The sequence below is a fragment of the Rheinheimera sp. NSM genome (assembly GCF_052380015.1).
Classification (GTDB): domain Bacteria; phylum Pseudomonadota; class Gammaproteobacteria; order Enterobacterales; family Alteromonadaceae; genus Alishewanella.
This window is the reverse complement of record NZ_JBQTCI010000006.1, coordinates 1-112,157: the sequence shown is the minus strand read 5'-3', so window position 1 is coordinate 112,157 and position 112,157 is coordinate 1. Positions and strand designations below refer to the sequence as shown.

119 protein-coding genes, 3 tRNA genes, 2 rRNA genes and 1 riboswitch (1 of these 125 running past the window's edge) are annotated in these 112,157 nt (G+C 49.9%); of the genes, 79 read left to right on the top strand and 45 right to left on the bottom strand.

Annotated elements, in window-relative coordinates; all coding sequences use genetic code 11:
* The 3 genes in view from ACTZWV_RS16340 to efp are tightly spaced (at most 18 nt apart) and all read left to right on the top strand, a layout consistent with a single transcriptional unit that may run on beyond the window.
* Positions 1 to 36, top strand: the final stretch of a protein-coding gene (locus tag ACTZWV_RS16340; RefSeq protein ID WP_444787560.1) for a hypothetical protein. The gene continues 339 nt to the left of window position 1, outside the view; the window shows 36 of its 375 coding nt (coding positions 340-375); the start codon falls outside the window, past its left edge; its stop codon occupies positions 34 to 36.
* A 9-nt stretch (positions 37 to 45) separates the two neighbouring features.
* Positions 46 to 1,215 carry an elongation factor P maturation arginine rhamnosyltransferase EarP gene (gene earP, locus ACTZWV_RS16335; RefSeq protein ID WP_444787559.1) on the top strand — a complete coding sequence of 390 codons (1,170 nt, stop codon included), beginning with the start codon at positions 46 to 48 and terminating at the stop codon, positions 1,213 to 1,215.
* An 18-nt stretch (positions 1,216 to 1,233) separates the two neighbouring features.
* Positions 1,234 to 1,794, top strand: a complete 561-nt coding sequence (efp, locus tag ACTZWV_RS16330) for an elongation factor P (RefSeq protein WP_218141359.1) — start codon at positions 1,234 to 1,236, stop codon at positions 1,792 to 1,794.
* Positions 1,795 to 1,875: 81 nt separating this feature from the next.
* On the opposite strand, the gene brnA is transcribed toward efp, so the two are convergent.
* Positions 1,876 to 2,118, bottom strand: a complete 243-nt coding sequence (brnA, locus tag ACTZWV_RS16325; RefSeq protein ID WP_444787558.1) for a type II toxin-antitoxin system BrnA family antitoxin — start codon at positions 2,116 to 2,118, stop codon at positions 1,876 to 1,878.
* Positions 2,105 to 2,371 carry a BrnT family toxin gene (locus ACTZWV_RS16320; protein WP_444787557.1) on the bottom strand — a complete coding sequence of 89 codons (267 nt, stop codon included), beginning with the start codon at positions 2,369 to 2,371 and terminating at the stop codon, positions 2,105 to 2,107. Before ACTZWV_RS16320 ends, brnA begins: the two co-directional genes overlap by 14 nt.
* A 130-nt stretch (positions 2,372 to 2,501) precedes the next feature.
* Here ACTZWV_RS16320 and ACTZWV_RS16315 point away from each other — a divergent pair, with 130 nt between their 5' ends.
* Both ACTZWV_RS16315 and ACTZWV_RS16310 read left to right on the top strand, forming a co-directional pair.
* Positions 2,502 to 3,068, top strand: coding sequence for a sugar O-acetyltransferase (locus tag ACTZWV_RS16315; RefSeq protein ID WP_444787556.1), 567 nt, complete (start codon positions 2,502 to 2,504; stop codon positions 3,066 to 3,068).
* A gap of 111 nt (positions 3,069 to 3,179) precedes the next feature.
* A complete protein-coding gene (locus ACTZWV_RS16310; protein ID WP_444787555.1) occupies positions 3,180 to 3,500 on the top strand; it encodes a hypothetical protein in 321 nt (106 codons plus the stop codon).
* A 38-nt stretch (positions 3,501 to 3,538) separates the two neighbouring features.
* On the opposite strand, the gene ACTZWV_RS16305 is transcribed toward ACTZWV_RS16310, so the two are convergent.
* The 5 genes from ACTZWV_RS16305 to ACTZWV_RS16285 form a co-directional block, all read right to left on the bottom strand.
* Entirely contained in the window at positions 3,539 to 4,201 is a 663-nt protein-coding gene (locus tag ACTZWV_RS16305; protein ID WP_444787554.1) for an exonuclease domain-containing protein, read from the bottom strand.
* 2 nt (positions 4,202 to 4,203) lie between these two features.
* Entirely contained in the window at positions 4,204 to 6,030 is a 1,827-nt protein-coding gene (locus ACTZWV_RS16300) for a DUF294 nucleotidyltransferase-like domain-containing protein (protein WP_444787553.1), read from the bottom strand.
* A gap of 40 nt (positions 6,031 to 6,070) precedes the next feature.
* A complete protein-coding gene (locus tag ACTZWV_RS16295) occupies positions 6,071 to 6,589 on the bottom strand; it encodes a hypothetical protein (protein ID WP_444787552.1) in 519 nt (172 codons plus the stop codon).
* A gap of 94 nt (positions 6,590 to 6,683) precedes the next feature.
* Positions 6,684 to 8,450: a sodium:solute symporter family protein gene (locus ACTZWV_RS16290; protein ID WP_444787551.1), complete on the bottom strand. Its 1,767-nt coding sequence runs from the start codon at positions 8,448 to 8,450 to the stop codon at positions 6,684 to 6,686.
* A gap of 7 nt (positions 8,451 to 8,457) precedes the next feature.
* Entirely contained in the window at positions 8,458 to 8,721 is a 264-nt protein-coding gene (locus ACTZWV_RS16285; protein WP_173500127.1) for a DUF4212 domain-containing protein, read from the bottom strand.
* 163 nt (positions 8,722 to 8,884) lie between these two features.
* Here ACTZWV_RS16285 and ACTZWV_RS16280 point away from each other — a divergent pair, with 163 nt between their 5' ends.
* The gene (locus ACTZWV_RS16280; protein ID WP_444787550.1) at positions 8,885 to 12,433 is read left to right on the top strand and encodes a PAS domain-containing hybrid sensor histidine kinase/response regulator; all 3,549 of its coding nucleotides are present in this window, start codon (positions 8,885 to 8,887) and stop codon (positions 12,431 to 12,433) included.
* Between the two features lie 21 nt (positions 12,434 to 12,454).
* On the opposite strand, the gene ACTZWV_RS16275 is transcribed toward ACTZWV_RS16280, so the two are convergent.
* A complete protein-coding gene (locus tag ACTZWV_RS16275) occupies positions 12,455 to 13,132 on the bottom strand; it encodes a LuxR C-terminal-related transcriptional regulator (protein ID WP_444787549.1) in 678 nt (225 codons plus the stop codon).
* 119 nt (positions 13,133 to 13,251) lie between these two features.
* Entirely contained in the window at positions 13,252 to 15,216 is a 1,965-nt protein-coding gene (gene acs / locus ACTZWV_RS16270) for an acetate--CoA ligase (protein ID WP_444787548.1), read from the bottom strand.
* 256 nt (positions 15,217 to 15,472) lie between these two features.
* Here acs and ACTZWV_RS16265 point away from each other — a divergent pair, with 256 nt between their 5' ends.
* A complete protein-coding gene (locus ACTZWV_RS16265; RefSeq protein ID WP_444787547.1) occupies positions 15,473 to 16,624 on the top strand; it encodes a DcaP family trimeric outer membrane transporter in 1,152 nt (383 codons plus the stop codon).
* 91 nt (positions 16,625 to 16,715) lie between these two features.
* Here ACTZWV_RS16265 and rne read toward each other — a convergent pair whose 3' ends face one another.
* Entirely contained in the window at positions 16,716 to 19,865 is a 3,150-nt protein-coding gene (gene rne / locus ACTZWV_RS16260) for a ribonuclease E (RefSeq protein ID WP_444787546.1), read from the bottom strand.
* Positions 19,866 to 20,366: 501 nt separating this feature from the next.
* Here rne and rluC point away from each other — a divergent pair.
* The gene (gene rluC / locus ACTZWV_RS16255; protein ID WP_444787545.1) at positions 20,367 to 21,320 is read left to right on the top strand and encodes a 23S rRNA pseudouridine(955/2504/2580) synthase RluC; all 954 of its coding nucleotides are present in this window, start codon (positions 20,367 to 20,369) and stop codon (positions 21,318 to 21,320) included.
* Positions 21,321 to 21,324: 4 nt separating this feature from the next.
* Positions 21,325 to 22,029 (top strand): HAD family hydrolase, encoded by a 705-nt coding sequence (locus ACTZWV_RS16250; protein WP_444787544.1) that lies wholly within the window; start codon positions 21,325 to 21,327, stop codon positions 22,027 to 22,029.
* On the opposite strand, the gene ACTZWV_RS16245 is transcribed toward ACTZWV_RS16250, so the two are convergent.
* Positions 22,022 to 22,621: a Maf family protein gene (locus tag ACTZWV_RS16245; protein ID WP_444787543.1), complete on the bottom strand. Its 600-nt coding sequence runs from the start codon at positions 22,619 to 22,621 to the stop codon at positions 22,022 to 22,024. The genes ACTZWV_RS16250 and ACTZWV_RS16245 overlap by 8 nt on opposite strands.
* A 130-nt stretch (positions 22,622 to 22,751) precedes the next feature.
* Between ACTZWV_RS16245 and yceD the strand changes: the two genes are divergently transcribed.
* The 19 genes from yceD to prpF all read left to right on the top strand — a co-directional run bounded on the left by yceD (position 22,752) and on the right by prpF (position 40,662).
* Entirely contained in the window at positions 22,752 to 23,279 is a 528-nt protein-coding gene (gene yceD, locus ACTZWV_RS16240) for a 23S rRNA accumulation protein YceD (RefSeq protein ID WP_173500121.1), read from the top strand.
* Between the two features lie 16 nt (positions 23,280 to 23,295).
* A complete protein-coding gene (gene rpmF, locus ACTZWV_RS16235; protein WP_008223049.1) occupies positions 23,296 to 23,460 on the top strand; it encodes a 50S ribosomal protein L32 in 165 nt (54 codons plus the stop codon).
* A gap of 6 nt (positions 23,461 to 23,466) precedes the next feature.
* The gene (gene plsX, locus ACTZWV_RS16230; protein ID WP_305551190.1) at positions 23,467 to 24,507 is read left to right on the top strand and encodes a phosphate acyltransferase PlsX; all 1,041 of its coding nucleotides are present in this window, start codon (positions 23,467 to 23,469) and stop codon (positions 24,505 to 24,507) included.
* A 6-nt stretch (positions 24,508 to 24,513) separates the two neighbouring features.
* A complete protein-coding gene (locus tag ACTZWV_RS16225) occupies positions 24,514 to 25,473 on the top strand; it encodes a beta-ketoacyl-ACP synthase III (protein ID WP_444787542.1) in 960 nt (319 codons plus the stop codon).
* Positions 25,474 to 25,512: 39 nt separating this feature from the next.
* Entirely contained in the window at positions 25,513 to 26,448 is a 936-nt protein-coding gene (fabD, locus tag ACTZWV_RS16220; RefSeq protein ID WP_444787541.1) for an ACP S-malonyltransferase, read from the top strand.
* 9 nt (positions 26,449 to 26,457) lie between these two features.
* Positions 26,458 to 27,204, top strand: a complete 747-nt coding sequence (fabG, locus tag ACTZWV_RS16215; protein WP_305551185.1) for a 3-oxoacyl-ACP reductase FabG — start codon at positions 26,458 to 26,460, stop codon at positions 27,202 to 27,204.
* Between the two features lie 136 nt (positions 27,205 to 27,340).
* Positions 27,341 to 27,577: an acyl carrier protein gene (acpP, locus tag ACTZWV_RS16210; RefSeq protein WP_068231583.1), complete on the top strand. Its 237-nt coding sequence runs from the start codon at positions 27,341 to 27,343 to the stop codon at positions 27,575 to 27,577.
* Between the two features lie 80 nt (positions 27,578 to 27,657).
* A complete protein-coding gene (gene fabF / locus ACTZWV_RS16205; protein WP_444787540.1) occupies positions 27,658 to 28,896 on the top strand; it encodes a beta-ketoacyl-ACP synthase II in 1,239 nt (412 codons plus the stop codon).
* Positions 28,897 to 29,012: 116 nt separating this feature from the next.
* Positions 29,013 to 29,771, top strand: coding sequence for an aminodeoxychorismate lyase (gene pabC, locus ACTZWV_RS16200; RefSeq protein WP_444787539.1), 759 nt, complete (start codon positions 29,013 to 29,015; stop codon positions 29,769 to 29,771).
* Positions 29,765 to 30,775, top strand: coding sequence for an endolytic transglycosylase MltG (gene mltG / locus ACTZWV_RS16195; RefSeq protein WP_444787538.1), 1,011 nt, complete (start codon positions 29,765 to 29,767; stop codon positions 30,773 to 30,775). Before pabC ends, mltG begins: the two co-directional genes overlap by 7 nt.
* The gene (tmk, locus tag ACTZWV_RS16190) at positions 30,772 to 31,398 is read left to right on the top strand and encodes a dTMP kinase (RefSeq protein ID WP_444787537.1); all 627 of its coding nucleotides are present in this window, start codon (positions 30,772 to 30,774) and stop codon (positions 31,396 to 31,398) included. The genes mltG and tmk overlap by 4 nt, the downstream gene beginning before the upstream one ends.
* A 3-nt stretch (positions 31,399 to 31,401) precedes the next feature.
* The gene (gene holB, locus ACTZWV_RS16185; protein WP_444787536.1) at positions 31,402 to 32,307 is read left to right on the top strand and encodes a DNA polymerase III subunit delta'; all 906 of its coding nucleotides are present in this window, start codon (positions 31,402 to 31,404) and stop codon (positions 32,305 to 32,307) included.
* Positions 32,308 to 32,318: 11 nt separating this feature from the next.
* A complete protein-coding gene (locus ACTZWV_RS16180; protein WP_444787535.1) occupies positions 32,319 to 32,645 on the top strand; it encodes a PilZ domain-containing protein in 327 nt (108 codons plus the stop codon).
* Between the two features lie 15 nt (positions 32,646 to 32,660).
* Positions 32,661 to 33,443 (top strand): TatD family hydrolase, encoded by a 783-nt coding sequence (locus ACTZWV_RS16175; protein WP_444787534.1) that lies wholly within the window; start codon positions 32,661 to 32,663, stop codon positions 33,441 to 33,443.
* Between the two features lie 529 nt (positions 33,444 to 33,972).
* Positions 33,973 to 34,656: a GntR family transcriptional regulator gene (locus ACTZWV_RS16170; RefSeq protein ID WP_444787533.1), complete on the top strand. Its 684-nt coding sequence runs from the start codon at positions 33,973 to 33,975 to the stop codon at positions 34,654 to 34,656.
* 1 nt (position 34,657) lies between these two features.
* Positions 34,658 to 35,542, top strand: a complete 885-nt coding sequence (gene prpB / locus ACTZWV_RS16165; RefSeq protein ID WP_444787532.1) for a methylisocitrate lyase — start codon at positions 34,658 to 34,660, stop codon at positions 35,540 to 35,542.
* A 35-nt stretch (positions 35,543 to 35,577) separates the two neighbouring features.
* The gene (prpC, locus tag ACTZWV_RS16160; protein ID WP_444787531.1) at positions 35,578 to 36,708 is read left to right on the top strand and encodes a bifunctional 2-methylcitrate synthase/citrate synthase; all 1,131 of its coding nucleotides are present in this window, start codon (positions 35,578 to 35,580) and stop codon (positions 36,706 to 36,708) included.
* Between the two features lie 178 nt (positions 36,709 to 36,886).
* Positions 36,887 to 39,475, top strand: coding sequence for a Fe/S-dependent 2-methylisocitrate dehydratase AcnD (gene acnD, locus ACTZWV_RS16155; protein WP_444787530.1), 2,589 nt, complete (start codon positions 36,887 to 36,889; stop codon positions 39,473 to 39,475).
* Positions 39,475 to 40,662, top strand: a complete 1,188-nt coding sequence (prpF, locus tag ACTZWV_RS16150) for a 2-methylaconitate cis-trans isomerase PrpF (RefSeq protein ID WP_444787529.1) — start codon at positions 39,475 to 39,477, stop codon at positions 40,660 to 40,662. Before acnD ends, prpF begins: the two co-directional genes overlap by 1 nt.
* A gap of 24 nt (positions 40,663 to 40,686) precedes the next feature.
* Here prpF and ACTZWV_RS16145 read toward each other — a convergent pair whose 3' ends face one another.
* Positions 40,687 to 41,652, bottom strand: a complete 966-nt coding sequence (locus tag ACTZWV_RS16145) for an integron integrase (RefSeq protein WP_444787528.1) — start codon at positions 41,650 to 41,652, stop codon at positions 40,687 to 40,689.
* Between the two features lie 244 nt (positions 41,653 to 41,896).
* On the opposite strand from ACTZWV_RS16145, the gene ACTZWV_RS16140 reads away from it, so the two are divergent.
* From ACTZWV_RS16140 to ACTZWV_RS16055, 18 genes are all read left to right on the top strand, one after another.
* The gene (locus ACTZWV_RS16140) at positions 41,897 to 42,238 is read left to right on the top strand and encodes a YqcC family protein (protein ID WP_444787527.1); all 342 of its coding nucleotides are present in this window, start codon (positions 41,897 to 41,899) and stop codon (positions 42,236 to 42,238) included.
* 131 nt (positions 42,239 to 42,369) lie between these two features.
* Entirely contained in the window at positions 42,370 to 42,732 is a 363-nt protein-coding gene (locus ACTZWV_RS16135; protein WP_444787526.1) for a hypothetical protein, read from the top strand.
* Between the two features lie 102 nt (positions 42,733 to 42,834).
* Positions 42,835 to 43,173, top strand: a complete 339-nt coding sequence (locus ACTZWV_RS16130; protein ID WP_444787525.1) for a hypothetical protein — start codon at positions 42,835 to 42,837, stop codon at positions 43,171 to 43,173.
* Positions 43,174 to 43,280: 107 nt separating this feature from the next.
* On the top strand, positions 43,281 to 44,018 hold the full coding sequence (locus ACTZWV_RS16125; RefSeq protein WP_444787524.1) for a hypothetical protein: 738 nt from the start codon (positions 43,281 to 43,283) through the stop codon (positions 44,016 to 44,018).
* A gap of 29 nt (positions 44,019 to 44,047) precedes the next feature.
* Positions 44,048 to 44,767, top strand: a complete 720-nt coding sequence (locus ACTZWV_RS16120; RefSeq protein WP_444787523.1) for an AbiV family abortive infection protein — start codon at positions 44,048 to 44,050, stop codon at positions 44,765 to 44,767.
* Between the two features lie 29 nt (positions 44,768 to 44,796).
* Positions 44,797 to 45,534, top strand: coding sequence for an HNH endonuclease (locus ACTZWV_RS16115; protein ID WP_444787522.1), 738 nt, complete (start codon positions 44,797 to 44,799; stop codon positions 45,532 to 45,534).
* Positions 45,535 to 45,575: 41 nt separating this feature from the next.
* Positions 45,576 to 46,079 carry a hypothetical protein gene (locus ACTZWV_RS16110; protein ID WP_444787521.1) on the top strand — a complete coding sequence of 168 codons (504 nt, stop codon included), beginning with the start codon at positions 45,576 to 45,578 and terminating at the stop codon, positions 46,077 to 46,079.
* A gap of 104 nt (positions 46,080 to 46,183) precedes the next feature.
* Positions 46,184 to 46,372, top strand: a complete 189-nt coding sequence (locus tag ACTZWV_RS16105; protein ID WP_444787520.1) for a hypothetical protein — start codon at positions 46,184 to 46,186, stop codon at positions 46,370 to 46,372.
* Positions 46,373 to 46,378: 6 nt separating this feature from the next.
* On the top strand, positions 46,379 to 46,555 hold the full coding sequence (locus tag ACTZWV_RS16100) for a hypothetical protein (RefSeq protein WP_444787519.1): 177 nt from the start codon (positions 46,379 to 46,381) through the stop codon (positions 46,553 to 46,555).
* A 20-nt stretch (positions 46,556 to 46,575) separates the two neighbouring features.
* Positions 46,576 to 46,803: a hypothetical protein gene (locus tag ACTZWV_RS16095; protein ID WP_444787518.1), complete on the top strand. Its 228-nt coding sequence runs from the start codon at positions 46,576 to 46,578 to the stop codon at positions 46,801 to 46,803.
* A 1,236-nt stretch (positions 46,804 to 48,039) separates the two neighbouring features.
* Entirely contained in the window at positions 48,040 to 48,303 is a 264-nt protein-coding gene (locus ACTZWV_RS16090; RefSeq protein ID WP_444787517.1) for a hypothetical protein, read from the top strand.
* Positions 48,304 to 48,411: 108 nt separating this feature from the next.
* Positions 48,412 to 48,771 carry a transposase gene (locus tag ACTZWV_RS16085; RefSeq protein ID WP_444787516.1) on the top strand — a complete coding sequence of 120 codons (360 nt, stop codon included), beginning with the start codon at positions 48,412 to 48,414 and terminating at the stop codon, positions 48,769 to 48,771.
* Positions 48,723 to 49,610 carry an IS3 family transposase gene (locus ACTZWV_RS16080; protein WP_444787515.1) on the top strand — a complete coding sequence of 296 codons (888 nt, stop codon included), beginning with the start codon at positions 48,723 to 48,725 and terminating at the stop codon, positions 49,608 to 49,610. Before ACTZWV_RS16085 ends, ACTZWV_RS16080 begins: the two co-directional genes overlap by 49 nt.
* Positions 49,611 to 50,133: 523 nt before the next feature.
* Positions 50,134 to 50,571, top strand: coding sequence for a hypothetical protein (locus ACTZWV_RS16075; RefSeq protein ID WP_444787514.1), 438 nt, complete (start codon positions 50,134 to 50,136; stop codon positions 50,569 to 50,571).
* Positions 50,572 to 50,633: 62 nt separating this feature from the next.
* On the top strand, positions 50,634 to 51,146 hold the full coding sequence (locus tag ACTZWV_RS16070) for a GNAT family N-acetyltransferase (RefSeq protein WP_444787513.1): 513 nt from the start codon (positions 50,634 to 50,636) through the stop codon (positions 51,144 to 51,146).
* A complete protein-coding gene (locus tag ACTZWV_RS16065; RefSeq protein WP_444787512.1) occupies positions 51,127 to 51,390 on the top strand; it encodes a hypothetical protein in 264 nt (87 codons plus the stop codon). Before ACTZWV_RS16070 ends, ACTZWV_RS16065 begins: the two co-directional genes overlap by 20 nt.
* 248 nt (positions 51,391 to 51,638) lie before the next feature.
* A complete protein-coding gene (locus ACTZWV_RS16060) occupies positions 51,639 to 52,019 on the top strand; it encodes a hypothetical protein (RefSeq protein ID WP_444787511.1) in 381 nt (126 codons plus the stop codon).
* A gap of 127 nt (positions 52,020 to 52,146) precedes the next feature.
* A complete protein-coding gene (locus ACTZWV_RS16055) occupies positions 52,147 to 52,428 on the top strand; it encodes a hypothetical protein (RefSeq protein ID WP_444787510.1) in 282 nt (93 codons plus the stop codon).
* A gap of 37 nt (positions 52,429 to 52,465) precedes the next feature.
* On the opposite strand, the gene ACTZWV_RS16050 is transcribed toward ACTZWV_RS16055, so the two are convergent.
* The 9 genes from ACTZWV_RS16050 to ACTZWV_RS16010 form a co-directional block, all read right to left on the bottom strand.
* Complete coding sequence (locus tag ACTZWV_RS16050) at positions 52,466 to 53,470, bottom strand: ArsA family ATPase (RefSeq protein WP_444787509.1); 1,005 nt, start codon at positions 53,468 to 53,470, stop codon at positions 52,466 to 52,468.
* Entirely contained in the window at positions 53,461 to 53,733 is a 273-nt protein-coding gene (locus ACTZWV_RS16045) for a cory-CC-star protein (RefSeq protein WP_305554664.1), read from the bottom strand. Before ACTZWV_RS16045 ends, ACTZWV_RS16050 begins: the two co-directional genes overlap by 10 nt.
* On the bottom strand, positions 53,730 to 55,415 hold the full coding sequence (locus tag ACTZWV_RS16040) for a carbon starvation CstA family protein (RefSeq protein WP_444787508.1): 1,686 nt from the start codon (positions 55,413 to 55,415) through the stop codon (positions 53,730 to 53,732). The genes ACTZWV_RS16045 and ACTZWV_RS16040 overlap by 4 nt, the downstream gene beginning before the upstream one ends.
* 79 nt (positions 55,416 to 55,494) lie before the next feature.
* Complete coding sequence (locus tag ACTZWV_RS16035; RefSeq protein WP_444787507.1) at positions 55,495 to 57,387, bottom strand: tetratricopeptide repeat-containing diguanylate cyclase; 1,893 nt, start codon at positions 57,385 to 57,387, stop codon at positions 55,495 to 55,497.
* Positions 57,388 to 57,460: 73 nt separating this feature from the next.
* Positions 57,461 to 57,814 carry a YdbL family probable chaperone protein gene (locus tag ACTZWV_RS16030; protein ID WP_305554673.1) on the bottom strand — a complete coding sequence of 118 codons (354 nt, stop codon included), beginning with the start codon at positions 57,812 to 57,814 and terminating at the stop codon, positions 57,461 to 57,463.
* Between the two features lie 10 nt (positions 57,815 to 57,824).
* Complete coding sequence (locus ACTZWV_RS16025; protein WP_444787506.1) at positions 57,825 to 58,013, bottom strand: YnbE family lipoprotein; 189 nt, start codon at positions 58,011 to 58,013, stop codon at positions 57,825 to 57,827.
* Positions 58,010 to 60,586, bottom strand: a complete 2,577-nt coding sequence (locus ACTZWV_RS16020) for an intermembrane phospholipid transport protein YdbH family protein (RefSeq protein ID WP_444787505.1) — start codon at positions 60,584 to 60,586, stop codon at positions 58,010 to 58,012. The genes ACTZWV_RS16025 and ACTZWV_RS16020 overlap by 4 nt, the downstream gene beginning before the upstream one ends.
* Positions 60,587 to 60,774: 188 nt before the next feature.
* Positions 60,775 to 62,478, bottom strand: coding sequence for a M28 family metallopeptidase (locus tag ACTZWV_RS16015; protein WP_444787504.1), 1,704 nt, complete (start codon positions 62,476 to 62,478; stop codon positions 60,775 to 60,777).
* Between the two features lie 121 nt (positions 62,479 to 62,599).
* Positions 62,600 to 63,205: a hypothetical protein gene (locus ACTZWV_RS16010; RefSeq protein ID WP_444787503.1), complete on the bottom strand. Its 606-nt coding sequence runs from the start codon at positions 63,203 to 63,205 to the stop codon at positions 62,600 to 62,602.
* A 95-nt stretch (positions 63,206 to 63,300) separates the two neighbouring features.
* Between ACTZWV_RS16010 and ACTZWV_RS16005 the strand changes: the two genes are divergently transcribed.
* Entirely contained in the window at positions 63,301 to 63,570 is a 270-nt protein-coding gene (locus ACTZWV_RS16005; RefSeq protein ID WP_444787502.1) for a DUF3081 family protein, read from the top strand.
* 176 nt (positions 63,571 to 63,746) lie between these two features.
* A riboswitch (Lysine riboswitch) is annotated at positions 63,747 to 63,919 on the top strand.
* A 90-nt stretch (positions 63,920 to 64,009) separates the two neighbouring features.
* Entirely contained in the window at positions 64,010 to 65,362 is a 1,353-nt protein-coding gene (gene lysC / locus ACTZWV_RS16000; RefSeq protein ID WP_444787501.1) for a lysine-sensitive aspartokinase 3, read from the top strand.
* A 49-nt stretch (positions 65,363 to 65,411) separates the two neighbouring features.
* Here the strand turns inward: lysC and queC are convergent, their stop codons facing one another.
* Entirely contained in the window at positions 65,412 to 66,068 is a 657-nt protein-coding gene (queC, locus tag ACTZWV_RS15995) for a 7-cyano-7-deazaguanine synthase QueC (protein ID WP_444787500.1), read from the bottom strand.
* 113 nt (positions 66,069 to 66,181) lie between these two features.
* On the opposite strand from queC, the gene queE reads away from it, so the two are divergent.
* Together queE and ACTZWV_RS15985 are read left to right on the top strand one after the other, a co-directional pair.
* Positions 66,182 to 66,847: a 7-carboxy-7-deazaguanine synthase QueE gene (queE, locus tag ACTZWV_RS15990; protein WP_444787499.1), complete on the top strand. Its 666-nt coding sequence runs from the start codon at positions 66,182 to 66,184 to the stop codon at positions 66,845 to 66,847.
* Positions 66,847 to 67,257 carry a hypothetical protein gene (locus tag ACTZWV_RS15985; RefSeq protein ID WP_444787498.1) on the top strand — a complete coding sequence of 137 codons (411 nt, stop codon included), beginning with the start codon at positions 66,847 to 66,849 and terminating at the stop codon, positions 67,255 to 67,257. Before queE ends, ACTZWV_RS15985 begins: the two co-directional genes overlap by 1 nt.
* On the opposite strand, the gene ACTZWV_RS15980 is transcribed toward ACTZWV_RS15985, so the two are convergent.
* Positions 67,248 to 67,826 (bottom strand): LON peptidase substrate-binding domain-containing protein, encoded by a 579-nt coding sequence (locus ACTZWV_RS15980; protein ID WP_444787497.1) that lies wholly within the window; start codon positions 67,824 to 67,826, stop codon positions 67,248 to 67,250. The two genes, ACTZWV_RS15985 and ACTZWV_RS15980, sit on opposite strands and share 10 nt — an antisense overlap.
* Before the next feature lie 76 nt (positions 67,827 to 67,902).
* Between ACTZWV_RS15980 and ACTZWV_RS15975 the strand changes: the two genes are divergently transcribed.
* Together ACTZWV_RS15975 and ACTZWV_RS15970 are read left to right on the top strand one after the other, a co-directional pair.
* Positions 67,903 to 69,102 (top strand): DNA recombination protein RmuC, encoded by a 1,200-nt coding sequence (locus ACTZWV_RS15975; RefSeq protein ID WP_444787496.1) that lies wholly within the window; start codon positions 67,903 to 67,905, stop codon positions 69,100 to 69,102.
* Positions 69,103 to 69,136: 34 nt separating this feature from the next.
* Entirely contained in the window at positions 69,137 to 69,898 is a 762-nt protein-coding gene (locus ACTZWV_RS15970) for a substrate-binding periplasmic protein (RefSeq protein ID WP_444787495.1), read from the top strand.
* Positions 69,899 to 69,902: 4 nt separating this feature from the next.
* Here the strand turns inward: ACTZWV_RS15970 and ACTZWV_RS15965 are convergent, their stop codons facing one another.
* From ACTZWV_RS15965 to bepA, 4 genes are read right to left on the bottom strand one after another with little or no spacing between them, the layout of a single operon-like run.
* The gene (locus ACTZWV_RS15965) at positions 69,903 to 70,322 is read right to left on the bottom strand and encodes a DUF2069 domain-containing protein (RefSeq protein ID WP_444787494.1); all 420 of its coding nucleotides are present in this window, start codon (positions 70,320 to 70,322) and stop codon (positions 69,903 to 69,905) included.
* A 2-nt stretch (positions 70,323 to 70,324) separates the two neighbouring features.
* Positions 70,325 to 70,903 (bottom strand): NAD(P)H:quinone oxidoreductase, encoded by a 579-nt coding sequence (gene wrbA / locus ACTZWV_RS15960; protein WP_444787493.1) that lies wholly within the window; start codon positions 70,901 to 70,903, stop codon positions 70,325 to 70,327.
* The gene (gene arsC / locus ACTZWV_RS15955) at positions 70,900 to 71,247 is read right to left on the bottom strand and encodes an arsenate reductase (glutaredoxin) (protein ID WP_444787492.1); all 348 of its coding nucleotides are present in this window, start codon (positions 71,245 to 71,247) and stop codon (positions 70,900 to 70,902) included. Before arsC ends, wrbA begins: the two co-directional genes overlap by 4 nt.
* 34 nt (positions 71,248 to 71,281) lie before the next feature.
* A complete protein-coding gene (gene bepA, locus ACTZWV_RS15950; protein WP_444787491.1) occupies positions 71,282 to 72,730 on the bottom strand; it encodes a beta-barrel assembly-enhancing protease in 1,449 nt (482 codons plus the stop codon).
* Positions 72,731 to 72,945: 215 nt separating this feature from the next.
* Here bepA and ACTZWV_RS15945 point away from each other — a divergent pair, with 215 nt between their 5' ends.
* Positions 72,946 to 74,028, top strand: coding sequence for an AI-2E family transporter (locus tag ACTZWV_RS15945; RefSeq protein WP_444787490.1), 1,083 nt, complete (start codon positions 72,946 to 72,948; stop codon positions 74,026 to 74,028).
* A 21-nt stretch (positions 74,029 to 74,049) separates the two neighbouring features.
* Here the strand turns inward: ACTZWV_RS15945 and ACTZWV_RS15940 are convergent, their stop codons facing one another.
* The 4 genes from ACTZWV_RS15940 to ACTZWV_RS15925 all read right to left on the bottom strand — a co-directional run bounded on the left by ACTZWV_RS15940 (position 74,050) and on the right by ACTZWV_RS15925 (position 78,352).
* The gene (locus ACTZWV_RS15940) at positions 74,050 to 76,107 is read right to left on the bottom strand and encodes a TonB-dependent receptor family protein (RefSeq protein ID WP_444787489.1); all 2,058 of its coding nucleotides are present in this window, start codon (positions 76,105 to 76,107) and stop codon (positions 74,050 to 74,052) included.
* A gap of 5 nt (positions 76,108 to 76,112) precedes the next feature.
* Complete coding sequence (locus tag ACTZWV_RS15935) at positions 76,113 to 77,219, bottom strand: PQQ-dependent sugar dehydrogenase (protein ID WP_444787488.1); 1,107 nt, start codon at positions 77,217 to 77,219, stop codon at positions 76,113 to 76,115.
* 131 nt (positions 77,220 to 77,350) lie between these two features.
* Complete coding sequence (bcp, locus tag ACTZWV_RS15930) at positions 77,351 to 77,815, bottom strand: thioredoxin-dependent thiol peroxidase (RefSeq protein WP_444787487.1); 465 nt, start codon at positions 77,813 to 77,815, stop codon at positions 77,351 to 77,353.
* 12 nt (positions 77,816 to 77,827) lie between these two features.
* Positions 77,828 to 78,352 (bottom strand): glycine cleavage system protein R, encoded by a 525-nt coding sequence (locus tag ACTZWV_RS15925; RefSeq protein ID WP_444787486.1) that lies wholly within the window; start codon positions 78,350 to 78,352, stop codon positions 77,828 to 77,830.
* Between the two features lie 184 nt (positions 78,353 to 78,536).
* Here ACTZWV_RS15925 and dapA point away from each other — a divergent pair, with 184 nt between their 5' ends.
* The 14 genes from dapA (at position 78,537) to ACTZWV_RS15855 (ending at position 92,792) form a co-directional block, all read left to right on the top strand.
* Positions 78,537 to 79,418 carry a 4-hydroxy-tetrahydrodipicolinate synthase gene (dapA, locus tag ACTZWV_RS15920; protein ID WP_444787654.1) on the top strand — a complete coding sequence of 294 codons (882 nt, stop codon included), beginning with the start codon at positions 78,537 to 78,539 and terminating at the stop codon, positions 79,416 to 79,418.
* A 35-nt stretch (positions 79,419 to 79,453) separates the two neighbouring features.
* Positions 79,454 to 80,506, top strand: coding sequence for an outer membrane protein assembly factor BamC (bamC, locus tag ACTZWV_RS15915; RefSeq protein ID WP_444787485.1), 1,053 nt, complete (start codon positions 79,454 to 79,456; stop codon positions 80,504 to 80,506).
* A gap of 70 nt (positions 80,507 to 80,576) precedes the next feature.
* Positions 80,577 to 81,647: a DUF2066 domain-containing protein gene (locus ACTZWV_RS15910; RefSeq protein ID WP_444787484.1), complete on the top strand. Its 1,071-nt coding sequence runs from the start codon at positions 80,577 to 80,579 to the stop codon at positions 81,645 to 81,647.
* A complete protein-coding gene (gene hda, locus ACTZWV_RS15905) occupies positions 81,647 to 82,354 on the top strand; it encodes a DnaA inactivator Hda (RefSeq protein WP_444787483.1) in 708 nt (235 codons plus the stop codon). Before ACTZWV_RS15910 ends, hda begins: the two co-directional genes overlap by 1 nt.
* A 111-nt stretch (positions 82,355 to 82,465) precedes the next feature.
* Entirely contained in the window at positions 82,466 to 83,446 is a 981-nt protein-coding gene (gene pheS / locus ACTZWV_RS15900) for a phenylalanine--tRNA ligase subunit alpha (protein WP_444787482.1), read from the top strand.
* Positions 83,447 to 83,461: 15 nt separating this feature from the next.
* Positions 83,462 to 85,849 carry a phenylalanine--tRNA ligase subunit beta gene (gene pheT / locus ACTZWV_RS15895; protein WP_444787481.1) on the top strand — a complete coding sequence of 796 codons (2,388 nt, stop codon included), beginning with the start codon at positions 83,462 to 83,464 and terminating at the stop codon, positions 85,847 to 85,849.
* 2 nt (positions 85,850 to 85,851) lie between these two features.
* Positions 85,852 to 86,148 carry an integration host factor subunit alpha gene (locus tag ACTZWV_RS15890; RefSeq protein WP_173502292.1) on the top strand — a complete coding sequence of 99 codons (297 nt, stop codon included), beginning with the start codon at positions 85,852 to 85,854 and terminating at the stop codon, positions 86,146 to 86,148.
* Positions 86,149 to 86,295: 147 nt separating this feature from the next.
* Positions 86,296 to 87,237: a YbgA family protein gene (locus tag ACTZWV_RS15885; RefSeq protein ID WP_444787480.1), complete on the top strand. Its 942-nt coding sequence runs from the start codon at positions 86,296 to 86,298 to the stop codon at positions 87,235 to 87,237.
* 1 nt (position 87,238) lies between these two features.
* Positions 87,239 to 88,666, top strand: coding sequence for a deoxyribodipyrimidine photo-lyase (gene phrB / locus ACTZWV_RS15880; RefSeq protein WP_444787479.1), 1,428 nt, complete (start codon positions 87,239 to 87,241; stop codon positions 88,664 to 88,666).
* Positions 88,663 to 89,100, top strand: coding sequence for a nuclear transport factor 2 family protein (locus ACTZWV_RS15875; protein ID WP_444787478.1), 438 nt, complete (start codon positions 88,663 to 88,665; stop codon positions 89,098 to 89,100). The genes phrB and ACTZWV_RS15875 overlap by 4 nt, the downstream gene beginning before the upstream one ends.
* A 10-nt stretch (positions 89,101 to 89,110) precedes the next feature.
* Positions 89,111 to 90,367 (top strand): NAD(P)/FAD-dependent oxidoreductase, encoded by a 1,257-nt coding sequence (locus tag ACTZWV_RS15870; RefSeq protein ID WP_444787477.1) that lies wholly within the window; start codon positions 89,111 to 89,113, stop codon positions 90,365 to 90,367.
* Positions 90,367 to 91,116, top strand: a complete 750-nt coding sequence (locus tag ACTZWV_RS15865) for a DUF1365 domain-containing protein (RefSeq protein WP_444787476.1) — start codon at positions 90,367 to 90,369, stop codon at positions 91,114 to 91,116. The genes ACTZWV_RS15870 and ACTZWV_RS15865 overlap by 1 nt, the downstream gene beginning before the upstream one ends.
* Positions 91,113 to 92,354 (top strand): class I SAM-dependent methyltransferase, encoded by a 1,242-nt coding sequence (locus ACTZWV_RS15860; protein WP_444787475.1) that lies wholly within the window; start codon positions 91,113 to 91,115, stop codon positions 92,352 to 92,354. Before ACTZWV_RS15865 ends, ACTZWV_RS15860 begins: the two co-directional genes overlap by 4 nt.
* A gap of 246 nt (positions 92,355 to 92,600) precedes the next feature.
* Entirely contained in the window at positions 92,601 to 92,792 is a 192-nt protein-coding gene (locus tag ACTZWV_RS15855; RefSeq protein WP_444787474.1) for a CsbD family protein, read from the top strand.
* Positions 92,793 to 92,825: 33 nt separating this feature from the next.
* On the opposite strand, the gene ACTZWV_RS15850 is transcribed toward ACTZWV_RS15855, so the two are convergent.
* A complete protein-coding gene (locus tag ACTZWV_RS15850; RefSeq protein ID WP_444787473.1) occupies positions 92,826 to 93,659 on the bottom strand; it encodes a CvfB family protein in 834 nt (277 codons plus the stop codon).
* A 100-nt stretch (positions 93,660 to 93,759) separates the two neighbouring features.
* Here ACTZWV_RS15850 and rlmF point away from each other — a divergent pair, with 100 nt between their 5' ends.
* Entirely contained in the window at positions 93,760 to 94,725 is a 966-nt protein-coding gene (gene rlmF, locus ACTZWV_RS15845; RefSeq protein WP_444787472.1) for a 23S rRNA (adenine(1618)-N(6))-methyltransferase RlmF, read from the top strand.
* A gap of 48 nt (positions 94,726 to 94,773) precedes the next feature.
* On the opposite strand, the gene ACTZWV_RS15840 is transcribed toward rlmF, so the two are convergent.
* Positions 94,774 to 94,980, bottom strand: a complete 207-nt coding sequence (locus tag ACTZWV_RS15840; protein WP_444787471.1) for a DUF2061 domain-containing protein — start codon at positions 94,978 to 94,980, stop codon at positions 94,774 to 94,776.
* 138 nt (positions 94,981 to 95,118) lie between these two features.
* Between ACTZWV_RS15840 and ACTZWV_RS15835 the strand changes: the two genes are divergently transcribed.
* Entirely contained in the window at positions 95,119 to 95,406 is a 288-nt protein-coding gene (locus ACTZWV_RS15835; RefSeq protein WP_444787470.1) for a hypothetical protein, read from the top strand.
* 27 nt (positions 95,407 to 95,433) lie between these two features.
* On the opposite strand, the gene ACTZWV_RS15830 is transcribed toward ACTZWV_RS15835, so the two are convergent.
* Complete coding sequence (locus tag ACTZWV_RS15830) at positions 95,434 to 96,954, bottom strand: DUF3413 domain-containing protein (RefSeq protein WP_444787469.1); 1,521 nt, start codon at positions 96,952 to 96,954, stop codon at positions 95,434 to 95,436.
* Positions 96,955 to 96,960: 6 nt separating this feature from the next.
* The gene (locus tag ACTZWV_RS15825) at positions 96,961 to 97,185 is read right to left on the bottom strand and encodes a YejL family protein (protein ID WP_305554790.1); all 225 of its coding nucleotides are present in this window, start codon (positions 97,183 to 97,185) and stop codon (positions 96,961 to 96,963) included.
* A gap of 70 nt (positions 97,186 to 97,255) precedes the next feature.
* Between ACTZWV_RS15825 and yejK the strand changes: the two genes are divergently transcribed.
* Positions 97,256 to 98,302: a nucleoid-associated protein YejK gene (gene yejK / locus ACTZWV_RS15820; RefSeq protein ID WP_444787468.1), complete on the top strand. Its 1,047-nt coding sequence runs from the start codon at positions 97,256 to 97,258 to the stop codon at positions 98,300 to 98,302.
* Here the strand turns inward: yejK and ACTZWV_RS15815 are convergent.
* From ACTZWV_RS15815 to ACTZWV_RS15795, 5 genes are read right to left on the bottom strand one after another with little or no spacing between them, the layout of a single operon-like run.
* Positions 98,253 to 98,381 (bottom strand): hypothetical protein, encoded by a 129-nt coding sequence (locus tag ACTZWV_RS15815; protein ID WP_444787653.1) that lies wholly within the window; start codon positions 98,379 to 98,381, stop codon positions 98,253 to 98,255. The two genes, yejK and ACTZWV_RS15815, sit on opposite strands and share 50 nt — an antisense overlap.
* 56 nt (positions 98,382 to 98,437) lie before the next feature.
* On the bottom strand, positions 98,438 to 99,124 hold the full coding sequence (locus tag ACTZWV_RS15810) for a M15 family metallopeptidase (RefSeq protein WP_444787467.1): 687 nt from the start codon (positions 99,122 to 99,124) through the stop codon (positions 98,438 to 98,440).
* Complete coding sequence (gene dapE, locus ACTZWV_RS15805; RefSeq protein ID WP_444787466.1) at positions 99,121 to 100,263, bottom strand: succinyl-diaminopimelate desuccinylase; 1,143 nt, start codon at positions 100,261 to 100,263, stop codon at positions 99,121 to 99,123. The genes ACTZWV_RS15810 and dapE overlap by 4 nt, the downstream gene beginning before the upstream one ends.
* Positions 100,260 to 100,613, bottom strand: a complete 354-nt coding sequence (locus ACTZWV_RS15800; RefSeq protein WP_444787465.1) for an ArsC family reductase — start codon at positions 100,611 to 100,613, stop codon at positions 100,260 to 100,262. The genes dapE and ACTZWV_RS15800 overlap by 4 nt, the downstream gene beginning before the upstream one ends.
* 5 nt (positions 100,614 to 100,618) lie before the next feature.
* Positions 100,619 to 101,113 (bottom strand): PTS glucose transporter subunit IIA, encoded by a 495-nt coding sequence (locus ACTZWV_RS15795; RefSeq protein ID WP_444787464.1) that lies wholly within the window; start codon positions 101,111 to 101,113, stop codon positions 100,619 to 100,621.
* Positions 101,114 to 101,714: 601 nt separating this feature from the next.
* On the opposite strand from ACTZWV_RS15795, the gene yfbV reads away from it, so the two are divergent.
* Positions 101,715 to 102,161, top strand: a complete 447-nt coding sequence (gene yfbV / locus ACTZWV_RS15790) for a terminus macrodomain insulation protein YfbV (RefSeq protein WP_444787463.1) — start codon at positions 101,715 to 101,717, stop codon at positions 102,159 to 102,161.
* A gap of 24 nt (positions 102,162 to 102,185) precedes the next feature.
* Here yfbV and xthA read toward each other — a convergent pair whose 3' ends face one another.
* Positions 102,186 to 102,992 (bottom strand): exodeoxyribonuclease III, encoded by an 807-nt coding sequence (gene xthA, locus ACTZWV_RS15785; protein WP_444787462.1) that lies wholly within the window; start codon positions 102,990 to 102,992, stop codon positions 102,186 to 102,188.
* A 121-nt stretch (positions 102,993 to 103,113) separates the two neighbouring features.
* Here xthA and ACTZWV_RS15780 point away from each other — a divergent pair, with 121 nt between their 5' ends.
* Both ACTZWV_RS15780 and deoC read left to right on the top strand, forming a co-directional pair.
* On the top strand, positions 103,114 to 103,818 hold the full coding sequence (locus ACTZWV_RS15780) for a M48 family metallopeptidase (protein WP_444787461.1): 705 nt from the start codon (positions 103,114 to 103,116) through the stop codon (positions 103,816 to 103,818).
* A 250-nt stretch (positions 103,819 to 104,068) separates the two neighbouring features.
* Positions 104,069 to 104,797: a deoxyribose-phosphate aldolase gene (gene deoC / locus ACTZWV_RS15775; RefSeq protein WP_444787460.1), complete on the top strand. Its 729-nt coding sequence runs from the start codon at positions 104,069 to 104,071 to the stop codon at positions 104,795 to 104,797.
* Here deoC and ACTZWV_RS15770 read toward each other — a convergent pair.
* Complete coding sequence (locus ACTZWV_RS15770) at positions 104,794 to 106,425, bottom strand: response regulator (RefSeq protein WP_444787459.1); 1,632 nt, start codon at positions 106,423 to 106,425, stop codon at positions 104,794 to 104,796. The genes deoC and ACTZWV_RS15770 overlap by 4 nt on opposite strands.
* A 149-nt stretch (positions 106,426 to 106,574) precedes the next feature.
* Positions 106,575 to 106,659, bottom strand: a tRNA-Tyr gene (locus ACTZWV_RS15765).
* A gap of 117 nt (positions 106,660 to 106,776) precedes the next feature.
* Here ACTZWV_RS15765 and ACTZWV_RS15760 point away from each other — a divergent pair.
* On the top strand, positions 106,777 to 107,253 hold the full coding sequence (locus ACTZWV_RS15760) for a VC2046/SO_2500 family protein (protein WP_444787458.1): 477 nt from the start codon (positions 106,777 to 106,779) through the stop codon (positions 107,251 to 107,253).
* 18 nt (positions 107,254 to 107,271) lie between these two features.
* On the opposite strand, the gene ACTZWV_RS15755 is transcribed toward ACTZWV_RS15760, so the two are convergent.
* Together ACTZWV_RS15755 and ACTZWV_RS15750 are read right to left on the bottom strand one after the other, a co-directional pair.
* Positions 107,272 to 107,652, bottom strand: coding sequence for a YchJ family protein (locus ACTZWV_RS15755; protein WP_444787457.1), 381 nt, complete (start codon positions 107,650 to 107,652; stop codon positions 107,272 to 107,274).
* Between the two features lie 171 nt (positions 107,653 to 107,823).
* Entirely contained in the window at positions 107,824 to 108,270 is a 447-nt protein-coding gene (locus ACTZWV_RS15750) for a hypothetical protein (protein WP_444787456.1), read from the bottom strand.
* Between the two features lie 169 nt (positions 108,271 to 108,439).
* On the opposite strand from ACTZWV_RS15750, the gene ACTZWV_RS15745 reads away from it, so the two are divergent.
* The 5 genes from ACTZWV_RS15745 to ACTZWV_RS15725 form a co-directional block, all read left to right on the top strand.
* Positions 108,440 to 109,141: a DUF3581 family protein gene (locus ACTZWV_RS15745; protein ID WP_444787455.1), complete on the top strand. Its 702-nt coding sequence runs from the start codon at positions 108,440 to 108,442 to the stop codon at positions 109,139 to 109,141.
* 483 nt (positions 109,142 to 109,624) lie between these two features.
* A 16S ribosomal RNA gene (locus ACTZWV_RS15740) occupies positions 109,625 to 111,169 on the top strand.
* An 85-nt stretch (positions 111,170 to 111,254) separates the two neighbouring features.
* A tRNA-Ile gene (locus ACTZWV_RS15735) sits at positions 111,255 to 111,331 on the top strand.
* Positions 111,332 to 111,426: 95 nt separating this feature from the next.
* Positions 111,427 to 111,502: transfer RNA gene (locus tag ACTZWV_RS15730), tRNA-Ala, on the top strand.
* A gap of 208 nt (positions 111,503 to 111,710) precedes the next feature.
* Positions 111,711 to 112,157, top strand: a 23S ribosomal RNA gene (locus tag ACTZWV_RS15725); the annotation flags it as partial.

Genomic DNA, 112,157 nt, shown 5'->3' with positions numbered 1-112,157 from the left:
CTTAAAGGTATAATAGCTGCCTTATTTTTTAGCTGAGCATTAACTATGCAGAACACCGCTGTGCGCTGGGATATATTCTGCGCTGTGATTGATAACTTCGGCGATATTGGTATTTGCTGGCGGCTGTGCCGGCAATTGGTGGCCGAACACAATCTACCAGTGCGGCTGTGGGTTGATGATTTAGCCAGCTTCAGCAAAATTTGCCCGCAAATAGATACCACTGCCGATGAACAGCAGCAGGCCGGGGTGTTAATTAAACGCTGGGCTGCCGCTACCGATTGGCAACAGTGCACAGTAGCTGAGGTGGTAATAGAAGCGCTGGCCTGCACTATTCCGCTACCGTATCAGCAAAAAATGGCACAGCAAGCGGTTAAACCGCTATGGTTGAACCTGGAGTATTTGTCGGCCGAAGCCTGGGTAGAGGGCTGCCATGCTTTGCCCTCACCACAACCGCAGCTGGCGCTGGATAAACACTTCTTTTTCCCAGGTTTTACCGCTGCTACCGGCGGCTTATTGCAAGAGCGCACTTTACAGCAGCAGGCCGCACTGTTTATGGCCGATAAGGCCGCACAGCAGGCGTTTTGGCAGCAGTTAGGGGTAGCAGAGCATGCGCGCTATCAGCAGAAAATTTCCTTATTTGCTTATGATCATCCGCAGTTGGAAACGTTGCTGGCCTGTTGGCAGCAAGCGCCGGTTAATAGCCTTTGTATAGTGCCGCAGGGCGCGTTGGCCAGCCAGCTTGCTGCTTTATACCCACAGTTGCAGCAACATGCTGAGCTGACACTAAATCAGCTGACGCTGAAAGTAGTGCCTTTTATGGCGCAAGACGATTACGACAAACTGCTGTGGGCCTGTGATATCAACTTTGTCCGCGGTGAAGACTCGATTATCCGCGCACATTGGGCAGCTAAGCCGTTTATCTGGCAAATTTACCGCCAGGCAGAGCAGGCGCATCTGGATAAACTGAACGCCTTTTTGCAGCGCTATTGTACGCAGATGCCGGAAGCAGCGGCCCAGGCCTTAACGGCGTTTTGGCTGGCATGGAATACTGACAGTGCGCTTGGCGGGCGCTGGCAAAAATGTAGTGCAATGTTGGCGCAAATCGCCGAATATAACCTTATGTGGCGCGCAGCGTTAACGGCAAACGGAGATCTTGCCAGCAACCTCGTGCACTTTGTTGAAAAAAAATTTATAATGCGACGCAATTTTTCCTAACGAGAAGATATTTCAGTCATGATGAAGACAGCTCAAGAACTGCGTGCTGGCCAGGTGATTATGGTTGGCACAGAACCAATGGTAATTTTAAAAGCCGAGTTTAACAAATCCGGCCGTAACTCTGCCGTGGTTAAAATGAAAATGAAAAACCTGCTGAATGCGCAGGGCATGGAAACGGTATACCGTGCTGATGACAAGTTTGAGCAGGTTCTGCTGGAAACTAAAGAAGTAACTTATTCTTACTTCTCTGATCCTATGTACGTATTTATGGATCAGGAATACAACCAGTTTGAAGTTGAAGCAGAAAATATGACCGAAGCACTGAAGTACCTGGTGGACGGTATGGAGTGTTCAGTGGTGTTCTACAACGAGCGGCCAATTTCGGTTGACCTGCCAACGGTAGTAGTGCGTACAGTAACCTACACTGAGCCGGCAGCTCGCGGTGATACATCTGGCAAGGTATTAAAACCAGCCAAAATTGAAACCGGTTTTGAACTGATGGTACCGGCGTTCGTGGAAGAAGGTGACAAGATTGAAATTGACACCCGCACCGACGAATACCGCAGCCGCGCCAAGTAATACTGGCAGGTTAAATATAAAAAAGGCGCTTAGGCGCCTTTTTTAATACCCGATACTCAAGCAGGGGTTTTGTTTAACTCATCAACTCACGTTTGAACGTGGAGCTACGCTTTCTAAGCGCTCTGCCAGCCAGATTTTAATAATTGATTGTCGGGTAACACCAATTCTGCTGGCTTCACGGTCCAGCGACTCTAACATCCAGGCAGGAAAATCGACATTGACGCGTTTTTGCTTCTGCATAGGCCGTTTCGCTTGAGACAGATCTAAATCACTGACGATATCGTCGTCATTTTCAAACCTGGCATCAAATTCATGCGCTTTCATAAAGATTTACCTCTGTTTTGCGTGAACGTCGAACGGAGATGATCCTGATATTGCTATTACGGTAGGTAATGACTCCTGACCAGTGTTTACCATTAAGTAAACCAATTACCAGATATCTTGGCTCATCACTCGTATTTACAGGTATCTCGATTAACTCAGAATCATTCCATAGCTGTTGAGCAGTATGAAAGTCTATCCCGTGCTTTTCGAGATTATTTCTGCTTTTATTTTTATCAAATTCAAATTTGATCATGAGTAAAAATTACACCCTTTTTACTCTTTACGCAAATTTGCGTCGAGTTAGATTTTATCGGGGTATATAGCTGTGAACCTATGTGGTCTGTTACCCTTAGGCCCTTTATTTGCCTTTGAGCAGGTCTTTTATGTCATCAGAAAAACACAAAATGCTCTCCGGTGACTGGTACAACCCACTGGATAAACAGCTTAGCGCTGAGCGCCTGGCGGCGCGTAAGTTACAACAGCAGTTTAACCACAGCGTGCCGGATGATGAGGCGCAGCGCCGGCAGCTGCTCAAGCAGTGGCTGCCCAATACCGGTAAGCATTTTTATGCTGAACCGCCGTTCTACTGCGACTACGGCTATAACATCCGGGCCGGCAATAAGGTGTTTTTTAACTTTAACTGTGTAGTGCTGGATGTCGCGCCGGTGAATATTGGTAACAATGTGTTTTTTGGCCCTGCGGTACAAATTTATACCGTGAATCATCCGCTGGATGCCGTTAAGCGGCGTACTTTACTGGAGCAGGCTTTGCCGGTAAGCATTGCCGACGATGTGTGGATTGGCGGTGGTGCAGTGATCTTGCCCGGCGTGAGTATCGGTGCCGGCAGCGTGATTGCCGCCGGCAGTGTGGTAACCAAAGATGTGCCCTCAGGCGTGCTGGCCGGTGGTAACCCGTGCAGGGTGTTAAATGCGATAGCGGCGGCAGACTGAATTCAACCGGCAATAATGCTTTGTAATTTTATTGTAAGTATAAGGTTTTAATCTGGTATTCAGTTCTACTTTGTCACTATACTCTGTACAACATTTTGCAGGGAGTAAACCATGAAATTATCCATCAGTATTATCATGTTATTAGTATTCGCAGTTGCCGCACCGGCGCAGGCCTGCGGCTTTCGCCTGGCCGATGGCAAGTTGCTAAAGTGCGGTATGCCGCGCATTGAAGTGTTGGCACTGGCCGGCCAACCGGAATTTAAAGACGTTGAAACCTTAGGCGTTGATACCGGTGAGCCGGTAAGCGGTGAAACAGTAGAAACCTGGTCTTATCGCTTAAAAGCCGATATGGGCGGCGATTATTTGGTGTCGTTAACGTTGACTGCCGGCAAGGTGACTGCAATTAACCGCAAGCAGGTTGGGCGTTTATAGCTGTCAGGCATATAGTACCAACATAGTGCGATAACAGCTTAGCGCGATAACAGATATAAGTCGGCCAGCGTCATATTCTCACCGCCGGGTTTTAATTCACTTAACAGCAGCAGGGCGCTGCTGTAAGCATCTTCTAACGCATGATGATCCGGCATGGCCGGTAAGCCGTGCCGCTCCAGGCAGGCACCCAGCTTCAGTGCATCGTGTTTTACCACCTTGCCGCGGCGCAACAGGCGTTGCCATTCAATTTTCATGGTATCAACAAAGCGAAAACGTGGCGCCTTGCCAAAACAGCGCTGGCAGGCCACGCGTAAAAACTGCTCATCCAGGGTGCTGTGATGGGCTACAAACACATAGCCGGCATACTGTGTCAGTAGTTGGGTTAATACCCCGGCTATATCGTGGGCATTTTCCAGTTGCCGGTCATGCAAGCCATGGTACACCGCGCTTTGGCCAACACTGACCGGGCTGCTGATCAGGTAGTGTTTTGCCTCTGCCAGTACAATTTCCCGCGCCCGTATCGGCACCCAACCAATGCTGACGATATGATCTTTGCGTGGATTTAATCCGGTAAGCTCTAAGTCCAACGCCAGAAAATTGCTCTGTGCCACCAGGGTGCCGGGTGGCGGGGAGGGCACTTTGGCAAAGTGAGTGACGACTTCGCTCAGGGCCGTTTTTTTTCGCCTCAGCCAACTGAGCATAATTAAAGATCCCGGCAGAAACGGTGTTTTACACTGGCCTGGGCACTGTTGATCACGGCAAAGCTGTCTTTCATTTGGTGCCGTGCCAGGCCGGATATTTCTGACGGGTCCAGTAAATTAGTTACGTCGTGGCCTTGTTGTAAGTCGTGCTGGTGTTTTTCCCAGCGCAGTTGCGCCAACAGATCAAAGGCGTCGTTTAAATTCTGGCTGTCTTTGCTGTCTATCACGCCTTGTGCGGCCAGTTGCTGCAAGCGCCGGCGGGTATTCACTTCATATATACCGGCTGACAGTGCATACACGCGGACTAAATCTGTGATCAGGCTGATACCGCGCTTTTTCAAATCCAGGCCTTTTTTATGTTTGCCGTCCTGTTCCAGAATAAAGTTCTTAAAAAAGCCCAGCGGTGCTGTGCGCTGCAGGGCAGCTTGTGCCAGATGATACAAAAACAGTGGCGCTTGAGCCGTGCGCTGCAAAATATCTTCCTGCAGGGCGTTAAACAGGCCTCTGCTGCCGTCAATTACCCGCAGGTCAAAGAAGATGCTGGCTTTTAGCAGCGCATCCGGGGTGGGGGTGGCTATCCAGCGGGCAAAGCGACCGGACCAGCCTTTTAAGCTTAGACGCAGCTCGGCATTGCTGGCCATAATATTACCCGGGCACAGTGTAATGCCACAGCGTGCCAGGCCCTGGCAAACAAATTCGGCTAACTGCGCAAAATAGTCACCAACTGCGCCTGCGGGTTCTTTCTCCAGCAACAGTGCATTGTCCTGGTCGGCATTTAAGCTTTGATCCATCCGCGCCTGGGAGCCAAAAGCCAGCCAGCTGAATACACAAGGCGGTTCGCCCAGTTGTTGCTGTGCCAGATAAATCAGGCGCTGGGTCAGGGCGTCGGTAATGGTAGTAATAATATGGCCGGCTTCATGGGCCGGTACCTGCTGCTTACTCAGCGTAACGGCCAGGTTAGCTATCTGCTGGCTGCAGCGCTCCAGGCCGTCAACTGAGGCTTGGCGGTGAATTTCGCCAATCAGGTAAACCGGGTGGTCCTGTTGGCTGCGAATGATATCAGTCGCTGTTAGCATGCCGCAGCAAATGCCGTGCTCTACTACCGGCAAGTGGTGAATATTGTGCTGGCTCATTTGTTGTACGGCTTCATACAAATAGGCATGGCGCTCAATACTGTGCGGTTGCCGGGTCATCACCTGGCCCACCTGAGTGCTGGCCGGTAATGCCTGGGCCAGTACACGGCTTCTTAAATCGCGGTCGGTAACAATGCCCACCAGTTTGTCGTGTTCTTCTACCAGCAGGGATGATACGCGCTGGTCTGACATTAACTTGGCTGCTTGCTGTACGGTTTGCTCCGGCCGTACCGCAATTTTACGCTGCTGTACCACATCACTGATTTTCAGCGTAAAGCGTGAACTTTGCTGTTGTTCACGGTACTGGTGCAGCCGGCGGCTGAACAGGCGTTGAAAAAAAATATCGATATTTTTGTACTGATAACGGCATTGATGAAAGGCGTCAGCCTCCAGCCAATACACCAGGCCATCTTCTTCACAATGCAGCGTATCGTTGTCTGTCAGCCCGGTAAGCAGTTGCTGATAACCATAAAAATCACCGCTTTGCAGTTTGGTCAGCAGTTGCTGCTGATCACTGTACAGCGTAAAAATACCGGTGCGGACAATCAGCAAACGCTCAGTGTTAATATTCACGCTATCCTGAGCCTGGTAATAATACACCTTGATATGCGCCGACAAGCCGGCAATAGCCGTGCTGCTTAGTTGATCGAACGGTGTGGTGTCACAGAGAAAATTAACGACATCTGCTATTTCCATTGTTGCTCCGGGCGCGGAAGTTGCCGCTAACGCGGCATTGTCAGCTATGGCACAGTGCCAGTAGCAGTGGATCAGTTTGGCTAAGTTGTTGCCATTCAGGGCTTAGCGTCTCATTGCCCTGCGGCAGAGGTAATTGGTCGGTAAAATTAGCGCGGGAGTGCTGCGCGCAATGCACTACCTGGGGTACGCGTCTGGCTTGGGCCCGGCGTTCAAAGAAATACAGATCAACTAACTTAAGCTGCGGGTTAACCGTATTGGCAGACGCATTGGCAATATCGGCCGCGATAAAGCGCAGGGTTTGCGGATACAGGTAACTCCATGGTCGCCACACGGCCTGCTGTTCAACGGTTTTCACCACTACCACACCCTGCGGCAATAAGCTGGTTTGATGTTCGAACCAGGTGTATTCGCTGTAGATTTGAAAACCTAACATAGCGGCACCGGCAAATACCGGGATTAACCAGCGCGGGGCGATATTGTTACTGAGCTTGCGCAGCAGTAATGCAATGCCTGCCGCACCTAAACCGGCGAATACCGTTGCAATCAATTCCCACAGCATAATATCTTTCCTGAAAAAGACGGGCTTTCACCATGAAAGCCCGTATTGTTATTGCTACCTTACTACAGTAGCTGAAGTAAGGTAAATCAGATGCTTAGTGATCAGTTGCTGCACCGGCACCTTTAGGATAACGCACGCTTTCAACCAGTTGCTGGATCCGCACCGGTGGTGCCTCCGTTACTGAAGATACGGCGAAGGCGACGATGAAGTTAATCATGGCTCCCACAGCACCGAACGACAGTGGAGAGATACCAAATAACCAGTTATCCGGTGTGTTGGCAAAGGTTGCCGTACCCGGCACAAAGAACCAACCCAGGAACAGGAAGATGTAGATCACCGTAGACAGCAAACCTGCCAACATACCGGCGATCGCGCCTTTGTTATTTACCCGTTTGGAGAAAATACCCATCATCAGTGCCGGGAAGATAGATGCAGCGGCAATACCAAACGCTAATGCAACTACCTGAGCGGCGAAACCGGGTGGATTCATTCCCAGCCAGGTAGCCACCACTATGGCCACCGCCATCGAGATCCGTGCAGCTAACAATTCGCCTTTTTCACTGATTTGCGGATTGATAGAACCTTTAATTAAGTCGTGGCTAACCGCAGACGATATCGCCAACAACAAGCCCGCCGCAGTAGATAAGGCCGCTGCCAAACCCCCGGCGGCAATTAAGCCGATAACCCAGCCCGGTAAGTTAGCAATCTCAGGGTTTGCCAGTACCAGAATATCATTATTAACTGTCAGCTCATTACCGTTCCAACCGCGCGACTCAGCCGTTGCTTTGAAGGCAGCAGTGTCGTTGTACAGTTGAATACGGCCATCGCTGTTTTTATCGTCAAACTTAATTAACCCGGTTAACTCCCAGTTTTTAATCCAGTCCGGACGCTCAGCATATTCAATCGCATCAGCAGTCGGGCCGGCAGGGTAAATTGTGGTTAACAGGTTTAACCGCGCCATAGAGGCTACAGCCGGTGCTGTTAAATACAGCAGCGCAATAAACACCAGCGCCCAGCCGGCAGACCAGCGGGCATCCGATACCTTAGGTACGGTGAAAAAACGGATAATCACGTGCGGTAAGCCGGCGGTACCAATCATTAATGACAGGGTGAATAACACCATATTCAGTTTGTTGGAAACGTCAGCGGTGTAATCAACAAAGCCCAGATCCCGCACCACCATATCCAGTTTCTGCAACAGTGGTACACCGGATTCAACGTGCTCAGAGAATAAGCCCAGCGGTGGTAAGAAGTTACCGGTTAACTGCAGCGAGATAAAGACTGCAGGGATGGTGTAAGCAATAATCAGTACCACATACTGCGCCACCTGGGTATAGGTAATACCTTTCATACCGCCCATTACCGCATACAGGAAAACGATAACGCCGGCTATCATCAGGCCGGTATCACTTTCCACTTCGAGGAAGCGCGAAAACGCTACGCCGGCACCGGTCATCTGGCCGATAACGTAAGTTACCGAGGCAATGATTAAACAGGCCACCGCAACAAAGCGGGCGTTTTTACTGTAAAAACGGTCACCGATAAACTCCGGTACGGTAAACTTACCGAACTTACGCAGGTAGGGGGCTAACAGCATGGCCAGCAGTACATAACCACCGGTCCAGCCCATCAGGTAGGTAGAGTTGGCATAACCACCGGCGGCAATTAAGCCCGCCATGGAGATAAAGGATGCCGCAGACATCCAGTCGGCCGCGGTGGCCATACCGTTCATTACCGGGTGTACACCACCACCGGCAACGTAGAACTCTTTAGTTGACCCGGCTCTGGCCCAAATCGCGATAGCGATATAGAGCGCGAAGGAGCCGCCAACAAAAATAAGGTTAATGGCAAATTGACTCATGACGGGCTTACTCCTCGTGCAGGCCAAATTCTTTATCAAGCTTATTCATTCTCCAGGCATAGAAGAAGATTAAGCCGATAAAGGTTAAAATAGACCCCTGTTGTGCAAACCAGAAGCCAAGGTCGGTACCGCCTACACTGATGCCTGCCAGCATGGGACGCAATAAGATCCCGAAACCGTAAGACACCAGAGCCCAGACGATGAGGCTGCCAATGATCAGGCGAAGGTTCGCTGACCAATAAGCCGCCGCGTTGCGATCGTGCTCTGTCATAATAATTACACTCCTTTCCTTTGTTATTTTTATCTCGCAAAGTTAATCTAGCAGTAGTTAACACAAGTGAAAGCCCGACTTTAGTCGAAGCTGTAGCGCGGGGCATTGACTTACAACGCGGCCTGAGCCAAAAGTAAAACAAGAAAAATGACAGGAGAGTGCAGTGGCCGCTTGGATCGTTGCTTTGTTGGCGTTGCTATATGTCGGTGGTTTGTTTCTGATTGCCAACTGGGGCGAGCGTCATGCGGATGACAAACTAATACGAAAGTATGGGGGTCTGATCTACAGCCTGGCGTTAGCGGTGTATTGCACTTCGTGGACTTATTACGGCGCGGTAGGTACTGCCGTTACCCGCGGTTGGGATTATATTCCCATTTACCTCGGCCCGGTGTTGCTGTTTATTTTTGCCCAGCCGTTTTTGTTTAAACTACTCTATGTCGCCAAAAAGCAAAATGTCACCTCGGTGGCTGATTTTATCTCTGCCCGTTATGGCAAACGCAAAAATATCGCCCTGATTGCCTCGCTGGTGTGTCTGGTGGTGGTAGTGCCCTACATTGCGCTGCAACTAAAGGCGGTATCCAGCTCTTATCAGGTATTGCTCGGCGGTGACTTTAATGATGACACCGCCAACTGGTGGCAGGACAGCGCCTTTCTAAGTGCGCTGGCAATGGCGTTCTTCGCAATTTTATTTGGTACCCGCAAGCTGCATCTGACCGAGCAAAGCCGTGGCGTGATGGTGGCTATTGCCTTTGAGTCTGTGGTGAAGTTGTTTGCCTTATTAATGTTAGCGCTGGCGGTTTATGTGTTTGTGCTCAGTGATGAGCGCAGTATTTTTCTGCGTTTTGCCGATCACGCTATGGCGCAACAGCAAACCAGCAGCAGTTACGGCGTGGTGGAGTTTATTACCAAAACCATTTTGGCGATGGCGGCGGTGTTTTTGTTGCCGCGCCAGTTTCATGTCGCCTTTGTGGAAAACGTATCACATCATCATTTACGCCATGCCAGACGCTGGTTTTCACTGTATTTATTTCTGGTCACTGTAGTGGTTATTCCTATCGCTATTGGCGGTATGCAGTTATTTCCGCAGGCGCTGAGTTCGGCCGACAGCTTTGTGCTGTTAATCCCGGCAAAATCCGGTTGGGATACCCTAAGCGTACTGGTGTTTATCGGCGGTTTCTCTGCCGCGACCTCGATGATCATTATTGCTACCCTGGCGTTGTCAACGATGATCAGTAATGACGTCATTATGCCGGGCTTGTTACGACACAGTAAAAGACGCGGCCTTGGCCACGATTACAGCTTATTGATCCTGCTGGTGCGTCGCAGCATGGTGATATTAGTCATGCTACTGTCTTATCTGTATTACCGGATGTTTGCCCGCAACTACGAGCTGGCAGAAACCGGCCTGCTGGCCTTTGCGTTGGTGATCCAACTGGCACCTGCGGTGATCGGCGGTCTGTATTGGCGCCGTGGTAATGCTAACGGCGTTTATCTTGGCTTAACCATCGGCTTTGTATTGTGGTTCTATACCCTGATGTTGCCGCAGCTGGTCAGTACCGGCGCCATTGACAGCAACATTATGCAAACCGGCTTATTCGGCTGGTCCTGGCTGGTGCCTACCGCCTTATTCGGCGTCGAGCTGGACAGCTTAAGCCATGGTGTATTGTTCTCGCTGGGCTTTAATCTGCTGTTTTATGTGCTGGTCTCTTTGCTTACTCAAGTTAACCTGCAAGACAGGCTGCAGGCCGTGGCCTTTGTTAAGCCTAATTTGCCGGTTAATCATCAGGACACCCCGGCACGGCGTATCCGCATCCGCAACACCGATTTAAAAATTCTGCTGGAGCGCTTTGTCGGCACCGGTCGGGCGGCAGAATGTTTACAGGAATATGCCAAACGCCAGCAAGAATCGTTGCAGTTAGATGATTTACCCAGCGTAGGCCTGGTAGAGCATGTTGAGCGCGAGTTGGCCGGGGTTATTGGTGCGTCTTCGGCGGCGGCAATGGTGAATGCTGTATTGGAAGGGCGGCAGCTGGGGTTTGAAGATGTGGTCACGCTGTTTGACGACACCACTCAGGCTATCCAGTTCTCGCGTAAAATCCTGTTCTCTACTCTTGAGCACTTAAGCCAGGGCGTCAGTGTGGTCGATCGTGAGTTAAAACTGGTGGCCTGGAACAAAGCTTATCTGGAAATGTTTTCGTACCCCGATGCCATGGTACGGGTAGGCCGGCCGGTTGCCGATATAGTGCGCTTTAACGCCGAGCGTGGCTTGTGTGGCCCGGGGTCATCCGATGAGCACGTCGAAAAACGTATTTCGCATATGCAAAAAGGCACGGCGCATGTGTTTCAACGGGTAAGGCCGGACGGCCGGGTCATTGAGATGCGCGGTAATCCTATTCCGGGCGGTGGTTTTGTTACCAGCTTTACCGATATATCAGACCACGTTAAAGCGGTGCAGGCGCTGGCAGAGGCGAAACAACATTTGGAAGACCGCGTGCAGGAGCGCACCCAGACCATTTCTGAGATAAACCATGAGCTGTTAGGCGAGGTGCGCCGCCGGCGCGAAACCGAGCAGCAATTACTGCAGGCCAAAGCCGAAGCGGAAGCCGCCAATGCCTCGAAAACACGCTTTCTGGCGCTGGCCAGCCACGACATTTTACAACCGCTGAATGCCGCGCGGTTATTTACCGCGGCACTGGCCGGCATTAAAGATACGCAGCAGCAACAGCATATTATCGGCCAGTTGGATAACTCGCTGAAGGCCTCGGAAGAGCTGATCTCTACCTTGCTGGAAATTGCCAAGCTGGACGATGGTAAGTTAACGCCGGATGTACAAAATGTGGCGATAAAAGAATTACTGGCGCAATTGTCAGATGAGTTCAGTCTGCTGGCGAAACAAAAAGGTTTACAGTTGAGGGTACGGGCGGCGGACTACCAGGTACAAACCGACCCGACCTATTTGCGGCGAATTTTACAAAACTTGCTGTCTAATGCGATTAAATACACGAAAAAAGGCCGTATTGTACTGGGTTGTCGTAAGCGCGGTTCGCAGCTGTTGATCCAGGTGTGGGACACGGGCCCGGGCATTACTGACGGCGATTTACAGCGTATTTTTGAAGATTTTTACCGCATCGATGCTACTGCTAAAGGCGAGCAGGGCGTAGGTTTAGGCTTGGGGGTAGTCAACCGGATGGCAAAGTTGCTCGGCCATCCGCTTAAAGTGCTGTCCACACCAGGCCAAGGCAGTATGTTCAGTTTAGTACTACCGCTGAGCCAGGCTGAATTACGGCCGGAGTTGCCGCTGCCCGGCAACATACAGCAAAGGCCGGTGCAGGGCTTATCAGTAGTGTGCGTGGACGATGATGCGGCTAATCTGGCAGCATTAACGGTGTTGCTGCAGCAATGGCAAATTGATGATGTTAAGAGCTTTTTCGACGAAGAAAGCCTGCTGGACTATGCACGTTTGCATGGCGCACCGGACGCCTTGCTAATTGACTATCAGCTGGGGCAGCACCTGAATGGCTTGCAGCTGTATGAAAAAATCAAATTGGTTTGGGGTAATGTAAACGGCATTTTGGTGTCTGCTTCGCCTGAAGCCGGGCTGGCGATGAAAGCCAAACAACACGGCCTGATGTTTCTGGCCAAGCCGATTAAACCGGCGGCACTGCGTGCCAGCTTAAACCATTTAAAAATGTTAAAGCGCGCAGCGCAATAGCACTTCAGGCTGCGCAGGGGATCAGTGCTGTGCCATTGCCTTATTTACCGGTGGCTCCAGCGTTAAACGCTGTGCCTGGATCACTACCTGAGTGCGGTTGGTTACGCCAAGTTTGCGGAAAATAGCAGTAATATGCGCTTTTACTGTGGCTTCAGAAATATGTAAGTCATAGGCAATTTGTTTGTTTAACCAACCTTCGGTCAGGTAATACAGCACCTTGTATTGTTGCTGTGTCAGCTGCGCCACTTTTGCCGCTAAGTCTAAATCCTCTTCGGCTTTGTCACTGTGATGCTCCAGCACCTGTTTTTTAATCGCTGCCGGTACCCAGAGCTCACCGGCCAGTACGGCGTTCAAGGCTGCACTGATATCGGCGGGGTTAGCGGATTTAGGCACATAAGCTGAAGCACCAAAGGCCATAACACGACGAATCACATCCAGTTCTTCACTGGCGGAGATAACCACTATCGGCAATGATGGAAAGGACTTACGCAGCTGAATTAAGCCTAAAAAGCCACAGTTGCCCGGCATATGTAAATCCAGCAACAGTAAGTCTGTGTCAGGGTGTTGTTCCAGCGCAGCGCAGGTGCTGTCAAAACTGTCGGTTTCTATGGTTGCTTTAGTGGCAAAAGTGCTGCTGATAGCATTTATCAGCGCGTTGCGAAACAGCGGATGGTCGTCTGCGACGATCAGTTTTGCCATCTTGTCCTCCGGCGAAGGTAATTATAATTATTATGTCATTTGTATAAAAAAGGCCGCATTTGCGGCCTTTATACTGAGGTTAGCACGCTACTGTGTCAAGCGCGTACTGGTGCTATAGCTTATTTACGGTTTAAGCGGTTATTTACCAGAGTTTCAACCACTGACGGATCAGCCAGGGTGGAGATATCACCTAGCTGATCGTGCTCATTAGCGGCAATTTTACGCAAAATACGCCGCATAATTTTGCCGGAGCGGGTTTTTGGTAAACCGGTTGGCGCCCATTGGATAAGATCCGGTGCAGCAATAGGCGAAATCTCTTCGCGTACCCAGTCACGCAGCGCTTTGGTCAGTTCTGCGCTGGGTTCAATGCCAACACGTGGCGTAACATACACATAGATACCCTGGCCCTTAATATCGTGCGGATAACCGACTACAGCGGCCTCTGCTACCGCATCGTGTGCTACCAGGCAGCTTTCAATTTCTGCTGTGCCTAAACGGTGACCGGAGATATTTAATACGTCATCGACACGGCCGGTTAACCAGTAATAGCCATCAGCATCACGTTTGGCGCCATCGCCGGTGAAATACAAGCCCGGGTAAGTGCTGAAATAGGTTTGTTCAAAGCGGTCATGATCGCCATAAATACTGCGCATTTGCCCGGGCCAGCTGTCTTTAATCACCAGATTGCCTTCGCATTCGCCGCTTAACTCTTTGCCTTCATTGTCAACAATCGCCGGCTGTACGCCGAAGAAAGGCCGGGTGGCTGAGCCCGGTTTCAGTTCGGTACAGCCGGGCAGTGGCGTAATTAAAATGCCGCCGGTTTCGGTTTGCCACCAGGTATCGACGATAGGGCAGTTACCCTTGCCGAATTTCTCGTGGTACCAGTTCCAGGCTTCAGGGTTAATCGGCTCACCAACACTGCCGAGGGTTTGCAGTGATGCCAGGCTGGCGCCGTCTACCGGTGCATCGCCGTGTGCCATCAGGGCACGTATCGCGGTAGGAGCGGTATAAAGGATATTCACTTTATACTTATCGACAATTTGTGCCATGCGTTTTACGCTGGGGTAATTCGGCACACCTTCAAATAACACGCTGGTAGCGCCGTTAGCCAAAGGCCCGTAAACAATATAGGTATGGCCGGTTACCCAGCCGATATCGGCGGCACACCAGTAAACATCGCCTTCATGGTAATCAAATACGTACTGATGCGTCATCGACGCCCATACCATATAACCCCCGGTAGTGTGCAGCACGCCTTTGGGTTTGCCGGTAGAGCCGGAGGTATACAGGATAAACAGCGGGTCTTCAGCGTTCATCGGCTCGGCCGGGCAGTAGGTGCTTTGGCGGCTTAATAAATCGTGGTACCACACATCACGGCCGTCTTTGCCGGCCTGCATATCAATATTTTTACCGACATGTTTTACCACTATAACGTTTTGCACCGGTGAGGCATCACCCAAATGCCCGAGGGCCATATCGGTGTTGTCTTTCAGATTCGTTACGCGGCTGCCGCGCAGTGCCTGGTCGGCCGTGATCACCAGTTTGGAGTCGCAATCAACAATGCGGCTGCCCAGCGCGTCCGGTGAAAAGCCGGCAAACACCACTGAGTGCACCGCGCCGATACGGGCACAGGCCAGCAGTGCTACAGTGGCTTCAGGGATCATCGGTAAGTAAATCGTGACGCGGTCACCTTTACCCACGCCGAGCTCTTTCATACCGTTGGCCAGGCGACACACTTGCTGATGCAATTCGGCATAGGTTACCGACTTTTGCACGTCCGGCGAGTCGCCTTCCCAAAAGTAGGCGACCTGGTCAGCTCGTTGCGGCAGGTGGCGGTCCAGGCAGTTATAGCTGGCGTTCAGAATGCCGTCACTAAACCAGTTAATATTCAGCTTACCACTGTCAAAGCTGGTATTTTTCACCTTGGTAAAGGGAGTAAGCCAGTGTAACCGCTTTGCATGCTCTGCCCAAAAGGTATCAGGCGAGCTGACAGACAGCTTGTACATCTGCATGTACTGTTCGTTAGTGAGCAGCGAGCGTTTGGCTGCATTGGCGGGTACCGGATAAACTGATGGATGTGACATAACTTCCCCTGTGAGACTGCTTTAATTTTCTAAGACTCTTTCTATCGAAGCCGTGTATGGTTTGAAATTAGACATTAGTCTAGCTAAAGTCAGGCGTGGCTGCCACGGCGTAAATAGCATGCTTGAGTATACTGTTGTTTGCTGTGAGGTTTTGCACGTTTAATCTGCGACTAAAGGCTAATTGCAGTAACAGCGTTAGTAAACCAAAGTTGAAACGAAAATTACCATTAAAAGAAAAAACACGGAGAGACGGCAAATGAAAAAAATAACAACAGTATCTTATCTCGCTGCCTGCATCGCGCTTGGCGCCGGCGGTGTGCAAGCTGCGGGTTTCGATATCGGCGGCACTAATGTGACCTTTGGCGGCTATGTAAAACTGGATACCATGGTGACTGACTCCGATGGTGACATTCCATCGTTGGGACGGGATTTTTATGTTCCGTCGTTAACCCAGATCGGTGGCGACAGCACGACCCGGTTTGATATGCATGCCCGGCAATCACGCTTTTTCTTCTCTACTGCTACCGAGTTGGAAGACGGCAACAAAATTACCGGTCACCTTGAGTTCGATTTTATGACCAGTAATAACGGTAACGACGAGCGTACTACCAATGGCTACAGCCCGGTGATGCGCCATGCTTTTATCAAATATAAAAACTGGACCTTAGGCCAAACCTGGTCCAACTTTATGGACTTGGCTTCACTGCCGGATACGCTGGATTTCGTTGGTAACCCCGATGCCGCGGTGTTTATCCGTCAGGCTCAGGTGCGTTATACCCAAGGCAACTTTGCTTTTGCCATTGAGAACCCGGAAAGTACTGTTACCCCATTTGGTGGTGGCGGCCGTATTACCACAGATGACAACGCTACGCCGGATTTCACGGCCAGCTACAATCTGAAAACGGATTGGGGTGTTGTGAAAGTGGCCGGTTTATTGCGCCAAATCGCGATTGATGATGGTACTTTTGATGATGAAGTGACCTCTTACGGTTTATCGGTCAGCACCAAAATTGATTTTGCCAATAAAGACGATGTGCGTATTACGCTGAATACCGGTAAAGGGCTTGGCCGTTATGTCGGCTTAAACACCGTGAACGGTGCTGTGCTGGATGCTGACGGCAATCTGGAAACCATCGATGTAACAGCATTCTCAGTAGCCTATCGCCACCTGTGGAACGATCAGTGGCGTTCTACCTTCCTGTACTCCACCCTGATGGCAGATAACGACACGGCGTTAACCGGTGCTGGCGCAACCAAAACCACCCAGAGCTACAGTGCTAACCTGTTGTACCAGGCCACGAAAAAGTTGATGGTAGGGGTTGAGTATAAATTTGCTAACCGTGAAGTGGAGTCGGGTGCAGATGGCGATATGAACCGTATTCAGTTCAGTGCCAAATACGATTTCTGATTAAACGTAGTTAATATTGCCCAATAAAAAAGCCAGACAATGTCTGGCTTTTTTGTGTTCAGCGCATTGTTGATGCGCTTAGCAAAGCAGATTATTCATCTGCTTTAGGCTTGGTCATCGGTGCCGTTACCGCCTGACGGGCAAAGGCTGAGCCGGCAGGACGCTCTGAGCTGGCAACACTTGGCCGCGCAGCTGCGGTAGGTGCAGCTTCAGGCGCAGGGCTTGTAGCCTCGTTACTGTCTACTGCATCCGGCTTAGTCATGGTTGCTACCACCATTTGCGCATAACGGCCGCCGGCAGCTTTAGTTGCAGGCTTTGGTGCGGCAGCTTTAACGGCTGCCGGTTCGGCTTTAACGGCCACTTCAACAACAGCTTCTGTCTTGGTCTCAACGACGTTAGCTGTCCCCTCCGGGGCAACGTCTGCTGCAGGCGCTGCTTTTGTGGCAACGGTATTATCAACTGCAGCATTTTCAACAACTGTTTTTTCTACTACAGTGGCCGGTTCAGCTGTAACGTCAGCGTTTACGGCAACATCAGCTTCGGCCTTATCCGCTTTTTTCGCGGCCGGTTTACGACGACTGCGTGGTTTTGGCTTATCTGCCGGTGCTGCTTCAACCTTAACGGCTTCTGTTGTTGCAACCCGGGCTTCAGGCGTGCTGTCTGTTGCTACCACAGGGGTTGCGCTGTCAGCGTCGGCAGGCTGAACAACGGCATTACCGCTTGCTTCTGCAGCTGTGGCCGTATCCTGACCTTCTGCTGTAGCTTCAGTCGCCTCAGTTTGTTCCTGATCTTTTTTACGCTTCTGGCCGGCAGCACGTAAATGACGCGGTGAACGACGGTTACGGCTACGTGGCTCCGCAGCTTCCTGCTCAGCTGTGGCATCATCTTTTGCCGCAACAACGTTATCCGCTGTGGCATCAACAGCAGTGTCAGCTGTTGCAGTGCTTTCGGTTGGCGCAGCAGCTACAGCGGCAGTTTCGTTAGCGGTAGTTTCAACTACCGGATTGGCCGGCATGTCTTTTACTGTAACGGTTTCTACCGGTGTTGTTGCTTGCACAGCAACTGTGGTTTCCACTGCGGTTGCGGCAACAACAGGCGCTGTCGTTACCGGAGCTGCATTAGCGCCCTCAGCTTTATCCATACGCACTGACTTGCGGATATTGCGGCGCTGGCGACGCTCGGCAATACGTTGCGGTGCGCTGTCTTCATCGTCGTGCTCTTTTGCCACCGGTGCTGCAACAGGTTTATCCTGCGGCTTTCTGGCTTCCTGTTGTGGCCGTGGTGCACGAGCTTCCTGCGGCGGACGTTGCTGACGCTCTGGTTTGTTTTGTGCTGGGTCGTCTTTCACCACAGTTGTGGCGCGGTCTTCACCTTCATTACGACGACGCGGTTTATTGCGGCGGCGGTTGTTGTCACGGTTTGCATCGCGGCCATTTTCGCGATTGCCGTCACGACTGCCATCGCGGTTACCGCTACGCTGGTTAGAGCGCTCAGCTGTTTTAGCTGCCGGTTTAACTTCCGGCTGAGTTTCTGCCGGAGCAAACACTTTACCAAACCAACTGCTGATGGCTTTAAACAAACCACCGCCTTGTGCTGTTGCGGCGGCTTCCGCTGCGACAGCTTTCGGGGCAGGGCGTGCTGCTGTGCTGTCGGCGATATTAATTGCCGAAATGGCCGGTTTTTCTTTAACTGCATCAGATGCCGGCTGATACAAGGTGGTGGTGGCTTCAGGCGCTTTCACCATGTTGTAGCTGACATCATCAATTTCTTCGTCGATCCGAATCCGGATCACTTCATGATTTGGTGTTTCCAGGTGCTCGTTCGGAATAACAAATACGCGGATACCGTGGCGGGTTTCAATGCGGCGCACTGACTCACGCTTTTCGTTCATCAGGTAAGTGGCAACAGACACCGGTACCTGAGCATGAATTTGACTGGTATTGTCTTTAATTGACTCTTCTTCAATTAAACGCAGGATAGACAGTGCAGATGACTCAGTGCTGCGGATAGTACCGCGACCATGACAACGCGGGCACACATGCGTGGCTGATTCACCCAGTGACGGGCGCAGACGCTGGCGTGACATTTCCAGCAAACCAAAGCGGGAAATACGGCCAATTTGCACGCGGGCACGGTCGTGTTTTACCGCATCTTTTAAGCGATTTTCTACTTCGCGCTGGTGGCGTACCGGCGTCATATCAATAAAGTCGATCACGATTAAACCGCCTAAGTCACGTAAACGTAACTGACGGGCAATTTCATCGGCCGCTTCTAAGTTGGTGTTAAACGCCGTTTCTTCAATATCGCCGCCTTTGGTGGCTTTAGAGGAGTTGATATCAATGGCGGTTAAGGCTTCAGTGCTGTCGATAACGATAGAGCCACCTGACGGCAGGCGTACTTCGCGGCGAAACGCTGATTCAATCTGGGTTTCTATCTGAAAGTGCATAAACAGCGGCACTTCGCCCTGATACAGCTTAACGCGGTGGGCAAAATCCGGCCGGAACTGCTGAATGTATACTTTGGCTTCTTCGAAAATACGCGGGTTGTCGATCAGGATTTCACCAACATCGCGGCGCAGGTAGTCGCGAATGGCGCGAAATACCACGTTGCTTTCCTGATGAATTAAAAACGGCGACGGGCGCTTCTGCGCTTCTTCGGTAATGGCAGACCAGTGCTTTAACAGCGCTTTTAAGTCGTAATCCAGTTCTTCATAAGATTTACCCACACCGGCGGTGCGAACGATTAGACCCATGCCGTCCGGCATTTCTAATTGGCCTAAAGAGTCTTTTAACTCCTGACGCTCGTCACCTTCAATACGACGGGAAATACCACCGGCGCGCGGGTTGTTCGGCATCAGTACTAAATAAGAACCGGCAAGGCTGATAAAAGTAGTTAACGCTGCGCCTTTTTGGCCACGTTCTTCTTTATCAATTTGGATAATAACTTCCTGGCCTTCTTTCACCACTTCTTTAATGTTCGGACGACCATCGAAGCTGTAACCGGCAGGGAAGTATTCGCGGGAAATTTCTTTCAGCGGTAAAAAACCATGGCGATCAGCGCCGTAGTCAACAAAAGCCGCTTCTAAGCTGGGCTCAACGCGGGTGATTTTACCTTTGTAAATATTGGCCTTTTTTTGCTCATGGCCAGGGCTTTCTATATCAAGGTCGTACAGTTTCTGGCCATCGACCAGTGCAACGCGGATTTCTTCTTCCTGCGTGGCGTTAATTAACATTCTTTTCATCGTTAGTGACTCGCATTTATGCAGCCACAACGCAGCCCGGTGGGCACCTGCGTGTTCAGACGTTATCAAACACTAATGGGTGCAGTCTCACGACTGGAATGTCTGAAGAAACCAAATTGTCACTGCTAAGGCTTTTGTGATGGCTTCGCAGTTTATGCTGTTTTCGTTTTTGGATCTGAAACACACCGCCGTAAGGCGCTGCGTTATAGCAATATCTTTTATGCTCTGGTTGACCGGAACCCGTGTTTTGCCGTTGTTGATAACAGATTACGCAACATTATCTCAGGCAAATGGCGTTTGGTTTACGTCGGGGGTATAAAAAACGTTGGTTTTCACCACGATTTCGGTATGATCAGTCCCCCAAGCGCTGCCGCACAAATTCTCTTACGTCACTTTGAGCGCCCTAATTGCCAGTTTTTGGCATAATTAGCGGGGGGATTATCCCACTAATGTGCAGCCGATAGCAACTGAAATCTAATATTAGCAGAGTATTCAAAACCCATGACCGATGAAATCAAGTTACCTGTGCAATTAATTGAAATAGAACCTGATTTTATTGGTCAGCGCATAGACAATTTTTTACTGGCACGGCTCAAAGGCGTACCAAAAAGTGTTATTTATCGGGTTTTGCGAAAAGGAGAGGTGCGAGTGAACAAAAAGCGCATCAAACCTGAATACAAACTGCAGCAGGATGACGTGGTGCGCATTCCGCCGTTAACCGTTGCCGCTGAAGGCGAACCGGTGTCAGTAAAATTATCGATGGTTAAAAACCTCGAGCAACATATTTTATTTGAAGATAACGACCTGATTGTACTTAATAAACCCTCCGGTATGGCGGTGCACGGTGGCAGTGGTTTACAGTTTGGCGTGATAGAAGCGCTGCGGGCACTGCGGCCATTGGCTAAACATCTGGAGCTGGTGCACCGACTGGACCGTGATACCTCAGGTTGTTTGCTAATTGCCAAAAAGCGCTCGGTGCTGACACATTTGCATGAGCAGCTGCGCAATAAAACGGTAGAGAAGAAATACTGGGCACTGGTGGCCGGCGATTGGGACAACAAGGTACGTAAAGTGACCGAGCCGTTGAAAAAAAATACCCTGCAATCCGGCGAGCGGGTAGTGCGGGTAGACGAGAGGGAAGGGAAGCCGTCAGAAACCCGTTTTCGTATTTTGCAACGCTACCAGCAGGGTACCTTAGTTGAAGCCTTTCCGGTAACCGGCCGCACTCATCAAATTCGGGTGCATACAGCCTGTACCGGACATCCCATCGCTTGTGATGATAAATATGGCGACAATGCTTTTACCGCGCAGATGCAGCAAATTGGCTTAAACCGCCTGTTTTTGCATGCGAAGCTCCTGAGTTTTATTCATCCGATGACAGAAACAACGATGCGGATAGAAGCGCCGCTGGACCCAAGCCTGGAGCAGGCACTGGCTAAATTAACGAGAAAGTAAACCGATGCAGAATGTAGTAGCAGATCAGCTTGTAGCTGATAAGTTGGTAGCGGATAAGTTTGTAGCTGACAAGGTGTCGCTGGTCATTTTTGACTGGGACGGCACAGTAATGGACTCCGTCGGCCGTATTGTTTCGTCAATGCGGGCGGCAGCCCTGAAGTCTGAGTTATTAGTGCCCAGCGAGTTCGCCGTTAAACAGATAATTGGCCTAAGCCTTGATCCTGCTTTTGATATTTTGTTTCCACAGAGTAATCAGATGCAGCGCCAGCAGTTGCTTGCACATTACCGCGATCATTACACTTTATATGACACTACGCCAACACCGCTGTTTGCCGGCGTTGAACTGGTGTTACAGCAATTAAAAGACAGCAACGTTAAGCTGGCGGTTGCCACGGGCAAACAGCGCAGAGGCCTGACGCGGATGTTTGCTGAGACAGGGCTGGAGAAATACTTTGACACCAGCCGTTGTGCCGATGAAGCGCAGTCAAAGCCGCACCCGGATATGCTGCAACAAATTCTGCGTGAGCTGGATTTGCCGGCGGAGCAGGCGGTGATGGTGGGCGATACCAGCCATGATATGAAGATGGCGCAAGCCATTGCAATGCCGCGGGTTGGTGTAACTCATGGCGTGCATGGCCGCGACGTATTAAGCCAGTTTGCGCCCAAAGCCATTATCGATACGATGCCGGAACTACTGCAAGTTATCTAAGCAGCACATTAACGCCTTCATTTAACAACATCTGGTTTAGCCGGATCAGTGGCAGGCCAATCAGGCTATTGGGGTCGTCACCGCTGAGTTTACTAAATAAGCTAATGCCCAGGCCTTCGCTTTTAAAGCTGCCGGCACAGTCCAGAGGTTGCTCTTTGTTGATATAAGTAATAATTTCGGCATCGGTTAACGTGCGAAAACTAACATTAAATGGCTCAACACTTACTTGTATGTTGCCGCTTTGTGCATTAACCAGCGCAAGGCCGGTAAGAAAAGTGACGCTATTACCGCTAAAGCGGCGTAATTGCACCAGCGCGTTTTCTGCAGTGTGCGGTTTACCGATAATATCGTTGTTAAATAGCGCCACCTGGTCTGAGCCAATAACTAAACCAGAGTTTAAACCTGCGGCCACTGCCTGTGCTTTGGCTACGGCTAAACGACGCACCAATTGCTCTGCGCTCTCGTTTGCCAGCGGTGTTTCGTCAACCTGCGGTTTGGCGGTGTGAAACTGCGGCGTTAACTTCGCCAGCAGCTGGCGGCGGTAGCTTGAAGTAGAGGCCAGATACAGCGCTGGCAAAGTGGGCTCAGTCATTGATAAATAGCCTTTTTATGCAGAATGTGCTGCACTATAAAACAGAATGATAAAAATGCGCGAGAAAAACGACAAATATCTGTCGGATCCCTTTGACAGCGCAGGGGCGCTTCTATATGATGCGCGCCTTATGCAAAAAGTAAAAATACCCGTTACTATAGATCCGGTTAAAGCAGCGCAAAAGCGCTCTGATTATGAAGGCTTCGTGCCGCTCGTAAATTTAACCCGGTTAACACAAAGCCTGCTTAATCCGCAAGGCGAGGTAACGGTACGAGTTGAATGCGGTACTGACCAGCAAGGCCTGACTGTAATACAGGGTAGCGCTTCTTGCGAAGTGAGTGTAACCTGCGAACGTTGTAGCGAAAGCATGACTGTGTCGCTGGACTGCAATTTTGCATACACTCCGGTTAAGCCGGGTGATGACGCTGCTTTGGAGTTAATTCCTGAGCGTTACGACGTGATCGAGAAAGACGAACACGGTGAAATAAATTTACGACAGTTAGTGGAAGATGAGCTGATTCTGGCTTTACCACTGTTCCCAATGCACGACGAAGCGGTTTGCGCCGTTAGTGCGGCATTGATGAGCTTTGGTGATATCGGGCCGGAACCGGAAAAACCCAATCCTTTCGCTGTACTGGCAGAATTAAAGAAAAAGTGAGTTTAGGAGAAATACCATGGCTGTTCAGCAAAACAAAAAATCACGTGCACGTCGCGATATGCGTCGCTCACACGATGCATTAACTGGCCCAACGCTGTCAGTTGATTCTACTACCGGTGAAACGCATCGTCGTCACCACATTACTGCCGATGGTTACTACAAAGGCCGTAAAGTAAAATAAGTCCGGATGCAGCCGGTGCAGCCAACTAAGCTGACACTTGCATTAGACATGATGGGGGGCGATCACGGCCCCCATTCTACTATTCCTGCCGCTCTGGCAGCGATCTGTGAGTTTCCTCAGTTACACCTTATTCTGTGTGGCGACGAAGCTAATTTAACTGAGCAACTCAAGTTGCACGGTGTTTTTCCGCATCCGCAATTAAGCCTGCGCCACAGCACGCAAATCGTTACCATGGCCGATAAGCCGTCAGTTGCGCTGCGCTCTAAGCGTGATTCCTCTATGCGCGTGGCGCTGGACTTAGTCGATAAAGGCGAAGTGCAGGCCTGCGTGAGTGCCGGCAATACCGGGGCGTTAATTGCCATGGCGCATTTTGTACTGAAAATGCTCAACGGTGTAGACCGCCCGGCGTTAATCAGCGCTTTGCCCGCGGTTGAAGGCAACCCGGTATATATGCTGGATTTAGGCGCGACGGTAAACTGTGATGCCGATACCTTATTTCAATTTGCCGTAATGGGCGCCGTAATGGCCGAAGAAGTGATCGGCATCAGCAAGCCGAAAGTGGCGCTGCTGAATATGGGCGAAGAAGAGATTAAAGGCTCGGATCAAATAAAGCGCGCTTCGATGCTGCTGTCAGACTGCAACGACATTAATTACATTGGTTATATCGAAGGTAATGACATTTTTACCGGTAAAGCCGATGTGATTGTCTGTGACGGCTTTGTCGGTAATGTCGCGCTGAAAACCTGTGAAGGTGTGGCCAAGCTTATCCTGCGGCGCTTTGAATCGAGCATTAAAGACAAGGTTACTGCGCAATTATTCGGCTGGTTAATCAAACCTTTTATAAAAAACCTTTATCAGGGCGTGAACCCCGACCACTATAACGGTGCAAGTCTGATAGGATTGCGCGGAATTGTAGTGAAAAGTCATGGAAATGCGACAAAAGATGCATTTCTCAGTGCCATCCGTCAAGCGGTGCGCGAGGTTGAACGCCAGGTGCCCGCTAAGATTAAAGACCGGTTGGAACACGTATTAATTGATAAAGCGTAGGTCCTCATGTATTCACGCATTATAGGTACCGGGAGTTATTTCCCGTCGCAGGTTCGCAGTAACGCTGATCTGGAGTCTATGGTTGAAACCACAGACGAATGGATTATTGAACGTACAGGTATTAAAGAACGCCGTATTATCGGTGACAACGAAACCGTCTCTACTATGGGTGCGCAAGCGGCGTTAAAAGCCATTGCAGCGGCCGATATTGATAAAAACAGCATAGATATGCTTATCTGTGCCACCACCAGCGCATCACGTGCCTTACCCAGTTCAGCTTGTGAAATTCAGCGTGAGCTCGAGATCCCGGCCATTCCTGCCTTTGATATCGCCGCCGCCTGTGCCGGCTTCTGTTATGGCCTGAGCGTAGCAGATCAGTATATTAAAAGCGGCATTGCCAAACGCATCTTAGTGATTGGCTCTGACTGTTTATCGCGCTTAATATCGCCGGAAGACAGAAGCATGGTGATCCTGTTCGGTGACGCCGCCGGTGCAGTGATACTGGAAGCCTCTGAGCAACCGGGTATTTTATCTACCCATATTCACGCCGACGGCAAATATTCAGAACTGTTGTATGTCGATAACCCTATTCGTGGTGATGAGCAATCGGTGCATCAGTCCTGGGGTTCAATGAAAGGCAACGATGTATTTAAAGTGGCCGTGACCAAACTCTCTGAAGTGGTCGAGCAGACATTGGCGGCTAACAATCTGGATAAATCACAGATCGACTGGCTGGTACCGCATCAGGCTAATCTGCGTATTATTGCTGCCGTGGCGCGTAAATTAGATATGTCGATGGACCAGGTGGTAATTAACCTTGACCGTTACGGCAATACTTCAGCGGCAACAGTGCCGACAGCGCTGGACGAAGCCATTCGTGACGGCCGTATTCAACGTGGTCAAACGCTGTTGCTGGAAGCTTTTGGTGGTGGTTTTGCCTGGGCTTCAGCGCTGGTGCGTTACTAAGCCAGTACGTCGTTAATTTACTTATTCGCAGGACCAAAGATGACAACAAAACTTGCAATCGTATTCCCGGGGCAGGGCTCCCAAAGTGTTGGCATGCTGGCTGATTTATATCAGCAGTTTGATGTTGTAAAAGACACATTCACCGAAGCATCAAACGCTTTGGGTTATGACTTATGGGCGCTGGTGGCCAACGGCCCAGAAGCCGATTTAAATGAAACCCACCGCACCCAGCCGGCGCTGTTAACGGCCTCTGTAGCGGTATGGCGTTTATGGCAGCAGCAAGGCGGCGCGCAACCTGCTTACTTTGCCGGTCACTCGTTAGGTGAATACTCCGCTTTGGTTTGTGCCGGAGTATTATCGCTGGCCGATGCGGTAAAGCTGGTAGAAAAACGCGGTAATTATATGCAGCTGGCGGTGCCGGCGGGTGTTGGCGCTATGTCAGCTATTATCGGCCTGGACGATGCCGCTATTGCTGTGGCTTGCGAGCAGGCTGCACAAGGCGAAGTAGTATCACCGGTGAACTATAACTCGCCGGGCCAGGTGGTAATTGCCGGCCATAAAGCCGCGGTAGAGCGGGCAGGTGAGCTGTGTAAAGCCGCAGGGGCCAAGCGTGCCTTGCCGTTGCCGGTTAGCGTGCCGTCGCACTGCGCTTTAATGCGCCCGGCGGCAGATAAATTAGCCGGCGATTTAGCGGCACTTAACTTTAATAGTGCTGTCATACCGGTGGTAAATAATGTCGATGTTGCCATTGCTGCCGATGCCGCTGCGGTAAAAGATGCGTTAGTACGCCAGTTATACAGCCCGGTGCAATGGACGCAAACCATTGAATGGCTGGCTGCTCAGGGCGTGACACAAGTACTGGAGCTTGGTGCGGGCAAGGTGTTAAGCGGTTTAATTAAACGCATAGATAAAAATGTAACTGCTGCTTCAGTTGGCGATGTTGCTTCGCTACAAGCCGCATTAGCGGCAGAATAAGGATTAACAATGACAAATTTTATTTCTTTAGAAGGCAAAGTGGCACTGGTAACCGGTGCCAGCCGCGGTATTGGCCGCGCCATCGCCGAGCAGTTGGCCGCTTTGGGAGCCAAAGTTGTTGGTACGGCCACCTCGGAAAAAGGTGCCGAAGCCATTAGCAGCTACCTGGCCGACAACGGCTGTGGCATGGTGTTAAATGTTGGCGACACCGCTTCTATTGAACAATGTTTAGAGCAGATAAAAAACCAGTTTGGAGATATTGATATTCTGGTTAATAATGCCGGCATTACGCGCGATAATCTGCTGATGCGGATGAAAGATGAAGAGTGGTTTGACATTATGCAAACCAACTTAACCTCGGTGTACCGTTTAAGCAAAGCGGTAATGCGCACTATGATGAAAAAACGTTTTGGTCGCATTATCAGTATTGGCTCTGTTGTCGGTTCTATGGGGAATGCCGGTCAAACCAATTATGCTGCGGCTAAAGCCGGGGTATTAGGCTTTACCAAGTCGCTGGCAAAAGAAGTCGCATCACGCGGTATTACGGTTAATGCTATAGCCCCCGGTTTTATTGATACCGACATGACCAAAGAGCTGTCAGATGAGCAAAAACAAGCTATTTTTGCTCAGGTACCGGCCAACCGTTTAGGCCAGCCGGAAGAAATTGCCGCCACAGTGGCGTTTTTAGCGTCAACTCAGGCTGCTTATATCACCGGTGAAACAATTCACGTAAACGGCGGTATGTATATGGTGTAAGTTTATGTTGCTAAGCAGGTTTGACCAGCGCAAAATGCTGCTCTGTTTGCTTGCAACAATTCTGGCTTACGCATAAACTAGCGCCACACAAAATTGCACGAACTGTTGCGATTTATATGAGAAAAAGGAAGAAAAGATGAGCAACATCGAAGAACGCGTTAAGAAAATCATCATTGAACAATTAGGTGTTAAAGAAGACGAAGTTAAGCATGAAGCGTCTTTCGTTGACGACTTGGGCGCTGACTCACTGGACACAGTTGAGCTGGTAATGGCGCTGGAAGAAGAGTTCGATACTGAGATTCCGGACGAAGAAGCTGAGAAAATCACCACTGTTCAGTCTGCTATTGATTACATCAAAGCACACGCTGAGTAAGTTATCAGCTTGCAGAACGGGTAGCTAAGCTACCCGTTTTCGTTTCAGGTCCGATGAAAATTTCCATGGCGGAGGGTTTTGTGGCAAAACGTCGCGTTGTAGTTACCGGTTTAGGCATGTTAACGCCGCTGGGTAATGATGTTGCCTCAAGCTGGCAAGGCTTACAGCAAGGCAAAAGTGGTATATCACTGATCGAGCATTTTGATACCAGTGCGTACACTACTAAATTTGCTGGTTTGGTAAAAAACTTTGATGTAGAGCCGTTTTTTTCAGCCAAAGAGGCGAAAAAAATGGATCTGTTTATTCAGTACGGTGTGGCTGCCGGTATTCAGGCATTTCGTGACTCCGGCATCGAAATTACGGAGCAAAACGCACCACGCATTGGTGCGGCAATTGGCTCCGGTATTGGTGGTTTGGGGTTAATTGAAGAGAACCATACTAAATTGATCAACAGTGGCCCTAAGCGGTTATCACCGTTTTTTGTGCCATCGACCATTATTAATATGATTGCCGGCCAGCTGTCTATTTTACTGGGCTTGCAAGGGCCTAACATCAGTATTGTTACTGCCTGTACTACCGGCGTACACAATATTGGCCACGCCGCGAGGATGATTAGCTACGGTGATGCCGATGTTATGGTAGCCGGCGGTGCGGAAAAAGCCTCTACGCCTTTGGGTATGGGCGGGTTTGGCGCTGCGCGGGCGTTGTCTACCCGTAATGACGCGCCACAACAAGCCAGCCGGCCATGGGATAAAGACCGTGATGGTTTTGTGCTGGGTGACGGCGCCGGCGTTATGGTGCTGGAAGAGTATGAACACGCCAAAGCCCGCGGTGCAAAAATCTATGCCGAACTGGTTGGTTTTGGCATGAGTGGTGATGCTTATCATATGACGTCTCCGCCGGAAAACGGTGCCGGTGCCGCCTTAGCGATGAAAAATGCGCTGAATGATGCCCAGGTTAACCCGGAGCAGGTGGCGTATATTAACGCGCACGGAACTTCAACACCGGCCGGTGATATTGCCGAAACCATGGCGATTAAATCGGTATTTGCCAATAACGTCAGCAAGCTGATGGTCAGTTCATCCAAGTCGATGATTGGTCACTTGTTGGGGGCTGCAGGCTCGGTAGAATCTATTATTACCGTGCTGTCGTTGCAGGATCAATTAGTTACGCCAACCATTAATCTGGATAACCCGGATGAAGGTTGTGATCTGGACTATGTGCCGCACCAGGCGCGCCAGGTGTCGATGGAGTATGCCTTGTGCAACTCGTTTGGTTTTGGCGGCACCAATGGTTCTATCTTGTTTAAACGCGTTTAATCTGCTGTTTTAACACGCATAATTTAGTGTTTTAACCAACAAAGGCTGCATCATGCAGCCTTTGTTTTATCTGCTTTTTAAGGCATACTGCTGCTTTTATTAATCCGGTAATGAGTGTGCAATCGGTTATCCCGGCAACAGATCGTAGTTTTAACTATGGCGACGGTATTTTTACCACCATGCAGGTGCGTGATGGTTGCATACAGCTGTGGCCATTGCATTTGCAGCGTCTGCAGCGCTCGGCCGCGCAACTGGGCTTTGCTGCTATCGATTGGCAAGCATTGCAACAGCAAGCTGAGACAGCAATAACCGCACCAGAGCAGGTGATAAAACTGCTGGTGTCGCGCGGTGAGGGGGGGCGCGGCTATGCTGCTGCAGATGTTGGTGCGCCGGGCATCTATATTTCGGCCAGCCCGATGCCGGATTACCGTCATGCCCAACAACAAGGTATTGGCTTAGGCATTGCAACATTAAAGCTGGCAGTACAGCCTCTGTTAGCAGGACTTAAACATAATAACCGGCTGGAACAGGTGTTGTTAAAACAAGAGCTGGCAGGCACAGAGCATGATGATTTGCTGGTGCTGGATCAACAGGGTTTTATTACTGAAGTCAGTGCCGCCAATGTGTTTTTACACCGTGACGGCGTCTGGCATACTCCTGAGCTGCTTCGCGCCGGTGTAGCCGGCGTTATGCGGCAACACATTATGCAACAGGCCGATATAACCCCGGTTAACTGGGCTGTCACTGAGCTTATGTCGGTTGACGCCATGTTTATTTGTAATGCCTTAATGGGCATAGTGCCGGTGCACAGTATAGAAGGCCGCGCCTTATCTGTGCGCACGGTACAGCAGTTTTCAAAGCAGGTACTATGTTAAAAACACTGAAAGTTATGCTGTTTACCGGCATATTACTCGGCCTTGGCTATTATTTCTCGGTACGTTATGTAGAGCAAATTCCGCTTAACTTATCCGGCGATATTCATACCGTAGCGCCCGGCAGTTCAGCGCTAAGGCTCTGCCGGCAGTGGCAGCAACAGACGCTGTTAACTGAAAGCCAGTGCCTGATGCTGCGGCTTTACCTGAAATTACATCCCGAAGATGCGGCTGTGCAGCAGGGAGTATACCGGATCTCAACTGAACAAACGTTATTACAGGTACTGGCGCTGTTTCGCAGTGGCAAAGAAGCCCAGTTTGCGCTGACGTTAATTGAAGGTGAAACATTGCAGCAAAGCTTAATCCGGCTGCAACAGGCAGAGTATTTACACCAGGATATAACCAACGCAGAGCAAGTGCTGCAGCTGCTGCAATGGCCGCAAGATTGGGGGCCAGAGCCACAGCACGGCGAAGCGTTGCTGTACCCGGATACCTACTACTATACTGCCAACAGCAAAGCCAGTGAGTTGGTTAAGCGCTCGCAACTGGCACTGCTGAGTGAACTCGATAACGCCTGGCAACAACGCCACGGCGAGCTACCGCTGCAAAACCGCTATCAGCTGTTAATCCTGGCGTCCATTATAGAAAAAGAAAGCAGCTATCCGCCGGAGAAAACCCTGGTGGCGTCGGTGTTTGTTAACAGGCTGCGTAAAAATATGCGCTTGCAAACCGATCCTACCGTTATTTACGGTATTGCAGATTTTAACGGCAATATTACCCGTGCCGACTTAAACAATCCGCATTCGTACAACACTTACCGCCACCATGGTTTACCGCCGGGTCCGATCAGTCTGGTTGGCCGCGCCTCTTTGCTGGCAGCGGCGCAGCCGGCTGAAACAGAACTGTATTACTTTGTCAGCAAAGGTGATGGCAGCCATCAGTTTTCAGCTACGCTGGAGCAGCATAACGCTGCGGTAAGAAAATACATTTTGGGAACTAAGCCATGACGGCAGCAGCTAAATTTATTGTGGTAGAAGGCCTTGAAGGCGCCGGCAAAAGCAGCGCTATTGCGCACGTTAAGCAATATCTGCAGCAACAGGGCGTGGAGGTGGTATGCACGCGGGAGCCCGGCGGTACGCCACTGGCTGAAAGCCTGCGTAACCTGGTTAAGCAAGTACAAACCACTGAGGTTGTTGCGCCGCAAACCGAGTTACTGCTGATGTATGCTGCCCGTATGCAATTGTTGTGTAATGTGATTAAACCAGCCTTAGCGCAGGGCAAATGGGTGCTGGCCGACCGGCACGATATGTCATCGCGTGCCTATCAGGGCGGTGGCCGTCAGTTGGACGAAGCCTTTATTAATCAGCTACGCAACGCTGTACTGGGCGATCTGCGACCGGATTTAACCCTGTATCTGGATATTGACCCGGCGGTAGGGCTGGAGCGGGCGCGCCAGCGTGGCGAGCTGGACCGGATAGAGCAGGAACAGTTAGTGTTTTTTCAGCGCACGCGGCAAAAATACCTGCAAATTGCCGCAACAGAGCCCAATATAGTGGTAATAGACGCCGGTCAGTCGCTTGAGCAAGTACAGCACAGTATTACTGACGCCCTGAACAAGGCATTAGGCTAAACTATGCTACCCTGGCTTGTACGCTACCGGCAGCAATTTATACCGCTGTTGGCAAATCAGCGTTTGGCGCACGGCTTGTTGCTCAGCGGCGTTGAAGGTATCGGTAAATCGGCGTTGGCCAATTGGTTGGCCGCGGCGTTACTATGCACCGAGTTGGACGCAGAGCAAGCAGAACCGTGTGGAAAGTGTAAGAGTTGTTTGCTGCGACTTGCCGGCAACCATTCAGATTTACTGATAGTAGATAACAGCGCCGGCAGTATCGGTGTGGATGCTGTGCGCCGGTTAAGTCAGTTTATGCATGGCCGGGCGCAGCAGCAGGTAAACAAAGTGGTGCTGCTGGCGCAGGCAGAAAAACTCACCGAAGCTGCCGCCAATGCGCTGCTGAAAACATTAGAAGAACCGCCGCAAAACAGTTTTCTTATTTTGCAAACCAGTGCTGCAGCAACCCTGCCGGCAACCTTACTCAGCCGTTGTCAGCAATGGCCGTTGGCGGCGGAATTGGGTAATGAGACGCAACATTGGCTGGCGCAGCAAACTAACCGGCCGGTGCCGGATTTTTTGCTGGCATACTGCGCCGGTGGGCCGGTAAAGGCATTAAAGCTGCTGGAGTCGGGGGAAGCCGATAAGTTACAAGCGCTGATACAAACGTTACAACATTTTTTTGCCGGACAACTGGCGCTGGCCGATTGCACTAAACAGTTAGAAAGCAGCGGCGAGCTACGCCAGTTATTGGGCTGGTTTTTACGCCGGCATTTATTACCAGGGTTAACTGTACAAGAGCCGCAGCGGCTGCTGGCTATTCATCAGCTGTACAACCGTTGGTGCCGTGACGAAACCCAAATTTTAGGGCAGAATAGGCCGTTAGCACTGAGTGCGTTACTAACTGAATTAACACGGCTGCGAGGCTAGGCGGAGGAGTTATGGAAGAGCTGTCGATTGGATTTAATGACATTAAAGAGCTGTACCGCAGTTACATGCCGTTTTTGAAGAACGGCGGTTTGTTTGTCCGCACGCCCAGACAATACAAAATGGGCCAGTCTTTGGCATTGAGCGTCACGCTGCCGGACGCGTTGGAGCCGTTGTCGGTGTCGGGTAAAGTAGCCTGGATCACGCCGCACGGCTCACAAAGTTCGAGCCCTGCCGGTATCGGTATTACCTTTATTGATGATAAGTCACAATTAGGTGCCAAGATCGAGAAATTGCTTGGCGGTATGCTGAACTCGCCGGATCCTACCTATACCATTTAAGCAGAGAGTATTATTTTGTTTGTAGATTCACATTGTCATCTGGACCGGCTGGAGTTGGACAAACTCGGTTTAACGCTACCGCAGGTTATTGCCGCCGCACAGGCAAAGCAGGTAGAGCATATGCTGTGTGTTTGTGTCAGCCTGGCGGAGTTTGAGCAAATGTCGCAATTAGTTGCCGCCTATCCGCAGGTGTCCGTGTCTTGCGGTGAGCATCCGCTGCATCAGCAAGACGTTATCGATGCTGAATTATTGCTGCAACAGTGCAGCCGGGCACATGTTGTTGCGGTAGGGGAAACCGGGCTGGATTATTTCTACTCGCCAGACTCCAAACTCAGCCAGCAGGCAGCTTTTGTCAGTCATATACAGGTGGCTAACCAGGTTAATAAGCCACTGATTATCCATACGCGGGATGCCCGGGAAGATACCTTAGCCTTAATGCGCAGCCATAATGCAGAGCAGGCCGGTGGTGTATTGCACTGCTTCACTGAGAATTGGGAAATGGCCAAAGCCGCGCTGGACCTGGGCTTTTATATCTCTATTTCCGGCATTATGACTTTTCGCAATGCTGATGAACTGCGCGATGTGGTCAAACAGATACCACTGTCGCGTTTACTGATAGAAACCGATTCGCCTTATCTGGCGCCGGTGCCGTTTCGTGGCAAAACTAATCAGCCGGCGTATGTGACTGCCGTGGCAGAAGCTATTGCGCAGGTGAAGGGGATCAGCCTTGAACAACTGGCACAGGCGACGACAGAGAATTTTTACGACCTGTTTCAATTGGTTAAAAAAGCCGCTTAATTTCAACAACCTGATAAAAGTAGCCCGGAACCAATCCGCATTGTTCCGGGCTTAGGGGAATGGCTCATAGGGAATGAGCCGTGCGCTATCGTTACAACCAACAATCAGTTAAGGTAAGATCCAGTTTAGTTAAAAAGCAGATTTTTTCCTCTGTCGCTTAGCGCGGCAATGCCCTTGATGCTGATATCAATTTTCCATTTTACACCCGGTTTATCCTCAGGTTATCCCCAGCTTGTTCCGTGAAGCAGGCAGCTTTACTGCGTTGAACCTGTTTTAGGGGCGGCGTTGCAGCACACTGTTGTTAGGCGATCCGTGAATTAGAATTGTTTTTTTTATAAACAAACAGTCTGAAAAAAGCTCTGGCGAAACTCGAATAACTGTGGATGCTAATGCACATTTCTGCATCTTACGCTGTAAAGAACACACGACAGAGTTCAGGCTTATTGTCGACAATGTTATGTGGTCTTGGCTTGACTTGCGCGTTAAAAGGCTTTAAAACTAACCAATCTTAATTTTATGTCGACAATCTATGGCCGTGTTGCATCCATCTTTACGCTCACCCATTACCGCTGCAGACAGAGTATTGCTGGAAATTCAGCGTGCTATTGTTGAAGGCGACATAGCAGCAGGCAGCAAAATCAGCGAGCCGGAGCTGGCAAAGCGTTTTGATTTGAGCCGCGCGCCGCTGCGTGAGGCCTTAGCACGGTTAGAGCGTTGCCACTTAATAGAGCGTATTCCTAACGCCGGTGCCCGCGTAGTGAAATTGTCGACACAAGGGCTGTTGTCTTTGTATCAACTGCGCGAAACCTTGGAGGGTTTAGCCTGCCGGTTGGCCGCCGAGCATATGGCCGACAGTGAAATTGCCGAGCTGCGCGCCTTGCTTGATCAGCATCTGAATACCCAGCGGGTACGCGAGGGCGAAAGCTATTATCAGGAAGCCGGTGATCTGGATTTTCATTACCGTGTCATCCTTGGCAGTAAAAATGACTATCTGATTAATATTCTCTGCGACGAGCTGTATTACCTGGTACGCATGTACCGCGTGCAATTGGGTATGAACGGGCCTCGGGTATCACGGGCATTTGACGAACATAAAGCTATTCTTAATGCCATTGCCAACCGCGATGGGGAACTGGCCGATTTATTGATGCGCCGCCATATAGCAGCATCAAGGCGCAATATTGAAAAACAACTGGAACAAACGGGGACTTAACATGAGCACAGTTACTGCCGGACAAAAATTCCGCGCCGCGATAAGCGCCAACCCACCGCTGCAAATCGTCGGCACCATTAATGCTTATACGGCAATGATGGCAGAGCGCACCGGCCATCAGGCGCTGTATTTGTCCGGCGCCGGTGTGGCGAATGCCTCTTTTGGCTTGCCGGATTTGGGTATGACGTCATTAAACGACGTATGTGAAGATATCCGCCGCATTACTGCAGCTACCAGCCTGCCGTTGTTAGTCGATGCTGACACCGGCTGGGGTGGGGCTTTTAATATCGCCCGTACGGTAAAAGAGATGACCCGTGCCGGTGCCGCCGGTTTTCATATTGAAGATCAGGTCGCGCAAAAGCGCTGTGGCCACCGGCCAAATAAAGAGATTGTGTCTTTAGATGAAATGGTTGATCGCGTAAAAGCCAGTGTAGATGCGCGCAGCGATGAGAGCTTTTTTATTATGGCGCGCACCGATGCGTTGGCTCAGCAAGGGCTGGATGCGGCCATTGAGCGCGCCCTGGCCTGCGAAGCGGCCGGTGCCGATGCCATTTTTGCCGAAGCGGTGTATACGCTGGAGCAATATCAAGCCTTTACCAAAGCATTAAAAGTGCCGGTACTGGCCAATATTACTGAGTTTGGTCAAACGCCGCTGTTTAATAAAGCTGAGCTGGCTGCGGTAGGGGTAGCGATGGTGCTGTATCCGTTAAGTGCATTTCGGGCGATGAACAAGGCTGCGTTGAATGTGTACCAGTCTATTTTAGCCAATGGCGATCAAAAGGCAGTGGTCGACAGCATGCAAACCCGCGCCGAGCTGTACGACTTTTTGAACTACCATAGCTTTGAGCAAAAGCTGGATCAGCTGTTTAGCAGCAAACAGAAATAAGCCAGACTAAATTAAAAGAAAACGGGGACAAGACAATGGCAAATGCAAAACAATTAACCGGTGCCGGCCTGCGTGGCCAGGTGGCAGGGAAAACAGCGTTATCAACCGTAGGTAAAACCGGCTCCGGCTTAACCTACCGTGGCTATGATGTAAAAGATTTAGCCGCCGGCTGCAGTTTTGAAGAAGTGGCGCATTTAATTTTAAAAGGTGAGTTGCCAACAACAGCAGAGCTTAATGCCTACAAAGCCAAACTAAAAAGCCTGCGGGCACTGCCACAAGCATTAAAAGATGTGCTGGAGCGTATTCCGGCCAGCGCCCATCCGATGGATGTGATGCGCACCGGTTGCTCGATGCTGGGTAATTTGGAAACCGAAGCCAACTTTACACAGCAACAAGATGCCAGCGATCGGATGTTGGCGATTTTTCCGGGCCTGGTGAACTACTGGTACAACTACAGCCACCATGGTAAGCGCGTTGAGGTAGAAACCGACGCTGATTCTGTTGCTGAGCAATTCTTGTGGACCTTACACGGCAAAAAGCCAAATGCGCTGCATGTTGAAGTGATGCAGGCTTCGCTGATTTTATACGCTGAGCATGAGTTTAATGCCTCTACCTTTACTGCCCGCGTTTGTGCTTCAACCCTTAGCGATATGCATTCTTGCGTGACCGGTGCTATAGGTTCACTGCGTGGCCCGTTGCACGGTGGTGCTAACGAAGCGGCGATGGAGCTGATTGAGAAAATGGCTAACCCGGATGATGCCGAGCAAAAACTGCTGGGGATGCTGGAGCGCAAAGAAAAAATTATGGGCTTTGGTCATGCGGTGTATTCAGACTCAGACCCACGCAATGCGGTAATTAAAGCCTGGTCAGAAAAGCTGGCCAAAGCTAACGGCGATATGCGTTTATATGATGTGTCTGAGCGTTGTGAAGCGGTAATGTGGCGCGAGAAAAAGCTGTTTTGTAATGCAGACTTCTTCCATGCCTCGGCCTACAACTATATGGGTATTCCTACTAAGCTGTTTACACCGATTTTTGTTTGCAGCCGCTTAACCGGCTGGGCAGCACATGTGATGGAGCAGCGCGCAGATAACCGTATTATCCGGCCAAGTGCGGATTATGTTGGTGTAGAGCCGCGTAGCGTGAAGCCTCTTGCAGAGCGTGGTTGATAAAAGAACTGAGGTTGGAACCCGTTGGCGCAGCCACAGAGTGTCTGAGCCCTGCCGCAGGCAGTAGGGCGAGTTGCTGTGGCGAGCACTGCGGGCTTGCAACCGTTAGCTTCCACCTGACTATAAGAACACTTTAAAGAGGGCATAGCCCTCTTTTTGCCAGACAGAGTAAAACACTATGAACAGCCAATACCGTAAAAAACTGCCCGGCACAACGCTGGATTACTTCGACACCCGGGCCGCTGTCGATGCGATAGAACCAGGCGCTTATGCCAAACTGCCTTATACCTCGCGCGTGCATGCCGAAAACTTAGTGCGCCGCTGCGACCCGGCCATGCTTACGGACGCCTTAAAGCAGCTGATCTACCGCAAGCGTGATTTAGACTTTCCGTGGTTTCCGGCCCGAGTAGTGTGCCACGACATTTTAGGCCAAACCGCTTTGGTCGACTTAGCCGGCCTGCGTGATGCCATCGCTGAAAAAGGCGGCGACCCGGCCAAAGTGAACCCGGTGGTGCCCACCCAGTTAATCGTTGATCACTCGTTGGCCGTAGAGCATGGCGGCTTTGAAAAAGATGCCTTTGCCAAAAACCGTGCTATTGAAGACAGGCGCAACGACGATCGTTTTCACTTTATCAACTGGACGAAAAAAGCCTTTAAGAATGTGGATGTTATACCGCCAGGCAACGGCATTATGCATCAAATCAATTTAGAGCGGATGTCGCCGGTGGTACACGCCATAGACGGCGTGGCTTTCCCTGATACCTTAGTGGGTACCGACAGCCATACGCCGCATGTCGATGCGCTGGGCGTTATCGCCATTGGTGTGGGTGGCCTGGAAGCGGAAAGCGTGATGTTAGGCCGCGCCAGTTGGATGCGCCTGCCTGATATTATCGGCGTTGAGCTAACCGGCAAAGCCCAACCCGGCATCATGGCTACCGACATAGTGCTGGCGCTGACCGAATTTTTACGCAAAGAAAAAGTGGTGTCGGCCTATTTAGAGTTTTACGGCGAAGGTGCCTCCAGCTTAAGCCTGGGCGACAGGGCGACTATTTCCAACATGACACCGGAATACGGTGCCACAGCGGCAATGTTTAGCATTGACCAGCAAACGCTGGACTATTTAACCTTAACCGGCCGCGAACCACAGCAGGTTAAGCTGGTTGAAACCTACGCCAAAGAGGCCGGTTTATGGAGCGACAGCTTAACCACCGCCGAGTACGAGCGGGTGCTGAAGTTTGATTTATCCAGCGTTGGCCGTACTATGGCCGGGCCATCAAACCCGCATGCGCGTTTGTCGACCAGTGACTTAACTGCCAAAGGCATTGCCGGTAAATACCTGTTGGAAGAGGGTAAAATGCCCGATGGCGCGGTGATTATCGCTGCTATTACCAGCTGCACCAATACCTCTAACCCGCGCAATGTTATTGCCGCCGGCTTATTAGCCCGCAACGCCAATAAACTGGGTTTAACACGCAAACCCTGGGTTAAAACCTCGCTGGCGCCCGGCTCCAAAGCGGTACAACTTTACCTGGAAGAAGGTAAACTGCTTAGCGAGCTTGAGCAATTGGGTTTTGGGATTGTCGGCTTTGCCTGCACCACCTGTAACGGCATGAGCGGTGCACTGGACCCGGTGATCCAAAAAGAAGTGATAGAGCGCGACTTATACGCTACGGCAGTGTTATCCGGTAACCGTAACTTTGACGGCCGTATTCATCCGTACGCCAAGCAGGCATTTTTGGCATCTCCTGCCTTAGTGGTGGCCTACGCCATTGCCGGCACCATCCGTTTTGATATCGAAAAAGATGTGCTGGGCTATGATGTTGCCGGTAATGCGATCACCTTGAAAGATATTTGGCCGGACGATGCCGAAATTGATGCGGTAGTTGCCCAAAGCGTAAAACCGGAGCAGTTCCGTAAAGTGTACGAGCCGATGTTTGCCGTAGAAGTAGATTACGGTGACAAGGTTACGCCATTGTACGACTGGCGGCCACAAAGCACTTATATTCGTCGCCCACCTTATTGGGAGGGGGCACTGGCCGGCGAGCGCAGCTTAACAGGTATGCGGCCACTGGCGCTGTTGCCGGATAATATCACCACCGACCACTTGTCACCGTCGAACGCCATTATGCTGGACAGCGCCGCCGGCGAATACTTGCATAAGATGGGCCTGCCGGAGGAGGATTTTAACTCGTACGCGACCCATCGCGGCGATCACTTAACCGCGCAGCGCGCTACCTTTGCTAACCCCAAGCTGATTAATGAAATGGCTGTGGTGGATGGCAAGGTAAAGCAAGGCTCGCTGGCACGGCTTGAGCCGGAAGGCAAGGTGACGCGGATGTGGGAAGCGATAGAAACCTATATGCAGCGTAAGCAGCCGTTAATTATTATCGCCGGTGCCGATTACGGCCAAGGCTCGTCGCGTGACTGGGCCGCCAAAGGTGTGCGGCTGGCCGGGGTGGAAGCGATAGCAGCGGAAGGCTTTGAACGTATTCACCGTACTAACCTGGTGGGTATGGGCGTATTGCCGCTGGAGTTTATGCCGGGCACTAACCGCAAAACGCTGCAGCTGGATGGCACCGAAACCTACGATGTAGCAGGTGAGCGTACGCCACGCAGCACATTAACGCTGGTTATTCACCGCACGAACGGCGAAAAGCTGGAGGTGCCGGTAAGGTGCCGGTTGGATACGGCAGAAGAGTTGTCGATTTATGAAGCCGGCGGTGTGCTGCAGCGTTTTGCGCAGGACTTTTTGCAAGGGGCGGTGTAATGACAACACCACAAATAAAAATTCCGGCCACCTACATGCGTGGCGGCACCAGCAAAGGTGTATTTTTTAAGCTGGACGATTTACCCAAGGCCGCCCAAGTGCCGGGCCCGGCGCGTGACAACCTGCTGCTGCGGGTTATCGGCAGCCCCGATCCTTATGGCAAACATACAGATGGTATGGGCGGCGCTACCTCCAGCACCAGCAAAACCGTGATTTTAAGCAAAAGCAGCTCACCTGAGCATGATGTCGACTACCTGTTTGGCCAGGTAGCGATAGACCAGCCGTTTATCGACTGGAGCGGCAACTGCGGCAACTTAACTGCAGCTGTGGGTTCCTTCGCCATCAGCAACGGCCTGGTAGCTGCCGATCGCATTCCACAAAATGGTATCTGCACTGTGCGCATCTGGCAGGCAAATATTAAAAAAACCATTATTGCTCATGTGCCAATAACCAACGGCGAAGTGCAGGAAACCGGTGACTTTGAGCTGGACGGTGTTACTTTCCCTGCGGCAGAAGTGCAAATTGAGTTTTTAGACCCGGCCGCCGATGAAGGCGAGGGCGGTGGTGCTATGTTCCCCACCGGCAACCTGGTCGATGATTTAGAAGTGCCGGGTATCGGTACTTTTAAAGCCACGCTAATTAACGCCGGCATCCCAACCATTTTTGTTAACGCCGCCGATATCGGTTATAGCGGCACTGAGCTGCAAGACGCCATAAACAGTGACGCCGCCGCACTGGCACGTTTTGAAACCATTCGCGCCTACGGTGCGGTAAAAATGGGCCTGATCAGCGATATTAATGAAGCCGCAGCACGGGCCCATACGCCGAAAATTGCTTTTGTTGCACCGCCCGCAAGCTATGTTTCATCCAGCGGCAAGCAGGTAAATACCGCTGATATCGACTTGCTGGTGCGGGCGCTGTCGATGGGCAAACTGCACCACGCCATGATGGGCACGGCAGCGGTGGCCATTGGCACCGCTGCGGCGATACCCGGCACTTTAGTAAACCTGGCCGCCGGCGGAGCCGCACGCGAAGCCGTGCGCTTTGGCCATCCGTCCGGCACGTTAAGAGTGGGTGCCGCAGCAACCCGGGTTAACGGCCAGTGGACAGTAACCAAAGCCATTATGAGCCGCAGCGCACGGGTATTGATGGAAGGTTGGGTAAGGATTCCTGGCGATTGTTTCTGAAAAAAGGCGCTGCGGCGCCTTTTTTTACGACAGTTGTGACAGCGGGCTTTTAACTCCGGCAGCACCACGATTTAAAACGTGAGTGTAAATTTGTGTAGTGCGAACATCGGTATGACCTGGTTGCTCTTGTACTGTACGGATATCGGCACCAGACTCCAACAAGTGAGTGGCGAAGCTGTGTCTTAATGTATGGCAGGTGACGTTTTTGCGGATACCCGCTTTTCTCGCTGCGATTTTAATTTCGCGCCTGACACAACTTTCGTCGAGATGATGACGGCGCAAAAGCTTAGAATCCGGGTCTATGCTTAGCTGCAGTGATGGAAACAGATACTGCCAACCCAGCTCTTTAGGCGCAGATGGATACTTACGTGCCAAAGCATAAGGCAACCAGACACCACCATACCCGGGGTTTGCTATATCCGCCTGAAAATATTGCAGCACATGCTGGCTTTGCTGTTTTAGCGAAACAACTAATTCCGGCGCCAGAGTAGTGCGCCGGTTTTTATTACCTTTACCCTGCCACACCATTACCGAAAAATAGTCATAATCAATATCATGTACCCGAAGCCTCACTGCCTCCATCAAACGCAGTCCACTGCCATACATTAACTGCGCAAGCAATTTGTAACGCGGTTCAATAACCTTGAGCAGAGCGGTAATTTCGCCACGAGTTAGTACAACCGGTAACTTTGGCGTAACCTGCGAGCGGTTAAAATTGAGATTTAATGATAACGGTTGCTGCAATACCTTGCTGTATAAAAAGCTTAGTGCATTCAGAGCAGCAGCCTGGGTGCGTGGTGCTACATTTCGCTGGTTAGTTAAATAGGTTAAGAAGCATTCGACATCACGATCTTTTAATTGTGTCGGGTGTTTCTTTTTGTGAAACAAAATATACATCTTTATCCAGTACACATAGCCTTCAACCGTTCTTTTGGCATAACGGCGGGCATACATAAACTCAGCGATATATTGCAAAAACGGCGAGGCCATAACATTCACCAAAAAATAATTAACATGTATGCATATACAGTAGATGGTGAATTTATTGTAAGCAAGTTAATCGCAAGGTTTAACCCCGCTTTCTCCACATTTGATGCAGTGCTACGTTAAAAATCTGTTGATTTCACGGGGCTTATTGGATAGCTTGTTGCAATTAAATAAAGATAGAAGGGAGCAAACACTGCTTGAAAGCGTGTAAGCTCCAAACTATTAAGCTGTTAGCTGTAGGTAAGTCATGAGCATCACAGATTCTTTTAGAAAGCAGTCTGAAAAGGATAAGAGCGTCTTATCAGCTCTCGACGAGATCGAAGCCGAGATGAAGAGAATTGGATTCTGGAAAGAAAGCCCTCCAGATGTAAGGGTTGGAAGCTACCTCGAGGCACCGTCTTTCGAGCTATGGCTTCAATGTGTTTTCATGCCGAATGCTCGCAAGGCGGCGCAGGCAGGCGAATATCCTAGCAGTAGTCAAGTTGGTTTAATGGCTATGCGTGAATATGATTATCATAGCTGTGTAGAAGAGGCTCTTAATCTGGTAAGTCTTTTACATGATTTCGATAAATTGGTGGCAGGCAAGTGAAGGCAGCTAACAAACGCAGGCACGGCGACGGCTTTTCCGTTGCGGCTTCGCCTTCACTACAAAGCCGCGCGTGCTGCGGGCGTTATATTTTTACGTAACCCAACCCAATTGTTTTATAAGGAAATAATTTAATGAAAAAAATACTCTCTGTTTTATCCCTTGTCGCTGCATTTTCTGCTTTTGCTAATGAGCCGTTAGAGTTAAATGTCAGTGTGTACCTGAATAACGAGCTTGTTGCAGCCGACGTAATGCAGGGTAAAAGTGGTCAATTACAATCAATTACCGCAAAAGATGTACTGATGTTTGATGTTACGCCATCTCTCAATGATGAGGTCGTTACTTTGACGTCGTCGTTACACAAATTTGAGGATGGCTCATTTAGTAAGTTTGCAGAACCGGTATTGCGTGTAGCGCTTGAAAAGCAAGCGGTTATCGAGATTGGCACTGAGGGTAAAAATATTTATAAGGTCGAAGTAACGGCCAAAAAAATATAACAAACAAATTTTATCGCCAGCAAACAGCGCTGGCTGCGACGTCAACCCGCTGCGCGGCTTTCCGCGCTAAATTTGGGCGTTAAGTGTCATGGAGAACATGAGATGGATATGAAAGTAATCGACGGTATTATTGTCGGCGCTTTTGGCGGCGCAGCAGCAGGAGTTGTTGTTTATGCTGTCCAATATTTTCATCAGAAAATAGTTTTCTTCGTTGAATGTCGTCGAGTCCATAAGTGGTTGGCGGAGCACACAACATTGGAGCCAGGGAAAGAATTTAGGTCTACTAGAACAATTGCCAGTTGGAATAACATTACAGAAGACCGCGCTCGTTTTATCTGTAGTGCCCACAAAAAAATATACCTTTCGACTGGCCCAAAAGAAGACATGTGGGGCATTCATTTAAAACAGTTTCCGCGGAAAGATTTTGGCAATGACACTTAACAATTTGCTTAATTTCGTTCCGGCCACAAACAGCGTGGCCTCCACTGGACTGCCTACGCTATGCTTCGGCAGCCAATTAGCAAAGCGTTAGCTTTCATGGAGGATCTGTGCGCAAATCTGGCATCGTAGTGTTTATGATTGCTGCATCGGTGGTGTTTATCGGGGGGATATTTCAAAGACATGCAATTGCCTGCGATATACTGCCGCTAATGAATTACCAGCGGCTCAATAGTGCGGTATTTCTTGCGGGTGACTTTGCTGAACCGCAAGCCCAAATCATAAGCGAACTTATTGATTCAGCGTCAGAACGAATTAGTCATGTTTATGGTAAACCGATATCGAAACCGAGATTTGTCATTACTGCTGACATTCAAAGTGCTGCAAATTGGGGGGCAAATGAGACAGCTTCAATGCATCGAATGCCTTGGCGAACTTGTATAATAATTGGTCCTAAAGGACAGAACGTTGATGTGATCGCCCATGAGTGGCTTCATGCTGAAATCCAGCATCGAGTTGGTTTCTTTCGTTTACTAAAAGAAATTCCTGTTTGGTTTGATGAAGGTGCCGCTCTTACACTTGATTACAGAAAACCGTTTTTACCTGAAAATATTGACCTGCCTGCTGAAGACATTACTGCGGTAAAAAAACTGAAAAGCGGCAAAAGTTTTTTTTCGAATAACATAAGGCAAAACTATCAGGCATCACGAATTGCCGTAGAACCTTTGATACGACCGGAACAGTTTTTCAATGACCTTGAGAAGATTGCTTCTGGTGAGTCATTTGAAAATGTATTTTTAAAAGCTAACAAGTCAATACAGCCGACCGCTAACGCGTCGGCTGATTGAAGCGTTATAACCTTTGACCGGAGATCTCAGTGGCGAAAGGATTAGAGCAATGGAAGCACTCTCTAAAGCCATCTCAGATTGCGGCTGGAATGAATGCTGCAAGTGAAAATGCTCTACGACTTATTGAAGACGCTGAACTACTCTTCAACTCAGCTCGTTACCCTTCAGCCGTATCTCTGGCTATTTTATCCATTGAAGAATCAGGGAAAATAAGTATTTTAAGGCAGCTTGCATTGGCAAAAGATGGCAAGGATGTTAAAGAAGCTTGGAAGTCATATCGCTCACATACAAAAAAGAACGCCGCGTGGATTTTTTCTGAATTGGCATCTAAAGGGGCAAGAAAGCTTGAAGACTTTAGACAATTGTTCCTTGAAGATTCCGAGCATCCTGCGTTGTTGGATAATTTAAAGCAGATTTCTTTTTATACTGACTGTTTAGGAAAAGCACATTGGTCTCAACCTTCGGAGGTTGTAGAACATGATACCGCAAAATCTATTATCGGCATTTCCAAGTTAATGAGCAGTAATAAGCAATATACTGCAAGGGAGGTTGAGCTTTGGGTTCAACACATAAAACCTGTGTGGAAAGGGCCTATGGGGCCGATGAAACAGGCTTTAAATGAATGGTTTAGCGCCATGGCTTCAGAAGGGCTGTTTGTTGAAGGTGAATTAAGCGTTTCTGACTTCATAGGCATGACATCGGGTTATAACAAGCCAATGCAGCCGACCGCTAACGCGTCGGCTGATTGAGGCGTTAAGTGTACTTCCGAGGTGTAGTAATGGATTCATACTTAGACATTTTACCCAAAGCATCTACCGCTGTTGCAGTTAAAACAAAAGGGCACAATTTCTTCATTGAGAATGACGGTATTTCATCCACTGGTTGTTGGGTTGTATGTAAAGACAGAATTGACGATTATGTGATCGTATTTCACGAAACTGATTCTGGGAACAATGTCTACATTGGTGAGTTTGTCGGGAAAACAGCAGAAGAATATACCGAGCGCCAAGGCAAGAAATATCCGCGTTACCGAATATTTATAAAAAATATAAAGCTAGCTCTAAAAACATACACAAACTGGACAACTTTTGTTGGGAAAGACAATGGTGGCTTTGAACGTATATATTTAGAAAATGAAGGGCAGGCAAAGCCTAAATATCTAGATCCTGACTCTACCGAAGCTGAAGAAGGTTATAGGAAAGACTCTAGTCGAATGACAAGCATGAGAGATAGAAAACTAGCTGAGGCGCGAAAGAAAAAGGATAATTACACTTGCCAGTCATGTGAGAACCAATTTTTTGTAAATGATAAGTACGTTATCGATTGCCATCATCTGAATCCAATAAATTTAGGCAAAAGAAAAACAAAAATTGAGGACCTTATTTCTTTGTGCCCGACATGTCACAGAATTGCACATACACGACTGCCACCGTACTCTTTAAAAGAGTTGAGAAGTATTGTGAAATGTACACTTAACAAGCAAAGCCAGCTGACGCGTACCGCGCAGCTGCTTTGAGCGTTATGCAAAAAGGCATCAAGTACGACTAAGGAGTTGATATGGATATGGACAAAATGGCTTATCCCGAGATTTTCGTTGTTTCCGGAGTTGAGCTGAAGGGGCGGCGCGACATGAAAAAAGGGACAGTATTAATTCCATACACAGATGCACCAGATGTCGGTATTGGCGATGTGATTTCTCAGAAGTCTGGACAAAGAATGGTTAGCTTGAAAGTTTTAGATTGCTCATTTTTGGAAGGCGGCACCCTAAACGTTGGGACGCGGCACAACAATATGCTCACTCTAATTGTCGAAAACTCAACGGCTGAACCGTTCAAATCAAGTACCAGTTCGACTATAAATATTGGCTCCATTTCTAGCGACCAAGTCCAAGTTGGTAACCACAATACTCAAATAACTAATATCACTGTTCAGCGACTTGTCGAGCAAATTGCGAAAAGTAAGGATGCGGAAGCAAAGTCTAAGCTAAAGGAGTTTCTGCAAAATAGCACAGTGGCTAGTGTAATTGGTGCAGGGGCTACTGCTTTACTCGCATTGCTATAAATGCATAACAAACGCCAGCACAACGCGCCTGCGGCGCTCGACTCGCAACAAGTTGCTCGCGTGTGTGGCGGGCGTTAGCAGAAAATAAGAAAAAGGAGAATCTTTTGAATCCAGAGTACATTGAAGTTGGTAGGCAATATTATATGGGTTGGGGAACATTAATGTTAATTAATGCAGTGCTCGCCCAAGGTAAAAATCGTAGCGGTTTAGCTTGGTTTTTCATTTCGTTAATTTTGGGACCATTTGCCACTTTAATATTAGCCTTGGTTTCTAAGTTGCCGGAAAATCAGTAAGTACAAATGACTATTGATCTTACAAGGCTTTTTGTCAGTTTTTTTATAAATACAAGCAGCTTGCCGCTGTTCGGGTTTGCCAGTGCGGCAAGCCGCGAAAGTTCGGTGCAGGCTGCTAACAAGGCCAGTCAAGCGACGCCAAACAACGTCGCGCCTGCTGGCAGCGTTATGTGTTCAGTTTAATCAAGAGTAGTTGATGAATTATGAATGAAATTAAAATTACAACGGAGCAGGCATACCTAGCAATGATTGCATTTCTTGAAAACTATTATTCATTAACAAATGCAGATGAAATTGGGGCTTTACTTGGCGGTTTATCATTACTGCCCGACGGCGGCAGTGCAGATCCAGCAGCAAAAAGTGACTGGGATGATGCAATACAAAAAGTATCATCGGGCAAAGTGAATGCGCAGCTTCAACTCAACACATAACAAGGCGCTATTGTCGCAGCTGTCGCTGCTGGGACGGCTTACGCTGCGCTTCAGCCGCCCCAAAGCTTTGCGTTATATGCTAATGGTGATGCATGAAGCGTAGATGTCCCAAATGCAAACAAGCAACGGTAAGCGTGTGGGGACTAATGGGGTTCGTTGGTTCCAAATGCAGCTCTTGCAATATCAAAGTCAAAGCACATTGGCTGCTTGCTACTTTGTTATTCATGGTTGGATTTTTTTTATTATTACTTCTAACAATTTGGTCCACTAATGAATATGGCGCAATTGGCTTATTTGTTAGCTTGTGTATATGGTTTTGCTTTGACTTAACTTATGCGGCCATCGTGCCTTTGGAGCAAGTTTAATGTCGCATATAACAAGGCGCATCACTCGCGCCCTTCGGTCGCTGGGATGCCTACCGCTGCGCGGTCGTCACCCGTGTGCTTTGCGTTAGCTCTTAGGAGTGAAATTGAACTACATATTTTTTATTAGTTTTGCTGTCGTCTTGATTTTAGTGATAAGCGCCGTATCCAAAGCCGAAGAATTGAAAAATGAAATTATGTATGAGGGCAGTACAATGAGCCTGTACTATTTAGTTCAAAATTCACTTCTGCTTCATAACGATTTTCCAATAAACTTAAAAAGTGTTTATGCAAAAAAACTTTACGGTAACTGTATAAACCGGATAAAACTGGGTGTAGTGATAATCGTCATCAACACTTTGCTTGTGCTCATCTTTGAATAATAGAGCTAACAAGCGCCTTAAACATCGCGGCCTGCGGCCGCTGGACTCGCAACAAGTTGCTCGCCGTTTAGGCGGGCGTTAAGTTTGTATGGACGAAAAGTTCTCCGTAAAAGATGTTCTATTATGTCTGTCATTTTTTTTTGCGGCATATTTGTTATTTGAATATTTTTACTTCGGCGGTGTAAGAAGTAATGAGATCGAAGGACGGATAAAATTTGTAAAGCAACACAACTTTGTTAAGTCGAATTACGTGCTAATAGCGGACGTTGAACTTGATAATGGTAGTATTATTAAGGCTTCTCTAGAAAATTGCTCCCGTTCTATTCGAGGTAGTACGATGAAAGTTGTAGAGTTCAGGCCTTGGCCTTTACTACATAAAAATTACAAAATTATTTGCGATGAAAAAACTTAACAATCGCCATCAAAAACGCGCCCTTTGGGCGCTCGACTCGCAACAAGTTGCTCGCGTTTGTGGCGGGCGTTATGTGTGAATGAGTATGGAAGAGAAATACGGAGCAATTTGGCCTGCCTCTTTGGCGGATGATTCTGCAAACTTAGTTTATGAAAGATACTTGCCCGAACAGGATAAAGTTCATCTCATATTTAAGCGCGCAGATGGTCTCTATCTACCATATTCACTGGTTAAATCGAAACAAGATCATCAATGGCGGCTTCCGTTTTGGGGAGGAGAAAATGATAAAGTGCTTATTCCTTCTTTAGAGGCAGCCCAAGAATATTTGGCGGCTTATGTTTAATTCTACACATAACAAGGCGCATCACTCGCAGCCTTCGGCTGCTGGGACGTCAAACGATATTTCCCCCAATAAAGTAGACGCCTATCACAACGATAAGGTAGGCGAAAAATGGCTAAGATACTCAGTGATCAGAGGGTTGTAGAATATAGCGTTGAGTTTAAGTTAAAGGTTATCGCTTTAACTGAACAACTCAGCGTTACTGCGGTGCAGATAGCAGAGGCTTTAGGGTTACACCCGATAATGGTTTATCGCTGGCGACAAGAGTACCGGGAGGGTAGATTTGTTGCCCAACCTACGAGAAGGATCAGCATGACAAAAGAGCCAGCGGATAAGCCTGTTGATGAGAAAGAAAAGTCGGAACTTAAACGCTTACGCAAAGAGTTGGCGGAGCTGAAGAAGGAGAACGACTTTCTAAAAAAGTGGGACAGGTATCTGAAGGAACAAAAGCAGCCCGATTCGGATTCATAACCGAGCATGGTGATGCATTTGGGATCAGATACCTGTGTGCCCGATTAAATGTCTCTGTAGCAGGATTCTACCGGTGGCAGAATCGTGAGGAAGCTGAACGAACGATAGCGAATCGTAGGTTGGCTGAGCGGATCCAGGTGCTATTTTGTGAGCACGATGGTAATTACGGCAGCCCTCGGATCCATGCGGCGTTGCGACGAGAAGGTGAAACGGTCAATCGCAAGCGCGTAGAAAGATTAATGCGTGATATGAGTTTGGTAGGAAAGGTGAGCAGGCTATATCGGCGTAAGCCCTTGCCAGTAAACCCATGTATTACTGTCGGCAACCAAAAACGGCAAGAGCCAGCGCCAGTAGCAGCGAATGAGCAATGGGCTGGAGATGTGACCTATCTGAAGGTAAATGGCCAATGGTCGTATCTTGCGGTGATTATTGATTTGTATTCACGAAGCATAGTGGGTTGGGAACTTAGCCAAACCCGAACAGCAGATTTAACGGTGTCAGCGTTGAAAAAAGCGCTGATGCATCGCGAGGTCAAGCCAGGCTTGTTATTCCACAGTGACCGGGGCACGGAATACGGCGCTTATCTTTTCCAAGATGAGCTAGCCAGAGCTGGAATTAGACCGAGTATGAACCGACCCAAGCATATGACGGATAATGCACACGTGGAATCGTTCTTTAAGACCATGAAAACAGAGACATTCCACGGTATAGTGTTTGAGTCAGTTACACAGCTGAGAATGACCTTAGCTTGGTATATTGATAGTTATTACAATACGAGTCGGCTCCATTCGTCATTAGGGTTTAATACGCCCGATGAATATGAAAGTAAGGCAGCATGAAATTGAAATCTAAAAGCGTCTACTTTTTAGGGGGAAGTTTCCGGGACGGGCTAAAGCCGCCCCTTAACCAAACGTTATAAGCCCCAACCTGGAGGTTCATCAGATTGCTAAAGAAGCCGTGCCCTTGGTGTAATAAGATGATTTCAAATTGGAATGTGGGCAACAGGCCGAGGACCACTAAGCCTAAGTGGTATGGCCTTACGAGAAACCTGCAAGTTTGCCCGTACTGCTGCAACGGAGTGAAACTCGGCGGCAAAGCCATGTACGGTTTGCTAGCTTTCTTGCCGGTGCTTCTGTTGCTCCCTTTAGAACTCGTTATTGGCACAGAAATTATTGATACAACAAGGTTCAAATGGCTGTTCCTTGTAATGGCAGTAGGCGGCTTTTTGATTGCTATGGTCTTCTCATATTTTGAGAAAGACCATGACTTATAACAATACGCAGCAGTTCGCGCCTACCGGCGCCGGACGACCTTGCGGCCGTCGCTGTGCTCGGCGTTATATGACAAGTCAGGTTCGCTAGTATGCCGATAAGTAGTGAGTATTTTCGAGATGTTGTCCTGCGTGAGTTTAAATTTCTTGAAAAGGAGTTTGATCTAAAAAGTACTCCGTGTGGGCCAAAAGATGAACAATTTACGGTTTGCTACATAGGCGATACGATACAAGTTATTGTGGAAGGGATAAGTTGGGGCGAGAACGCCCGCGTTGCTATAGGTAGTTGCATTGGTTTTGAAAATTACGATCTCTATGATTTAGTAAAAGCCAAAACAGGCGAATACCCGGAATTTGAAAGCGTCATTACTCTTGATCAAATAGCTCAATTGCCGCAGTTAGCAATCTTGCTAAAAGAGCATGCTAAGCCTGTGTTAAGTGGCGATTTTTCGATATTCCAAGCAATATCTGAGATTGTGCACGCAAGAGCAAAAAGCTTCGATGATGGAGTAGAGCATTTTGTCATATAACAATTGCCATCAAAAACGCGCCGTTTAGGCGGGCGTTATACACAAATAGTTAGGGTTCGAGGATGCCAATCAAGCCAATAGATGACACGAGTTGGTCAGGAATAGCACAGGTTCAAGCTGAAGCTTACTCTCAGGTTGAGCCTGAAAACTTGGATGTTTTGAAAAGTAAATGGTTGCGGTCACCAGAGAGTTGCTTCGTGTATGAAAAAGCGGGCAAAGTTGTCGGGTACCTGTTGGCACATTCATGGAATAGTGAAACACCTCCAAAGCTCTTTCAAGCATTGCCCGTTGGTACAGGGGGGGCGATAATTTTCTTACATGATCTGGCTATTTTACGGGAGGTTTCGGGTGAGGGAATTGGCGGGAAGATGGTGGTACATTTGCTCCAGATAGCTAAAGAACAAGGTTTTCAGCAGATTCGGCTGGTTTCAGTACAAGATTCTCTGGGGTTTTGGCAAAAGCAGGGGTTCTCGCCCATAAAGCATCAAGAAATCTGCTCTAGTTACGGTGAAGATGCACAGCTTATGAGTCAGAGAGTTATTGACGCGGATAGATATGCTATGGCTGACAACTGAAGACTTCGCCTATCCAAGAGATCCTTTTTGGTATTTCTTAGGGCTATTAAGTTTTAATGTGGTAACCATAGCCGCAGTTGTGGTTTTGGGTATTTATCTCATTCGAAGCCCAGAGCTGGCTTTAAAGATTCTGCTGCCTTTATCGGTTTTATCAGTGCTATCAGGTGGCTTTTTTGGCTTACTGTTAGTTGTGGCAGTTTTTGTAGTAATTTACTACCAGCGGTGTAAAGCTGGTGAAATTTAACAAGGCCAGTCAGCAACGTCCACTACGTGGGCGGACCTCAAACCCGCTGCGCAGCTCGTTGCTCGTGTGCTTATGCCCGGGAGCGTATGAAACAGTTACTTGAGCTTATAAAAAATGAATTTTGCGATAGCGATGGTTAGTTTCGCATCGTTAGCGCAGACTGGACTGCTGATGACTTGCGGCTGGATGTATCTGTCTGCTTGTGCGAAGAAAAAGAAATTCAGCTATGGGAGATTTCATGTGAGTCTGTGTTTGAGGAGAAATTGTCTTCGGATTACCCGGAGATATTGACGCTAAATTCAGATCACCTGCTTCTTCTAAAATGCAGGGATCCTGAAGTAGATGTGGCATTTTCCCGCAATTCAATATGTTCAGATGAATTATTCGGTATTGTAGCCACAAGCTGTTTCAAATACCCGGGCGAGCAGCCATTAACCAACTGGATTAATCAGCAGGCATCAAGCCAGGGTATCTGTTCTTCAAAATACGGCATTCTTGGCAGATTCCCTCTGTCGGTTGCAAATGAAATAACCCGCCAGCTTGAAGGTAAGGATATCTCTGTGAATCTATTAGAGCCACGCTCACCAAAGTACCGGGATGGTGTGCAACAGAAGCGTAAGCATCAATGAAATACGTGGTTGCACTTTTAAGCATGAGCTGATTTGGTCTGGATTTATGCATTAGTCGAAGGCCCATAGATCCGCAAAACGCTGCTTTGTCGCAAGCGTAAACCCACAATAAATGTCAGGAACGACAATGAATGTAGATAAAGCGAAAAAACGTATCGCAAAACAGCTGACAAAGGGCTTTGCTGGCTACCCGCATCTTACTTTAGCTTACTTTGGTAAAACGGCAGATTGCGCTACGGAAGTGGTGGTGACCTTTGTATCTGCAGAAGGGGCAGCGGCGCAGCAGCAGAGTTTTTCCGCCCAGACGGATGTACGCCAGGATGAAACGATTCAGTCGGTGTTGGTTAAAATTATTGACCGCGCAGGTGCGGCCACGGTAACAGAAGTTGGCGGTGTGGCGGTAAAATAATGCCCGCAAAGCGCAGTACAACTAAAACCTGAGCCGGTTATAAACCGGCTTGTTCCAGCAAGGTTGCCATATGCTGCAGAGCGTTAAGCCCCTGAATATCGGTGGCTTGCAGCGGCACTTTATAACGCGGTAGTTTGGCAAAATCCTGCTCTATCTGAGCTAAATGCACTTTTTCCTGCGTACGGCGAGCAGCGAGAAAATCGCCGTCAGCGTTGTCGGGCAAAATACGGTTAACTACCAGCCCGGCCAAAGGCAGCTTTTCCTGCTGTAAGCTTTGCACGGCGCGGCCGGTTTCCAGAATCGGCAATTTCTCCGGTGTTAACACAAACAGCAGGGCAGTGCGGCTGCTGTCAGTTAATACCTCACGGGTGCGCTGTAATAAGCGCTGGCGCGCCAATAAGGTTTCGGTAATGGCTTTATTGCGCGCATCCATGCCGGCGGTAGCATGTTGATTAGGGTCGGCCAGCGGGTTATCGATATCGCGCCCGGCTTTGGGGGTTAAATGGCCCAGCACGTCACCGAGTTTTTCTGAGCGTTTATTTGCATTAAGCAGGCCCTGAGTCCAGGCTGCCATGGCTTCCGGCAGACTGAGCAACCGCAGCGTATGGCCGGTGGGGGCTGTGTCGAAAATCACGATATCGTAATCTTTCAGCCCAAGTTCAATGACATTAGCGATGCGCTCCAGCATGGCCGCTTCCTGGGCGCCCGGTGATTGCCGGGTTAAACGCATCTGGCGTTCAATTTCGCTGAACATTTCCGGCCTGGTAAAGCGCTTTAACTGTGCCGTAACTTTGGCCAGGTGCTGTTCTACTTCACGGTCCGGGTCCAGCTCTAAGCCATCTACATCCGGCGCCAGCCGGGTAATGCTATCGCCGATATCACGGTCGAAGGCGTCCGCCAGGCTGTGCGCCGGGTCGGTGGATACCAGCAGTACTTTTTTGCCGCGGCTGCCGGCGAGCAAAGCCAGTGCGGAGGAGGTGGTGGTTTTACCCACGCCGCCTTTACCGCCAATCAGCAGCACGCGTTTATCGGTTAACAGCATTTAACATTGTCCAGTGGCGAATGCTCCATGCCCATGCGGATATGCCAGTCATGGAAGCGTTCCATTAATAAGGGTTGTAACTCAAGGGTGTAGTAACTGGCGGGGTTGGGTACGCCCATCATCTCGGAAAAAATGAGCAGCATGAATAAATCATCCTGCTCACGTTTGGCACGCGCTATCGCACTGCGATAGGGCGCGTTATAGGCTTCTTCAGCGTAAAAGCTGGCCTGGCGAAACCAGGCCTTAAACTTGTCTAAACTCATGCTTCTTCAGCGGTAGGGTTAGCTTTATTGGCTTTAAGTTGTTTGTTTAATGCCGAGCTGCACTCCAGCGATACCAGTATTGCCGCTACCAGTACAACTAAGTCCATAGTAAACAGGAACCAGTCGCCTTTGTCGTAGAAGCTCTTCAGCTGAATTAACAAGCCAAGCGTTGTCATGATCAGCAGGAAGATTAACGGCGCCAGCGTATACCACATTGGCCGGCGCAGTTTTACCAGCATTACGGTGATGACTAACAGAGTTAAACCGGCCAGCAACTGGTTAGTAGTGCCAAACAGTGGCCAAATTAACATACCGCCTGAGCCATCACCACCGGCACCAAAGGCCAGCAGTAAACAGGAACCTACCGCTAACAAGGTGGCCGGTGCGGCTTTTTGCATCCAGCCAATATTATAAATACTGCCCCATTCCTGGAAGATATAACGCTGCAGCCGTAAGCCGGTATCCATAGTAGTACCGGCAAACAGCACAACCATGACCGTTAACAGGGTTTGTGCCAGTACAGTATCTAAACCGACACCAGCTTGCAGAATATTGGCACCGCCGTTGATAAAGGCTGATACACCGCCTTTACCAAAGCTGCTGTAAATCGCCTGCCAATCGGCCAGCGTAGCAAAACCGGCAGTGGCGGCAATAATGGCGGCTAAGGCTAATGAACCTTCGCCGACGGCGCCAAAGTAACCGACAAAACGCACATCCGGCTCTTTATCCAATTGCTTGGAGGTGGTACCGCTGGACACTAAACCGTGGAAACCGGAGATGGCACCGCAGGCAATGGTAACAAACAGCAGCGGAATAAGTGACGGTGTACCCTCGGGTACGTCATTATTAAATGCCGGTGCTACCACATCCGGACCGGAGATCAGCACAGCGCCATACAACAGAATTAAGCCGATAAACAGCTGAATACCGTTAATATAATCGCGTGGTTGTAACAGCATCCACACCGGTAACAGTGAGGCGATAGCCGCATAGACAAACAGTAAGATAATCCAGCTTTGGTTATCGCTTAGCGGGCCAACCATTTCCGGCAGCGCCAGTGGCAGCATAGGGCCGATGTAAATCATGCCGTACAGTGCAACTACACCGACAATGGTGACTAACAGCAGGCTCATATTTTTACGGTAAATCAGTTGGCCGATAATCAGCGCCACCACTATAGCGCCCCACACCGGCACAGTAGCGCTGGGGAAACTAATCAGTTGGTTTGAGATAACCACGGCAAACACCGCGTTTACCATTAACAGCACAAGGAAAATAACAATCATAAAGATGCTGCGGGCACGGTTACCAACGATATCGCCGGTTAAAGCACCGATAGATTTGGCTTTATTGCGGCTGCTGGCCCAGATAGCACCGGCATCATGTACGCCGGCGAAGAAAATAGTACCGAATACCACCCATAGAAATGCCGGCACCCAACCCCAGATCACAGCGATAGCAGGGCCGATAATAGGCGCCGCACCGGCAACAGAAGTAAAGTGGTGGCCCCAGAGGATGTATTTGTTAGTAGGTACATAGTCGACACCGTCCTGCATTTCATGTGCGGGGGTGCGAAAGTTTGGGTCAACTTTAAAGATTTTTTCGCAGATAAATTTAGAGTAGACAAAATAGCCCAGTGCCATAGCACCAAGCCCCATCAACATCAAAAAAATGGCATTCATCAGAGGCCTCTGTAAGGTGTTGTTATAGTTAGGGTAACGGTAGGGTAAGCATAGTACAAAAAAATGCTGTGTCGGGCCATTAGACTAAAGTCGTGGCCGGGTCAGCCACCACCTTGTTGCGACCGTCTGCCTTGGCTTGATATAAGGCATCGTCGGCGCGGGCCAGACTGATATTTAATGTCTCGTCCGGTTGATATTGCGTTACGCCGATGCTGCAGGTGATTTTCAGCGGCTGCGGGCTGTCAGCGAAGCGGATGGCGGCAATGGCCTGACGCAAACGTTCGGCAATGGCCAGCGCTTGCTCTGCGGCGGTATCAGGCAGCACGATTAAAAATTCTTCACCGCCGGTGCGGCCAAAGTGATCTTGCTGGCGCAGCATGGCTGATACGGTCATACACATTTGTTGCAGCACGGTGTCGCCGACATCATGGCCAAAACGGTCGTTTACCTGTTTAAAGTGGTCCAGGTCCAGAATAAGAAAGCTCAACGGCTCAGTGGTATCAATAGCTTTTACCCGCTGTTGCTCTGCTTGCATCATAATGCGGCGCCGGTTAGCGATATTGGTCAGCTCGTCGGTCATGGCAAGACGGTGCAGCCGGCGGTTACGCCGTTTTAATGATAAGGCAAAACTGAACAGAATAAGTAATAACAGCACGATCAGTGACAAAGCGGCATATTGCCAGCGCTGTGCCAATTGTAAGGTGCTGACATGTTGCTCAACTAACTTTTTCTCTGCGGCTAACTGATTATGCCGCTCCTGCTGCCGGGCGGAATCAAACTGAAAACGCAGTATATTGCTTTGTTGCTCTTTGGCCAGTTGCTGTTGCTCTTTATTCAGTGCGATATAACGCGCCAATAAAGCATGAGCCTGTTGGTAATTGCCGGCAGCAGCCTCGGCCGGAGCTCTGGCGGCATACAGCATCAGCATATAACGCGGGTTGTTTTCTGCGCTAAGGTGGTGCTGTGCTTCGTCAAAACTGGCCAGTGCTGCTTGTGTACGGTTTAGCGCGCTAAGGGTTTCACCGTGATACATCGCCAGTAAGCCTTTGTAGCTGGTCAGGGTAGATAAGTCGGGTGCTTTAAGGCTGGCCAGCTCGGTTTTGGCTTCTGCGGCCAAGGTTAAGGCTTTAGGGTATTGCTGCAACAGGTTGTGGATCCACACCAGGTTCACCTTAGTGTAGCTGCGCCACAGGGGCTCTTTTATTTGCTGGTACACCTGCATCGATTGTTGAAATAATTCCAGTGCTTGTTCGTAACGGCCCAGTTCTGCAAGAGAATAGGCTTTTTCGTGCATGATTAAAGCATGACGGAACTGCTCTTCCGGCGCGGTAAATTCCTGCTCGGCCTGCTCGATATAATTCAGTGCATCCTGATGTAACCCCATACGGCGGTAGGTAGCGGCAATCGACAGTACTAAATCGCTGAGGTAAGGCTTATAGCCCAGGCCACGTTGCAGCTGATAGGCAGTAACATAGTGCTCCATCGCATCGGCATAGTTGCCCCGATATGAGGCTATGTCGCCAAGCAGCGCCAGGCTGATAGCAATGCTCAGTGGGTTTTCACTGTTTTTGGCGGCGTCGTGGGCTTTTTGCGCACTGTGCTCAGCTCGGTTGCTGTCGCCGGACTGGCTGAATAAATAATAACGGCAGGTGTAATAATCGGCTAATGCGGCCGGGTCGTTACGTGCTTTCGCTTGTTGTATCTTAACGTCACTATAGGCGATGCCGGCGGCAGGGTCGCCGGCATAAGCCAGCTGGCAGCGTAAACGGTCCAGCCGGTGTTGCCTTTCAGTATCATCCGGCGGCAGCGCCGCTTCAAGCTCAGCCAAAGCGGCTTTGTAGTCGGCAATGCTGAAAAAGTAACGCTGGCCACTTTCAATTTGCTGTACCAGTTGATCAAACTGTTGCGGCTGTGCATGTAAGGCACAGCTTAGCAACAACAAAGTGCTGAATATGATTTTATTCAAAGACATAAATTAACCACTGAGCAAGACAATATCAGCATAGCCGATACTATGCCGCGCAGATGGATTTTATTTACTTCACTCAGCGTTTTTGCACCCAGTTACCATCCAGCAGAATAAAATGGCCGGAGCTGGTGCGCTCTAATGCCTTTTTACCGGCCATTGCCTCTACATCGGCCACGGCAATATTATTTTGCTGTGCCAGCCTGGCATATTCGGCGCGGCGTGCATCGTTAATTAATTTAACGATATCGGCAGCATTACTACTGTTTTGCACCACACCCAGGTAACCGTTGGCTTGCTCGCCTACCAACCCCTGAGCTTTGGCCTGGCCCAGTGCCGCCATGGCTTGTTGTAAGTTCATCGCCAATACCGGCAGGCTTAACGCAAACAGGGCCGGTAACAGTAGCATTTTGATGTTTTTAATCAGTTTCATTATGTGCTCCTCAGAATAAACCACTGTCATCGCTGAATAATTCGTCCAGCTGTTTATCGACCTTGATATAAATTTCATGCTGAATTTTTACATTCAGATTAATGTTTATCGGTTCGGCCGGCATAGCCACCTGCACCTTGGGCGTGCAAGCCGCCAGTAACAGGGCCAGCGCTGCGGCCGCGCTTAGTTGTTGCATCATGGTTGTGCTCCATTGGCGTTGTTAGCGCCTTGCTGTTGTAACCGTTGTTGGACTCGTTGCTTTATTTTGTCACTGATTTGGCTGCTAAGTTGCAAGCTGGTGATAAGCGCCGGAATATCTTCTTCCAGATTAATGTTCAGATTAATAGCACGGCCGGCTTCCAGCGCCGGATTTCTGCCTTGCAGGTTAAGCGCCAGCACTAACTTACCGTTGGTATCATAGCTGACATTGCTGGAGAGCACCGAGTAATGAAAATCGTCCAGTGCTTCGAGCACCACCTTCATGCCCTGATTGCTTGCTGCCATACTTTGCGCGGCAGGCGGGCGGTATTGCAGCTTACCGCCCGGGCTCTCGGCGGCAATATTACCGTCTGTTACACTGGCCCCGCTGCGGCCAAGCAGCAACGGAATAGTGCCGGAAATGCGGCCATTGCCGGTTAGATCTGTTGTCGGATGTTGTTGCAGCAATTGGCTGATATCGATTTGCTGCAGCTCAATTTGTAGCTGTTGTTCGGCCAGCGCCAAATCCAACAACTGTGGTTGCATAACGACCTGACCGCCCATCGCTTGCAGCTGTAGCTGTTGAATATCCAGTTTACCGCTGCTTAGCGCAGCGCTGTTTGCCTGGTACTGCGCACTGAGTACCAGGGGGCCGGCGGTAATGCCATGCTGAATTTCAGCCAGGCTGGCCCTGGTCGTATCCAATTGCAGCTTATCGTCCAGGTACTGCAGCTGCAGTGTTGCAGTTAAGTCTTTAAACAGGCTGCGATCATAAATACCACTGACGCCGGACAGGCTCAGCTTTGCCTGTGCGCTAAGTGCAGGTAACAGTGTGAGCTCGCCTGATGCTGCAAGGCGGCCGCGGTTAAACTCCAGTAACGCCGGCCAGGCGGTTAGTGTCGCCAAAAGGGGGTTGCCGGCCAGCAAAAACATATCGTCTAACTGCCAGTTAAGCCGGGTGCGCTCAGGCGTATAGTGCAGCTGATGAGCAAGGCCAAGGCTGGCGCTGTTGCTGAGCTTGCCGTCTATATTCAGTGCCGTTGCCGTGCCGCTCAGCTTACCTTGCCACTGCCAGCTAAGCGGCTTTAGCTGCGCATGCCTCAACTCTGCCAGACTCACGCCAAGCTCAGCTTGCAGTTTAACGTTGCTGAAGCTACTGTCGCCGCTAACGCGGCCGGACGGGGTAACAAGGCGTATATCACGCGCTTGCACATCGGCAGTTTTCAGCTGTGCTAACTGTGACTCAGTGCTTAGCAGGTCCAGTTGCCAGTGATCTGCCAGCCAGTAAGCGTTAAAACGGCTGTTCAGCGTTAGCGTATCTATTGTTGTGCCGGTGGCAGGGCTCAGCTGTTGCTGTGTTAACGCCAGGGTGGCATTTTGCACGGTGGCGCTAAAAGGTGGTGTCAGGTTAAGCGTGGCATCGGCATTGAACGTTAGTGCTGTATCTCCCAGGCTGGTGAGGCTGACACTGAGCGGCAGAGCGGTAAGTTGTGGCTGGCTTTGGCCATCGGCCGTTATATTGATTTGCAGCAGCTCAGCACCCAGGCCATATTGCTGTGCCTGTTGCGGTAGCTGCGGTTGGTGCAGGGCTAACCGGGTATCAAGCTGATAACGGCTTAGCTCACCCTGGTCCAGCCCAAGCTCTGCGTTTACTGTACCCTGTAATTGACCGATACCCGGCAGGGTTAACGGTGAGGGCAGGTTGGCGCTAAGCTGCCAGTTACCGCTGGCTTGCGCCGTCATCGCGGCTAAATCTGTGGTTGCCGGTAACTGCAATTGCCAGTTGCTCTGTACCGACACTGGTGCACTAAATTGCGCTAAGGCTTGATCTGTAACCCGCGCCGGTATGGCGACTTGCCACAGCTGCAGTTGCTGTAATAACCAGGGCGAGGGGGGCGCAATATCCAGCGTCAGCTCGCCGCTGGCATTAATACCATCCTGTGCGCTTAATTGCTGGCGTAGTTGTAACTGTGTGCTGTTATCCAGATTAAGCCTGGCGTTAAGCAGTGGCAGTTGTTGTACCGTGCGGTAATCGCCGTTGAGGGTTAAACGCGCTGTATCCGGGCTGTTGCTGTCGGCCACTGTAAACTGATACTGCAGTTGTTGCGCGGTATTACTCAGTGCTGCCGATACCAGATAACTGCAGCGGTTTTCACCACACGGCAGTTGCAGGCTAAGGTCGCTAATGTCTGTTTGCTCAGGGAAAGCGTCGGGCAGTTGCCAGTTTTCCGGTAAACGCAGGGGGCTTGCTGTGGCAGGAGCGCTATTGGGCGTAGCTGCAGGCCAATGTGACAAACTGATATCGCCGCTGCCAAGTTGTATCCGGGTTAGTTTGCTATTCAGCCACTGCCAGCTCAGGCTAACATTGTTAAGCTGCACCTGCATGGCCGGGGAGTCGAGGCCAAAACTGACACTGCCAAACTCTATCTGGCGCAGGCCGAGGCTGTTGATCTGATACTGCAGGTTGTGCAGCGGCAGGGCGGCCAGGCTTTTTTGCAGGTACCACCAAGCGGCTGCTGTTAACAGCAGCAACAGTGTTAAGCCTGTAAGCAGCGTTTTGAGCCACCAGCGCATAGGTGATCCTTTAGGTTGTTAAGCTGACACTAAACCGAACGTACTGAATAGATAATGAATATACCATGTTGCTGCCCTGTGTGTGGCAGCGACATAAAAAAGGGCAGCCTGAGCTGCCCTGATATTATCCGATACTATTTTGCTCAGCACTCAGCACTCAGCACTCAGCACTTAGCACTTAGCATAAGTTACTCTTTACGCGCTTCTGCCGACGCATCGCGCAGCGCACGGAACTCGTTACCATCGTTCCAATTTGGCCAGCTGCGGCTGTTCGCCAGCTCGTTACCTACCTGATAAAACAGGAATAAGTCTTGTTGAGCACCGCGTAGATCCCAATCATCGTTCCACTCGTCGCCTACTTTGTGGTAGCAGCACTTATTGTATTCGGCGCGTTGCGCCTTGCCCCATTCAGCGCCTTTTTCAAAGTGATCGTTACCGCCTTTAGCGTACAGAATAGGTACGCCTTTTTTCGACAGGTTAAAGTGATCTGAGCGATAGGCAATACCGGCTTCCGGGTTGTGCTCGCGCACCGCATAACGGCCTTGCTGTTTGGTGTATTTTATTAAGATATCCTCGGCATTGTTATTACCCAGGCCAACAATCACCATATCTTTCATCGGGCCGTACACGTTCATCACGTCCATATTAATACCAACCACGGTTTTCTCCAGCGGGAATACCGGGTTGGCCGCATACCAGGCCGAGCCTAATAAACCGCGCTCTTCCGCCGTTACCGCTACAAATACCACAGAGCGCTCCGGTTTTGCCTGCTGCGTAAAATACTCGGCCAGCGCCAGTAAGCCACCGGTGCCTGAGGCATTATCCTGGGCGCCGTTAAATACTTTGTTTGTTGGATTGGAAAAATCCATACCCAAATGATCCCAGTGCGCCATATACAGCACATATTCGTCTGGGTACTTGCTGCCTTCGATATAACCCACCACGTTGCTGGAGGTCAGCTCGCGCAGGTTGTTTTTTACGCTGACAGAGGCGGTGGCATTAAGCTGCACCGGGGCAAAGTCTTTTTGCAGTGCCTTTTTATGCATAGTGGCTAAATCGGTGCCAATATTGGCAAACAGTTTTTCGGCCGACTCTGTGGTGACCCAACCCTCGACTTTAGCGCGGTCCATGTTTTTGTTTTCGTTGATTAAATCAAACTTAATCGGTGAGCCATGGGCTACCACACCCCAGCCGTAACTGGCGGCATCGGTTTCATGGATAACCAGCGCCATCGCCGCACCCTGACGGGCGGCTTCTTCATATTTGTAGGTCCAGCGGCCGTAGTAGGTCATGGCATTGCCGTTAAACAGCGCCGGGTCTTGCGTAGCAAAGCCAGGGTCGTTAACAAACATCACCACGGTTTTGCCTTTAACGTCCAGGCCTTCGTAGTCGTTCCAGTCATATTCCGGTGCCACTATGCCGTAACCGACAAACACCATTTCGCTATCGGTTACTTCAACCTGTTCTGTCACTTGGGTGGTCCAGGCAGTCATATCGTCACGGTAGTTAAACTGTGCCGGTAATGTATCGCCTTTTAAGCTCATGGCTGATACCTGTACCGGGTCAATTTGCACCAGTGATACCGGTTGCTTGTAGCTGTCGCCGTCTATCGGTTTTAAGCCTATACGGCGAAAGTTGTCTTCTAAAAAGGCTACGGTTAACTCTTCGCCTTTAGTTGCCGGGGCGCGGCCCTGAAACTCATCTGAAGCCAGGGTCTTAATATAGTCGCCTAAACGTGGATTGATTTCGGTTAGTTTTAATTCGCTTTGTGCTGCAGCGCTTTGTGGTGCTTCTGTAGTTTTAACGTCGGCCGGTTGCTCAGAGCAAGCGCTAAGCAGGGCGCCTGTAGCCAATGCGCCGGCCAGTAGCGTAAACCTGGAAAGGGTAATCATAGTCACTCCGTGGTTTTTATCGTTATATGTCGCTGTAGTCTCAGCGTTCGTTGTTAAAAGCCATCTATTTTAACGCAAGTAAAAAGCAGCGACCAGTAGAGTGGTCGCGGCTTAACTGCGATTAGTCTTTATAGCCCCACGGCGTGGGCGGCAGTGCTACCGGTTTGGTTAAATCGAAATCGACGCGGAATTCGCGACCGTCGCGCACCAAACGATAGGTAAATTTTTGCGGATAAATATACATTTGCCAGGTATTGCCGTTAGATTGCGGAATGCCGTGGCTGACAAACAGCTCTTTCGAGTATTGATCGGCCGGAAAACTTTGTACTGTTGGCCAGCCGGCATCCAAGGTGTGGCCGCCGTACATGGTAGAGACATCATGGCTGCCGTCTTTATTGCGGTGATCATGTTTTAAACTCAGGCCGGATCCGGTTTTAGTGATAATCCAGGTGCGGGAGTGGTTGTCACCAACATGGAACGGGATCTGCAGTTGGTTGTCAGTACATTTACGTACGTGCATCACCAGACGACCTTCAAAGCCGTCGGTTTTTGGGTTGTCCATTACTACTTTGCCCTCAAAGGCTTTACCGCAGTGCGCGCGCAGGTTATCAAAGTAGGCATCCTGGCTGGCGATCGATACCAGCGGCGCGTCCTGAACAATATTTGCAGTGGCAGAGGCAGCAGAAAATGTCAGGGCAACAGCGGTGGTAAATAACGTCTTGTGCATATATTTCTCCTTATAAGACGGCCGGACTATAACCTTTGCGCGTATTAGCTGCAAACCGGTGTTACCCTTAAACGAACAACGACAGGAGCTAAGCAATGCAAAACGAACTGGATGGCAAATTCCTACTCAGTGTATTTGGCAAAGTAGAACAACATGGCAGCGCTATTAATAACGAGCTGGGCGCCGGTTTTGAGCTGGACGGCATTACGGTGAATTCCGGTTTTGATGGTTATGAAGTGTATTTTAGCAATGGCAAGGTGCAGTTAACCCTGGGGTTTCATAATAAATGGCACAGCGATGCTGCTAATGCAGCTGATATGGATGCCTTTGTGGCGCAGCTTAAAAAAATTAACCTGAACTACTGATTTATTTCACGCCTGCTAAGGATTTGTTCAGCTTAAACCGCTACCATAGCGCTCAAATATAAGCGCTGGCAGACGCGACAGCGGGCTATAATTAACTGAATATGTTTTAGACGGCTAAAAGGCTATTGCCTGAATGGCAAAAACAGGATAAGGTGTCGCCCGTCAATCATATCTGATAGACCAGAAGAGGTGCGTTAGCCAGGTAGTTCCGGACAGATGTCTATACATCGTAGCCTGAACGAGGGGGACTAGCGCCGAGGGAGATGCAGTTATAGAGCTGCTTGTCCCGGTCGTTAAGGCTGAATCCTTACGACTGTCACCTGAGTTCCGGTGGAGAGCTTCTGGCCTTTGTTAATTACAGAAGCGATCTGTGCCATTCTCGTTTTGCTGTTAGCAAATGCCATGCTCTGCTTATTATGTTTTATAAGGAGAGGCACCCTTGTCCAAACTTATTGTTGCAAAATTCGGCGGCACCAGTGTCGCAGACTTCGATGCGATGTCACGCTGCGCCGACATTATCCTGGCTGAACCGGCCATTCGCTTAGTGGTGGTTAGCGCCAGTTCCGGCGTCACCAACCTGCTGGTCGATATCACCAAACATACCGATGTAACAGAACGTTATGCCTGCTATCAGGGCATTGAGCGTATTACGTTGGCCGTGCTAAATCGCTTACAACAATCTGACGCGGTAGCCGCTGATATTGATCAGTTGTTATCGGCATTAAAACAGCTGATAGAGCAAAGTGGCGCGGTATACAGCGCTGCGCATAAAGATGAGATTCAGTCCTTTGGTGAGCGCTTAAGCTCAGTGCTGTTTGCTCAGGTGCTGCGTGAGCGTGGCGCAGCCGGTTTATGCTTTGATGCCAGACGCGTGCTGCGTACCGACAGCCGCTTTGGTAAAGGCGAGCCGCAAATCAGCCAAATTAGCGAGCTATGCGCGGTACAATTACAACCGCTACTGGCCGATAACGTGGTAGTTACCCAAGGCTTTATCGGTGCAGATGAGGTAGGCCAAACCACTACCCTGGGCCGTGGCGGCTCAGATTACAGTGCAGCGCTGTTAGCTGAGGCGTTACATGCTGCTGTAGTGCAAATCTGGACCGATGTAGTGGGCATTTTTACCACCGATCCACGCTTAACAGAGCAGGCGCGCTGCATTAAAGAAATCAGCTTTGATGAAGCGGCCGAAATGGCCACCTTTGGTGCCAAGGTGCTGCATCCGGCGACGTTAATACCGGCGATGCGGCGTAATATCGGTGTTTTTGTCGGCTCCAGCCGCGAGCCACAGGCTGGTGGTACCTGGATTGCAAAAGAGGTAAAAGAGCGCCCGCCGTATCGCGCTATTGCGCTGCGCAAATCCCAAACGTTAATTACGGTAAAAAGCCCGGCCATGTTGCACGCCGCCGGTTTTTTAACCCGGGTGTTTGATATTTTAAGCCGGCACCAGATCTCGGTGGATTTAGTCACCACTTCAGAGATCAGCGTGGCGTTAACGCTGGATGAAGGCGGCATGACCAGCGCCTTTAGCGCTTCGGTAGAGCCGGCGCTGACGGAACTGCGCAGTTTTTGTGAAGTGTCGGTAGAGCAGGGCTTAAGCCTGATAGCGGTTATCGGCAACCATTTACACAGTAGCAAAGGTATTACCGGTGATTTATTCAATACGCTGGAGCGCATTAATATGCGGCTGATTTGCCATGGTGCGTCCAAACATAACCTGTGCTTTTTGGTGCAGGACGCGGACGCGCCGGCGGTAGTTAAACAGCTGCACCAGAGCTTGTTTAGCGTAGCATAAAACAATAAAAAAGCCCTGATTTATCAGGGCTTTTTTATATGGACAGTTGTTATTCGTAAGGTAGCGGGTCGGTGGTGTTGTTCAGCGTAAAGGCTTCAAGGCGCTCCTGACAGGAACCGCATTTACCACAGGCTTTTTCGCGGCCGTTGTAGCAAGTCCAGGTTTTGCTGTAGTCCAGCCCCATGGCCAGACCATCTGCGAGAATTTCTATTTTAGTTTGCGCCAGGTACGGGCTGATAATATCTACCGGCTCGTAGTTAGCTATCTGGCAAACATCATGCATTTTTTGCACAAATTCCGGCCGGCAATCCGGGTAAATAAAGTGATCGCCGGAATGCGCGCCGTAATACACCTGATTGGCGCCAATAGATACCGCATAGCCCACCGCCAAAGATAATAAAATCATATTGCGGTTAGGCACCACGGTCGATTTCATATTGTCGGCGGCATAATGGCCTTCCGGGATGTCGATATCATCGGTTAACGACGAGCCGGCTAAAAGCTGGTTAATAGCGGAGATATCAACAATTTTATGCTTGATGTCCAGCTCCTGACACACCTGTGCCGCGCATTGCAGCTCTTTTACATGGCGCTGACCATAATTAAACGACAAGGCATACACATCATGGCCGGCCTGCACCGCTTTGTGTAATACGGTGAAGGAATCCATCCCACCGGAATAAATCACCACAACTTTGTTCGGCATAGCAGGCTCTCTCTTGTATAATACAGCTCAAATTTTGCGACTTTACCCGCCAAGCCTGGCGGGGGCGCGCATTGTACAGTAATTCAGCCGCAGGCTAAAGGGCAAAGCACAGAGTGTATAAAGTTAACGAGGTTTTTGAAACCATCCAGGGCGAGGGCAGTTTTACAGGTGCCGCAGCTATTTTTATCCGCTTACAGGGCTGCCCGGTGGGTTGCAGCTGGTGTGATACTAAACATACCTGGCAAGTGAAAGACGAACTGCACCAGCCACTGGGTGATATCGTCATTAAAACCGCAGAGACTGAGCACTGGGCCGGTGTTAGTGCCGAACAGTTGTTGGCGCTGTTTGCCAAACAAGGCTACCAGGCCAAACATGTGGTGATCACCGGCGGTGAGCCCTGTATGTATGATTTAAATCCGTTATGCGATGCGTTGCACAGTAAGGGCTACAGCACGCAAATTGAAACCAGCGGCACCTTTGAGATTAAAGCGCCGGCGCAAACCTGGGTAACGGTATCGCCGAAGGTGAATATGGCCGGCGGCTACAAGGTGCTGCAAAGTGCACTGGACCGTGCTAATGAAATTAAGCATCCGGTAGCGATGCAAAAACACATTGATGAGCTGTTGCAGTTATTGCAACACACTGATGTTAAAGCTAAGCTGATTTACCTGCAGCCGATAAGCCAGCAGCGCCGGGCCACAGAACTGGCCATTGCGATGTGCAAACAACATAACTGGCGCTTAAGTGTGCAGGTACATAAATATTTAGGGATCAGCTGATGCAAACCGTCGAGCATTTTTTTCAAACCTATGCCAAAGCCTATATAAACTCTGAGCTGGATACACTAGGGCAGCTGATTTCGTTACCCAGCCTGTTGCTGGCCAGCGAAAGTAAAACCCTGCTGACCGATATAGACAGTTTACACCGCCATGTGCTGGGGCAGGTGGCCAAGTATCGTGCCCTGGGCGTGGTCACGGCTGATTTTGTGTTGCAGCATCAGTTGCGTTTGTCTGACCAATTGCAGTTTGTCAGCCTGTATTGGCGCTTTTATGACGACAACAACAAGGTGATGTTTACCTGTCATACTTCTTATACGCTGCAAGCCTGGCAAGGCAGTTGGCAGGTGGTGTCTATTATTACCGATGACGAGCAGGCCGCTTATGACCGTGTGGTAAAATCTCAGGCTTGATGCGACATCCAGGCCTGTAAGCTGTCAAGACAGGGGGCGGGGCTGTCTTCCAATGCCAGGCGCTGTTTCAGTGCCGGTTGCATGGGCAGCAGTTCCAACCAGCGTGAAGCCAGCCAGGCGGCGTCAGTGTATTTCGGGCTGGGATAAAGTTGTTGTAGCGCCGGTTGTTGCTGCAGCAGTTTTTGTAATTGCTGCATCAGCGGTTGATAACCGGCATCAAGTTGCAGCGCCGGCCAGTTATCCAGCGGCTGTACCTTGGCCACATGCAGCTGATCAGCTTCTTGCCAGCGCTGGGCTATCTGTACTTTTTCTATGCCGGCGATGGTAATGCCAAGCAAACCATCATCAAGCTGTTCAAAATCTTCAATGCACACCCGTGTCGCCAGTGGCAAAATGCGATCCGGATGCTGCTGGCTGACATAAGGGTTAATTTGTGCCAGGGCAAAATCGCGCTTGCCGGCGCTGGCTTCGCTGACCAGGCGCACATAGCGGGGCTCGAAGATCCGTAAGCGCATACGGCCCTCAGGTAAGATAAAACTGTTTAACGGAAATAACGCCAGTTGTTTCATAGTACTGCTGATAAAGTTGTATAGTGCCAGGTTATACGCAAAGCAACCGGCAATGGTTTGCCGGTACAGAGGTTTTATGTCGACACAACACTTTATTTATTTGCTCACGGCTTTGCTAAGCCTGAACCTGATTTTACTGTTAGTGCAATTATTGCGTCGCGCACCCGGCGCAGGGCTGGCAGAGCAACTGGCACAACATAAGCTGGAGCTGGTGCAGCAACAGGGACGGTTTCAGCAACAGTTGCTTGAGCAGTTGCATCTGCAGCGCCAGCAGTTACAGCAACAGCAGCAAGAGCATGTACTACAGGTACTGCAGAAAATTACCGATACGCAGCAAGCTGCCAGGTTTGAACTGAGCAAAAACCTGCAACAGCAAGCCATTATGTTGGCAGAGCAGGTGAAGCAGCTAACGCAGAGCATTGATCAGCGCTTAAAAGACATTGCCGGCCAGGTAGAGCGGCGCTTAAGTGAAGGCTTTGAAAAAACGAATCAAACCTTCACCGATATCGTTAAGCGGCTGGCATTGATTGACGATGCACAAAAGAAAATTACCGAGCTGTCCACCAACGTTGTCAGCCTGCAGGAAGTGTTGGCTGATAAACGCTCGCGCGGCGCTTTTGGCGAAGTGCAGTTAACGGCGCTTATTCGTAATGTCATGCCGGAGCAGCACTTTTCTTTGCAACATACCCTGAGTAACGGTCGTATTGCCGATTGCATGTTGTTTTTGCCCAAACCCAGTGGCGATATTGCTATTGACGCCAAGTTTCCGCTGGAGAGCTATAAAAAGATGACCGAGCCGCAGTATAGTGCTGAAGAGCGTAAGCAGGCGCAGCGTCAGTTTAAGCTCGATATTAAAAAGCATATCAATGATATTGCCGACAAATACATTATTGCCAACGAAACCGCCGACGGTGCCATTATGTTTTTACCGGCCGAGGCGATTTTTGCCGAGCTGCATGCTTATCACGCCGATATTGTCGAAGAAGCCTACCGCCGGCGGGTATGGCTAACCTCGCCGACCACCTTAATGGCCGTGCTTACCACGGCGCGCAGCGTACTGAAAGATGATGCCACACGGCGGCAAATTCACCTTATTCAGGAGCATCTGATTAAACTGGCTGAGGATTTTGATCGCTTTCGTGGCCGCTTTGATAATCTGGCTAAACATATCGATCAGGCTGCCACAGATGTGAAGCAGATCCATACCTCAGCACATAAAATCAGTAGCAGGTTCAGCCAGATAGAAAAAGTGGAATGGCTCGAAGAAAGCGACTAGGCTGATATGAATGCAGCCACCACCTGGCAACGATATGAGGAACTTGATGCGGGAATTGTGCCTGATATTGCTGTGTTTGGCTGCGCTGCAGGTTGCCGGTAGTACTGCCCCCGTCCGTGCTGTTGTCAGTGACTCCAATACACCGCCTTATGCTATTTTTAATGCCGACAAGGTGTTGCAGGCCGGCTTAAGTAAAGACATTATCGATGAGCTGGGGCGGCAGCTAAACCGGCCGGTGCAGTATCTGAATTTACCCCGTGCCCGTATTGAGCCCTGGCTATTACAGGGCGAAGCTGAAATAGCCTGTTTTTTAAATCCGGACTGGGTATCACAGCCGGAGCAGCTATTATGGACCGATGCGCTGTTTAACACACAACAGTTGCTGGTGCGACTGCGCCAGGCAGAGCCGGTTGCTGCGGTGCAGCATTTGGCCGGTAAACGGGTAGGTACCAGCCGTGGTTTTACCTATCCGGAGCTGGAGCAGGTGTTTCGCTCCGGTGATGTAATACGGGATGATGCCCATTCATTGGAAAGCAATTTACTCAGGTTAAAACAAGGCCGGCTGGATGTGGTGATGACAGTAGATTTGTCATACCACTTCTATGTAAACACAACGGGAGATCACAGTTTTGCAGCCGATCCGCTGTGGTCTGCTCCGCCGGCCGTGTATTGCGGTTTAAGCCGGCATGACGCAGCCGGTGCGCAGCAGCTGAATACCACCCTGAGCCGGATGGTGCAAAGTGGTTTTATTCAGCGTCGGCTGACGTTTTACACCGGCCGGATTGTTCCGGACTAATGCATTAACGGCGCGGATCATCTTTAAGTTTGGGGATTTTTAAGCCCAGTTCCTGACCGCGGTAGCGGGCATAGTAAGTGCAACCGATAAACATCATGCTGGCCAGCAGCAACTCCAAAACTGCCAAAAATTGCTGCATACCGGTGCTGACCCACAAATTGGTCAGGCTGTGCAAAAAGTAAATCATCACAATAAAGTTAGCCCAGGCCAATGTATAGGCGTGGCCTTTTAGCATACCGTACAGCGGAAACCACAAGGGTAACCACAGCACGGCTAACAAGGTATAAGCACTGCCCAATTGTGGCGGTGCCAGCCATAAGATCCACAGTGGTTGCAGCAACCACAAACCGAAAAAGCCCAACCGGCCCAGTAACAGATAGCGGGCGGTTTTGGCTGACATTGCAATAGTACTGCTGTGTTGCATCTTTAACACCTGTGTTGTTTTAGTTGCCGGCTTAAACCGGCCAGTCGTTTGCCAAAGGCAATAGCGAGACGCTGCTCATCAACGCTGAGTTTATTATCTGCATGATGGCCGCTGACGTGGCTTGGGCCGTACGGCGTGCCACCGCCGGTGGTCTGGTGCAGTTCCGGTTCGCTGTAAGGGATACCGGTTAGCAGCATACCATGATGTAATAACGGCAGGCTCATGCTTAGCAAGGTGGCCTCATTGCCGCCGTGCATACTGCCGGATGAGGTAAAGACCCCGGCTGGTTTATCAATTAATTCGCCTTTGAGCCACAAGCTGGTAGTGGCGTCCCAAAACGCTTTGGCATCGGCCACCATATTACCGAAACGCACTGGGCTGCCAAATGCCAGGCCATCGCAGGCACTGAGCTCGGCCAGGGTCACGATGGCATGGCGGCTGGCGAAGCTGCTGTCCAGTGGCGGTATGCAACGCACCATGGCTTCAGCTCCGGCTTGCTGAATGCCAATGGCAATTTTGTCTGCTAACGCGGCAACAGCACCATGGCGCGAATAGTACAGCACTAACACATAACCGCTCATGGCAGAATGTTCAGAACATTAGTGGCCGGCCGGCCGATAACGGCTTTGTTGCCACATACCACTATGGGGCGTTCAATTAACTTAGGCTGTGCCACCATAGCAGCAATCAGCTGCTGCTCGCTCAGCGTGCTGTCGGCTAAACCCAGTTGTTGGTATTCGTCCTCTTTGCTGCGCAGCAACTGGCGGGCGCTAAGTCCCAATAACTGCAGCAAATGCCGCAATTCATCTGCCGTCGGCGGTGTTTTTAAGTACTCAATAACCTGAAATGGCTGTGACTGTTGTTGCAGTAAGGCCAGGGTTTCACGGCTTTTTGAGCAGCGCGGGTTATGGTAAATCGTTAACATAGTGATGTCCTGTAAGCGGTATTATCCGGCCCGGCTACATGCGGCGCAGCCGGTCAAACTCAGTTTGCAGTTGTACTTTTTTAGCCTCCAGCCGGCGGCTTTCCAGCTTTTCTTCCGGCTTTAAGTGATTCAGTGCTTCATTTATATCGTCAATAGCCAGCGGGTAGTTAGCCAATTGATAGCGCAGATCGGCGCGGGCTTCATAAAATTTGGCCAGATCACCGGCGGCTTTATAGGCTTCGGACAACAGATCATAAGCCAGAATATTGTCATTTTTATAAAACAGCAGATTTTTCAGCAGATGAATAGCCAGCCGGTTGGCATTGGCTTTCAATGCCGCGTTGGCATAGTTAAGGGTAACCACCTGGTTATTCGGCCTAAGCAGATATTGCTGCTCTAACATCTCCAGGCATAGCTGGTATTCTTTTTGCGCCAGCAAGATATCGGTATAAACATCAATGTAGTAAAGATTGTGCTCATCCTTTGCTAACAGTTGTTCTATTAACTTGCGCGCCTGGTCGGGTTTACCGTTATCCAGTAAGGCTATAGCCAATCCATACTGGTTTGCGCGGGTATTGCCGCCGGGATCGCTGAGCATCTTGCGAAATATCACTTCAGCGTCTTTTTTATCATACTGATGCCTGGCCATTACCCTGGCTTTGCTCAGGGTGAAATCCTGGCTATCGGGTACAAAACGCTGTGGAAACTGCTCTGCACGCATCCGCGTATCGCTGACACGGCTTTGTGACAGCGGGTGGGTTTGCAAAAACGACAATTGCTGATTAACAAAACGGCTTTGCTCGGTAAGTTTACGAAAGAAATTCGGCACAGCATGCGGGTCAAAGCCGGCTTCAGACAGAATTTGCATGCCAATACGGTCTGCTTCCTGTTCATTACTGCGGGTAAAGTTTATCGCACTTTGCTGGGCTGCGCCCTGGGTTGCCATCATTGCCGCCATACCGGCTTCCGGATTTACCGTCGCTAGTACTATAGCACCGAGGACCCCCGCCAGGGTTAAGGGAGCTTTCTGGCTTTGTGCTTCAACAAAGCGGGCAATATGGCGCTGGGTAACGTGGGCAATTTCATGCGCCATCACCGAGGCGAATTCGCTCTCACTTTCTGCCACGGCGAGGGTGCCGGTGTGCGAGGCAACATTACCGCCCAAAGTGGCAAAAGCATTAATGTTTCTGTCTTCTACCCAATAAAACTTAAACGGAAATTTCACGTCATTGGCGCGTGCCACCAGCTTATTACCCAATGAATTAATATATTCATCTAATAACGGGTCATACACCATCGGCAAGCTGCCACGGGTTTGGCGCATCATCACATCGCCCAGTTGTTTTTCTTTTTCCGGCGTAATAGTACTGAACGCATTACCACCCAGATCGGGCAGAACCGCAAGTGCCGTACAGGAGCTAAGCTGAATACCTGTTGCCAACAGGCACAGCGCCAAAGGTTTTGTTACTGCAGAGAATCTCATGTCAAAAACACCTGACCCTGTTCTAATGATTGGTCTGACCGCTAATGCAGACTTTGTCTGGTTTTACGCTGATTAGTTCCGTTAGCAAAGCCGTGCTAATTTAACATATATTTTGCTGCGACAGCGTGTGAAACATCAAATTAGCCGTTATCTTAGGTATACTTGCGGTTGTTTTCGTCAGTTAGCACTTTTTGCATAGGTTGGAGTTCAGACACATGTTGGATTGGTTAAAAAAATGGTACGCCAATAAGTTTTCTGATCCTCAGGTCGTCACGCTGTTTTTATTGCTGCTTATCGGTTTTATGGCAATTTACTGGCTAAGCGGCATTATGGCGCCGGTGCTGGTGGCCATTGCATTTGCTTATTTGTTGGAGTGGCCTGTATTGCGGTTGGGTAAGCTGGGGCTGTCGCGGGGAGTGAGTACCGTGCTGGTGGTGGCAGCTTTTATCGGCGTAGCTACCTTAACTTTAATGTGGTTAATTCCGATAGTCTGGTACCAGGGGCGCAATCTGCTGCGGGATTTGCCGCAGATGATCGAGCAGGGAAAGGCTTATTTACTGGAATTACCGGCATCCTTTCCCGGAGTGGTCAGTGTTGAGCAAATTAACGTACTGATGCACTCAGTTGATGAGCGTTTGATGAAGTTCGGCACCAGTATGTTGCAGTTGTCGTTGGCGTCGATTGTCGATCTGGTGGCCTTGCTGATTTATCTGGTATTGGTACCGTTGATGGTATTTTTTATGCTGAAAGATAAAGCGCAACTGACCAGTAGCTTTGTGCAATTGTTGCCAACCGAGCGCAAGCTTATTACTCAGGTATGGCATGAAATGAATGCGCAAATCATGAATTATATTCGCGGCAAAATTCTGGAAATTCTGATTGTCGGTGCCTGCAGCTATTCGGTGTTTGCGCTGTTCGGCCTGAATTATCCGCTGCTACTTGGCGTTTTGGTGGGGCTGTCAGTGCTGATTCCGTATGTCGGGGCGGCAGTGGTAACCTTACCTGTAGCCCTGGTGGCCTTCTTTCAGTGGGGGCCTACCGCTGAGTTTGGCTATTTAATGCTGGCGTATGGCATTATCCAGGCGCTGGACGGCAATTTGCTGGTGCCGTTGCTGTTTTCCGAAGCGGTGGATTTAAACCCGGTGTTTATTATTATTGCCGTGCTGTTCTTCGGTGGCTTGTTTGGCTTCTGGGGGATTTTCTTTGCTATACCGCTGGCGTCACTGGTAAAGGCTACTATCAATGCTTGGTCTGGCAGGGTACATCCGCATGTGAGCTTAACGGAGGAGCAGCAGTAAAGCACCCTTTACTGCTGCCGGTTACCATAAAAAGCCGGCGCTGATACCGGCACTGAATTCCCTTCCCGGTGCCGGTTCAATAGCGCGGCCATTGCTTTGGTTTACAATCACCGAGCCAACATAGGCTTTGTCAGTGACATTATCCAGTGCCAACCAGTAATCCAGTGTCAACTGTTGCCATTGCCGGCTGTGACGGGCACTGAGTGAAAACGTCACTGCCGCAGGAGCCGCGTTGCTGTTGGCATCGTCCAGATACACCTTGCTGCGGTATTGGCTATGCAGGCCCAACTCAGTATTGTTAAGCGCGGAGTTGCCCTGCCAGGGCCGGTACGCCAATTGCCACTGCAGTTGGCTACGGGCTACGCCGGGTAAGCTGTTACCATCAAGCAGCGGATCAGCAAACTGTGCGGTTAAATAGTGGCCACTCAACTGATGGCGCAGATAAGCATTTTGCCGCCAGTCCAGTTGCAGCTCAGCGCCATAGCGCTCGGTCTTAGCCGCGTTGCGATAGCTGGTACGACCACCGGCGGAGCTGTCTACCAGTAACTCGTTGTCAGTGGTGACGCTAAACAGGCTGACACTACCGGTAATTGCAGCGCCGTTAGTGCTGCTGTGCTGCCATTTAATGCCGCCTTCCCATTGCCGGTTGGTACTGGCATCAAGCGCCAGATTTACGCCGCTGCCATCACTGCGATAAGCAATTTCAGCCAGGGTTGGGCTTTCAAAGCCCCGGCCGGCACTGATAAAGCCGCTTATAGCATCGTTGATGCGATAACTTAGCCCCAATGCGACGGCCTGGTTATAAAAGCCTTTACGGCCGCTGTCGTCCGGGTTTTCTGCATTAAGGTAGCGATCGGCCACTGCCAGTTGCAGCTCACTGTAACGCCAGCCACCCTGTAGCTGCCAGCGTGTTGCCGGTTGCCAGTTCATACGTACAAACACGTCTTTATTATCTGCACTGTCGGTTTGATCGCGGCGCATATCGCCACGCTGGCCAAAGTCGTTAACAAAGCCTTGTCTGTCGTCCTCGCTTTGCACCACACTGCCACCTGCGCGCAATTGATAATTGCGACCCTGTAGCAGCCGGTAGTTGCCGCTGACACCACTGAAACGGCGCTGCAGAGCTACTTCACCACCTGCGGAGGACAGGGCGCTGCCGGTAAAAGCCAGACGCTGGCCAATAGTACGATCGCCCAGCCAGCTGCTCAGTTGCCATAGATCAGCTTCCTGATAGTCGTTAAGGCTCAGACTGAGCTGGCGCTGACGGCTATGTTTTTCCGTATCGAACAACGTTGCACCCGCGTTGGTTTGCTGCGGATCCTGCCGCCAGTCGGCCAGAGACAAGCCCAACGGGTCCTGCAACTGTGGATCTCTGGCGTAATCCAGCCTGGCGGTCAGCTTTACCGCCTCTGCCACGGCGGAACGGTACAGTAGCTGCGCTTGCTGCTTTTTTGCCGCCGAGTGTGGCCGGTAACCGTCGCTGTCAAATTGCTTCAGTGCAGCACTCAGGCTGCTATCGTCGCTAACCCAATCGGCGCGTAGCTGATACTGCCGGTGCTGCTCACTGCCAGCTACGCTTGCTGCTACTGCGTTTTGCACCGGGCTTTGGCTGTACAGGGAAATAACGCCGCCGGACGCATTGCCATAAAGCGCTGCCAGCGGGCCTTTTAACACTTCTACCTGCGCTATATTATCAAGCAACACACTGGATAACTGGCCCTGACCATCCGGGGTGGACAACGGAATGCCATCTTGTTGTAAATACAGGCCGCGAATACCAAAGGCGCTGCGACTGCCAAAGCCACGGATACTCAGCCGTGTATCCTGGGCAAAATTGGCGCGGCTGTCGGCCTGCACACCACTGATGCTATTGAGCAGTTGAGCGCTGTCAATCAGCATACCCTGCTCAGGCGGAGTACTCAGCTCAACGGATGCCGGGCTGCTAAGCCAACTTTCGCGCTGTTCTGTCGCACTTATCACAATAATTTCGGTGTCGGCCTGCAGGCTGTGGCTGAACAGGCATGGCAATGCCAGAGCCAGCAAGCTAAGCTTGCCGGCATAAGATTTGAAGGTAGCCAAAGCGGTTATTGCGCCGGCGTTAAGCGCAGGATCTGGCCGTCGGAGCTGTCTGTCAACAGGTACACTGCGCCGTCCGGGCCTTGTCTTACATCGCGGATGCGCTGGCCAATCATAATGCGTTCTTCATGACTGACCTTATTACCGTTCAGTTCCAACCGTACCAACTGACCAAACTTCAGTGAGCCGACCAGCAGGTTGTTTTTCCAGCCACTAAACAGCTCTGCGGTATAAAATGTCATGCCGCTTGGGGCTATTGATGGCACCCAATAGTGCAGCGGTTGCTCCAGGCCATCTTGTTTGGTTTTGCCAATAACACCGCCGCCGTATTCTTCACCATAGGTGATCAACGGCCAGCCATAGTTTTTGCCGGCCTCAGCGATATTAATTTCATCACCGCCCTGGGGGCCATGCTCATGCGTCCATAAGGCACCGGTTGTCGGATGCAGTGCCGCGCCTTGAATATTGCGGTGGCCGTAAGACCATACTTCCGTCTTAGCCGCGTTGTCTTTAACAAAGGGGTTGCCCTGTGCTGCTGTGCCGTCGGTGTTGATACGGATCACCTTGCCGATATGATTATCCAGCTTTTGTGCCTGGTCGCGCTGACTGCCGCGATCACCGGTGGTAATAAACAACCGGCCGTTGTTATCAAACACCAACCGGCTGCCAAAATGGTGGCGGCTGTCGTATTTAGGCTGTTGGCTGAAGATCACTTTTACGTCGCTGAGTTTGTCAGCGTCCAGAATTGCACTGGCAACTGCAGTGCTGTTGCCTGCGGTTCCCGGCTCACTGAAGCTGAAATACAGCTGCCGGCTGTCGGCAAAATCCGGGGGCAGGATTACATCAAGCAAACCGCCCTGGCCGCGGGCATCAATGTCCGGTAAGCCGCCAAGCGGGGCGCTTTTATTGCCTTTGGCATCCACCCGTAACATGCCGCCGTTGCGCTCTGTTACCAACATGCTGCCATCGGGCAAAAAGGCCATGCCCCACGGATGCTTTAAGCCGGAAGTTACGGTGTCTACCGTCAGCGTGGTTTTTTCAGTAACCAGCTCAGCTGCCTGTGCGGTCTGGGTAATTGTCAGGGCAATAAATGCCGCCATTAGCTGTTTTTGCATGTTTCTCTCCCGGCTGGTGCAGAAAATAAGCGATTAGAATACGTTAAGTGCATAAACCATAGCAGGTTACGCCGTACGCGGTTGCTGAATAAGACCAGATGCTATGCCGGTACGGTGTAGTGTTGCTGCTGTCAGGCTAAATAATCCAACACCACCTGATGATGATCTTTGGTTTTAAAGGTATCGAACACCTGTTCCACCTTGCCGTTTTGGCCGATTAAAAAGCTGATACGGTGCAAGCCGTCGTATACTTTACCCATAAATTTTTTCTCGCCCCAGACCCCGAAAGCGTCTGCTACCTTGTGATCTTCGTCTGACAACAGGGTAAAGTTCAGCTCATCGCGCTGGGCAAATTTGGCCAGTCTGGCCGGAGCATCGGTGCTGATACCGACAACGGTAACGCCTTTTGCCGCTAACTGTGCTTTGCTGTCCCGCAATGCACAAGCTTGCACGGTGCAGCCGGGTGTCATGGCCTTAGGGTAAAAATACACCAACACACGGTTTTGCTTAAGCAGGTTGCTTAGCTGTACTGTTTGGTTGTGTTGATCTGTCAAAGTGAAATCGGGCGCGGTGGCGCCGGCGGCTAAATATGGCATACGTACTCCGTATCAGGTTTGGGCATGAAAACTGCCGGTTAAATTCATCTGTTGCATTAACGCAATAATGTCTGTTTCAATTTGCGCTGCCGGTTCGCCTTGCGGCAGTTCCAGCGTCATCATGGTGTGCATAATACTGTGGCCATCGGCCGCGGTTTTGCTTTGCGATTGCAGCGAGCCAATATACACCTGACGGCTGGCTAATAAGCCGGTTATGGCACCTAAAGTGCCCACGCGGTCCGGCCCGGTGTACTCCAACACATAATGCGCTGCTACTGCTTTGGGCTGATGTGAACCGGTACGCTTGGTCATGGTAGTTAGATCAAGTTCTACGCCCAGTGCCGGCAGTAGATGCTCAATCCGGCTGATGGCCGCAGGATCACCGCTTAATAACATAATAAAGGTAAACTCACCGCCGAAAATGGCCATACGGCTGTCGGTAATGTTGCAATTGCAATCTGTTACCAGACGCGCCAGTTTACTGACAATGCCGGTGCGGTCAGTGCCGATGGCGGTTACGACAAGTTGTTGTGGCATAGTATGAAAACCCCGGTGACTGCAGAAAATACCCTGAGCAAAAATGATGCGCGCCAGTGTAGCATAAGGCCGGAAGATTTCATCCGTTTGTGCCTTGTTGCGTTAAGCCCAAACGGATTCTTGTGTTTACGCCGGTGTCTCTTTAACATAGACGCCCTTAATGGTAAACGGGGCAGTAATGAAGATGTTCAGAGGAAGTTGGGTTGCGCTGATAACGCCGATGGTTGGGCAGGGTGAAATAGATTACGATAGCCTGCAACGGCTGGTGGATTTTCATCTGCAGAACGGTACCCAAGGTCTGGTAATTATGGGCACTACCGGTGAAGCGGCGACCATTAGCTTTGCTGAACAGCTGGAAGTTATTGCGGCAGTTTGCACTCAGGTGCAGGGACGTATTGCTGTTGTTGCCGGTAACGGTGCGAATTCAACGGCAGAAGCAGTTGAACGCACCCGTGCCTTGTCGAAGCTACCAATAGATGGCTTTTTAACCGTTACGCCGTTTTACAATAAGCCGATGCAAAAAGGTATGGTGCTGCATTTTAATGCGGTAGCGGCTGCTACGGATAAACCGGTGCTTTTGTATAATGTGCCGGGCCGCACCGGCGTAGATTTGTTGCCGGAAACGGTAGCCGAACTGGCAAAAACCACCAATATTGTTGGCATTAAAGAAGCCACCGGCTCAATGCAGCGGCTGGCTGATTTACAGCAGCGTTGTCCGGCCGGTTTTATGTTATTAAGTGGCGACGATGCCTCTGCCGCCGAATTTATGTTACAAGGTGGTCATGGTGTGATTTCTGTTACCACCAACATCGCACCGCGACAAATGGCACAGCTGTGTCAGGCGGCGTTGGCGGGGGATAAAGCGTTAACCCAACAAATTGATCGCAGCTTGCAAGCGTTACATCATGATCTGTTTATCGAGGCTAATCCCATTCCGGCAAAATGGGCGCTGCACAGAATGGGTTTAATCAGCTCAGATCTGATGCGGTTACCACTGACACAGCTTGAACCAATTCACGGCGCGGTAATCGAACAGGCATTGACGCAGGCTGGTATTGCACTGTGATGACACAGCGCAGCAGCAAATTCAGGAGTAGTAAAGTGCAACATTGGGTAAAAGGTAGTGTAGCGTTAAGTTTGTTGTTGGCCGGCTGTTCAACTTCTCAGGTTGAACAAGACAGTAAGCCAACCCCGGCTTTGCAGGCGATTAAGGTTCCTGCGGGTTTACAACAACCGGCACAGCCCGGCCAGTTCGATATTCCGCCAACGTCTGCTAAAGCAAGCGGGCTTGATACCCGTGCTCCGGCCATGGTGTTGGCAACCGCCGCCAGTAGCCGGATGGAAGAGGGCGATAAATTATCCCGCGTCTGGTTTGATCGCAATGATTACACCGGTGACTTGCTGCCTTTCCTGCAACAAATGCTGAAAACGCAGTTTGCCGAACAAGGCGTTGACTTGTTGCAACAGGATGAGCAAGGCCTGGATTTTGTTACCGGCTGGATCACCCGCAGTGAAGAGCAGGGCTTCTGGTTTTGGAAGTCGTCTGAACAGACAGAACAGGCCAGATTCAGTATTAAAATTGATGCCAAACCACATGGCCGTTCTGCCAGCATGAGTGTGACGATGCTGGAACACCAGTACTTTACCCCGGAAGCTGCATTATCGGTGTCGGCAAGCCGGCGCCAGGAAGTGGCATTGTTAAACCAGATTATTGATCGTATTGGTAAAGAAGAGATTATTATTGCCCGGGCCAACAAAGCCAAGGCACCGGATGTATCGCTGGAACCCGGCATGGATAAAGATGGCAACCCTGCATTAATAACGTCACAACCGATAGATGTGACCTGGTCGCAGTTAGAAGCGCTGTTTGGTGAGCTGAGCTTAAATGTCACCGACATCAACCGCTCCACTTTTACTTATTATCTGGACTACGAAAAACCGGCACCGGGTTTTTGGTCACGCTTATGGAGCAGTGATGAAAAGCCGGTATTGCCGTTGGATAATGGTGAATACCAGTTGGTGCTGAGCCGCAGCAACGAGGGCACGAGCATCAGTTTACGCGATAAAGCCGGTGCCCATCTGGCTGCCGAAACGATGCTGGCGCTGCATGAGCCTTTTGTTCAGGCAATACGTTTGGCAAGGATTGAGTTATAACAGTGTGCCCTGCGGAAAAAGTCAGTGCTGTTAAAGGGGCATGCCCGCTGCTGGCCTGAGGTTTTGAATAATGAGTAAATTAGTGCGTATAGCCGGTATTTTGCTTGGCCTGATGTTGGCGGCGGCTGCGAATGCTGCTCAGGTAGCAGATTTGTATCAAGCCGACGTTGTTGCAGAGGGTAGCACGGCGCAGTGGCAGCAACAGGCGTTGGCGCAAGTGCTGGTGCGGGTCAGCGGTAAAGCTGAGGTAGTAACACAGCCGGACATTGCCGCTGAGCTGAAACGCGCCTCCGGTTATGTTAAACAGTTTGAAGCAGTAAGGCATGTTGATGGCAACCGCATGCGGGTATTACTGGATGCGGTTAAAGTAAACCAGCTGTTGCAACAGCACAATATTGCAGTATGGGGTGCACTGCGGCCTGATATCTTGATTTGGCTGGTGCAGCAAGATGGTGCAGAACGCCGCTTTGTGCGCCAGACGGGGCATGCACTTAACACCGGCTTGCAGCAGGCTTTTCGTCAGGCTGGCTTGCCGTTGTTGCAGCCGCTGTATGATATGGATGATTTGCTTAATATTGCTGAAACCGATGTCTGGGCCGGGTTTTGGCAACAGATCAATAAAGCCAGCCAACGCTATGTTGCTGACGTCGTGGTTGCCGTTACAGTTGCGCAGGTAAACACCGACGCCGGGGCGCAGTTGCGGTTAACCTGGCAACGTCAAAGCGACGGCAGAACCTATCGCGATGAGGTTACGGCAACAGATGAAGCTGCATTAATGCAGGCTTTTGCCGCCGGGCTGGCCAGCCAGTTGTCAGAGCGCTACGCCAGTGTGATGTCTGCCAGCGGCAGTGCCACTTTACTGCTCAAAGTGCAGGGGCTGAATAGCCTGGCAGAGTTGGTGCAGGTGCAAAAATTATTGCAGCAAATGGTGGGGGTAACGCAAGTGACCATCAGCCGCTATCAGGCCGGGGTGGCGCATTATGCTATCAACAGCAGTGTTGCCGCTGACAGTTTCCTTAATGCCCTGCGCTTTAACAAGCAATTACGGCCGGTTGCTCCGGCAGCTGAGTCCGTTGCGACAGAGCCGTTAAATGCCACTGAGCCGCCGGTGTTAGCAACTTTTGAGTTTATCAGCCGCTGATGTCTGTGCCATTGCAACCTTTGCAATACACTCTGGCGGTAACGCTGCCGGAAGATGAAACACTCGACAGCTTCTATGCTGCCGGGCAAACGGCTGCGGTAGCTTTTTTAAAAGAGTATTTAGCCGCTTCGGCACAGCAAAGCCCGGTGTATCTGTTTGGTGCCAGCGGCAGTGGTAAATCACACTTGCTGTATGCCGCTTGCGTACAGGCGCAAGAGCAGGGGCTGACCAGCCAATTGGTTACTTTAGACGATTGCCGCTTGCTTACTCCGCGCTTATTAGACGATCTGGAACAACTGGACCTGGTGTGTCTGGATAATATTCAGGCCATTGCCGGCGAGTTAAGCTGGCAAACTGCAGTGTTCGACTTATACAACCGCATGGCAGAGCAGGGTAAAGCCCTGATCATTGTCGGCAACGAAGCACCGCAACAACTGGGCCTGCAATTGGCCGATTTAGTCTCACGGCTGCAGGCCTGCACCAGTTTTCAGTTGCGCTTACTCACCGATGACGACAAACACAAATTGCTGCAACAAAAAGCCCGGCTGCGCGGTATGGAGCTGCCGGATGAAGTAGCGCGTTACTTATTGAACCATCAGGACCGGGATATCCGTGCTCTGGTGTCTATTTTAGATAAACTCGACAAAGCCACCATAGTGCACCAGCGCAAGCTGACCATTCCTTTCGTGAAAGAAATTCTCAATTAATCCAGCATAGTTTGCAGAAAAAAGCGCGTAATGGCCTGCGTTTAGCGCGTATTCTGGTGTATCATATCCGGCTTTGATACGACATAAACACTAGCTGCCTTGAGGATACAGATGAACCTGACAGCAATATTGGAAAACGCCTTACAGGCCGTTGCCGCCGCCGCAGATATTCCGGCACTGGAGACTATCCGGGTTGAGTTTCTCGGTAAAAAGGGCAGCATCACAGAATTACTTAAATCGCTCGGTGCGATGGACCCGGAGCAACGCAAGCAAGCCGGCGCCGAAATTAATGAATTAAAGCAGCAGGTGCAGGACGCGTTAAATGCACGGCGTGACTTACTGCAACACGCTCAGTTGGCCGCTAAACTGGCGCAGGAGCAAATTGATGTGACGCTGCCCGGCCGTATGCTGGAAACCGGCGGTTTACACCCGGTTACCCGCACCATTGAGCGTATTTCGGCCTTTTTCGCTGAGCTGGGTTTTGAAGTAAAACACGGCCCGGAAATAGAAGATGATTTTCATAACTTTGATGCGCTGAATATTCCGGATCATCACCCGGCGCGGGCGGATCACGACACCTTTTATTTTAATCCTAAGCTGATGCTGCGCACCCAAACCTCCGGTGTGCAAATCCGCACTATGGAGCAACAACAACCGCCACTGCGCATTATTTCGCCCGGCCGCGTCTATCGTAACGATTACGACCAAACCCATACGCCGATGTTTCATCAGGTAGAAGGCTTAATGGTCGACACCAAGGTTAGCTTTACCGAGCTAAAAGGCATACTGCATGACTTTTTGCATAACTTCTTCGAAGAAGACTTGCAAATCCGTTTTCGGCCATCGTTTTTCCCGTTCACTGAGCCTTCAGCTGAAGTAGACGTAATGGGCAAAAACGGCAAATGGTTAGAAGTATTGGGCTGCGGTATGGTGCACCCGAATGTATTGCGCTCGGTGGGCATTGACCCTGAAGTATACAGCGGTTTTGCTTTTGGTATGGGTGTAGAGCGCCTGACTATGCTGCGCTATGGCGTGACAGACTTACGCGCCTTCTTCGAAAACGATTTACGTTTCTTAAAACAGTTCAGATAAGCGGAGTTAATCTAGATGAAATTCAGTGAAGCCTGGTTACGCGAATGGGTAAACCCAGCCATTGACAGCAACACCTTATCTGAACAGCTGTCGATGGCCGGTTTGGAAGTAGATGGTATTGAAACTGTGGCCGGCGATTTCAGCGGCGTAGTGGTAGGTGAAGTGATTGAGTGCGGCCAGCACCCTGATGCCGATAAATTGCAGGTAACCAAAGTAAATATTGGCGCTGACGAGCTGCTGGATATTGTTTGTGGCGCCAAAAACTGTCGTCAGGGCTTAAAAGTAGCCGTGGCGACTGTAGGTGCCGTGCTGCCGGGTGATTTTGTTATCAAAAAAGCCAAATTACGTGGTCAGCCGTCGCACGGTATGCTGTGTTCTTTATCTGAGCTTGGCATGGCCGATGCCTCAGAGGGCATTATAGAACTGCCACAGGATGCACCGGTAGGGCAGGATATTCGTCAGTATTTACAACTGGACGATCGCATTATTGAAGTAGATTTAACACCAAACCGTGCTGATTGTTTAGGTATTAAAGGCCTGGCGCGGGAAGTTGGCGTGTTAAATAAACTGGCGGTATCCGAGAGTGCGATTGCGCCGGTAGTGGCTACTATTACGGATAAAAGAAGCATTACGCTAAGTGCGCCGGATGCCTGTCCGCGTTATTTAGGCCGCGTAGTGCGTAATGTGAATGTTAAGGCACCAAGCCCGCTGTGGTTAACCGAAAAATTACGCCGCTGCGGTGTGCGCAGCATCGATGCGGTGGTAGATATCACCAACTTTGTGCTGCTGGAGCTGGGCCATCCGATGCACGCTTTTGATTTAGCGCACATTGACGGCGATATTAATATTCGTCTGGCGGCAGAAGGTGAAAAGTTAGTGCTGTTGGATGAGAGCGAAGTGACGCTCAAAGCCAATACACTGTTGATTGCCGACAACAGCAAGGCGCTGGCGATGGCCGGTATTTTCGGTGGTTTGCACAGTGGTGTAACCGGCGAAACTAAAGATATCTTTCTTGAAAGTGCTTTTTTTGCCCCGCTGGCGATAGCCGGTAAAGCACGGCAATACGGCCTGCACACGGATGCATCACATCGCTACGAGCGTGGCGTTGATCCACAGCTGCAACATGCGGCGATGGAGCGGGCTACGGCTTTACTGCTGCAAATTTGTGGCGGCGACGCCGGTCCGGTAGTTGAAGCCGTGTCTGAGCAACACTTGCCCAAAGTAGCGCCGATTAACCTGAGCGAAGCCAAGTTAGCGCGTATTTTGGGTATCAGCATTGCTAAGGATGAAGTCACGGCAATTTTCAGCCGTTTAGGCCTGGGCGTTGCACAAACTGCTGATGGCTGGCAGGTAAGCGTGCCGGGTTATCGCTTTGATATCAGCATTGCGGAGGATTTAATTGAAGAAGTTGCCCGCGTTTACGGTTACAACAATATTCCCAATGTGGCGCCTCAGGCCAGCTTAGCGATGCGTAAATTCCGCGAAGCTGAACTGAACGTGCAGCGCCTGCGCACGGTATTGGTAGATCGCGGTTACCAGGAAGCCATTACTTACAGCTTTGTCGATCCGAAAGTGCAACAACAGCTATTCCCGCAGCAACCGGCGCTGGTATTGCCTAACCCTATTTCGGCGGATATGTCGGCTATGCGGTTAAATCTGTGGCCGGGTTTGCTGCAAACGGTGCAATACAACCAGAACCGGCAGCAGGGCCGCATCCGCTTGTTTGAGTACGGCCTGAAGTTTATCCCAGATGCCGCAGCCGAAGGCGGCGTGCGCCAGGTGGCCGTAATTGGCGGTGTTATTGTCGGCTCAATGCACAATGAGCACTGGAATATGGAAAACCGTGTTGCCGACTTCTATGATATTAAAGGCGATGTTGAAGCCTTACTGGCACAAACATCTGCCACAGACGATTTCCGCTTCGCCGGCGCTGAACACAGCGCTTTGCACCCGGGCCAAACGGCGGCGGTGTATCGTGCTGATACCCTGATAGGTTATGTTGGAGCCTTGCATCCGGAAGCTGAGCGTAACCTGGGCATTAAAGGAAAAGCGTACCTGTTTGAGTTGGATGTCGCTGCACTTGGCCTGCGTGATATTGTGCAGGCGCGGGAGCTGTCGAAGTATCCGGCTAACCGGCGTGATTTAGCCATAGTAGTGAAATCAGAGGTGCGTTTTGCCGATATAGCTGCTACTATAAAAAAAGTTGGCGGAAATCAACTAGTTGACCTAAAATTGTTTGACGTATACACAGGCACGGGTGTGGCAGAGGGTTTTAAATCACTGGCCATTGCTCTGACCCTGCAGGATATAGCGCGTACCTTGGAAGATAAAGATATCCAACAGTTGGTAAATCAAGTAGTTAACGCGCTTGGTGAAGAGTTCAACGCAACGTTGAGGGATTAAGAATGGCGCTTACCAAAGCCGATTTAGCAGAACGTCTGTTTACAAAGTTTGGTGTTAGCAAACGCGATGCCAAATTAATAGTGGAAGCTTTTTTTGAAGAAATCCGCGTCGCACTGGAAGCGGGTGATCAGGTAAAGTTATCCGGCTTTGGCAATTTTGACCTGCGGGTTAAAAATGAGCGGCCGGGACGTAACCCGAAAACAGGTGAAGATATACCTATTTCTGCCCGTTGTGTCGTGACTTTCCGCCCGGGACAAAAGTTAAAATCCCGTGTTGAAGTAGGCACCGGCAAAAAGTAACTTTTTTGCATCAGAACATGAAAAACGGCAAGTTGCGCAGGCAACTTGCCGTTTTTTTATGCAAACAGTACGGCGTGAGCAAAAATTTCCGATCCGAAATGGCGTATGCTCTGTAACTAATAGCGACGTAATTCAGGCGGTAAAGTTATGACGATTAAGCTGGGGATCAGTGCCTGCGTGTTGGGCGATAAAGTGCGCTATGACGGCGGGCATAAGGCATCGGCCTTTTGTTTGCAGCAGTTAGCGCCGCTGGTTGAGTATGTACCGGTGTGTCCGGAAATGGCCATCGGCATGAGTGCGCCACGCCCTGCAATAAGATTACAACTGGATGATGAGCACAAGGTGCACCTGGTACAAAGCAATAACACCACAGTTGACCATACTAACGCGATGTTGGCGTTTACTGAGGCTAAGCTGCCGCAGCTGGCTACACTTAGCGGCTACATTGTGTGCGCTAAGTCGCCCAGCTGCGGTATGGAGCGGGTGCGGCTGTTCGATGCCAAAGGACAACAACTGGGTAAGTTGGGCGTTGGGCTTTATACCCGGCAGTTAATGCACGCTTACCCCTGGTTGCCGGTAGAAGAAGACGGCCGCTTATTTGATCCGGCATTAAAAGAAAACTTTATCTGTCGTGTATTCAGCTGCTATGACTATCAACAAACCATGCAGGACGGTTTCAGCGTCGGCAAACTGGTGGCATTTCACAGCCGCTACAAATTTTTAGTGATGGCGCACAGCCCGGTTGCCTATCGTGAGCTTGGTCGCTTAGTGGCACAGGCCAAGCTATTTGCGCCGCAAGAGTTACAACAGCGTTACTTGCTTGATCTGATGCAGGCACTGAAAAATATCGCTACGCGTAAGCAGCATACTAATGTATTACAGCACTTGCAGGGCTTTTTAAAACACGGTTTAACTGCAGAGGCAAAGCAGGAATTATCTGAGCTGATCCACCGCTACCGCCAGGGCTTTGTGCCGCTGCTGGCGCCACTGACCTTATTGCAGCACCATTTAAAACAGCAGCCAAACGCCTATGTCAGCAACCAACGCTACTTTGACCCTTACCCGGAAAACCTCGGATTGCGAGCCTGATATGCAAGCTTTGAATATAGTATGGTTACGCAATGATTTGCGGTGCTTTGATAATGCGGTACTCAGCAGTGCCGTGGAAGATGCCGCCAGAACCGGTGCTGCAGTGCTGGCGTTGTTTATTGCTACGCCGGGAACCTGGCAATTGCATGATATGGCAGCGGTAAAACAAGATTTAATCCGCCGGCGTGTGTTGCAGTTGCAACAGGAAATGGCGGCGTTAAATATCCCGCTGCTGGCAGTTGAGGGCAGCAGCTATCAGCAGGTAAGCACTGTCTTTACAGCTTTGTGCCGGCAATATCAGTTAAAAGTATTTGTGCAAACTGAGTACGAGCTGCGTGAGCGACAGCGCGATATGGCTGTAGAGCAGTTAGTGTTGGCACAAGATGGCCGGTTTATCCGCTTTGATACGCAATGCATTATGCCGCCGGGCACAATACGCACGCAGCAGGGCGATATTTATAAAGTGTTTACCCCGTTTAAGCGCAGCTGGCTGGCAAAGGTCAAAGAGCAGGGCGTACATTGCGACGCGCGGCCCAAGGCACTGCCGGCTACCAACCTGCAGTTAGCGCTGCCTGAATTGCCGGCGCTGAAAAATGGTGATAACAGCTCAGCAGCCTGGCCGGTAGCCGAAGCGCAAGTACTGGAGTTGATGCGCGCATTTTGCCGCGAAAAAGTACAGGATTATCACAAGGCGCGCGATTTTCCGGCCATTGCCGGTACGTCAAAATTATCGGCTTATCTGGCGCTGGGGGTAGTATCACCCGCCCAGTGTGTAGCGCGGCTGCAACTGGAGGCGGCAGACAGTTGGCAGCAGGATAAGAGCGGTGCTGAAGTCTGGCTGTCTGAGCTGATTTGGCGTGAATTTTACAAACATATTCTGGTGGCTTATCCGCAGCTGATCAAGCATCAGCCATTTCAGGCTGACACGGCAGCCATTCGCTGGAATAACAATACAACCTTGTTTCAGGCCTGGTGTGACGGCATGACCGGCTATCCGATTGTCGATGCCGCAATGCGACAGCTTAACCAAACCGGTTGGATGCATAACCGGTTACGCATGATCACGGCCGGCTTTCTGGTAAAAGATCTGCATATCGACTGGCGTCTGGGCGAGCGTTACTTTATGTCAAAGCTGATTGACGGCGACTTCGCCGCCAATAATGGCGGCTGGCAGTGGGCCGCCTCTACCGGTACCGACGCGGCGCCGTATTTCCGTATTTTTAATCCGCTAAGCCAAAGTGAAAAGTTTGATCCACAAGGTGACTTTATCCGTTTGTATGTGCCAGAGCTGAGTAAGTTGCAAGGCAAAACACTGCACTGGCCGCATGCATTGGGTGGTGTTAAAGGCTACCCGGCACCGGTGGTGGACCATGCTATAGCACGTAAGCAGACATTAGCCCTTTTTGCTGAGATAAAGAAACCCGGATGAACACTGTAACCACACCCCGCATTGAGCAGTTTCTGAACTTCTACAATGCTTTATCCGGCCACAATATGCAGTTGCTGGATACGCTATACCATGCTGATGTGGTGTTTATTGACCCTGTGCATGAGATCCATGGCAGTGCGGCGTTAAATAAGTATTTTGCTAACGCCTATGCGCGGTTACAACATTGCCGGTTCACCGGCCTTGACGCTATGGAGCAGGGCACGCAGGGCTTTGTCAGCTGGCGTATGTGCTTTGCCCACCCTGCTATCGGCAACGGCAAGATGATTGAGGTAGAAGGCTGTACAGTGCTGCGCTGGCAAGATGGCCTTATTGTTTATCATCGCGATTATTATGATTTAAATGAAATGGTATACCGGCATTTGCCGGTGCTTGGCTGGTTAACCGGCAAAGTTAAACAACGTATGGCAGGATAAAGGAAGCAGTATGCGCGTAGCAGTAGTAGGTGGTGGTATTTCGGGCATGATGTCGTGGTATTTGTTGCAACAAAAATACGCTGTAACCATGCTCGAAGCAAACGATTATCTGGGCGGCCATACGGCAACGGTTGAGATAGATGTAGCGGGGCAAACGTATGCCATCGACACCGGCTTTATTGTGTTTAATGACCGCACTTACCCGGTATTTAACCGCTTTATCGCTGAACTTGGCGTGCCGTTTCAGCACACTGAAATGAGTTTTTCGGTAAAGAACACCGTGCAAAACCTCGAATATAACGGCAATACGCTGGCGAGTTTATTCGCGCAGCGCCGTAATCTGCTGCGGCCATCGTTCTGGTTTATGCTGGCCGATATTATGCGTTTTAATAAGCTGGGCAAACGTTTGCTGGCAGCCGATGATGCAGACTTGGACCTGTCGCTGGGTGATTTCTTGCTTAAACACGATTTTGGTGCCGCCATTCGTGATAACTATCTTATGCCGATGGGCGCCGCTATCTGGTCAGCCGGTCTTGCGGATATGCCGGCTTTTCCTGTGCGGTTTTTTCTGCGCTTTTTTAATAATCATGGCTTACTGAATATTAATGACCGGCCGCAGTGGTCGGTGATCCAGGGTGGTTCAAAACGTTACGTTGACGCCTTGCAAGCCAGGCTTGGTGCCGACAGTGTTAAGTTGAACCAGCATATCACGGCTATCAACCGTGACGATAACGGCGTTACGCTGAGCTTTGCTGACGGGCGCACAGAGCATTACGACAAACTGGTGCTGGCGTGTCACAGCGATCAGGCGCTGCGGTTACTCGGTGATAGCGCGACAGAGCAGGAGCGGGCGGTGTTGGGCGGCATTGCGTATCAGAAAAACGATGTAGTGTTACATACCGACGCCCGCTTGCTGCCCCAACGCAAACGAGCCTGGGCTGCCTGGAATTATAACCTTGACGCTAATGTTAATGACCGGGCGACCCTAACGTACAATATGAACTTGCTGCAGGGCATTACGGCACCTGTGACGTTTTGTGTCACGTTAAATAACACTCCAGCCATTGCAGCGGAAAAAATACTCGGTGTGTATCAGTACGAACACCCGGTATATAACCACTATACGCTGGCTGCGCAGAAGCAACGCAGCAAAATAAACGGCCACAACCATACCTATTTTTGCGGAGCTTATTGGTACAACGGTTTTCATGAAGACGGTGCCAGAAGTGCAGTGGATGTAGCGGCTTTACTGGGCGTGGCGTACTGATGCAAGCCGGCCATGCAGTGTATCAGGGCGAGGTGGGGCATTTGCGCTTAACACCGCGCCGGCACGGCTTCAGCTATCCTCTGGCACATTATTGGCTCGATTGTACGGCGCTGAATAGCCATTCGCTGGCGGCCAAAGGCATTAACTACGAGCGCTTTGGCGCTCTGAGTTTTCGCCGCAAAGACTATGTTGCCGGGGCGGATACGGTATATGCCGCTGTCTGCCGGAAGGTCGCTGAGCTTGGTGGCAGCATAACCCCGGCAAAGGTATTTATCTTAACGCCGCTGGCAAACTGGGGGCTGTATTTCAGTCCGCTTACGCTGTACTACTGCTACGATGAGCATGACAACTTTTGTTATCTGCTTGCCGAAGTAACCAACACCCCCTGGAATGAGCGGCATTACTATTTACAAATTATAGTGGCCGGTCAGCAGTATTATCAGCACCGCAAAGCGTTTCACGTATCACCGTTTCATCCGCTTGATATGCAGTATCACTGGCAAATCAGCCCGCCTGCGGACAATTTACGTTGCAGTATTGCAAATAGTCAGGCAGACAAACAGATTTTCAGCGCCTGGATTAGCTTACAGCGACATGAGCTGACGGCAAAATGGAAACGAAGTTGGCTGATCCGCCAACCCTGGCAAAACGTACAGGTTGTACTGCGAATATATTGGCATGCACTGAAACTGTATTTTAAAGGTGTACCGGTTCATGCCCACCCCAAAACAAAGGATAAAAATGCATGACAATGAGTCTTACTGAAGCCTCGGTATTTGATAACCTGACGTGGTTTGACCGTTTATGTCGCAAGTTTGCGTTGGATTTTATCAGTCAGCTACAGCATGGCGATATTACCGTAGTAGAAGGCAATCAGCGTTTACGTTTCGGCGACGAGCATGCTGAGTTAAAAACGGTGATCACTGTACTGGACCCGGCGTTTTACCAAAAGATGGTAATGGCAGGCTCTGTAGGTGGTGGCGAGGCTTATATACAGGGTTGGTGGCGCTGCGATAATCTTACGGCTTTGGTGCGCATTTTTGCGCTTAATCTGGCTACGCTGGATAAGCTGGACTCTGCAATTACCCGCTTGGGCCGGCCTTTGTTAAAACTGCTGAACTGGCGTAACCGCAATTCAAAACAACAAGCGAGAAAAAATATTGCCGCCCACTACGACCTGGGTAATGACATGTATCGGTTGTTTTTGGATAACAGCATGATGTATTCCAGTGCGGTGTATCCGCATCAGAATGCAGATTTAGCTCAGGCGCAGCAACATAAATTACAGATGATTTGTGACAAGTTGCAGTTAAAACCGACAGATCATCTGCTGGAAATTGGTACCGGCTGGGGCAGTATGGCTATTTTTGCTGCGCAGCATTACGGCTGTAAAGTGACGACCACCACTATCTCTCAACAGCAGTTTGATTATGCCAAAGCGCGGGTTGAAGAGCTTGGTCTGCAGCAGCAAATCACCTTACTGTTTAATGATTATCGCGACTTGAGCGGCCAGTACGACAAGCTGGTATCAATAGAAATGATCGAGGCGGTGGGCGAAGATTATCTTGATACCTATTTTGAGCAATGTGCTGCCTTGTTAAAGCCGGATGGTTTGATGGTGCTGCAGGCTATTACCATAGTTGACCAGCGGTATCAGCAGTATGTGCGTGAAGTTGATTTTATCAAACGCTATGTGTTTCCGGGCGGATGTTTGCCTTCTGTCAGCCGTATGACAGACGCGATAAGCCGTAAAACCGACTTGGTGGTACGCCATTTACAGGACATCGGGTTTGACTACGCCCGCACACTCAGAGACTGGTGTGATAATTTTATGCACGCCCGCGATAAAGTGCACCAGCTGGGGTACGACGATAATTTTGTAAGGTTGTGGCATTTTTACCTGTGCTACTGCGAAGGTGGTTTTATGGAGCGTGCCACCAGTGCGGTGCACCTGGTGTTGTCTAAACCGCAGAATCGCAGTATTTAGCTGCTGAGGTATCGGCAAAAGTTGCAATGTTACCGGTAAAAGCTACCCGACTTTAGTCATACTATTGCCCTACGCTTAATTAAAGCATCATAACGCCATGAAATATATGGCGTTATTTTTCTGTTATTTCTGGTACAGCCATTGCTTTATTAAGTTGCTGTTGCAGTACAGGGCTTAACCGCCACTACGTATTTGCAGCCTTAGTATTAAACCCGTTCAGTGTTTAACCAAAAATGGAGCAACATAATGAATAGTGATATTGCAGAAGGTAAATGGCGTCAGGTAAAAGGTTCCGTTAAAGAAAAATGGGGCAAATTAACTGACGACGACCTGGCCGAAGTAAATGGCAGATTTGAGCAGTTCTGCGGCAAAATGCAGGAACACTATGGCATGAGCCGTGAAGAAGCCGAGCAAGAGTTTAAGCGCTTTCAAGACTGATGTTGTAACTAAAAAGGGCCGTAAGGCCCTTTTTTAATTGGTAACCAAAATGATACCGGCTTCCAGGATGACAATTTTCTTATCTTTATACAGCGTACCCAGGGCCTGTTTATAGGCTTTTTTGCTGACACCGAAAGCCGCGTAAATCAGCTCCGGTGAACTTTTATCTGTTAACGCCAGTTTGCCGCCGTTTTGCTGCAGTTTCTTCAGTACCTGCTCCGTCAGTTCCAGCGCTTGCTTGTAAGTGGTTGAATTTAACCGCAGGTCAATCTTGCCATCGTCCCGCACCTTTACAATATAAGCGTGCATTTTTTCACCGCGGCGCAGCGGTTTGAACACTTCATTTTTGTACAGTACGCCCCAGTGCTGATGGTTTACTATTGCTTTATAACCAATGTCGGTTTGCTCGCTGACAATAATGTCTACTTTGTCGCCGGCATTATACTGTGGTGTGGTTTTGTGCAGGTGGCGATCGAGCTTACTCGAGGCTACAATGCGGTTACTGTTATCCACATAGCAGTACAGCAGATATTTCTGGCCTTCTTTCAGCGGAATTTGCTGTTCACTAAAGGGAACCAGTAAGTCTTTCTTCAGGCCCCAGTTTACAAAGGCGCCTACTTTAGTGGTCGCAACCACCGCTAATTGCGCCACTTCGCCGACTTTAATTTTCGGCTGCTCGGTAGTGGCGATCAGTTGATCTTCTGAATCCAGATACAAAAATACGTCCAGCTCGCTGCCAATCTCTAACCCGGCCGGCGCCACATTGTTTGGCAGCAAAATTTCACCCCAGCTTAAACCATCAAGATAAAAGCCGAATTTAACCTGTTTTTTTACCGTTAAACGGTTAATTTTTCCAAGAGCCAGCATGCGGTATCCATAAGTTTGCCCGACAGGGCAGATCACAATGGCGGCTATTGTAGCGGTTTTTTTGCCTGGCTGCTTTATATTAGCTGTGCCGTGGTAAACTATGCGCCGTTTTTCTTTTAACAGGCTGGCGCAAACCGTGTCTTCACCGCAGTTACTTCATCCACGTAATCTTCATCAGGGCCGTTATGATATTCCCGCCCTTGTTGGCGCAGAGCCGCAACTGGCCGCCTTTGTGCGTGCTAATCCTGATGGCCGGCCAACCATTGATTTTGCCGACCAGGCGGCGGTACTGATGCTGAATAAGGCACTGCTGGCAAAGTATTATCAGGTGAAATACTGGCAATTGCCGCAGGATTATTTATGCCCGCCAATTCCGGGTCGCGCCGATTATGTGCATTACCTGGCAGATTTACTGGCGCGCAGTTATCCGGCGTTACCAACCGGTAAACAGATCCAACTGCTGGATATTGGCACCGGCGCTAACGTTATTTACCCGATTATTGCCGTGCAAAGTTATGGCTGGCAGGTAACCGGCACCGATATTGATACGGTAGCGGTTAAAGCCGCAGCACTGATAGTAGCCTCTAACGCCGCACTAAAGCCGCGTATCAGCATAGTGGCACAGCCGGATGCAAACGCGATATTTTCCGGCGTAATAGCCGCTGAGCAGCGCTTTCATTTAACCATGTGTAATCCGCCGTTTTTTGCCTCTGCAGCAGAAGCGGACGCGGCCAGTAACCGTAAATGGACTAATCTTGCTAAAGCAGGGCAAAGTGGACGTAACTTTGCCGGCCAGCAACATGAGCTGTGGTGTGATGGCGGTGAGCTTAAGTTTGTCAGCCGGATGATTAGCCAAAGCCAGCTGTTCAAACCGCAGGTGTGCTGGTTTAGCAGCCTGGTGTCGCAGCAAAAACACCTGGCACCGCTGCAAAAACTGTTGCGTAGTGTTGGAGCAGTGCAATCTGAGGTGATTGAGATGCGCCAGGGACAGAAAGTAAGCCGTATTCTGGCCTGGAGTTTTTTAAGCGCAGAGCAGCAGCAACACTGGTGCCGGGAAACGGCCTGAGACCCGGTGATTAAGCGTTATCAACCTAAGCACTTTAGCTGAAGCGCTTTAAATGAAGTACTTTAGCGGTTTTGCTGCCAGCTCTGCCTTGCCGTATTTCTGCCAGACTTTCTCATGGAAGAAATAACCAACCGTATTTACCGCCGGCTCTATTACGGCAATCAAACCGCCCAGTACAAAGCTGCCGGTGATCAAGTAAGTAACGGCGAAGGCAATGGTAAAATGCATAATGGCAAATGTAATGGTCTTGGTCATGTTGCTATCCTCAGTAGGTGCTATGAGACAAATGATAGCTGCTCTCATTATTGTTTAAAGTGAATTAATCTGCTTGCTGTAATCGCTTTTATCAATGCTGACGTACAAGGCCATGTAATAGCATTAACGGAGACAGATATGGATTGGCGGCAATGGTTAGATGTAAAGCAGTATGAGTTTTTGCTGCACTGGTTTATGCGCCGTCAGCGTGAGTTGAAACTGGCAGAGCTGCACGAGCCGTTAGCCTATGATGGTTTCAGTATGTATGATCAGCTATGTCAGCAGATGTTAAAGGAGGCTGAGATCGCTTATCTGGAGCGTTTTCAGCTGCCGGTGGTACCGATAGCGCTTACTAATATGTTGCATTTGGCAGAGCTGGAACTGGCCGGCAGGCCGCCGAAGCGGCCGTCGGGAACCAAACATTAAACAGCGGTATGCCGGGTGGCACCCGCTTTAGTTATTTACCTGCTCAATCCGTTTTAACGCATCGGTTAGCATTGGCAGATCCGGTTTTTCCTGCAGCGGTACTAAGGTGCCGGCCGACCAGACACCATAGCTGCCATCGGCGCGCAGGATCACCATTTTATCTTTTTTGAAGCTGATAATTTCCTCGCCACTGATATTAAGCTTGGGTAATGGTAGCGGTTTTAACAGATTGTCGCCCAGCCAACTGGCCTGAGAGCGACAGCCGGCCTGTGCCAGCAAAGTCGGTAACCAGTCCAGATGCTGGGTAACCTGATGTTGCTGCAATTGACGCAGTGCTGTCCAGTTTGACCATACTTGCGCCGGTGCCAGATTAAACTGCTGGTGCTTACCGGTAGTGGTCATTACCACTATGTTGTTGTACTGCTTATATTGCGCCCAACGTTGCTCGGGCGCGTTGTCAAAAATAATGGCGTACCGGCTGGTCGTTGTGGCTGTTTTCAACCAAGGCAGATTTACCGGCTGCGTATTATTGTCGCGGCTGATGCTGAGCAGCCCTTGTGGTAATTGTGCCAGCCAACCCGGTTCGGTGCCAAGCGGTGTCTGGCTGTTTTCATCAATCCAAAACTTACCGTACAACAAATTAAGCAGGGCTTCGTTGGCTGTTTTTGGCGCAAAGTGCTGCTCCAACGGCTTTAAACCTTGTTGGCTTAATATACTTTGTTGGGCACGGCTCAGTTGTTCGCTGATCAGCAACAAGGTGCTGGTTTTGCTGTGTTCAGCACTGCATTGTATTGCATTGCCGGTGTCCAGTTTGCCGGGCAAGCTGAGCTTGTCGAGTTGTTGCTGTGCTCTGCTGTTTAAATCAACCAGTTGATAGCGGGCTAAAAAAGTTTTGGCGGTAGCAGGGTAGGATAGCGGCAGCACGTTGTCTTGCCGCGTGACGTCGTATTTTAAGTTGGCATCCGCATAGATATGCAGCAGATGGCTGAGCATAAAGCTGCCGATAAAAATGGCAAATAACGGTGTCGCCACGCCGGACTGTTTTAACCGCTCTACTTTCTTCCAGCAATAATTGCTTATTGTCAGCTCAACAGCCAGTAACAGCGCGCCAACCGCCAATACAATCAGCACAAAATTACGTAAATTGGTGACAATTTGCTGGCGGAGTAACTCTATGGCCTGGTCCAGCGAGGCGCTGCCAATATGATAGCCCAGGCTGGCATAAACATAGGCATCAAAAATTAACAGCACCAGGGCCACTGTTGCCAGAATGGCGGCCATACCGCGCACATGGCGCTGATAAGGAAATACCAGCGACACCGGAAACACGGTAAGGATAAAAAACATAAAACATAAAAAGGCAGTGTGGCCAACCCAGTTCAGCAGCAAATATAACCAACCCAGTGCAGATACCGGGCCAGGTTCGGATAGCCAGTAAACCGAGGTGACAACAAGAGCCAACAGGATATTAAAGAAGCTGAACCAGTGGCCCCAGTTAAGCAGCCGGTTCACTTTTTTAACCAGTGACAGGTTGTTTTCCAGCACCATAAGCGCTTAGTTAACCTTCGTTGTTACGGCATCAGCTAAAGCCTGGTTAAAATGGCTAACCACAGCTTCACGCTGTGCAGCAGGTACGCTGCTGTTAACCACGTGGCTGATAGCGTTACCCAGACACATTAAGCTCAGTTCAGTGGTGGCTTTTTCGCCGTGCAGCACGTCCAGTAATTGATTTACCAGTTTTTCAATCTGCGCGGTGGAATACTTTGATACAATTGGCATGAATTATCCGCAAGTCATGTGGTTTAAACAGGTAGAATAGTAACAGAATTCATTTTAAACAGGAAAAGTTATGTCAGTAGATGTGCAGCAGTTGGCAATAAATTACCTCGCTCCGGATGAACAAACACAGAGTAAAGCACACTACCGGCCGTCACTGGTTGCACCTACGGCAGCTGTGGCGCATTTGGTCGAGCAGTTGCATCTGGCCTACAATGGTAAACCGGCTAAAGGCTATGCTGCTTTCAGCGCCGATAAAGATCCGCAGGTGATGACAGTACTGCACGACTGGCAAAAGCAAACCTCAGACTTTTTGGTACTGGCCAATACCTCAACTGCGGCGCTGGAACAACAATTACAGGCTCATCAGTTAGCAGAGAGCGGCTATTTGCTGGTTTGTCATTACCGTTATCTGGCCAGTGATTATTTGCTGTTTTGCCTGTTGGGCAGTAAGGATCATTTCTCATTGACCGAAGAGCTGGAGCTGGCGACATCACGGCATCTGGATATTGCCCGTATGCAACTGGCCGCGCGGATTGATTTAACCGAGTATCAAACTTCGCCGGAGCAGGGCAAGTACATCAGCTTTATCCGCGGCCGTGCCGGGCGCAAAGTGGCAGACTTCTTCCTTGATTTTCTCGGCTGTGAAGAAGGCACCGATGCCAGAGTGAACAGTAAGGTGGTGTTGGCGTCGGTAGAGGAATACTTTAGTGCGGCTGAGTTTGACAGCAACGAGAAAAACGATGCCCGCAAGCAAGTGTTCAGCTACTGTGAAGAGCGCGCTAAAGCCGGCCAGGATGTGGTATTAACCGAGTTGTCGGCGGTGATAGATGAACAGGAGCAGCAAGGCTTTTTACGCTATTGCCAGGAGCAACAGCTTGAAGTGGCGGAGCAGTTTCCGGTGGAAGTAAAAGAGCTGAAAAAATTGATTAAATTCAGCGGCCAGGGTGCCGGGCTGTCGTTAAGTTTTGAGCAAAAACTGCTTGGTGACAGGGTGCAGTATGATCCACACAGCGACACCTTGCTGATCAAAGGTACGCCGCCTAATTTACGCGATCAGTTGCAACGTTTTATTCAGGGCTATTCGGCGTTTGATCGCGCTGAGGGCTCTGCTGAGTAGCAGCATTCTGTTCTGTATTGCCCTTTTGCTGTTGCGGCATTGAGGGCATTTTTAACTTTGCCGCGTGTTTCAGCAGCATAATATTACCCAGCACCACGCCAAACGCTAACGCCAAAGCCCAAAACAGCGGCCAATTCATGGCGTGGCCTGACAGATATTTACTACATAACGGCGAAAAATGTCGTCCAGCTGTGTCAGTACGGTTTGCTGCTCTGCCAGCGGGTGCCGGCTGATGCATTGGCGCAGCATACCGGCATCAAAAGCTGACAGATACTCGCTTGCCAGCGGTTGATAGCTGATATGCCAGGGCTCGGCAGCCACACCACCCTGAAATTGGCGGTAGGGCAGAAAAAAGCCAAACTCTGCAGCATGCGCGCTCAGCCACTGCTGCAAGCGGTAAAAAGGCCCACCCGGGCTGTATTCCGCCGGGTCAAGCTGTGGCCGGTACTCTGGTGGCACTGCGGCGGCATCATACAGATCCAGCTCAGTGCCCCAATGATGGCGGCTGGCGCCCGGCAAGGCCGAGTACAGTAGCACAGCGTGCAATTTATCTGCGCCGCTTAAACGGTGTATATCAATAATTTCGCCGTTGCTGTTATAGACCGGCCGTTGGCCGGTTAACTTGGCTTGCCAAATCGCGGCCTGGCGCTGGTACGAGCGAAAAGCTGAAACAATTTTTATACTAATGCCATCAGCTTGCGCCGCTAAGCACATTGCAGCAAAGGGAGCTGCCACGTCTTTATGCAGCATAAAACCGTCCGGCCCGGTCAGCAGATGCTGTTCGCTCAGGCCGGTCAGAATGTCATGGCTGATGGTTGTCATAAACTCAGTTCAAGCTGCTCCAATACGGCTTCATACATTTTTGCCAGTTGCTCCAGATCGGTTACTGACACACATTCATTAATTTTATGAATAGTGGCATTACAGGGGCCAAGTTCAACCACCTGGGCACCGGTAGGCGCAATAAAACGGCCATCTGAGGTGCCGCCGCTGGTTTCCAGCCGCGTTTCAAAGCCTTGTACCTGGTAAATTGCTTTAACCGTGGCTGCCACCAGGCTGCCACTGTCGGTCAGAAATGGCAGGCCGTTTAGTGTCCAGTCCAACGCATAATTTAAACCGTGTTTATCCAACAGTGCGATAACGCGCTGTTGTAATTGCTCTGCGCTGCTTTGTGTACTGTAGCGAAAGTTAAACATGACCTTTAATTCGCCCGGGATCACATTTGATGCCCCGGTGCCGGCATGAATATTGGCAATTTGGAAACTGGTAGCCGGAAAATAGGCATTGCCGTTATCCCATTGCTCTGCTGCCAGCTCTGCCAAAGCGGCCGCCGCTTTATGCACCGGATTATCGGCCAGTTGCGGGTAGGCAACGTGCCCCTGGATACCTTTTACTGTCAAATGGCCGGTTAAAGAGCCGCGCCGGCCGTTCTTGACCACATCACCGGCCTTTTGGCTGCTGGATGGTTCGCCGACAATGCACCAGCTGATTTTCTCGTGACGTGCTTCCAGGGTTTCAATCACCCTTTTGGTACCGTTGATAAAAGGGCCTTCCTCATCACTGGTAATAAGGTAAGCTAAGTCAAATTTTGGTGTCGGGAAACGTTGCAAAAAGCGCTCTGTCGCTACTACCATCGCTGCCAGGCTGCCTTTCATATCTGCGGCACCACGGCCATATAAGGTATCGCCGATAATGGTGGGTTCAAACGGCGGCGTATGCCATTGCTCCACCGGCCCTGTTGGCACCACATCGGTATGGCCGGCAAAACAAAACACCGGTTTACCGTTACCACGCCGAGCCCACATATTTAAGGTATCGTCAAAGTGCATCACTTCAATGTCAAACCCCACAGCAGACAGGCGCTGCGCCATCAACTGTTGGCAACCGGCATCGTCCGGTGTAACCGAAGGGCGGGAGATAAGATCTTTGGTTAAGGCAATTACCGCACTGGTTGCTGTCATGTTGAGAGTCCGAAAATACGTTGATAATCTGCCGGCTTAAAACCAAGGTGATGTTCATTATTGTGCACCAACAAAGGCCGTTTTATCATTGCCGGCTGCCCTAACATCAGTGCCAGTGCTTTTGATTCATCCAGATCTGTTTTGTCGCTGTCAGGCAGTTGGCGGTAAGTTGTTCCGCGGGTATTAAGCAAATTCTGCCAGCCGCACTGCTGACTAAACGCTTGTAACTGTTCAGATGTTAGTCCGTCGGTGCGATAGTCGATAAACTGATAAGGGATTTGCTGTTGCTCCAGCCAGTTACGGGCCTTTTTTATCGTGTCACAATTTTTAATACCGTAGATAATCGTCATATAGGTTACTTATTATTGAGCTGAATAATTACTGCTGTATCTTCTGCCGCTCCGACATAACGTGCGGCGCAAAAAACCTTTTGTATCGCCGGATGCGGCAATAGCATTAGCACCGCATAGCAACCGCTGTCTCCTTGCAGGGACTGTAAATCAAGCTTCACTACCGGCTGACCGCTGCTGACCAAACTGCCCGGAGCCGTTAATGTTATAACGCCTTTACTGTTACTGTTTGCCAGGCTGCGGGGTAAATCCAGTTGCGCGGTTAAGCCGCTGCTGTGTTTGAAGCGTAACCGGCGGTTACTCTGCAGACAAGCACTGTAATGCCCGGCAAAAGGCGCCACAAGTGTACCGTGCTGCAGTTTGATACACAAAGCCAGCGCTAAGACATTTGCGTTATATAACAGATCCGGATGTGCGCTTAACGGCAAGATCATTCCGCTGGCCGGGCTTCTGACGGCGATACCATCAAGTCCGGTCAATTGTGGTAGCCAGGTTAACAACGGCAATATATCCGTAAAGTGATTTGAGTCCTTATCCTAATCCAGGTTGCGGCCCGGACTCAAGACATCATCTTGCAATCGGCAGTATTACTGCGGCGATATCCGTTGTCAGCTGCAGTAAATCAAAGAGGGTAATTTTGCCAAATATGACAATTTGACGCATTCAATATGAATTTTTGTTGAACCCTGTGTTTTGGTTGGCAAATAACCTGACACCAGCGGCCGTTTCAGCACCCTGTATAGCTTTGGGTTGTCCACAGATTTTGTGGATAACTTTGTGTGTAACGCTGTTTAACGTTGCTATCTTTCTGTAAGTTAATAGTATTTTGTATTGGCATATTTTTTGTTAGGTTGGGTTTAACTTAAAGCCGGTATTAATAGCAATAAAAAAGGAGTTTCAGTACCAGCTAATGCTGAAACCCGCTGCTGTTATCAGTTATATCGCTGAAAATCCGGTTTGCAACTGATTTATTGTGTAGATTTCTGCACGCTATTGCCAGGTGATGCTGCTTGCGCATGGGCGGCTGTGGCCGTTGCAGAGGTAACCGGGCCGATTTTATGCTATCGTTTGAACAGAAGTTTGATGAAGTTGGGGGTGGTAATGCAGTATCCTCTTTATACGACCTTGCGGGCAGGGCGCGAATACAGTAAGCAGTGGCCGGCTAAGGCCGAGTTAAACAGCTTATTTGTAGAAAATAAGGTTATTTTGCTTACTGCAATAGCATGGCGCTATTTACCTGCGCTGGCATTGCTCAGTGCAGTAATCCAACTTAGTTATCTGGGTATGTCACATTTGCCGCAAATTTTAACTATGTTGCTTTTTCTGGCCGGTTTACCCTTGCAGGGTTGGTATTGGCTGGGAGTTCGCTCAGCAACACCGTTACCGCCGTCTATTGCTGCCTGGTATCAACACATCAGCCAACAAATGCAGCAGCATGGTATTAAGTTGGCGCCGGTATCACAACCCGGCTGTTACCGGGACTTGGCCGTGTTATTGCAAAAGGCCTACCAGCAATTGGATAAAACCTTTATTAAACAGTGGCTGTAACACCATACAGCCACCAAAGACAGTTTAGTTAAACACGGACCATACCGGCGCATGATCAGATGGCCGCTCTATGCCGCGTAACTCATAATCTATGCCGCTTTCAATACAACGTTGAGCCAACGGTGCTGTGGCCATTACAACATCTATGCGCAGACCGCGATTATCATCAAACCCCTTAGAGCGGTAATCAAACCAGCTGTACTTTGCGTCGGCTGTCGGATGCAGCGCACGGAAAGTATCAATCAGGCCCCAATCCTTCAAACGTTGCAGCCAGGCACGTTCTTCCGGCAAAAATGAGGTTTTGCCTTCCCGCAGCCAACGTTTAGCGTTGGCTTCACCAATGCCGATATCTAAATCAATCGGAGAAATATTAATATCGCCAATAACAGCGACCAGCTCGTCCGGTGTGTGGTGGCTAAGCAGATACTGTTGTAAATCGGCATAAAATCGTGTTTTGGCGGGAAATTTGATCGGATGTTCACGGTTTTCACCTTGTGGAAAATAACCGTTCAGCAGCGTCAGCGGTGTGCCGTCGGCCATGGCAAAGCTGCCAATCAGCATGCGCCGCTGCGCGTCTGCTTCATCGGTGGGGAAGCCATATTGCATCTTTACAGCCGGTTGCTTACTTAAAATGGCCACGCCGTAGTGGCCTTTCTGGCCAAAATGGTACACGTGATAACCCATCGCCTGTACATCGGCCAGCGGGAATTCATCGTCATGTACTTTTATTTCCTGCAAACCGATAATATCCGGCTGATGTTTGTCGATCAATGCTTGCAATTGATGCAATCTGGCACGAATGCCATTGATGTTAAAAGAAATAATTTTCATGTTGCTGCTGGCCCTTAATCTGTTAAATGCGGCAAAGTGGTTGGATCATAACACTTTATCTGCTGCTGTGGCACAATGACAACCTAAGTGTTACCGATAAGTCAGCAGCCGGAGTAGTTCTTTGTCAGCCTTAGTTGTAGAAAGCGAGTCATTCCGTTATAGCGTGCATTACAGTGCCAGAAGGCGCAGCGTGGCGTTGCAAATTAAACAAGGCCAGCTGACGGTTCGGGCACCGCTGGGTTATGGCCTTGCTGATGTTAAAACACTGGTAGAACAAAAACAGCTGTGGATCTTAAAGCATCTGCAGCAGAGCGCCGCGCAGTTGAAACCAGATTGGCTGACTTTGCAGCAAGTGCCGCTGCTTGGCACTATGCTGACACTGGAGTTACGCCGTGCGGTAAAATCGTCGGTAGACCTGTGCAACGACAGCTTGGTTGTTACCGTATCTTGCCGTACGCAGGCCAACGGCTATAACAACCGCGTCCGGGCATTGTTGCAACAGTGGTATAAAACACAGGCCGTAAATTGGTTTACTGAACGGGTTGGCTATTGGCAAAACAGGATGCAGCTTAAAGCAGCAGACCTGGTGATTGGCAACTGGCGGACGAAGTGGGGCTATTGTAAAAATACAGCACAGCTGGGGTTTAACTGGCGCTTGTTGATGGCTCCTGCCTGGGTGGCAGACTATGTGGTGGTGCATGAGCTGGCCCATCTTAAACACCTGAATCATTCAGCACGTTTTTGGCAGTTGGTCGCAGAGCATTATCCTCAGGCTGAGCAGGCAAAAATCTGGCTCAGGCAGCATCAATATCAGCTGGAATTGTAAAAAAAGCGCCGGTACTAATACCGGCGCAAACACTAGGACATCGAAACAGGAGAGAACAGATACCACTTAACAACTACTGCTAAATAGGACTGCGACCGTGCGGAATAATTCAAAATATTTTCAATTATTTTTCCCCCTGCGGGTTTTGCTTTCTTGCAGGTATTTGGTTTAAGCTCCACGCCATCAACAGAGTGCATGTAAATAATGATCAGACAGCCTGCATGGCTGCGATATTAGCGGACCAAAACTTATGACGAATCTATTACGCTTGCAGCAGCTGGCGAAATTGCTTGATATCACCAGATTAAACGACACTGAAACTCAGAGCTCATTCACCGACTGGCTTAACAATGTACCGTCGATGCCGGCTGCGGCGTACTGTGTATATCCGCAATATTTACCCGTACTGCAAGCCTGGCCGGAGCGCCAGGCAAAGGCTGCGTTGGCAACAGTCGTGAATTTTCCTTCTGGTGATTTACCGGCTGATCTGGTTTGTGAACAAATTCAGCAGGCGATTATGGCAGGGGCAACAGAAATCGACTGTGTGCTGCCATACAAAGCTTTACTCAGAGGTGAGCACGGGCTGGTAAAAAGTTTCCTGTATGACATACGCCAGGCCAGTGCCGGCTGCTGCCTGAAGATCATTATTGAATCCGGTGAGCTGGTCACGGCCCAGCAAGTGGCCAAAGCGACTGAACTGGCAATTGAATGCGGAGCAGATTTCGTTAAAACGTCAACCGGTAAAGTACCGGTTGGCGTTACGCACGAGGCTGCACGTATTATGCTAACCGTTATTGCGGCTGCAGACAGAGATATTGGTTTTAAAGCATCCGGTGGTATCCGGACTGTGGCACAGGCATTAGATTTGCTGCAGTTGTACGAAGATATTAGCGGAAAAATCGCCACCAGCTCCGGCATGCGTATCGGAGCCAGTGCCCTGGTCAGCGAGCTGGCATCGCAACTTGGCACTGCTGATTAGCGGCGAAACTCCTCCCGTAGCTTGCCGAACTGTTGCAGTAGCTCTTTGTAGCGCACGCGGTGATGCTCCGGTAGCGGCATATTGTCAACAACGCGGAAGGTTTTTTTACAACGCTCGAATAATTCAACAGACTTGCGTTTTTGTTGGCTGTTCAGCAGTTGAATAGAGGCCTGGATCAGGTTCAGCGCACAGCCGGTATTCATCGGTGCCAGCTCTAACGCCGCTTCAAACCGGCTGACAGCTGCTGTGTAGTCACCCGCTTTATAATGTTGAATGCCGGCTTTGTTTAGTTCGCCAAACTGCAACTGTTTTTGATCAACGAAACTTTGTTGATCATTAAACAAGGCCTTTAACAGCGGATTTTTCATATGCTCTGCAGGTAGCAATTGCTTCAGTGCTGTGGCTTGCTCAAATTCACCAATTTGGTTGAGTAAGAATATCGCATCCGGTAACACCTGATGCTCGTGTTGCAATTGTTCAGCAACAGCGGCATAGGTTTTTTTTGCCTGATACTGTGCACCACTGAGCGACTCCAACCTGGCCTGACACAGATCTTCAAATAGATTAAAGTCAATTTCACGGGTCATGTTGTCGTCGCGTTTTACCCGTTGTAATGCCAGGGAGACCTCCTGCAGATAGCGGTTGCGGATTGCCGTATCTTCCGCCCCCACCGCAGCATCGATTATGGTGCGGATATAATTAAGCAAATGTACAACGTCCTGCTTTACGGAGCGCCGGGTAATCTCATATAACTGTTTGCTGGCCTGAACCTGTTGCGAAACGTTGTTTAGTTCTCTGGCGATATCAAGCAACAGATATTGCCTGGCCATATTATACGGCGCAATTTCTGCAGCAGTTTGAATGCTGCTGAAAGCCAGTTCCGCTTCTTTTTGTGCAAGATAAACTTGTGCCTGAATGTCATAGGCTTCAGCGAAATAGCGATTATCTTCTATCGCTTCCTGGCATAACAGTAACGACTCTTCATAACGTTGTTGCTCAAAACAGAGCCTGGCTTGCAGCAGCAAGGCCCAGCCGTTTCGTCGTTGTGACAATGTGGCTTGTAATATTTGCTCTGCCTGGTCGTATTGTTGTTGGGCAATTAAATTTTCGACCAATACCCGCTTACAAAATTGCTGATAGCGACCTTCGCCGGCAATTTCTTGCTGACACAAGCCAATGACCTGCTCAGTTTGCTGGTCAAACAGCGCCTGATATAGAGCGGCTAACTGAGTTTTCTTGCGTTTAATGCGTTGGATCCTGCTGCGCAATACATTTTGTGAGAAAGGTTTAACTAAATAGTCGTCCGGCTCCAGCTCTACCGCACTCATTACCATAGGGACGCTGTTCTCGCCGGTAACCAACATAAAAATGCTGTGCGGGGCCAGTAATTTTTTTTCGCGCAAATCTTCCAGCAGTTGCTTGCCGTTTTTGCCGATGCCTAAGTGATAATCAACAAATAAAATGTCGTAGCTGACGTTGGCGCATTTTGCCAAAGCCTGCTCGCCGGTAGGGGCGAAAGCAACATTGGTTGCTCCCATAGAGTAGAGGATACCTTTAAACATCAGCTGAAAGGCCCGTTGATCATCAACTATTAATACCCGTTGATTCTCAAGCGTCTTGTTATCCATCGGCACCACATAGTATTGAAATGAACAAACTAAGTGTCGGAAATAACCCGGTGATAAGCAAGAAGATTAGTAACAATAGTAAAAATGCTTGTTTGCTGTGGGTACTAAAAGAGGTTAGACAGAAAACCAAGTGCTGATAAAGCGGGAGATGGTGGAGGGGGAAGGATTCGAACCTTCGAAGGCAGTGCCGGCAGATTTACAGTCTGATCCCTTTGGCCACTCGGGAACCCCTCCACGAGTGGACGGCATATTATCAAACTCCCTTTTTATGTAAAGCCATTTACTAAACTTTTTTGTCTGACTGCCGATAATTCCAACAAGACAACACTTTTACCGGTGAATTAACTGATAATGACCATGGTCATCAATGAGTGGCAACTCAATGGCAAATTAAATCGTGCCTTGCAAAACTCGCAACGGGCCGATTTTGCCTTGTACCTCGCTTGGCTTACACCTGCAGTAGATGAGTCGGCAGAGTTTTTTACACCCCAGGCAGTCACAGAGCGAATTGAGCAGAACTTACTGCAACAACTTGGTGTGCAGCAAGCCAGAGCTTTTTGCCAAACTGAGACTGATATCGATTTAATGCAGCAACACAGTGTCGCACTGCGTCAGGGCGGATTAGCGCAATTAAAGTTAGCAACTTATCTGAATCAGCCACCGTTAACGCAATATGACAATAAGACCCGCCTGGGCGACGACATATGGCAAAGCCTGAGCCTGCACAGCCGCAGACGTCTGCAGCAATCGACACCGGATAGACCGGAAGCCAATCCTGCCGGGCTTTATGAAGTGCTGCAACAACTGCATGGTATGAGTGCGGCTTAGTGGTATGCCGGGCGTATACTAACTGCCGGATAGTCTGTGCAGATTACACTGTTTGAATTTTTTCCCGCTGTTACAGGGGCAGGGAGCATTGCGATTTACTTTGACCGGCGCCGTGTCTGCCAAAACACCATCAACATAATACCAGGCGTCTTCAAACACAAAGCGTGAGCGTTCAGTAAATTCATACACCACATTCTGTTGCATATAGCGGACATTAAAGCTGACATAGCCCTGTTGGCTATCTTGTTCACAAGACAGCACTTTAAGGGCGATAAAATGACTATTGGCAGCAAAAGCCGCCAGAGCCTGTTTGGGGTTATCAGCGCGCACAGAAGAATGATAAGTACGGTATATATAGTCAATATCACGCAGGCAGTAAGCGCTGTAGCGTGATCTCATTAATTGTTCGCAACTGTCTGCGTTGGCCATTCCGGCTAAAAAAGGTTGGCAGCAGAGCTCAAATGCTTGTGTTGAACCGCAATAACATCGCATATTGAAACTTATTTACCGGCATAAAGCGGTCATTTTACCTTAGGTTGCTAAATTTGTCGTCTGAGCATACAACATTGGTTAATGTGTTACTTGTAGCTGCTGCATTTGTTCACACTGATAAAACCAAGTGTTATTGCCTACCGCCAATTTACGGCAAGCGTCCAGTTGTAGTGCATCTAACTGCCCGGCAAAATTGATAACCACCTTACAGCTGGCGGAGTTTAATGCTTGTTTAATTGTTGCTCCCAGATCGCTGATTTGCTTTTGGTGTACGACCAAAATATTGTGCAAAGACAATTGATGGTGTTCTGCCCACTCTTTATCAGGTATATAAGTGGGGGCTATCAGTAGGATCCAACCTTGTTGGTGCTGATGCTGCTGAATAAGCTGCAGCAAACTGTGTCGTGAGTCATCAGAAGCGACCGCATTGCTATCGGTCACCGAATGTATTTTTAGTAAGCTGCTATCGTTATAAGCTGTCTTGGTAAAACGGTGGTATAAATTGCCGGGTAAACGATTGTACATATCAGCCTCTATATGTTTATTTGTACAGTGTATGGATGTACAGTAGTTTGTCGGTGTTTAAAAAGCAAGCATATTTTTGCTTTGGATATTAACTTTTTACTGGCTGGACCATTACTGCTTTAAATTTGGGTAGAATGACCGGCTTGTAGTGGAAGAGAGTCAGTGATCGATGTTGTTAGAAAAGTACGTGAACCAAAGCAGTGAAGGTTTTAGTTTTAGCCGGAAACAGGCATGTGAGTTTGCCAAACAGGTGGCGACAGATTTCAATCCGATCCATGACGAAGATGCTAAGCGCTTTTGTGTCCCCGGTGATTTGTTGTTTTCTTACTTACTCACCCGGTATGGCGTTACTGAACAACTGAGTTGTCAATTTGCCGGTATGGTTGGTGCTGATGTCATGCTGCAATGTAAAGAGCAGGATAATCTGATCAGCATTTGCGACAGCCAGGGCAAAGTGTATTTGTCGTTGCAGCGCAGCGGTACTTGTCAGCATGAGCCGGCAGTGATTGAACCGCTGATCCGCGATTATGTGAAATTCTCCGGTCAGAACTTCCCGCATATATTGCAACCGTTGATGCAGCAGCATCAGGTGATGATTAACCCGACACGGCCACTTGTTATTTATGAGAGTATGGCGTTGAGCTTTAGCCGCTTACCTGAACAAGAAGTCGATTTGAGTCTGACGAAATCTTCTTTATTAGTTGATGGCAAACGCGGTAATGCATTATTGGAGTTTGCATTGACGGAGCAGGGTGAGCAGATAGGTAAAGGTGAGAAACGGATGATCCTGAGCAATCTGATGCCATACGATGAAGGCCAAATGCAGCAGATGGTTGCTGAATATAACAACCGTAAAGCAGCGGTTCGGTAAAAGTTAGTTATTTTGTTTAATTAAGCAGCGGTTGAACTGTTTTCTCAAATAACCGCTTGCAGCAATGTAAAAACGCCCTATAATGCGCGCCATGCCACGGGGTGCTGCAGTTTGGGTGTCTCGGGTGAGTTAAGACGGTTTGCAAAAATCTTTCAAAAAGACGCTTGACAGACTGGCTTAAATCACTAAAATGGCGCCCTCGCTTCACGGTGGTGTTTAACGCGGTGAAATGAGAAAACAAGTCGGGTGTGACGAGAGTTTTTGTTGTAAAGAATCTTCGTCACGCTTGACTTAAAATCCGGGAAGTGTAATATACGCCTCCCGCTTCGTAAGCGAAGCACGCTCTTTAACAATTCGCAATCAATCATCTGTGTGGGCACTTATGATGGATTTCACAAAAATGAAATTTATCGGTTGAGTGACTATTACAGAAATGTTTTAAGTCAGTAAGACTGAGCGTCACTTCGGTGACAGAAAGAACTTTAATTGAAGAGTTTGATCATGGCTCAGATTGAACGCTGGCGGCAGGCCTAACACATGCAAGTCGAGCGGTAACAGGAAGAAAGCTTGCTTTCTTTGCTGACGAGCGGCGGACGGGTGAGTAATGCCTGGGAAATTGCCCTGATGTGGGGGATAACCATTGGAAACGATGGCTAATACCGCATGATGCCTACGGGCCAAAGAGGGGGACCTTCGGGCCTCTCGCGTCAGGATATGCCCAGGTGGGATTAGCTAGTTGGTGAGGTAATGGCTCACCAAGGCGACGATCCCTAGCTGGTCTGAGAGGATGATCAGCCACACTGGAACTGAGACACGGTCCAGACTCCTACGGGAGGCAGCAGTGGGGAATATTGGACAATGGGCGCAAGCCTGATCCAGCCATGCCGCGTGTGTGAAGAAGGCCTTCGGGTTGTAAAGCACTTTCAGCGGGGAGGAAGGGGTGTGTGTTAATAGCACATATTCTTGACGTTACCCGCAGAAGAAGCACCGGCTAACTCCGTGCCAGCAGCCGCGGTAATACGGAGGGTGCAAGCGTTAATCGGAATTACTGGGCGTAAAGCGCACGTAGGCGGTATGTTAAGTTGGATGTGAAAGCCCCGGGCTCAACCTGGGAATTGCATTCAAAACTGGCATGCTAGAGTATGTGAGAGGGGGGTAGAATTCCAAGTGTAGCGGTGAAATGCGTAGAGATTTGGAGGAATACCAGTGGCGAAGGCGGCCCCCTGGCACAATACTGACGCTCAGGTGCGAAAGCGTGGGGAGCAAACAGGATTAGATACCCTGGTAGTCCACGCCGTAAACGATGTCTACTAGCTGTTCGTGGTCTTGTACTGTGAGTAGCGCAGCTAACGCACTAAGTAGACCGCCTGGGGAGTACGGTCGCAAGATTAAAACTCAAATGAATTGACGGGGGCCCGCACAAGCGGTGGAGCATGTGGTTTAATTCGACGCAACGCGAAGAACCTTACCTACTCTTGACATCTACAGGACTTGGTAGAGATACCTTGGTGCCTTCGGGAACTGTAAGACAGGTGCTGCATGGCTGTCGTCAGCTCGTGTTGTGAAATGTTGGGTTAAGTCCCGCAACGAGCGCAACCCTTATCCTTGTTTGCCAGCGAGTAATGTCGGGAACTCCAGGGAGACTGCCGGTGATAAACCGGAGGAAGGTGGGGACGACGTCAAGTCATCATGGCCCTTACGAGTAGGGCTACACACGTGCTACAATGGCGCATACAGAGGGCGGCGAGCTAGCGATAGTGAGCGAATCCCAAAAAGTGCGTCGTAGTCCGGATTGGAGTCTGCAACTCGACTCCATGAAGTCGGAATCGCTAGTAATCGTGAATCAGAATGTCACGGTGAATACGTTCCCGGGCCTTGTACACACCGCCCGTCACACCATGGGAGTGGGTTGCAAAAGAAGTAGGTAGCTTAACCTTCGGGAGGGCGCTTACCACTTTGTGATTCATGACTGGGGTGAAGTCGTAACAAGGTAACCGTAGGGGAACCTGCGGTTGGATCACCTCCTTACCTAAAGTGAACTGAAGTTATAAGTGTTCACACAGATGATTGATTGTAACGTAGAGCAAACAGTAAGAACCATTGCGGTTACGGCTGGTCTGTAGCTCAGGTGGTTAGAGCGCACCCCTGATAAGGGTGAGGTCGGTAGTTCGAGTCTACTCAGACCAACCAATTCGCCGCCAGGCGTTGTTGCAGCGACCCTCACATACTTTAAGTATGCTTCGGTTCACTGCGCCTAGCCTGACAACGAATGTACCATACTATATGGGGTTATAGCTCAGCTGGGAGAGCGCCTGCCTTGCACGCAGGAGGTCAGCGGTTCGATCCCGCTTAACTCCACCATTACTTAGATAAAAAAACATCATCTGAAGTAAATTACTGTTTGAAAACTCAAAGATAAGTTCTTCCTTGTGAAGTATTTCTCTTTGAGCTTTATGCTCAACGCTCTTTAACAATTTGGCAAGCTGATAGTAGTAAAAAACAAGGTAACAATATTTATTTGTGAACCTTAAACACACTGTACGATTTCAAAGACATTTTGGGGTTGTATGGTTAAGTGAATAAGCGTACACGGTGGATGCCTTGGCAGTCAGAGGCGATGAAGGACGTACTAACCTGCGAAAAGCTGTGGGAAGCCGGTAAGAGGCGTTAGACCCGCAGATATCCGAATGGGGAAACCCAGTGCATTTATGCACTATCCCAACATGAATACATAGTGTTGGGAGGCAAACCGGGAGAACTGAAACATCTAAGTACCCCGAGGAAAAGAAATCAACCGAGATTCCGTTAGTAGCGGCGAGCGAACGCGGAGTAGCCCTTAAGTTGTATTAGTGTTAGTGGAATACTCTGGAAAGAGTAGCGATACAGGGTGATAGCCCCGTACACGACAATGCTTTTACAGTGAAAACGAGTAGGACGGGACACGTGGTATCCTGTTTGAAGATGGGGGGACCATCCTCCAAGGCTAAATACTCCTGACTGACCGATAGTGAACCAG

Bases quoted from the DNA above. Each gene is read 5' to 3' on its own strand.
- earP (WP_444787559.1), top strand. From the start codon at position 46: ATGCAGAACACCGCTGTGCGCTGGGATATATTCTGCGCTGTGATTGAT.
- efp (WP_218141359.1), top strand. From the start codon at position 1,234: ATGATGAAGACAGCTCAAGAACTGCGTGCTGGCCAGGTGATTATGGTT.
- brnA (WP_444787558.1), bottom strand. From the start codon at position 2,118: ATGAAAGCGCATGAATTTGATGCCAGGTTTGAAAATGACGACGATATC.
- ACTZWV_RS16320 (WP_444787557.1), bottom strand. From the start codon at position 2,371: ATGATCAAATTTGAATTTGATAAAAATAAAAGCAGAAATAATCTCGAA.
- ACTZWV_RS16315 (WP_444787556.1), top strand. From the start codon at position 2,502: ATGTCATCAGAAAAACACAAAATGCTCTCCGGTGACTGGTACAACCCA.
- ACTZWV_RS16310 (WP_444787555.1), top strand. From the start codon at position 3,180: ATGAAATTATCCATCAGTATTATCATGTTATTAGTATTCGCAGTTGCC.
- ACTZWV_RS16305 (WP_444787554.1), bottom strand. From the start codon at position 4,201: ATGCTCAGTTGGCTGAGGCGAAAAAAAACGGCCCTGAGCGAAGTCGTC.
- ACTZWV_RS16300 (WP_444787553.1), bottom strand. From the start codon at position 6,030: ATGGAAATAGCAGATGTCGTTAATTTTCTCTGTGACACCACACCGTTC.
- ACTZWV_RS16295 (WP_444787552.1), bottom strand. From the start codon at position 6,589: ATGCTGTGGGAATTGATTGCAACGGTATTCGCCGGTTTAGGTGCGGCA.
- ACTZWV_RS16290 (WP_444787551.1), bottom strand. From the start codon at position 8,450: ATGAGTCAATTTGCCATTAACCTTATTTTTGTTGGCGGCTCCTTCGCG.
- ACTZWV_RS16285 (WP_173500127.1), bottom strand. From the start codon at position 8,721: ATGACAGAGCACGATCGCAACGCGGCGGCTTATTGGTCAGCGAACCTT.
- ACTZWV_RS16275 (WP_444787549.1), bottom strand. From the start codon at position 13,132: ATGGCAAAACTGATCGTCGCAGACGACCATCCGCTGTTTCGCAACGCG.
- acs (WP_444787548.1), bottom strand. From the start codon at position 15,216: ATGTCACATCCATCAGTTTATCCGGTACCCGCCAATGCAGCCAAACGC.
- ACTZWV_RS16265 (WP_444787547.1), top strand. From the start codon at position 15,473: ATGAAAAAAATAACAACAGTATCTTATCTCGCTGCCTGCATCGCGCTT.
- rne (WP_444787546.1), bottom strand. From the start codon at position 19,865: ATGAAAAGAATGTTAATTAACGCCACGCAGGAAGAAGAAATCCGCGTT.
- rluC (WP_444787545.1), top strand. From the start codon at position 20,367: ATGACCGATGAAATCAAGTTACCTGTGCAATTAATTGAAATAGAACCT.
- ACTZWV_RS16250 (WP_444787544.1), top strand. From the start codon at position 21,325: ATGCAGAATGTAGTAGCAGATCAGCTTGTAGCTGATAAGTTGGTAGCG.
- ACTZWV_RS16245 (WP_444787543.1), bottom strand. From the start codon at position 22,621: ATGACTGAGCCCACTTTGCCAGCGCTGTATCTGGCCTCTACTTCAAGC.
- yceD (WP_173500121.1), top strand. From the start codon at position 22,752: ATGCAAAAAGTAAAAATACCCGTTACTATAGATCCGGTTAAAGCAGCG.
- rpmF (WP_008223049.1), top strand. From the start codon at position 23,296: ATGGCTGTTCAGCAAAACAAAAAATCACGTGCACGTCGCGATATGCGT.
- plsX (WP_305551190.1), top strand. From the start codon at position 23,467: ATGCAGCCGGTGCAGCCAACTAAGCTGACACTTGCATTAGACATGATG.
- ACTZWV_RS16225 (WP_444787542.1), top strand. From the start codon at position 24,514: ATGTATTCACGCATTATAGGTACCGGGAGTTATTTCCCGTCGCAGGTT.
- fabD (WP_444787541.1), top strand. From the start codon at position 25,513: ATGACAACAAAACTTGCAATCGTATTCCCGGGGCAGGGCTCCCAAAGT.
- fabG (WP_305551185.1), top strand. From the start codon at position 26,458: ATGACAAATTTTATTTCTTTAGAAGGCAAAGTGGCACTGGTAACCGGT.
- acpP (WP_068231583.1), top strand. From the start codon at position 27,341: ATGAGCAACATCGAAGAACGCGTTAAGAAAATCATCATTGAACAATTA.
- mltG (WP_444787538.1), top strand. From the start codon at position 29,765: ATGTTAAAAACACTGAAAGTTATGCTGTTTACCGGCATATTACTCGGC.
- tmk (WP_444787537.1), top strand. From the start codon at position 30,772: ATGACGGCAGCAGCTAAATTTATTGTGGTAGAAGGCCTTGAAGGCGCC.
- holB (WP_444787536.1), top strand. From the start codon at position 31,402: ATGCTACCCTGGCTTGTACGCTACCGGCAGCAATTTATACCGCTGTTG.
- ACTZWV_RS16180 (WP_444787535.1), top strand. From the start codon at position 32,319: ATGGAAGAGCTGTCGATTGGATTTAATGACATTAAAGAGCTGTACCGC.
- ACTZWV_RS16170 (WP_444787533.1), top strand. From the start codon at position 33,973: ATGGCCGTGTTGCATCCATCTTTACGCTCACCCATTACCGCTGCAGAC.
- prpB (WP_444787532.1), top strand. From the start codon at position 34,658: ATGAGCACAGTTACTGCCGGACAAAAATTCCGCGCCGCGATAAGCGCC.
- prpC (WP_444787531.1), top strand. From the start codon at position 35,578: ATGGCAAATGCAAAACAATTAACCGGTGCCGGCCTGCGTGGCCAGGTG.
- acnD (WP_444787530.1), top strand. From the start codon at position 36,887: ATGAACAGCCAATACCGTAAAAAACTGCCCGGCACAACGCTGGATTAC.
- prpF (WP_444787529.1), top strand. From the start codon at position 39,475: ATGACAACACCACAAATAAAAATTCCGGCCACCTACATGCGTGGCGGC.
- ACTZWV_RS16145 (WP_444787528.1), bottom strand. From the start codon at position 41,652: ATGGCCTCGCCGTTTTTGCAATATATCGCTGAGTTTATGTATGCCCGC.
- ACTZWV_RS16140 (WP_444787527.1), top strand. From the start codon at position 41,897: ATGAGCATCACAGATTCTTTTAGAAAGCAGTCTGAAAAGGATAAGAGC.
- ACTZWV_RS16135 (WP_444787526.1), top strand. From the start codon at position 42,370: ATGAAAAAAATACTCTCTGTTTTATCCCTTGTCGCTGCATTTTCTGCT.
- ACTZWV_RS16130 (WP_444787525.1), top strand. From the start codon at position 42,835: ATGGATATGAAAGTAATCGACGGTATTATTGTCGGCGCTTTTGGCGGC.
- ACTZWV_RS16115 (WP_444787522.1), top strand. From the start codon at position 44,797: ATGGATTCATACTTAGACATTTTACCCAAAGCATCTACCGCTGTTGCA.
- ACTZWV_RS16110 (WP_444787521.1), top strand. From the start codon at position 45,576: ATGGATATGGACAAAATGGCTTATCCCGAGATTTTCGTTGTTTCCGGA.
- ACTZWV_RS16100 (WP_444787519.1), top strand. From the start codon at position 46,379: ATGACTATTGATCTTACAAGGCTTTTTGTCAGTTTTTTTATAAATACA.
- ACTZWV_RS16095 (WP_444787518.1), top strand. From the start codon at position 46,576: ATGAATGAAATTAAAATTACAACGGAGCAGGCATACCTAGCAATGATT.
- ACTZWV_RS16090 (WP_444787517.1), top strand. From the start codon at position 48,040: ATGAGTATGGAAGAGAAATACGGAGCAATTTGGCCTGCCTCTTTGGCG.
- ACTZWV_RS16085 (WP_444787516.1), top strand. From the start codon at position 48,412: ATGGCTAAGATACTCAGTGATCAGAGGGTTGTAGAATATAGCGTTGAG.
- ACTZWV_RS16075 (WP_444787514.1), top strand. From the start codon at position 50,134: ATGCCGATAAGTAGTGAGTATTTTCGAGATGTTGTCCTGCGTGAGTTT.
- ACTZWV_RS16070 (WP_444787513.1), top strand. From the start codon at position 50,634: ATGCCAATCAAGCCAATAGATGACACGAGTTGGTCAGGAATAGCACAG.
- ACTZWV_RS16065 (WP_444787512.1), top strand. From the start codon at position 51,127: ATGCTATGGCTGACAACTGAAGACTTCGCCTATCCAAGAGATCCTTTT.
- ACTZWV_RS16055 (WP_444787510.1), top strand. From the start codon at position 52,147: ATGAATGTAGATAAAGCGAAAAAACGTATCGCAAAACAGCTGACAAAG.
- ACTZWV_RS16050 (WP_444787509.1), bottom strand. From the start codon at position 53,470: ATGCTGTTAACCGATAAACGCGTGCTGCTGATTGGCGGTAAAGGCGGC.
- ACTZWV_RS16045 (WP_305554664.1), bottom strand. From the start codon at position 53,733: ATGAGTTTAGACAAGTTTAAGGCCTGGTTTCGCCAGGCCAGCTTTTAC.
- ACTZWV_RS16040 (WP_444787508.1), bottom strand. From the start codon at position 55,415: ATGAATGCCATTTTTTTGATGTTGATGGGGCTTGGTGCTATGGCACTG.
- ACTZWV_RS16035 (WP_444787507.1), bottom strand. From the start codon at position 57,387: ATGTCTTTGAATAAAATCATATTCAGCACTTTGTTGTTGCTAAGCTGT.
- ACTZWV_RS16030 (WP_305554673.1), bottom strand. From the start codon at position 57,814: ATGAAACTGATTAAAAACATCAAAATGCTACTGTTACCGGCCCTGTTT.
- ACTZWV_RS16025 (WP_444787506.1), bottom strand. From the start codon at position 58,013: ATGATGCAACAACTAAGCGCGGCCGCAGCGCTGGCCCTGTTACTGGCG.
- ACTZWV_RS16020 (WP_444787505.1), bottom strand. From the start codon at position 60,586: ATGCGCTGGTGGCTCAAAACGCTGCTTACAGGCTTAACACTGTTGCTG.
- ACTZWV_RS16015 (WP_444787504.1), bottom strand. From the start codon at position 62,478: ATGATTACCCTTTCCAGGTTTACGCTACTGGCCGGCGCATTGGCTACA.
- ACTZWV_RS16010 (WP_444787503.1), bottom strand. From the start codon at position 63,205: ATGCACAAGACGTTATTTACCACCGCTGTTGCCCTGACATTTTCTGCT.
- ACTZWV_RS16005 (WP_444787502.1), top strand. From the start codon at position 63,301: ATGCAAAACGAACTGGATGGCAAATTCCTACTCAGTGTATTTGGCAAA.
- queC (WP_444787500.1), bottom strand. From the start codon at position 66,068: ATGCCGAACAAAGTTGTGGTGATTTATTCCGGTGGGATGGATTCCTTC.
- ACTZWV_RS15985 (WP_444787498.1), top strand. From the start codon at position 66,847: ATGCAAACCGTCGAGCATTTTTTTCAAACCTATGCCAAAGCCTATATA.
- ACTZWV_RS15980 (WP_444787497.1), bottom strand. From the start codon at position 67,826: ATGAAACAACTGGCGTTATTTCCGTTAAACAGTTTTATCTTACCTGAG.
- ACTZWV_RS15975 (WP_444787496.1), top strand. From the start codon at position 67,903: ATGTCGACACAACACTTTATTTATTTGCTCACGGCTTTGCTAAGCCTG.
- ACTZWV_RS15970 (WP_444787495.1), top strand. From the start codon at position 69,137: ATGAGGAACTTGATGCGGGAATTGTGCCTGATATTGCTGTGTTTGGCT.
- ACTZWV_RS15965 (WP_444787494.1), bottom strand. From the start codon at position 70,322: ATGCAACACAGCAGTACTATTGCAATGTCAGCCAAAACCGCCCGCTAT.
- wrbA (WP_444787493.1), bottom strand. From the start codon at position 70,903: ATGAGCGGTTATGTGTTAGTGCTGTACTATTCGCGCCATGGTGCTGTT.
- arsC (WP_444787492.1), bottom strand. From the start codon at position 71,247: ATGTTAACGATTTACCATAACCCGCGCTGCTCAAAAAGCCGTGAAACC.
- bepA (WP_444787491.1), bottom strand. From the start codon at position 72,730: ATGAGATTCTCTGCAGTAACAAAACCTTTGGCGCTGTGCCTGTTGGCA.
- ACTZWV_RS15945 (WP_444787490.1), top strand. From the start codon at position 72,946: ATGTTGGATTGGTTAAAAAAATGGTACGCCAATAAGTTTTCTGATCCT.
- ACTZWV_RS15935 (WP_444787488.1), bottom strand. From the start codon at position 77,219: ATGCAAAAACAGCTAATGGCGGCATTTATTGCCCTGACAATTACCCAG.
- bcp (WP_444787487.1), bottom strand. From the start codon at position 77,815: ATGCCATATTTAGCCGCCGGCGCCACCGCGCCCGATTTCACTTTGACA.
- ACTZWV_RS15925 (WP_444787486.1), bottom strand. From the start codon at position 78,352: ATGCCACAACAACTTGTCGTAACCGCCATCGGCACTGACCGCACCGGC.
- dapA (WP_444787654.1), top strand. From the start codon at position 78,537: ATGTTCAGAGGAAGTTGGGTTGCGCTGATAACGCCGATGGTTGGGCAG.
- ACTZWV_RS15910 (WP_444787484.1), top strand. From the start codon at position 80,577: ATGAGTAAATTAGTGCGTATAGCCGGTATTTTGCTTGGCCTGATGTTG.
- hda (WP_444787483.1), top strand. From the start codon at position 81,647: ATGTCTGTGCCATTGCAACCTTTGCAATACACTCTGGCGGTAACGCTG.
- pheS (WP_444787482.1), top strand. From the start codon at position 82,466: ATGAACCTGACAGCAATATTGGAAAACGCCTTACAGGCCGTTGCCGCC.
- pheT (WP_444787481.1), top strand. From the start codon at position 83,462: ATGAAATTCAGTGAAGCCTGGTTACGCGAATGGGTAAACCCAGCCATT.
- ACTZWV_RS15890 (WP_173502292.1), top strand. From the start codon at position 85,852: ATGGCGCTTACCAAAGCCGATTTAGCAGAACGTCTGTTTACAAAGTTT.
- ACTZWV_RS15885 (WP_444787480.1), top strand. From the start codon at position 86,296: ATGACGATTAAGCTGGGGATCAGTGCCTGCGTGTTGGGCGATAAAGTG.
- phrB (WP_444787479.1), top strand. From the start codon at position 87,239: ATGCAAGCTTTGAATATAGTATGGTTACGCAATGATTTGCGGTGCTTT.
- ACTZWV_RS15875 (WP_444787478.1), top strand. From the start codon at position 88,663: ATGAACACTGTAACCACACCCCGCATTGAGCAGTTTCTGAACTTCTAC.
- ACTZWV_RS15870 (WP_444787477.1), top strand. From the start codon at position 89,111: ATGCGCGTAGCAGTAGTAGGTGGTGGTATTTCGGGCATGATGTCGTGG.
- ACTZWV_RS15865 (WP_444787476.1), top strand. From the start codon at position 90,367: ATGCAAGCCGGCCATGCAGTGTATCAGGGCGAGGTGGGGCATTTGCGC.
- ACTZWV_RS15860 (WP_444787475.1), top strand. From the start codon at position 91,113: ATGACAATGAGTCTTACTGAAGCCTCGGTATTTGATAACCTGACGTGG.
- ACTZWV_RS15855 (WP_444787474.1), top strand. From the start codon at position 92,601: ATGAATAGTGATATTGCAGAAGGTAAATGGCGTCAGGTAAAAGGTTCC.
- ACTZWV_RS15850 (WP_444787473.1), bottom strand. From the start codon at position 93,659: ATGCTGGCTCTTGGAAAAATTAACCGTTTAACGGTAAAAAAACAGGTT.
- rlmF (WP_444787472.1), top strand. From the start codon at position 93,760: ATGCGCCGTTTTTCTTTTAACAGGCTGGCGCAAACCGTGTCTTCACCG.
- ACTZWV_RS15840 (WP_444787471.1), bottom strand. From the start codon at position 94,980: ATGACCAAGACCATTACATTTGCCATTATGCATTTTACCATTGCCTTC.
- ACTZWV_RS15835 (WP_444787470.1), top strand. From the start codon at position 95,119: ATGGATTGGCGGCAATGGTTAGATGTAAAGCAGTATGAGTTTTTGCTG.
- ACTZWV_RS15830 (WP_444787469.1), bottom strand. From the start codon at position 96,954: ATGGTGCTGGAAAACAACCTGTCACTGGTTAAAAAAGTGAACCGGCTG.
- ACTZWV_RS15825 (WP_305554790.1), bottom strand. From the start codon at position 97,185: ATGCCAATTGTATCAAAGTATTCCACCGCGCAGATTGAAAAACTGGTA.
- yejK (WP_444787468.1), top strand. From the start codon at position 97,256: ATGTCAGTAGATGTGCAGCAGTTGGCAATAAATTACCTCGCTCCGGAT.
- ACTZWV_RS15815 (WP_444787653.1), bottom strand. From the start codon at position 98,381: ATGCTGCTGAAACACGCGGCAAAGTTAAAAATGCCCTCAATGCCGCAA.
- ACTZWV_RS15810 (WP_444787467.1), bottom strand. From the start codon at position 99,124: ATGACAACCATCAGCCATGACATTCTGACCGGCCTGAGCGAACAGCAT.
- dapE (WP_444787466.1), bottom strand. From the start codon at position 100,263: ATGACAGCAACCAGTGCGGTAATTGCCTTAACCAAAGATCTTATCTCC.
- ACTZWV_RS15800 (WP_444787465.1), bottom strand. From the start codon at position 100,613: ATGACGATTATCTACGGTATTAAAAATTGTGACACGATAAAAAAGGCC.
- yfbV (WP_444787463.1), top strand. From the start codon at position 101,715: ATGCAGTATCCTCTTTATACGACCTTGCGGGCAGGGCGCGAATACAGT.
- xthA (WP_444787462.1), bottom strand. From the start codon at position 102,992: ATGAAAATTATTTCTTTTAACATCAATGGCATTCGTGCCAGATTGCAT.
- deoC (WP_444787460.1), top strand. From the start codon at position 104,069: ATGACGAATCTATTACGCTTGCAGCAGCTGGCGAAATTGCTTGATATC.
- ACTZWV_RS15770 (WP_444787459.1), bottom strand. From the start codon at position 106,425: ATGGATAACAAGACGCTTGAGAATCAACGGGTATTAATAGTTGATGAT.
- ACTZWV_RS15760 (WP_444787458.1), top strand. From the start codon at position 106,777: ATGACCATGGTCATCAATGAGTGGCAACTCAATGGCAAATTAAATCGT.
- ACTZWV_RS15755 (WP_444787457.1), bottom strand. From the start codon at position 107,652: ATGAGATCACGCTACAGCGCTTACTGCCTGCGTGATATTGACTATATA.
- ACTZWV_RS15750 (WP_444787456.1), bottom strand. From the start codon at position 108,270: ATGTACAATCGTTTACCCGGCAATTTATACCACCGTTTTACCAAGACA.
- ACTZWV_RS15745 (WP_444787455.1), top strand. From the start codon at position 108,440: ATGTTGTTAGAAAAGTACGTGAACCAAAGCAGTGAAGGTTTTAGTTTT.